The 114,002-nt window shown below is 70.7% G+C and carries 97 protein-coding genes and 3 pseudogenes (1 of these 100 running past the window's edge); 34 read left to right on the forward strand and 66 right to left on the reverse strand.

Translation table 11 applies throughout. The features are described 5' to 3' along the window. The first annotated feature begins 570 nt into the window (after positions 1-570). The 3 genes from BN3794_RS16490 to BN3794_RS14665 all read left to right on the forward strand — a co-directional run bounded on the left by BN3794_RS16490 (position 571) and on the right by BN3794_RS14665 (position 2,483). Positions 571-1,206, forward strand: a complete 636-nt coding sequence (locus BN3794_RS16490) for a DUF5343 domain-containing protein (protein ID WP_147675799.1) — start codon at positions 571-573, stop codon at positions 1,204-1,206. Next, complete coding sequence (locus BN3794_RS16075; RefSeq protein ID WP_078059785.1) at positions 1,203-1,718, forward strand: DUF4145 domain-containing protein; 516 nt, start codon at positions 1,203-1,205, stop codon at positions 1,716-1,718. Before BN3794_RS16490 ends, BN3794_RS16075 begins: the two co-directional genes overlap by 4 nt. A 432-nt stretch (positions 1,719-2,150) precedes the next feature. Next, complete coding sequence (locus BN3794_RS14665; RefSeq protein WP_066098465.1) at positions 2,151-2,483, forward strand: hypothetical protein; 333 nt, start codon at positions 2,151-2,153, stop codon at positions 2,481-2,483. Positions 2,484-2,534: 51 nt separating this feature from the next. On the opposite strand, the gene BN3794_RS14670 is transcribed toward BN3794_RS14665, so the two are convergent. From BN3794_RS14670 to recC, 6 genes are all read right to left on the reverse strand, one after another. Further along, positions 2,535-3,443, reverse strand: coding sequence for a pseudouridine synthase (locus tag BN3794_RS14670; RefSeq protein ID WP_066098469.1), 909 nt, complete (start codon positions 3,441-3,443; stop codon positions 2,535-2,537). Positions 3,444-3,603: 160 nt separating this feature from the next. Then, the gene (locus BN3794_RS14675; RefSeq protein WP_066098471.1) at positions 3,604-3,894 is read right to left on the reverse strand and encodes a HigA family addiction module antitoxin; all 291 of its coding nucleotides are present in this window, start codon (positions 3,892-3,894) and stop codon (positions 3,604-3,606) included. A gap of 16 nt (positions 3,895-3,910) precedes the next feature. Beyond that, positions 3,911-4,192: a type II toxin-antitoxin system RelE/ParE family toxin gene (locus BN3794_RS14680; protein WP_066098949.1), complete on the reverse strand. Its 282-nt coding sequence runs from the start codon at positions 4,190-4,192 to the stop codon at positions 3,911-3,913. A gap of 64 nt (positions 4,193-4,256) precedes the next feature. Further along, positions 4,257-6,557 (reverse strand): exodeoxyribonuclease V subunit alpha, encoded by a 2,301-nt coding sequence (gene recD / locus BN3794_RS14685; protein WP_066098473.1) that lies wholly within the window; start codon positions 6,555-6,557, stop codon positions 4,257-4,259. A gap of 388 nt (positions 6,558-6,945) precedes the next feature. Then, entirely contained in the window at positions 6,946-10,806 is a 3,861-nt protein-coding gene (gene recB, locus BN3794_RS14690) for an exodeoxyribonuclease V subunit beta (protein WP_066098954.1), read from the reverse strand. A gap of 106 nt (positions 10,807-10,912) precedes the next feature. After that, entirely contained in the window at positions 10,913-14,341 is a 3,429-nt protein-coding gene (gene recC, locus BN3794_RS14695) for an exodeoxyribonuclease V subunit gamma (RefSeq protein ID WP_187128070.1), read from the reverse strand. A gap of 186 nt (positions 14,342-14,527) precedes the next feature. On the opposite strand from recC, the gene BN3794_RS14700 reads away from it, so the two are divergent. The 6 genes from BN3794_RS14700 to BN3794_RS14725 all read left to right on the forward strand — a co-directional run bounded on the left by BN3794_RS14700 (position 14,528) and on the right by BN3794_RS14725 (position 18,733). Continuing rightward, entirely contained in the window at positions 14,528-15,325 is a 798-nt protein-coding gene (locus BN3794_RS14700) for an ABC transporter ATP-binding protein (protein WP_066098477.1), read from the forward strand. After that, entirely contained in the window at positions 15,325-16,074 is a 750-nt protein-coding gene (locus BN3794_RS14705) for an MlaE family lipid ABC transporter permease subunit (protein ID WP_066098956.1), read from the forward strand. The genes BN3794_RS14700 and BN3794_RS14705 overlap by 1 nt, the downstream gene beginning before the upstream one ends. Positions 16,075-16,178: 104 nt before the next feature. After that, positions 16,179-16,700: an outer membrane lipid asymmetry maintenance protein MlaD gene (mlaD, locus tag BN3794_RS14710; RefSeq protein WP_066098479.1), complete on the forward strand. Its 522-nt coding sequence runs from the start codon at positions 16,179-16,181 to the stop codon at positions 16,698-16,700. Beyond that, a complete protein-coding gene (locus BN3794_RS14715; protein ID WP_066098481.1) occupies positions 16,697-17,383 on the forward strand; it encodes an MlaC/ttg2D family ABC transporter substrate-binding protein in 687 nt (228 codons plus the stop codon). Before mlaD ends, BN3794_RS14715 begins: the two co-directional genes overlap by 4 nt. Beyond that, complete coding sequence (locus BN3794_RS14720) at positions 17,373-17,687, forward strand: STAS domain-containing protein (protein ID WP_066098483.1); 315 nt, start codon at positions 17,373-17,375, stop codon at positions 17,685-17,687. Before BN3794_RS14715 ends, BN3794_RS14720 begins: the two co-directional genes overlap by 11 nt. Next, positions 17,684-18,733: an MlaA family lipoprotein gene (locus BN3794_RS14725; RefSeq protein ID WP_066098486.1), complete on the forward strand. Its 1,050-nt coding sequence runs from the start codon at positions 17,684-17,686 to the stop codon at positions 18,731-18,733. Before BN3794_RS14720 ends, BN3794_RS14725 begins: the two co-directional genes overlap by 4 nt. Positions 18,734-18,853: 120 nt before the next feature. Here the strand turns inward: BN3794_RS14725 and BN3794_RS14730 are convergent, their stop codons facing one another. From BN3794_RS14730 to nfsB, 4 genes are all read right to left on the reverse strand, one after another. Then, positions 18,854-19,405, reverse strand: a complete 552-nt coding sequence (locus BN3794_RS14730; protein WP_066098488.1) for a glutathione peroxidase — start codon at positions 19,403-19,405, stop codon at positions 18,854-18,856. 110 nt (positions 19,406-19,515) lie between these two features. Further along, positions 19,516-21,114, reverse strand: coding sequence for a DNA recombination protein RmuC (locus tag BN3794_RS14735; protein ID WP_066098959.1), 1,599 nt, complete (start codon positions 21,112-21,114; stop codon positions 19,516-19,518). A 716-nt stretch (positions 21,115-21,830) separates the two neighbouring features. Further along, entirely contained in the window at positions 21,831-22,835 is a 1,005-nt protein-coding gene (locus BN3794_RS14740) for a zinc-binding alcohol dehydrogenase family protein (RefSeq protein WP_066098490.1), read from the reverse strand. Positions 22,836-23,102: 267 nt separating this feature from the next. After that, on the reverse strand, positions 23,103-23,753 hold the full coding sequence (gene nfsB / locus BN3794_RS14745) for an oxygen-insensitive NAD(P)H nitroreductase (RefSeq protein ID WP_066098492.1): 651 nt from the start codon (positions 23,751-23,753) through the stop codon (positions 23,103-23,105). Positions 23,754-23,924: 171 nt separating this feature from the next. Here nfsB and BN3794_RS14750 point away from each other — a divergent pair, with 171 nt between their 5' ends. Together BN3794_RS14750 and mutM are read left to right on the forward strand one after the other, a co-directional pair. After that, on the forward strand, positions 23,925-24,548 hold the full coding sequence (locus BN3794_RS14750; RefSeq protein WP_066098495.1) for a LysE family transporter: 624 nt from the start codon (positions 23,925-23,927) through the stop codon (positions 24,546-24,548). Positions 24,549-24,652: 104 nt separating this feature from the next. Further along, positions 24,653-25,468 carry a bifunctional DNA-formamidopyrimidine glycosylase/DNA-(apurinic or apyrimidinic site) lyase gene (gene mutM / locus BN3794_RS14755; RefSeq protein WP_066098497.1) on the forward strand — a complete coding sequence of 272 codons (816 nt, stop codon included), beginning with the start codon at positions 24,653-24,655 and terminating at the stop codon, positions 25,466-25,468. A gap of 4 nt (positions 25,469-25,472) precedes the next feature. On the opposite strand, the gene BN3794_RS14760 is transcribed toward mutM, so the two are convergent. Further along, entirely contained in the window at positions 25,473-25,841 is a 369-nt protein-coding gene (locus BN3794_RS14760) for a DUF488 domain-containing protein (RefSeq protein ID WP_066098499.1), read from the reverse strand. Positions 25,842-25,960: 119 nt separating this feature from the next. On the opposite strand from BN3794_RS14760, the gene BN3794_RS14765 reads away from it, so the two are divergent. The 3 genes from BN3794_RS14765 to BN3794_RS14775 all read left to right on the forward strand — a co-directional run bounded on the left by BN3794_RS14765 (position 25,961) and on the right by BN3794_RS14775 (position 29,394). After that, a complete protein-coding gene (locus tag BN3794_RS14765) occupies positions 25,961-26,527 on the forward strand; it encodes an ECF-type sigma factor (protein ID WP_066098501.1) in 567 nt (188 codons plus the stop codon). Positions 26,528-26,530: 3 nt separating this feature from the next. After that, the gene (locus BN3794_RS14770) at positions 26,531-27,721 is read left to right on the forward strand and encodes a serine/threonine-protein kinase (protein ID WP_066098503.1); all 1,191 of its coding nucleotides are present in this window, start codon (positions 26,531-26,533) and stop codon (positions 27,719-27,721) included. A gap of 65 nt (positions 27,722-27,786) precedes the next feature. Continuing rightward, positions 27,787-29,394: an OpgD/OpgG family glucan biosynthesis protein gene (locus BN3794_RS14775; RefSeq protein WP_066098504.1), complete on the forward strand. Its 1,608-nt coding sequence runs from the start codon at positions 27,787-27,789 to the stop codon at positions 29,392-29,394. A 321-nt stretch (positions 29,395-29,715) separates the two neighbouring features. On the opposite strand, the gene BN3794_RS14780 is transcribed toward BN3794_RS14775, so the two are convergent. Then, positions 29,716-30,336 (reverse strand): thymidine kinase, encoded by a 621-nt coding sequence (locus BN3794_RS14780; protein WP_066098506.1) that lies wholly within the window; start codon positions 30,334-30,336, stop codon positions 29,716-29,718. Between the two features lie 102 nt (positions 30,337-30,438). Between BN3794_RS14780 and BN3794_RS14785 the strand changes: the two genes are divergently transcribed. Both BN3794_RS14785 and BN3794_RS14790 read left to right on the forward strand, forming a co-directional pair. Then, positions 30,439-32,418, forward strand: a complete 1,980-nt coding sequence (locus BN3794_RS14785; protein WP_066098507.1) for a UvrD-helicase domain-containing protein — start codon at positions 30,439-30,441, stop codon at positions 32,416-32,418. Between the two features lie 353 nt (positions 32,419-32,771). Next, positions 32,772-33,365, forward strand: a complete 594-nt coding sequence (locus BN3794_RS14790) for a GNAT family N-acetyltransferase (protein WP_236493270.1) — start codon at positions 32,772-32,774, stop codon at positions 33,363-33,365. A gap of 305 nt (positions 33,366-33,670) precedes the next feature. Here BN3794_RS14790 and aroD read toward each other — a convergent pair whose 3' ends face one another. The 9 genes from aroD to BN3794_RS14835 all read right to left on the reverse strand — a co-directional run bounded on the left by aroD (position 33,671) and on the right by BN3794_RS14835 (position 43,395). After that, complete coding sequence (gene aroD / locus BN3794_RS14795; protein ID WP_066098509.1) at positions 33,671-34,576, reverse strand: type I 3-dehydroquinate dehydratase; 906 nt, start codon at positions 34,574-34,576, stop codon at positions 33,671-33,673. A 69-nt stretch (positions 34,577-34,645) separates the two neighbouring features. Further along, complete coding sequence (locus BN3794_RS14800) at positions 34,646-35,959, reverse strand: carbohydrate porin (protein ID WP_147675800.1); 1,314 nt, start codon at positions 35,957-35,959, stop codon at positions 34,646-34,648. A 146-nt stretch (positions 35,960-36,105) separates the two neighbouring features. After that, complete coding sequence (locus BN3794_RS14805) at positions 36,106-37,686, reverse strand: NosD domain-containing protein (protein WP_147675801.1); 1,581 nt, start codon at positions 37,684-37,686, stop codon at positions 36,106-36,108. A gap of 58 nt (positions 37,687-37,744) precedes the next feature. Beyond that, a complete protein-coding gene (locus tag BN3794_RS14810; RefSeq protein WP_066098512.1) occupies positions 37,745-38,182 on the reverse strand; it encodes a pyridoxamine 5'-phosphate oxidase family protein in 438 nt (145 codons plus the stop codon). 35 nt (positions 38,183-38,217) lie between these two features. Further along, positions 38,218-38,937, reverse strand: coding sequence for a DUF554 domain-containing protein (locus BN3794_RS14815; protein ID WP_066098513.1), 720 nt, complete (start codon positions 38,935-38,937; stop codon positions 38,218-38,220). Further along, positions 38,934-39,539 carry a UbiX family flavin prenyltransferase gene (locus BN3794_RS14820; protein ID WP_066098514.1) on the reverse strand — a complete coding sequence of 202 codons (606 nt, stop codon included), beginning with the start codon at positions 39,537-39,539 and terminating at the stop codon, positions 38,934-38,936. Before BN3794_RS14820 ends, BN3794_RS14815 begins: the two co-directional genes overlap by 4 nt. Before the next feature lie 16 nt (positions 39,540-39,555). After that, the gene (locus BN3794_RS14825) at positions 39,556-41,052 is read right to left on the reverse strand and encodes a UbiD family decarboxylase (RefSeq protein WP_066098516.1); all 1,497 of its coding nucleotides are present in this window, start codon (positions 41,050-41,052) and stop codon (positions 39,556-39,558) included. A 274-nt stretch (positions 41,053-41,326) separates the two neighbouring features. Further along, on the reverse strand, positions 41,327-42,688 hold the full coding sequence (locus tag BN3794_RS14830; RefSeq protein WP_066098517.1) for an ATP-binding protein: 1,362 nt from the start codon (positions 42,686-42,688) through the stop codon (positions 41,327-41,329). Next, complete coding sequence (locus BN3794_RS14835; protein ID WP_066098519.1) at positions 42,685-43,395, reverse strand: response regulator; 711 nt, start codon at positions 43,393-43,395, stop codon at positions 42,685-42,687. Before BN3794_RS14835 ends, BN3794_RS14830 begins: the two co-directional genes overlap by 4 nt. 99 nt (positions 43,396-43,494) lie before the next feature. Here BN3794_RS14835 and idi point away from each other — a divergent pair, with 99 nt between their 5' ends. Then, positions 43,495-44,061, forward strand: a complete 567-nt coding sequence (idi, locus tag BN3794_RS14840) for an isopentenyl-diphosphate Delta-isomerase (protein WP_066098522.1) — start codon at positions 43,495-43,497, stop codon at positions 44,059-44,061. A gap of 9 nt (positions 44,062-44,070) precedes the next feature. Here idi and BN3794_RS14845 read toward each other — a convergent pair whose 3' ends face one another. Beyond that, the gene (locus BN3794_RS14845; RefSeq protein WP_066098523.1) at positions 44,071-44,601 is read right to left on the reverse strand and encodes a disulfide bond formation protein B; all 531 of its coding nucleotides are present in this window, start codon (positions 44,599-44,601) and stop codon (positions 44,071-44,073) included. A 150-nt stretch (positions 44,602-44,751) separates the two neighbouring features. Here BN3794_RS14845 and BN3794_RS14850 point away from each other — a divergent pair, with 150 nt between their 5' ends. The 8 genes from BN3794_RS14850 to BN3794_RS14885 all read left to right on the forward strand — a co-directional run bounded on the left by BN3794_RS14850 (position 44,752) and on the right by BN3794_RS14885 (position 55,503). Continuing rightward, positions 44,752-45,663: a 5'-nucleotidase, lipoprotein e(P4) family gene (locus BN3794_RS14850; protein ID WP_066098525.1), complete on the forward strand. Its 912-nt coding sequence runs from the start codon at positions 44,752-44,754 to the stop codon at positions 45,661-45,663. Further along, positions 45,660-46,391: an orotidine-5'-phosphate decarboxylase gene (gene pyrF / locus BN3794_RS14855; protein WP_066098527.1), complete on the forward strand. Its 732-nt coding sequence runs from the start codon at positions 45,660-45,662 to the stop codon at positions 46,389-46,391. Before BN3794_RS14850 ends, pyrF begins: the two co-directional genes overlap by 4 nt. Positions 46,392-46,485: 94 nt before the next feature. After that, positions 46,486-47,391 carry a hypothetical protein gene (locus tag BN3794_RS14860; RefSeq protein WP_066098968.1) on the forward strand — a complete coding sequence of 302 codons (906 nt, stop codon included), beginning with the start codon at positions 46,486-46,488 and terminating at the stop codon, positions 47,389-47,391. After that, on the forward strand, positions 47,391-50,069 hold the full coding sequence (plsB, locus tag BN3794_RS14865) for a glycerol-3-phosphate 1-O-acyltransferase PlsB (RefSeq protein ID WP_066098529.1): 2,679 nt from the start codon (positions 47,391-47,393) through the stop codon (positions 50,067-50,069). Before BN3794_RS14860 ends, plsB begins: the two co-directional genes overlap by 1 nt. A gap of 953 nt (positions 50,070-51,022) precedes the next feature. After that, entirely contained in the window at positions 51,023-52,435 is a 1,413-nt protein-coding gene (locus BN3794_RS14870; protein WP_066098531.1) for an amino acid permease, read from the forward strand. Next, entirely contained in the window at positions 52,432-52,968 is a 537-nt protein-coding gene (locus BN3794_RS14875) for an FUSC family protein (protein ID WP_066098533.1), read from the forward strand. The genes BN3794_RS14870 and BN3794_RS14875 overlap by 4 nt, the downstream gene beginning before the upstream one ends. Before the next feature lie 484 nt (positions 52,969-53,452). Further along, positions 53,453-54,334, forward strand: a complete 882-nt coding sequence (locus BN3794_RS14880; RefSeq protein WP_201455286.1) for a DUF3500 domain-containing protein — start codon at positions 53,453-53,455, stop codon at positions 54,332-54,334. Further along, the gene (locus BN3794_RS14885; RefSeq protein WP_066098535.1) at positions 54,331-55,503 is read left to right on the forward strand and encodes a HupE/UreJ family protein; all 1,173 of its coding nucleotides are present in this window, start codon (positions 54,331-54,333) and stop codon (positions 55,501-55,503) included. The genes BN3794_RS14880 and BN3794_RS14885 overlap by 4 nt, the downstream gene beginning before the upstream one ends. A gap of 77 nt (positions 55,504-55,580) precedes the next feature. On the opposite strand, the gene BN3794_RS14890 is transcribed toward BN3794_RS14885, so the two are convergent. The 27 genes and pseudogenes from BN3794_RS14890 to BN3794_RS16100 form a co-directional block, all read right to left on the reverse strand. Next, a complete protein-coding gene (locus tag BN3794_RS14890; protein ID WP_236493273.1) occupies positions 55,581-57,347 on the reverse strand; it encodes a GMC family oxidoreductase in 1,767 nt (588 codons plus the stop codon). A gap of 16 nt (positions 57,348-57,363) precedes the next feature. Then, positions 57,364-58,095, reverse strand: coding sequence for a gluconate 2-dehydrogenase subunit 3 family protein (locus BN3794_RS14895; RefSeq protein WP_066098539.1), 732 nt, complete (start codon positions 58,093-58,095; stop codon positions 57,364-57,366). A 63-nt stretch (positions 58,096-58,158) separates the two neighbouring features. Continuing rightward, the gene (locus BN3794_RS14900) at positions 58,159-59,532 is read right to left on the reverse strand and encodes a cytochrome c (RefSeq protein WP_066098540.1); all 1,374 of its coding nucleotides are present in this window, start codon (positions 59,530-59,532) and stop codon (positions 58,159-58,161) included. 12 nt (positions 59,533-59,544) lie between these two features. Then, on the reverse strand, positions 59,545-61,320 hold the full coding sequence (locus tag BN3794_RS14905) for a GMC family oxidoreductase (RefSeq protein WP_066098541.1): 1,776 nt from the start codon (positions 61,318-61,320) through the stop codon (positions 59,545-59,547). Between the two features lie 2 nt (positions 61,321-61,322). Continuing rightward, positions 61,323-62,051: a gluconate 2-dehydrogenase subunit 3 family protein gene (locus tag BN3794_RS14910; RefSeq protein WP_066098543.1), complete on the reverse strand. Its 729-nt coding sequence runs from the start codon at positions 62,049-62,051 to the stop codon at positions 61,323-61,325. Between the two features lie 81 nt (positions 62,052-62,132). Then, on the reverse strand, positions 62,133-63,506 hold the full coding sequence (locus BN3794_RS14915) for an amidohydrolase family protein (RefSeq protein ID WP_066098545.1): 1,374 nt from the start codon (positions 63,504-63,506) through the stop codon (positions 62,133-62,135). A 21-nt stretch (positions 63,507-63,527) separates the two neighbouring features. Further along, positions 63,528-64,676: an MFS transporter gene (locus BN3794_RS14920; RefSeq protein ID WP_066098971.1), complete on the reverse strand. Its 1,149-nt coding sequence runs from the start codon at positions 64,674-64,676 to the stop codon at positions 63,528-63,530. Positions 64,677-64,731: 55 nt separating this feature from the next. Further along, a complete protein-coding gene (locus BN3794_RS14925; RefSeq protein ID WP_066098974.1) occupies positions 64,732-65,556 on the reverse strand; it encodes an aldo/keto reductase in 825 nt (274 codons plus the stop codon). Between the two features lie 52 nt (positions 65,557-65,608). Continuing rightward, positions 65,609-65,905 (reverse strand): putative quinol monooxygenase, encoded by a 297-nt coding sequence (locus BN3794_RS14930; RefSeq protein ID WP_066098547.1) that lies wholly within the window; start codon positions 65,903-65,905, stop codon positions 65,609-65,611. Between the two features lie 37 nt (positions 65,906-65,942). Continuing rightward, complete coding sequence (locus tag BN3794_RS14935; protein WP_066098548.1) at positions 65,943-67,130, reverse strand: L-dopachrome tautomerase-related protein; 1,188 nt, start codon at positions 67,128-67,130, stop codon at positions 65,943-65,945. Then, positions 67,127-68,209, reverse strand: coding sequence for a LacI family DNA-binding transcriptional regulator (locus BN3794_RS14940; protein ID WP_078059789.1), 1,083 nt, complete (start codon positions 68,207-68,209; stop codon positions 67,127-67,129). The genes BN3794_RS14935 and BN3794_RS14940 overlap by 4 nt, the downstream gene beginning before the upstream one ends. Continuing rightward, complete coding sequence (locus tag BN3794_RS14945; RefSeq protein ID WP_201455287.1) at positions 68,206-69,366, reverse strand: MFS transporter; 1,161 nt, start codon at positions 69,364-69,366, stop codon at positions 68,206-68,208. The genes BN3794_RS14940 and BN3794_RS14945 overlap by 4 nt, the downstream gene beginning before the upstream one ends. Positions 69,367-69,524: 158 nt before the next feature. Beyond that, positions 69,525-69,886, reverse strand: a pseudogene (locus BN3794_RS14950) (DUF2345 domain-containing protein); the annotation flags it as partial. Between the two features lie 22 nt (positions 69,887-69,908). Beyond that, positions 69,909-71,387 carry a T6SS phospholipase effector Tle1-like catalytic domain-containing protein gene (locus BN3794_RS16085; RefSeq protein ID WP_160330936.1) on the reverse strand — a complete coding sequence of 493 codons (1,479 nt, stop codon included), beginning with the start codon at positions 71,385-71,387 and terminating at the stop codon, positions 69,909-69,911. Between the two features lie 163 nt (positions 71,388-71,550). Continuing rightward, positions 71,551-71,982: a DUF3304 domain-containing protein gene (locus BN3794_RS14960; protein ID WP_066098554.1), complete on the reverse strand. Its 432-nt coding sequence runs from the start codon at positions 71,980-71,982 to the stop codon at positions 71,551-71,553. Between the two features lie 89 nt (positions 71,983-72,071). Continuing rightward, positions 72,072-72,233 (reverse strand): hypothetical protein, encoded by a 162-nt coding sequence (locus BN3794_RS16640; RefSeq protein WP_160330937.1) that lies wholly within the window; start codon positions 72,231-72,233, stop codon positions 72,072-72,074. After that, positions 72,217-72,372 (reverse strand): annotated as a pseudogene (locus BN3794_RS16645) (IS30 family transposase); the annotation flags it as partial. The gene BN3794_RS16640 and the pseudogene BN3794_RS16645, both read right to left, overlap by 17 nt. Positions 72,373-72,443: 71 nt before the next feature. Beyond that, complete coding sequence (locus BN3794_RS16090) at positions 72,444-72,875, reverse strand: DUF3304 domain-containing protein (RefSeq protein WP_160330939.1); 432 nt, start codon at positions 72,873-72,875, stop codon at positions 72,444-72,446. An 89-nt stretch (positions 72,876-72,964) separates the two neighbouring features. Then, positions 72,965-73,756, reverse strand: coding sequence for a DUF4123 domain-containing protein (locus BN3794_RS14970; protein ID WP_160330940.1), 792 nt, complete (start codon positions 73,754-73,756; stop codon positions 72,965-72,967). A 59-nt stretch (positions 73,757-73,815) separates the two neighbouring features. Next, positions 73,816-74,452, reverse strand: a pseudogene (locus BN3794_RS14975) (DUF2345 domain-containing protein); the annotation flags it as partial. 187 nt (positions 74,453-74,639) lie between these two features. Continuing rightward, positions 74,640-75,113 (reverse strand): T6SS immunity protein Tli4 family protein, encoded by a 474-nt coding sequence (locus tag BN3794_RS14980; protein ID WP_201455288.1) that lies wholly within the window; start codon positions 75,111-75,113, stop codon positions 74,640-74,642. After that, a complete protein-coding gene (locus BN3794_RS16500; protein ID WP_147675802.1) occupies positions 75,110-75,664 on the reverse strand; it encodes a hypothetical protein in 555 nt (184 codons plus the stop codon). The genes BN3794_RS14980 and BN3794_RS16500 overlap by 4 nt, the downstream gene beginning before the upstream one ends. After that, on the reverse strand, positions 75,657-77,321 hold the full coding sequence (locus BN3794_RS14985) for an esterase/lipase family protein (RefSeq protein ID WP_066098562.1): 1,665 nt from the start codon (positions 77,319-77,321) through the stop codon (positions 75,657-75,659). Before BN3794_RS14985 ends, BN3794_RS16500 begins: the two co-directional genes overlap by 8 nt. Then, complete coding sequence (locus BN3794_RS14990; RefSeq protein WP_425476730.1) at positions 77,318-79,045, reverse strand: DUF2345 domain-containing protein; 1,728 nt, start codon at positions 79,043-79,045, stop codon at positions 77,318-77,320. The genes BN3794_RS14985 and BN3794_RS14990 overlap by 4 nt, the downstream gene beginning before the upstream one ends. 52 nt (positions 79,046-79,097) lie before the next feature. Further along, entirely contained in the window at positions 79,098-80,807 is a 1,710-nt protein-coding gene (locus BN3794_RS14995; RefSeq protein ID WP_078059797.1) for a phospholipase effector Tle1 domain-containing protein, read from the reverse strand. Then, the gene (locus BN3794_RS16095) at positions 80,794-81,294 is read right to left on the reverse strand and encodes a DUF3304 domain-containing protein (protein ID WP_160330941.1); all 501 of its coding nucleotides are present in this window, start codon (positions 81,292-81,294) and stop codon (positions 80,794-80,796) included. The genes BN3794_RS14995 and BN3794_RS16095 overlap by 14 nt, the downstream gene beginning before the upstream one ends. A 240-nt stretch (positions 81,295-81,534) precedes the next feature. Continuing rightward, complete coding sequence (locus BN3794_RS16100) at positions 81,535-82,032, reverse strand: DUF3304 domain-containing protein (RefSeq protein ID WP_160330942.1); 498 nt, start codon at positions 82,030-82,032, stop codon at positions 81,535-81,537. Positions 82,033-82,323: 291 nt separating this feature from the next. Between BN3794_RS16100 and BN3794_RS16650 the strand changes: the two genes are divergently transcribed. Then, complete coding sequence (locus BN3794_RS16650; protein WP_160330943.1) at positions 82,324-82,500, forward strand: hypothetical protein; 177 nt, start codon at positions 82,324-82,326, stop codon at positions 82,498-82,500. A 295-nt stretch (positions 82,501-82,795) separates the two neighbouring features. Here BN3794_RS16650 and BN3794_RS15005 read toward each other — a convergent pair whose 3' ends face one another. After that, positions 82,796-83,647: a DUF4123 domain-containing protein gene (locus BN3794_RS15005; RefSeq protein ID WP_222705352.1), complete on the reverse strand. Its 852-nt coding sequence runs from the start codon at positions 83,645-83,647 to the stop codon at positions 82,796-82,798. 13 nt (positions 83,648-83,660) lie between these two features. Beyond that, positions 83,661-86,459, reverse strand: coding sequence for a type VI secretion system Vgr family protein (locus BN3794_RS15010; RefSeq protein WP_066098571.1), 2,799 nt, complete (start codon positions 86,457-86,459; stop codon positions 83,661-83,663). Positions 86,460-86,629: 170 nt separating this feature from the next. Between BN3794_RS15010 and tssA the strand changes: the two genes are divergently transcribed. Next, positions 86,630-87,676 (forward strand): type VI secretion system protein TssA, encoded by a 1,047-nt coding sequence (gene tssA / locus BN3794_RS15015; RefSeq protein ID WP_066098573.1) that lies wholly within the window; start codon positions 86,630-86,632, stop codon positions 87,674-87,676. 45 nt (positions 87,677-87,721) lie between these two features. On the opposite strand, the gene BN3794_RS15020 is transcribed toward tssA, so the two are convergent. The 6 genes from BN3794_RS15020 to BN3794_RS15045 form a co-directional block, all read right to left on the reverse strand. Beyond that, entirely contained in the window at positions 87,722-88,495 is a 774-nt protein-coding gene (locus tag BN3794_RS15020) for an OmpA family protein (RefSeq protein WP_484606924.1), read from the reverse strand. A gap of 9 nt (positions 88,496-88,504) precedes the next feature. After that, a complete protein-coding gene (gene tagF / locus BN3794_RS16955; protein WP_066098577.1) occupies positions 88,505-89,479 on the reverse strand; it encodes a type VI secretion system-associated protein TagF in 975 nt (324 codons plus the stop codon). Next, a complete protein-coding gene (tssM, locus tag BN3794_RS15030; protein WP_066098579.1) occupies positions 89,476-93,147 on the reverse strand; it encodes a type VI secretion system membrane subunit TssM in 3,672 nt (1,223 codons plus the stop codon). The genes tagF and tssM overlap by 4 nt, the downstream gene beginning before the upstream one ends. Further along, complete coding sequence (locus BN3794_RS15035) at positions 93,147-94,637, reverse strand: hypothetical protein (protein ID WP_147675805.1); 1,491 nt, start codon at positions 94,635-94,637, stop codon at positions 93,147-93,149. The genes tssM and BN3794_RS15035 overlap by 1 nt, the downstream gene beginning before the upstream one ends. A 57-nt stretch (positions 94,638-94,694) precedes the next feature. Continuing rightward, complete coding sequence (locus tag BN3794_RS15040; protein WP_066098583.1) at positions 94,695-94,955, reverse strand: PAAR domain-containing protein; 261 nt, start codon at positions 94,953-94,955, stop codon at positions 94,695-94,697. 92 nt (positions 94,956-95,047) lie between these two features. Further along, entirely contained in the window at positions 95,048-95,917 is an 870-nt protein-coding gene (locus BN3794_RS15045) for a M15 family metallopeptidase (protein WP_236493275.1), read from the reverse strand. A gap of 109 nt (positions 95,918-96,026) precedes the next feature. On the opposite strand from BN3794_RS15045, the gene BN3794_RS15050 reads away from it, so the two are divergent. Further along, positions 96,027-96,812: a hypothetical protein gene (locus tag BN3794_RS15050; protein WP_066098587.1), complete on the forward strand. Its 786-nt coding sequence runs from the start codon at positions 96,027-96,029 to the stop codon at positions 96,810-96,812. 6 nt (positions 96,813-96,818) lie between these two features. Here BN3794_RS15050 and BN3794_RS15055 read toward each other — a convergent pair whose 3' ends face one another. Together BN3794_RS15055 and BN3794_RS15060 are read right to left on the reverse strand one after the other, a co-directional pair. Then, the gene (locus BN3794_RS15055; protein WP_066098589.1) at positions 96,819-97,184 is read right to left on the reverse strand and encodes an EF-hand domain-containing protein; all 366 of its coding nucleotides are present in this window, start codon (positions 97,182-97,184) and stop codon (positions 96,819-96,821) included. Continuing rightward, positions 97,184-98,383, reverse strand: a complete 1,200-nt coding sequence (locus BN3794_RS15060) for a DesA family fatty acid desaturase (protein WP_425476731.1) — start codon at positions 98,381-98,383, stop codon at positions 97,184-97,186. Before BN3794_RS15060 ends, BN3794_RS15055 begins: the two co-directional genes overlap by 1 nt. A gap of 114 nt (positions 98,384-98,497) precedes the next feature. On the opposite strand from BN3794_RS15060, the gene BN3794_RS15065 reads away from it, so the two are divergent. Both BN3794_RS15065 and BN3794_RS15070 read left to right on the forward strand, forming a co-directional pair. Continuing rightward, a complete protein-coding gene (locus tag BN3794_RS15065; protein ID WP_066098591.1) occupies positions 98,498-99,340 on the forward strand; it encodes an ABC transporter ATP-binding protein in 843 nt (280 codons plus the stop codon). Between the two features lie 59 nt (positions 99,341-99,399). Next, complete coding sequence (locus BN3794_RS15070; protein ID WP_066098592.1) at positions 99,400-100,224, forward strand: acid phosphatase; 825 nt, start codon at positions 99,400-99,402, stop codon at positions 100,222-100,224. 13 nt (positions 100,225-100,237) lie between these two features. On the opposite strand, the gene pdxT is transcribed toward BN3794_RS15070, so the two are convergent. Then, the gene (gene pdxT, locus BN3794_RS15075; protein WP_066098593.1) at positions 100,238-100,837 is read right to left on the reverse strand and encodes a pyridoxal 5'-phosphate synthase glutaminase subunit PdxT; all 600 of its coding nucleotides are present in this window, start codon (positions 100,835-100,837) and stop codon (positions 100,238-100,240) included. Between the two features lies 1 nt (position 100,838). Next, complete coding sequence (pdxS, locus tag BN3794_RS15080) at positions 100,839-101,789, reverse strand: pyridoxal 5'-phosphate synthase lyase subunit PdxS (protein WP_066098595.1); 951 nt, start codon at positions 101,787-101,789, stop codon at positions 100,839-100,841. 134 nt (positions 101,790-101,923) lie between these two features. On the opposite strand from pdxS, the gene BN3794_RS15085 reads away from it, so the two are divergent. The 3 genes from BN3794_RS15085 (at position 101,924) to BN3794_RS15095 (ending at position 105,496) form a co-directional block, all read left to right on the forward strand. Continuing rightward, positions 101,924-103,339: an aminotransferase-like domain-containing protein gene (locus BN3794_RS15085; RefSeq protein WP_066098597.1), complete on the forward strand. Its 1,416-nt coding sequence runs from the start codon at positions 101,924-101,926 to the stop codon at positions 103,337-103,339. 174 nt (positions 103,340-103,513) lie between these two features. Then, positions 103,514-104,518 carry a TIGR00266 family protein gene (locus tag BN3794_RS15090; RefSeq protein ID WP_066098599.1) on the forward strand — a complete coding sequence of 335 codons (1,005 nt, stop codon included), beginning with the start codon at positions 103,514-103,516 and terminating at the stop codon, positions 104,516-104,518. Between the two features lie 60 nt (positions 104,519-104,578). Next, complete coding sequence (locus BN3794_RS15095; RefSeq protein WP_066098601.1) at positions 104,579-105,496, forward strand: LysR family transcriptional regulator; 918 nt, start codon at positions 104,579-104,581, stop codon at positions 105,494-105,496. 9 nt (positions 105,497-105,505) lie between these two features. Here the strand turns inward: BN3794_RS15095 and BN3794_RS15100 are convergent, their stop codons facing one another. Genes BN3794_RS15100 through BN3794_RS15115 form a run of 4 tightly spaced genes read right to left on the reverse strand, consistent with a single transcriptional unit; the run spans position 105,506 to position 111,930 of the window. Beyond that, a complete protein-coding gene (locus BN3794_RS15100; RefSeq protein WP_078059802.1) occupies positions 105,506-106,771 on the reverse strand; it encodes a lipase family protein in 1,266 nt (421 codons plus the stop codon). A gap of 26 nt (positions 106,772-106,797) precedes the next feature. After that, a complete protein-coding gene (locus BN3794_RS15105) occupies positions 106,798-108,267 on the reverse strand; it encodes a M20 family peptidase (RefSeq protein ID WP_066098603.1) in 1,470 nt (489 codons plus the stop codon). Then, positions 108,264-109,598: an amidohydrolase gene (locus tag BN3794_RS15110; RefSeq protein ID WP_066098605.1), complete on the reverse strand. Its 1,335-nt coding sequence runs from the start codon at positions 109,596-109,598 to the stop codon at positions 108,264-108,266. Before BN3794_RS15110 ends, BN3794_RS15105 begins: the two co-directional genes overlap by 4 nt. Before the next feature lie 22 nt (positions 109,599-109,620). Further along, the gene (locus tag BN3794_RS15115) at positions 109,621-111,930 is read right to left on the reverse strand and encodes a TonB-dependent receptor (RefSeq protein WP_160330944.1); all 2,310 of its coding nucleotides are present in this window, start codon (positions 111,928-111,930) and stop codon (positions 109,621-109,623) included. Positions 111,931-112,286: 356 nt separating this feature from the next. Between BN3794_RS15115 and BN3794_RS15120 the strand changes: the two genes are divergently transcribed. After that, a complete protein-coding gene (locus BN3794_RS15120) occupies positions 112,287-113,273 on the forward strand; it encodes a patatin-like phospholipase family protein (protein WP_066098609.1) in 987 nt (328 codons plus the stop codon). Between the two features lie 273 nt (positions 113,274-113,546). Here BN3794_RS15120 and BN3794_RS16905 read toward each other — a convergent pair whose 3' ends face one another. Next, positions 113,547-114,002, reverse strand: partial view of an efflux transporter outer membrane subunit gene (locus BN3794_RS16905; RefSeq protein WP_425476732.1) — the end only. Its footprint extends 1,119 nt past the window's final position; only the last 456 of its 1,575 coding nucleotides appear in the window; its start codon lies off the right edge, out of view; its stop codon occupies positions 113,547-113,549.

Below are 114,002 nucleotides of genomic sequence, written 5' to 3' on the forward strand. Positions count from 1 at the left end.
CACCGCCCGCCATAGAACTGGCAGGTACACGCCGCACCGATACTGGGCATGAAAAAAGCGCCGAGCTTCGGTGAGGGCGCTGATGCGCCTATTGGTCGGGACGCCAATCCCGGTCGCCGGATTGACGGCGACGAGCTAGAGATACTGCGCGAGAAAAGCGGAGTCAAGGGCAGAGTTTCCACCCGGATGACAAATCCTCGTCCCGGGACTATGGTTGCCCAAGGAACGGGGGTTCTGGCATGAGACGCAGCACGGAAAGTAAAGAACTCGGCGCACTGACAATCCTTCTGAGATCGGTTGTGCTCGCTGTCGGTACAGCCAACCTCACAGCAAGAATTTACGACCTCATTGTGGCGGCTTTCCCACCATGGCGGAATGCTGGCGCAAGACTTCACCCAATAATCGGGCGCCACGCTCCCCCTTGGCGTGGATGACGTTGGCCATCTGCTCCATGCCAGAGTTATTTATATTTGCGCAAGAGATGCCGCAGGCTAGAACTACTGATCGACGAAGTTTTCCGCCATAGCAAAAATTAATTAATTCTCAATAATCCAAAAAGGCAGCTAAATAATGTCTGAATTCTCTTACACAACTGTTCCAGGAAAGATTAAGCCGCTTCTCGAAAAGATTCGTAGCGTCGGAATTCCCAAAAAAGCAACGGTTCAATGGCTAAAAACAATCGGATTTACTTCAAGTAATGATAAAACTTTGCTTGGAATTCTAAAAACAGTGTCCCTAATAGATGCAAGTGGAATACCGACCTCAACTTGGTCAGCTTATCGGGGGGCGAGCCATCGTGCAGTCCTTGGACAAACAATTCAAACCGGATATGCAGAACTCTTTGCAGTTTACGCAGATGCGTGGGATCGTCCAAACAGCGAACTTGAGCATGTCTTCGCAACCAGCACCAGTGCCGGGAAACAGGTGGTTTCGAAGACTGTAGCCTCTTTTAAAGCACTTTGCGAATGCGCAGATTTCAAATCTGCTCCTGGCCACGATTCACAATCAGTGCAAACTACAACACCGCTGCATGCTCCTGTTTCTGAGATAGCGGAAACTCCCCAGGGAGACACAAGCAAGAGAACAAGTCCTTCCATCCATATCGACCTACAAATCCATGTATCTCCTGAAGCATCGTCAGATCAAATAGATCAAATTTTTAGAAGTATGGCCAAGCATCTCTATGGCGCCAAGGATACGCCATGACATCCACGCTCATTAATTTTCTCAATGCAGCAAAAGCTATAGATCAAGATATTAGAGTTCAACTTGGCCCTCCAGAGGAAGGCCTCATATCGGACACTCACAGAGTTATTCCTCGACCCCTTATTCGAGGAACTCGGGGGTACATAGAGAAGGTTGCTAATCAAGCTAATGGCTGTTACGAAAACGGGTGGTATGACGCTTGTGCGGTAATGCTTCGAAGACTAATTGAAACCCTCATAATTGAGTCATTCGAAAAGCACGCCATATCCAGCAAAATAAAAAACTCTTCGGGGGATTTTTTTTATCTCAGGGATTTAATCACAAAAACCATCTCCGAACAGTCTTGGAACCTAAGTCGAAACTGTAAGCAGGCACTCCCAAAACTAAAAGACATCGGAGATAAATCCGCACATAGCCGCCGATATGTTGCGCAACGAGGCGACATCGACCCACTTTTGGGCGAAATCCGCCTCGTAGTTCAAGAACTACTGTTCCTCAGCGGGTTAAAGTGAACAAAGCGAGGCAGTTAAGATAACGGAGTCAGGTTCGCTTTTTTGCGATCCGACCAACTTCATCGGTCGATCAGTCCAACGGCCACTTGCGCACCGGCAGCGACGAGCATCAGCACGTACCGATCAAGGAAAGACATTACGGAGGGCCTGCGCTGCAAACCATTTCATGCAGAAGACGAATCTCCCATCGCAACCTGCCGGCGATGCTTGATCGAAGCATTCGATCAACAACTCAGTCAGCACGCGCACCTTGCGGCTGGGGTGCGGGCCGGGTGGACGGATGACATAGATGCCGGCCGGCAGCGGGAAAACAGGGATCAGAGTGCACTTCCAACGCGATAGGCATCTGACACCCTGCGCCCCCAGCGCGTTGACTTCCCGTACATCCGAGATTCTTCATCCTCGCCCTGGCTTCAATATCTGGAGAGCGGGATGACAAAGTGGATGGGTGCCGTGCTGGCCGTGGCAATGCTGGTGGCCGGGTGCGCCAAGGTGGAGGGCGAGAAGTTCGTCGGCCACTGGGTCAATGTGCAGTCGCAGGACGATGTGATGGATATCGAGCGCAACGGGGAGTCCTTCATGGTGCGCAACACCACGCCGAGGTTCTTCAGCCGCAAGCCCAAGACCGAGAATTACCCGGCCATCTACAAGGATGGCGTGCTGCAGGTCTCCAACGACGGCGAGACGGTGAACTTCGCCATCGACCAGGCCACTGGCCACCTCAACACTGGCAGCGACGAGTACCAGCGCGTTCCGGCGAAGTAAGCGCGCAGCCTGCGCATGAGGTCTCCGACGGAGGCTCGCCCCGGGGCCGTCTCAGGCCGGCGCAAGCGGTCCACGCGTCGCGGTGAAGCAACGATTTTCGCCGGTGATCGGGTCCTCGAACGCCAGCGCGTGCGCGAACAGCTGCAGCGGCCTCTCCGGATCGTCCGGCCGCTGTTCCTGCAGCTGCGGGTAGAAGCGGTCGTGCAGGATCGGTGCGCCCAGCGCCGCCATGTGCACCCGCAGCTGGTGCTTGTGCCCGGTGATCGGCTGCAGCCGGTAGGTCCAGGTGTCCTCGCCGCGGGCGACCACGTCGATCACGGTTTCGCTGTTCGGCTCGCCCGCAGCCTCGCGCATGCGGAAGAACGGTTCGCCCGGCTCCAGGCGGCTGCGGCGCACATGCGGGAACGCCAGTCCCGGCAATGGCGGCGCAAGCGCCAGGTAGTGCTTGCGGATGCGCCGCTCGCGGAACAGCGCCTGGTAGCGGCCGCGGCTGGTCGGGTCGGCGGAGAACAGCACCAACCCGGCGGTCTCCCGGTCGATGCGGTGCAGCGGCACGAGCGACGGGTTGTCCAGTCGCCGCACCAGCCGCGTCAGCAGCGTCTCGCGCACGTAGGCGCCGGTGGGCGCCACCGGCAGGAAGTGCGGCTTACACGCCACGACCAGGTGCGCGTCGGCATGCACCACGATTTCGGCGAAGGGGATGGCCAGCTCGTCCGCCACCTCGCGGAAGTAGTGGATCTCGGCGCCGCGCCGGTAGGGAGCCGCGGCGTCGAGCGGGCGCCCGTCCGCGTCCAGCACGCGCCCCCGCTCGAAGCGTTCGCGCCACGTACCCGCGTCCACGCCCGGGAAGCGTGCACACAGCGCTTCCAGCACCGTTGCCCAGGGCCCTGGGGGCAGTTGGAGGCGACTGGCGGGGATGCCGTCGCGTGTGGGGCGTACGTAACCGCGGTCAGTGTGCATTCGTCGGGCGGACGCGCAGGCGATTGGCGAGCATTGTCCGAGTATGGGTGCCCGAAAGAAGGCAAGGCCAGTCGCATGCGTCGATCTGCAAGCGAACCACCGTGCCATGCCTCGCGACTCAGGGTGGCTTGCGAACTGCACCAGGGAGGATCGTTCGCGGTCAGGCGGCCAATCGCTTGATGCGCGCAGGCAGATCGCCGAGCGCACGGTGGGCTTCTTCCAGCTCGTAGTCGGCCTGCAGGCCCAGCCAGAAGCGCTCGGTCGTGCCCAGTGCCGCGGCCAGGCGGACGGCGGTGTCGGCGGTGACGCCACGTTTGCCCAGCACGATCTCGTTGATGCGGCGCGGCGGCACGCCGGTGGCGCGGGCAAGCGCGTTCTGGCTGATGCCCAGCGGTTCGAGGAACTCCTCGAGCAGCACTTCGCCGGGATGGATGTTGGGCAGGGGGGCCATGGGGGATGCCTCGGGTTCAGTGGTAATCGACGATTTCGACCTCGGAGACATCGCCTTCCCTCCATCGGAAGCAGATGCGCCATTGGTCGTTGATCCGGATGCTGTACTGGCCACGCCGGTCGCCCTTGAGCGCTTCCAGCCAATTGGCTGGCGGGACGCGCAGATCATCAAGGTTGGCGGCGGCGTTGAGCATGCGCAGCTTGCGCCGGGCAACCGGCTGGATGTCAGCCGGCAACCTGCGCGAACGTTCGCCCAGCCAGATCTTCTCGGCTTCCTTGTCGACAAAGCTCCTGATCACCAACAAACCATAACGACAGTCGTCATATAACGCAATCCGTTATGACGCACTGTTCGGGCATCGGTCAGAACAGCGAGCCCTGCATGGGCACGGCAACTTCGGCCGGCGCATCGTCGATGGGCTGCGCCGTCTCCGCGCCCAACCGCCATGCCAAGCCCGAGATCCGCGCCGCATGCCGCGCCAGCGCGGCACGCAGCACCGGCTCGCTGGCGGCCAGGTGCAACGCGCGGCGGGCGCGGGTGAGGCCGGTGTAGACCAGTTCGCGGCTGAGGACGCGGGCGTCGCGGGTGGGCAGTTGCAGCCAGACTTCGTCGAATTCGCTGCCCTGGGCCTTGTGCACGGTCATGGCGAAGGCGCTCTCGTGCGCGGGTAGCGCGGCGGGGTGGAAGCCGCGGACCTGGCCGTCGCCCTCGCCTTCGAACCAGGCGACCAGGGCGCCGCTTTCGTCCCTTAGACAAATGCCGACGTCGCCGTTGAACAGGCCGTGGCGGTAGCTGTTCTCGGTGATCAGCAGCAGGCGGCCGTGGAACCAGGGCGAAGCGGCGCCGAGGCGGCGGGCGCCGCTGCCGCTCTCGGCCAGCAGTTGCTCGATGCGGGCGTTGAGGCCACGCGCGCCCTGCGGGCCGTTGCGCACGGCGGTGAGCAGGCGCACGCGGCCGGCGTCGCGCAGGGCGGCGGCCGGGTCTTCGGCGGCGGCCAGCGCACGCCAGTGTGCGAGCAAGGGTTCGCGGCGGGCCTGCAGGGGATCGTCGATGTCCTGGTGGAAGTGCACGCCGGCCAGTTCGCCGCTGCGCAGCAGGGCGAGGCTGCGTTCGGCGTCGCCGGCGCGCACGGCGTCGGCCAGCGGGGCGAGTTCGAAGCCCTGGGCCTGGCGGTAGCCGCGCAGCAGGTGCACGCGGTGGCCGGCCAGGCCGCCGCCGCGGGTGTCGGTGGGCCGGCTGCCGCCGGGCACGCCGCCGAGCAGCGGCTGCAGGGCCTGCGCGTCGTCGGGCTGCAGGGCATCGCCGGGGCCGGCGGCCTGCAGGATGGCGGCGAGCACGTCGCCGGCCTCGACCGAGGGCAGCTGGTCGGCGTCGCCGAGCAGGATCAGCTGGGTACCGTCGGCCACGGCTTCCACCAGCTTGCACATCAGCGGCAGGTCCACCATCGAGGCTTCGTCGACGACGATCAGGTCGAACGGCAGCGGGTTGTCGGCGTTGTGGCGGAAGTTGGGCGCGTCGGGGATCACGCCGAGCAGGCGGTGCAGGGTGCTGGCGCCGGTGGGGAGCGGGAGGGGCCAGGTGTCCTCTTCCGCGCGTTGGGCGCCCTCACCCGCCTTTGCGTGCCGCTCCTGCGGCACGCCCTTCGGGCCGGCTTCGCCGTTCGCTTCGGCATCCTGCCTTTGCAGCCGGGCACCCTCTTCCGCAAGCGGGGGAGGGGCGGCTTGCGCGATGGGCATCGACAGGCCGTCGGCCAGGGCGCGGGCCACGGCGATGCGCAGGCTCTCGGCCATGCGCTCGGCGGCGCGGCCGGTGGGCGCGGCCAGGGCGATGCGCGGCGCCGGATTGCCGGCCAGCTGCGCCTGGGCGATGCGCAGCAGCAGCAGGCGGGCGATGGTGGTGGTCTTGCCGGTGCCGGGGCCGCCGGTGACCAGCAGCAGGGCGCGGCGCAGGGCGAGTGCGGCGGCCCGGGCCTGGCGGTCGGGGGTTTGCTGGTCGGCGGGTTGGTCGGGAAGGCCTCGGCCCTCACCCGCCCTTATGTGCCGCTCCTGCGGTTCGCCCTTCGGGCCGGCTGCGCCGTTCGCTTCGACATCGGACTTTTGCGGCGAGGCGCCCTCGCCCTCACCCTCCCCCGGATCAAGTCCAGGGCGGGTTCTTCGGGCACCCTCTCCTGCGAGCGGGAGAGGGGAAGCAGGGACTGCCGCTGCGTCATTGGGAAACAGCTGCGCGAACAGCGGGGCCAGCGGGGCGACGTCGAAGGCCGGCAGGGGTTGCGCGGCAAGGCGGCGCAGGCCCTGCGCCAGGCGACGCTCGTATTCGCGGTAGCGGCGCAGGTAGAGCAGGCCGTGTTCGAGCACCAGCGGGCGGTCAGGGGCGGCGGGATCTTCCGGCTCGGGCTGGGCGACCCAGCGTGAAGCGGCCAGGGCGCGCTGCCAGTCGGTCGGGTCGGGCAAGGCCGGGGCCGGGTCGTCGCGGGTGTCCAGCAGCACGCCGGCGCGCGCCGGGTCGAGGCCGGCGTGGCCGCTGGCCACGGCGAGCGAGGCCAGGGCGGCGCCGGCCAGTACCTCGGCGCCGGTGTCCGGGGCCAGGCGCTGCAGGGTCTGGGCGAAGGCGAGGTCGAGCGTGCGCAGGGCGCCGCTGCGCTGGAGGGCGTCGAACGGGTTCATGGGCGAGGCTCCCGACACGCACTTGGTGCCGCGGTCCTGGGTTGCCGGCGAAGGCAGGTGGCGGCGGCATCGAGGCTGCGGACGACGATGACGTGTCCTGCCCCCAGGGAGAACCGAGCCTGCCCGGCTGCGACTTGCCCGGGAACGGTCCAGCCGAGCGGACCGGACGCGGAAGCCGCCCTGGCGACGACGAGGCATTGGCGGGAAGGCCCGTTGCCGCCCTGGCGGCTCCGGTCAGGACCCGGCTGCGGCCGAGTGGCGTCATCGCGTGCCGGTGGCGTGTGCCGGGCTTTTGGGGAGATCCAGCCGCGGTCGCCAAGGACATCTCCGGCAATGCCGTAGCCGGACAGGCCCGGTGCCAGCAAAGGGTTGGGTGACATGGAGGTCCTCATGCCACCACCTCCGGCAGCGCGCGGCCTGCGAACAGGGCATCCACGCTTTCCACCAGCGCCGAGTCGAAGCGCCAGGCGTGCACGCCTGGCGAGGGCGCGAGGGTGGCGTCCACGCCGCGGCAGAACAGGTAACGCACGCCGCCGAAGTCGCGCGCGTAGTCGTACTCATCGCCCAGGCGGAAGCGCAGCCAGCGGTGCAGCGCCACGGTGTAGATCAGCGCCTGCAGCTCGTACTCGCTGTGCGTCATCGCGCGCGCCAGCGCGTCGGCGTCGTAGGCCGGCAGGCGGTTGGACTTGTAGTCGAGCACGTACCAGCGTCCATCAAAGTGGTAGATCAGGTCGATCAGGCCGGTCATCAGGCCCTCCAGCCGCTGGCGCGCGCCGAAGGCCTGGCGCTCGCCGACCACGCCGAAGCGGTGCAGCAGCGCCAGCAATGCATCCACGCGGGTGGGCTGCATGGCGAAGTGGAATTCCATCTCGTTGCGGCGCTCTTGGTCGGGCAGCGCGGCCAGGCGGCCGCCCTCGGGCAGGGCCACGGTGAGGGTGTTGCCGACCAGCGCGGTGAGCATGGCCACGCCGTCGTCCAGTTCGTCCTGGGCGTAGCCGCCGCGCTGCAGGGCCTCGACGATGGCCTCGCCCTGCCCGGCCGGGGCCGGCTGGCCGGGATGCCAGTCGTGCCAGGCGGCGAAGTCGGCGCGCTCGAACACGTCGTGCATGACCACGCCGAAGCGGTTGCCGGCAAAGCGCGGGTCGAACGCCTCGGCCTCCGCCGATGCTGCCAGCGGCTCGGCGGCGGCCGGCTCGTCGCTGCCGCCGCCGCCCTCCACGGTGGCGCTGGCCATCGGGTCGGCGGCGACGCCGGCATCGGCCGAGGTGCCGCTTGCGGCACCGCTGTCAGCGTTCGCCAGCTGGGTGAAGCTGTAGACCCACCAGTCCGGGACGACCTGGCGCTGCGCCACCCGTGCCGGCGGCACCTGGACCTCGGCGGCAGGCGGCAGGCGCGGCAGCTCGGCCGGCGGCGGCGTGGCATCGATGGCGACCGCGTTGCCGCCGACCGCGGCCTGCAGGGCCTCGACGTCGGCGACCATGGCCGCCAGCGCGGTGCGATCGTGCTGGGGGAACGGGCCGGTGGCGATCCACAGCGCGTGCTCGGCGCGGGTGAGGCCGACGTAGAGCAGGCGCGCGTCCTCGGCGCGCTGTTCCTGCCTCCATGCCTGCTCCGCCTCGCCCCAGGCCGGGTCGTCCTTGCCTGTGTTCCAGCGCAGCTGGCGGCTGCCATCGGCGTGCACCACGCAGTGGCGGCCGGCGCCGCGCTCGCGGCGGCCGATGCCGACGTAGGGCAGGAACACCAGCGGGTACTCCAGGCCCTTGGACTTGTGCAGGGTGACGATCTGCACCCGGCGCGCGTCCGACTCCAGCCGCAGCTGCTGGGCCTCGTCGCCGTCGTCGGCGTTGGCGATGCGCCGGGCCAGCCAGTCCACCAGGCCGTGCGGGCCGAGCGCGCGGGCGTCGGCCTCCTGCAGCAGTTCGGCCAGCTGCAGGTAGTTGGTGAGGCGGCGCTCGCCGTCCACCAGCGCCAGCAGGCGCTGGCCGTGGCTGGCGCCGAGGTCGCCGACCAGCGCCAGCGGGCCGCCGCGCTGCCAGCGCTCGCGCCAGTCCAGCGCCTGCTGCTGCCAGCGGCGGTGGCGCTCGCCGTCGTGTTCGAGCGCGGCGATGGCGGCGGCGTCCTCGCCCACCAGCACGGTGGCCAGCGCGGCGCGCAGGCGGCGGTCGTCGCCCGGGTCGAGCAGCGCCTGCAGCAGGGTCAGCAGTTCCAGCGCCTCGTCGGTGGCGAACAGGCTGCGGCGGCCGGCGGCGACCGCCGGGATGCCGGCCGCGCCCAGGGCCTGCTGGATGCGGGTGGCCTCGCCGTGGCTGCGCACCAGCACGGCGATGTCGCCGGCCTGCAGCGGGCGCCCGGCGATGCTGGCGCGACCCTCGTTGCCGGCGGCCAGCCAGCCGCGAATGGCAGCCACGCAGGCGGCCGTGCACAGCTCGCGGGCGCGGTGGGCGCTCCACGGCCTGGGTTTGCCGGCGGGCTTGTTCTTGGCCGCCGTCGCGGCCGGGGCGGGCGGCGGCGGCTCGGGCGCGCGCCACAGGGTCAGCGCCGGGGCGGTGGCGCCGTCGCGCTGCAGGTCGGCATCGGTGCGTTTCGTGCCCGGCTGCACCGGGTGGAAAGCGATGCCGTCGGTGAGGAAGGCGTCGGCATAGCCGGCCTGGGCGTACAGCGCGTCGATCGCGGCGAGCACGCCGGGCCGCGAGCGGAAGTTGTGGCCCAGCGGCGGCGCCTTCTCGGCGGTGGCCGCGGCGGCCAGGTAGGTGCGCACGTCGCCGCCGCGGAAGCCGTAGATGGCCTGCTTGGGGTCGCCGATGACGAACAGCGCCGGCTCCAGCCCGGCCTCATGCGCAAGCTCGCCTTCGCCGAACACGCGCGAGAAGATCGACCACTGGCGCTCGTCGGTGTCCTGGAACTCGTCCACCAGGGCGATGGCGTACTGCTCGCGCAGCCGCCGGGCCAGGGTTTCGGCCTGCGGGCTGTCCGGCGCCAGCGCGTGGGCCACGCCGTCGACCAGGTCGTCGTAGGTCTGCACGCGGCGCTGGCGCTTGAGCAGCGCCAGCCGCGCCGCGGCGTCGTCGCGCAGGACGTGCAGCAGGCGGATGCGGCGCTGCAGCTGCCACTGCCGCAGCTGCGCGTCGGCCTGCGCCCAGGCCTCCAGCGCGTCGAACAGCGGCGAGCACGGCACCCGGTCGTGGGCGCCGTCCTTGCAGAACCCGCGCAGGCGCGAGGGCAGCAGCTTGTCGAGGTGGCCGCCGTCGTCCAGCGACCAGTGCGCCTCGGCGCTGCCCTGCCAGAGCTGCTCGAAGGCCTTGTCGAAGCTGGGCCGGCGTGCGCGGCGGCCGTCGAACACCTTGGCGTCGAAGGCGGCGGCGATGGCGTCGTAGGCCTGGTCGGCGTGCTCGCGCAGCGCCGCGACCAGCGCCTGCGCGGCGGCCTGGCGCGCCGGGGTGGGATCGTCGGGCGAGGCTTCGGTGGCGGCGGGCAGCAAGGTGGGATGGCGCACCAGTTCGCGCAGGTCGGCGGCCAGGTCCTTGGGCCCGGCGGGCCACAGCGCGACCAGGTCCTCGGCCATCGCGGCGTCGGCCGCGCGCGCGCGCCACAGGTCGGCGGCGACCTCGGCCAGCAGTTCGCGGTCGTTGGCCAGCAGCTCGGGCGCGGCAAAGGTCTGGCCGCTCTCCAGCGCGTGCTCGCGCAGGACGCGGGCGCAGAAGCCGTGGATGGTGAAGATGGCGGCGAGGTCGATTTCCTCCACTGCCTGCTGCAGGCGGCGGCGCAGGGCCTCGGGGGATTCCTGCGAAGTGGCCAGATGGGCTTCGAGGATCGCGCGGGTGAGGACGATGTCGGGGGCTTCGCCGGATTGCGGCGACGCGGCGGCATCCCCGGCAGCGCCGATGGCGGCGACCCCGTCGCCATCCGCGGCCACGCCTGCGACAGGCTCGCCAGCCAGGGCCGCATCCGCGCTGTCCGGCATCGCGCCCGTACCGTCGCCCTTCACGGCCACCGCGGCGTTGGCCCCGGTTCCCGGCACCAGGGTGGCGGCCAGGGCCAGGCGCTCGCGGATGCGGCGGCGCAGTTCCTGGGTGGCGGCCTCGGTGAAGGTGACGGCCAGGATCTGGCCGGTGCGCAGGCCGCGCTCGACCACCAGCCGGGTGAACAGCGTGGCCAGGGTGAAGGTCTTGCCGGTACCGGCGCTGGCCTCGATCAGGCGCACGCCGTGCAGCGGCAGGCTCAGGTACGGGTCGCGGGTGGGCGCCGGCATGGATGCATCCGATGCGGTCATCGCGCACGCTCCCGCAGGCAATGCGAAGGGCACCGATCAGAAAGGATCGCCGCGCCGGCAGCGACGGCCCCGCGTGTCGCGATCGTCATTCCGCGTCCTCCTGCGCGCCGTGCCAGTGGCGCCAGCTCTCGGCCAGCCGCGCCGGGTCGGGCGTGTCGCCGGGCTCGCCGCGTTCGAGCAGCGAATACAGCCGGTGGCTGGTGGTGGCGAAGGCGGCGAAGCGCTGCGCATCGGCGAACGGGTCGGCGCCGCGGTGGACCAGGTGCAGCTCCGGTTCCGCCGATTCGCTCCAGCCGAAGCCGGCCTGCCATTGCGCGGCGGCGTCCTTGACCGCCTTGTCGAGGTCGTCGGCGAGCGCGGCCTGGTGGTACTTCCAGCTGCTGTAGAGGGCGAACGCCAGCGGCGTCTGCAGGCCGTGGCGGTACAGCCGCAGCAGTTCGGCCAGCGCGGCCTGCGCCTGCGCCTGCGACAGTGGCTCGGGGTCCATCGGATGCGGGCCGATGCCGTCCTCGTGCTCGAAGAAGCGCACGTACGGCGCGCGCTCGCCGGCGGCGCGCAGCAGCAGCCATTCCAGGCCGTGGCGGATCGCCGCGCGCCCGCCCAGGGCACCGACCTGCACCCGTCCCAGCCCGGGCGCGTACCAGCCGGGCAGCCGGCCGTGCAGGTCGATGCCGTCGATCCGCACCTGCAGCCGCTGCGACCGCGCCGGCGCCTCGCCGCGCCATTGCGCGAAGGCCGCGGCGTAGGGCGCGATCTTGCGCAGGCCCTCGTCGAGCTGGCGCCGGCCCAGCGGCCCGGACGGCAGCAGCGCGCGCGCGCGCAGACGCTCGTACAGGCCGTCGGCCTGGCCGGCCAGCGCGGCCTCGAACACCTGCTGCTGCAGTTCGTAGCCTTCCAGGCCGCGGCCCGGTGCCAGCAGCGGCTCCAGGTCGCTGTCCTCGCCGGCCGGGGCGGGCAGGCGCATGCCCAGGCGGTGGCGCAGGAACTCCCCGGCCGGGTCGGCGAACAGCCGGCGCAGGTCATCGATCGACACGCTCGCCGGCGGCGCCGCCGCGTCGGCGGGCAGCTCGCCGGCCACCCACGGCGCCAGCGGCTGGCGCTGCCCGGCGAGGCTGTCCACCGCCGGCCGCCACTGCCGGCGGTAGCTGAAGCGGCGCGGGTCGGGCCCGCCCTCGCCGTTGTCCTCGCCCGCCCCGCCGAACGCGGCCGCGGCGAACGGCTGCAGCGGATGGCGCACCACGAGCTTGCCCGCCGCCTCGGGATCGGCGTGGTACCGCGCGGCGCTGGCCAGCAGCTCGCTGACCAGCAGCGACGGCTCGCGCGCGCTGCCGTCGCGGGCGTCGGCGCCGAGGTAGCTGAGGTAGAACACCTCCTGCGCCGAGGCGAACAGCTGCAGGAACAGGAAGCGGTCGTCGTCGCGGGTGGAACGGTCGCCGTGGCGGCGGCGCGCGCTGCCGAGTTCGGCGGTGAGGCGGTTGAGCCCGGCGGCCGGGTCGCGGCGCGGGAAGTCGCCGTCGTTCATGCCGAGCAGGCAGATCGCGCGGAACGGCAGCAGTCGCATCGGCACCATGCGGCCGAAGCTGATGCCGCCGGTGAGCAGCGGCGCGCGGGTGTCGGCCTCGCCCAGCACCGCGGCGAAGTGCGCGCGCACTACCTCGGCCGGCACCGCGCCGGCGAACCCGGCACGCTCGGCGTCGCGGGCGTACTGGTCGATCAGGCTGCGCAGGCGCTCCAGCGCGCGCTGCGCGCGCGGAGACGACGGGGTGGCCGGGACCAGCGCGTCGAGCAGGCCGAGCAGGCGCTCGCGCCAGGCCGCCGGCGGTGCCGCCTCGGCCAACAGCTGCTGCTGGCGTTCGAGCACGCGCAGCAGCCGGACCAGGGTGTCCAGCGCCGCCAGCGCGCTGCCTTCCAGCAGCGGCCACGGCGCGACGCCGGCGATGTCGTCCTCGGCGCCGCTGGCGTGGCCGAGCAGCAGCCGGTCCAGCGCGAAGCGCCAGGTGTAGGCGTCGTCGGCCGGCGCCTGGTGGCGTTGCCGGTGCGCCGCGTCCAGGCCCCAGCGCGCGCCGGCGGCGTGCAGCCAGCCGCGCAGGCGCTCCAGCCCGTCCTCGTCCAGGCCGGCGGCCTCGGCGACCGGGGCGCTGGCCAGCAGGTCGAGGATCTCGTGCAGGCCGAAGCGCGAGACCGGCAGCCCGAGCAGGGTCAGGAACACCTCGGCCAGCGGCTCGCTGGCCAGCGGGCTGGCGTCGGCCAGCGCGTAGGGCAGGCGATCGTCGTCGCCGTGGCCGCCGAACACTGCGTCCAGGTACGGCACGTAGGGGTCGATGTCCGGCGCCAGCACGGCGATCTCGCGCGGCTGCAGCGGCGGGTCGAAGCGCTCGTCCTCCAGCAGCGCGCGCAGCTGGTCGTGCAGCACCTGCAGCTCGCGCAGGCGGGTGTGGCAGGCGTGCACCTGCAGGCTGGGATCGTGCAGCCGCAGCGCCGGCAGGCGCTGGCGCGGATCGGCCGCGGTCGGTGCGGGCGGCGGCGCGTCGCGGCGATGCAGCAGGTCGGATTGCATGCGCCGCAGCAGGCTGTCGCCCAGGCCGCCCTCGGCCAGCGGGCGACGGCCGGACTGCAGCGGGTCGGCGTAGGCCTCGATCTCGGCACGCGGCGGCGCCACCTCCTCGCTGCCGAGCAGGGCCATGAAATCGCGCCCGGCCGCACCCCAGGCCTGCAGCAGCGGGTTTTCCTGCACGCTGTCGGCGAACAGCTCGGTGCCGGGGCCCTCGCGGCGGCGCTGCCACAGGCTCTGCAGGTCGCCCCAGTAGCCCTGGGTCGGCGTGGGCAGGTAAAAGTGCAGCGTGCCCACCCGCGCCTGGGTGGCCAGCACGCGCAGCACGTCGGGGGAAATGTTGAGCGTGGCGAAGGCGAACAGCCGCGTCGGCAGCCCCTGCGGCAGCGCCGCGTCGGCGCGGCCGAAACGGCCCAGGTACTCGTCGATGCGGCGCGCGCGGTAGCGGCGGCCGGTGGCGATCGCGCGCCACAGCTGCGCCTGCGGGTCGGCCGGGTCGGCGCCAGCCTCCCAGCGCAGCAGCCAGTCGCGGCGCCAGGCCTGGTACTTCTCGAACACGGCGGACAGCTCGCCGGCCAGCGCCCACGGCTTGAGCGCGTCGCCATCGCCCAGGTAGGCGTCGATCGCCGCCAGCGCCGGCGCGGCGCGCACGTTCGGGTCGGCCAGCGCGCCATACAGGCGCCACTGCATCGCCGCCATGTCCAGGTCGTCCGCCGCCGGGCCGAGGTTGGCCTCCAGCGCGCGCGCGACGAACTCGCCGGGGGTGAGGAATTCCAGGTTGGCGGCGACGCCGTACTCGGCCGCCAGCGTGGCCTGCAGCCAGCGCCGCATCGCCACCTGCGGGATCAGCACCACGTCCGGCGCCAGCAGCGGCTGGCCGGGCGCCGGCCGCCGCAGTTCCTCGGCCAGCAGCGCGGCCAGCATGTCCAGGGCGTTGGAGGGATAGAGGCGGAAATCGACCATGCGAGCGCCCATCTTGCCGCAGCGGCGTCGCAGCCGGCGAGACCGCCGGAACGGTCCGTCGCAGCGATGGGCCCGGCCCGCGGTGACGGCGGCGGCCCGGCGGTGCAAAATACTGCACGCGGCAGTTCATCTTTATTCAGTGGCCGCCACCGATCCTACCCCGTTGATTTTCCGTTAAAGGCCGCGATGTCCGCATCCGAGACCCCGCTGGTGGAGTTGTCCGGCGCCCGCATCGACCGCGGGGGCCGCACGATCCTGGGCGGCCTCAACCTGACCGTGCCGCGCGGCAGCATCACCACGGTGCTGGGGCCGTCGGGCAGCGGCAAGTCCACCCTGCTGGCCGCGCTGACCGGCGAGCTGGAGGCGGCCGCCGGGCAGATCCGCGTCTTCGGCGCGCCGGTGCCGACCGGTTCGCGCGCGCTGCTGGAGATGCGCAAGAGCCTGGGCGTGCTGCTGCAGGGCAACGGCCTGCTGACCGACCTGAGCGCGGCCGAGAACGTGGCCCTGCCGCTGCGCGCCCATACCCGCCTGCCCGAGCCGGTGCTGCAGCGGCTGGTGCGCATGAAGCTGCACGCGGTGGGCCTGCTGGCCGCCGCCGACGCCTGGCCGCGCGAGCTGTCCGGCGGCATGGCGCGGCGCGTCGCCCTTGCCCGCGCCCTGGCGCTGGATCCGCCGCTGATGCTCTACGACGAACCGCTGACCGGCCTGGACCCGATCGCCTCGGGCGTGATCATGAGCCTGATCAAGCGCCTCAACGACACCCTCGGCCTGACCAGCATCATCGTCAGCCACCACGTCCGCGAGACCCTGCCGATCTGCGACCAGGCGGTGGTGATCGCCAACGGCGGCATCGTCTTCGCCGGGACGCCGGCCGCGCTGGAGAGCAGCACCGACCCGCTGGTGCGCCAGTTCCTGCGCGGCGACCCGGAAGGGCCGATCCCGTTCGACGCGCCGGTGCGCAACTACGGCCAGGAGGAGGCGTGATGGCCTTTGCCGATTCCATCCGTTCGCTGGGCCGGGCCGGGCTGTTCTTCCTGACCGTGCTGCGCGGCTCCGCCCCCAACGCCACCCTGCTGGGCGAGCTGCTGCGCGAGATCTACAAGATCGGCGCGCGCTCGCTGCCGATCATCGTGGTCGGCGGCGCCTTCGTCGGCCTGGTGCTGACCCTGCAGGGCTACCGCACCCTGACCACCTACGGCGCGGTGGACGCGCTGCCCACGCTGCTGGGCCTGTCGCTGTACCGCGAGCTGGCGCCGGTGCTGACCGCGCTGCTGTTCATCGGCCGCGCCGGCAGCTCGATCGCCGCCGAGCTGGGGCTGATGCGCGCCACCGACCAGATCAAGGCGCTGGAACTGATGGCCATCGACCCGGTGGCGCGCGCGGTGGCGCCGCGCTTCTGGGCCGCGGTGCTGACCGTGCCGCTGCTGACCGGCATCTTCTGCGCCCTGGCGATCTGCGCCGGCTGGTTCGAGGCGGTGCAGGTGCTGGGCATCGACAACGGCGCGTTCTGGTCGCACCTGTCGGCGAACGTGGACCTGTGGGACGACTTCGGCGTGTCCCTGCTCAAGGCGGTGGTGTTCGGCGGTACCGCCGCGCTGGTCGCCGCCTACGTGGGCTTCAACGCCGAGCCCACCATCGAGGGCACCTCGGTGGCGACCACCCGCGCGGTGGTCAACGCCTCGTTGCTGGTGCTGATGTTCAACTTCGTGATTTCCGCCCTGCTGTTCCAATGATGCGCGTGCCTCGCAAGAGCCCGCCCATCCGGGGGCGGGATGCCAACGAAAAGCCCGCTCCGATCGGCATTGGGGCAACCGCTATACCAGGAGTGAAATAACCCATGGCCATCCGTGGACCGCGACTCGAGTTCTCCGTCGGTGCCTTCCTGCTGCTGGGCCTGGCCTCGCTGCTGGTGCTGGCACTGGCCTCCACCAACCGCAAGCTCGGCAATTCCGGCAGCCACTACCAGCTGACCGCGCGCTTCACCCAGATCGGCCAGCTGCGCGAGCGCGCCCCGGTGCGCATCGGCGGCGTGTCGGTGGGCCAGGTCGAGAAGATCGACCTGGACCCGGTCAAGTTCGACTCGGTGGTGACCCTGTCCATCAGCGAGCGCTACAACGACCTGCCCACCGACACCTCCGCCGGCATCTACACCTCCGGCCTGCTCGGCGACAGCTACATCGGCCTGCAGCCCGGCGGTGCGCCGGACAACCTCAAGCCCGGCGGCGAGATCGCCTTCACCCAGCCGGCCGTGGACCTGATCCAGCTGGTCGGCAAGTACATGTTCAGCGGCGGCGGCGACAAATCCCCCGGCAACGATCCTTCCGGCGCCCCCGCGCCGAACACGGAACCCCAGCAATGAACAAGAACAGCTTCCTGCTTTCCTCCGCCCTGGCACTCGCGCTGGGCGCGGCCGTGCCCGCCACCTCGCTGGCCCAGCCGGCCACCGCCGGCGCGCAGAGCCCGGCGGCGCAGATGGTGATGGACAACAGCACGCGCATCCTGAGCACGCTCGAGCAGCGCCGTGCCGAGTTCAAGGCCAACCCGGCGGCCCTGCGCCAGTACATCAACGCGCAGATGGCCAACTTCTTCGACCGCGACTACGCCGCGCGCCTGGTGCTGGGCATCCACGCCCGCGGCGCCTCCGAGGCCGACATCCAGAACTTCGCCGACGCGCTGGTGGGCAACCTGACCCAGCGCTACGGCTCGGCGCTGCTGGGCTTCGAGGGCAAGCCCACGTTCCGCTTCAAGTCGCAGGCCACCCTGCCCAACAACCTCGGCGTGAAGGTCTCCACCGACCTGATCCGCCCGGGCAACGACCCCACGCCGGTGGACTACCTGCTGCGCAACAACGGCGGGCAGTGGAAGGTGTTCGACGTGATGATCGAGGGCGTGTCCTACGTGCAGACCTTCCGCAACCAGTTCGATACCCCGCTGCGGCAGAAGTCCATCGCCCAGGTCGCCAACGACCTGCGCAACGGCAACCTGCAGGTCGCCGACGGCCCGGGCACCGGCAACAAGGGCAAGGCCGGCAATGGCAAGTGAGCCGGCTGCCGGCGTACGCCGCGACGGCGACACGCTGGTGCTGAACGGCGTGCTCGACCGCGCCGCGGCCACCGCGCTGTGGCCGCAGGCGCAGGCCCAGGCGGCGGGCATCGCCCGCATCGACCTGGCCGCCGTGCCGCGCGTGGACAGCGCCGGCCTGGCGCTGCTGGCCGAGCTGTGCGCACGCGCCGGGCACGCGGTCGCCGTCGAGCACGCGCCGGCGGAACTGGCCGAGCTGCGCGCCGCCTACCGCATGGGACCGGGCCTGGATTTCCAGGCCGCGTCGGTAAAGGAATCGCCATGACCGCATTCGCCCGCCATGCCACGCCGGTGCTGCTGGCCGCGCTGCTGGGCGCGTGTGCCGCGCAGCCGGCACGCACGCCGCCGCCGGCCGATGCCGCTCCCGCGTCCGCCACGGTGTCGCCCGCCCCGGCGGCGGAGCCCGCCGCCGCCACGGCCACCGATGCCGCAGCGGCCGGCACGCCCGACGCCACCGACACGGCCACCGCCGCCGTGCCCGCGCGCGGGGACGGCGGCGATGCAACCGCCGGCGAGGCGGCCCAGGCCGACCAGGCCGTGGACGACTACTCGGCGCTGTACGGCGCGCCCGCCGCCGCCGGCGGCAACGGCAACGGCGTGGCCTACGACCCGTGGGAGAAGTACAACCGCGGCATGCACCGCTTCAACCTGGGCGTGGACCGCTACGTCGCCCATCCGCTGGCCACCGCCTACACCAAGGTCGTGCCCGGCCCGGTGCGGCGGCGCGTGACCAACTTCTTCGACAACATCGGTTCGCCGGTGACCCTGGTCAACCAGCTGCTGCAGGGGCGCCCGGGCGATGCCTGGGTGACCCTGGGCCGGTTCCTGATGAACTCCACCATCGGCATCGGCGGCCTGTACGACCCGGCCACCCACGAGGGCCTGGCCCGCTCCGACGAGGACTTCGGCCAGACCCTGGGCGTGTGGGGCTGGCGCAACTCGCGCTACTTCGAGCTGCCGTTCTTCGGCCCGCGCACCCTGCGCGACACCTTCGGCATGGCCGGCGACTACCCGCTCTCGCCGATGCGCCAGATCGACGAAGACAACGTGCGCTACGGCCTGCAGGGCCTGCAGCTGGTGGACACGCGGGTCAAGCTGATGCCGCTGGACGACCTGCGCGCCAACGCGCCGGACGAGTACGCGCTGGTGCGCGACGGCTGGATGCAGCGGCGCAACTACCAGATCCAGCACGACCTGCAGCGCACCCGCGAGGGCCGCGACGACCAGAACGACGCCCTGCCCGACTACCTCAAGCAGGACGGCACGGTGCCGACCAACGCGATCCCGGTGCCGGCCACCTGGGGCCGCTGAGCCCACGTGCCGCACCACGAAGAAGGCCCGGGAGCGATCCCGGGCCTTCTTCGTTGCGACCGCCGCGCGGGCGGCGGCCGGTCAGGCGGGCGCGCGATGCGCCCGCGGCCGGCCGTGCCGTCACGCCGCCTGGGCCAGCGCCGCGTCGATCGCCGCCAGCAGCGCCGGATCGTCGGCCGGAGTGTCCGGCGAGAAGCGCGCGACCACGCTGCCATCGCGGCCGACCAGGAACTTCTCGAAGTTCCACAGGATGCCCGGCACCGGGTTGGGGGCGATGCCGAAGCCTTCCAGCCGCGCGCGCCACGGGCCCTCGCCGCTGGCCTGCGGTTGCGCGGCGATCAGCGCCGCGTACAGCGGGTGGATGTCCGGCCCGACCACGGTGATCTTGGAGAACAGCGGGAAGGTGACGTCGTAGTTCAGGCTGCAGAACTGCTTGATCTCCGTGTCGCTGCCCGGCTCCTGCTGCTTGAAATCGTTGGCGGGAAAGCCGAGCACTTCCAGGCCGGCGGCATGCTTTGCCTTGTACAGCTTCTCGAGGCCCTCGTACTGCGGGGTCAGGCCGCACTTGGAGGCGACGTTGACGACCAGCAGCACCTTGCCGGCGTAGTCGCCGAGGGTGGCGGGCGCGCCATCGATGGTTTTCAGCGCGATGGCCTGGATCGGGGTGCTCACGGGGGATTTCTCCTGGGACGGGACATGACGGGCCGCCAGCATAGAGGCCAGCCGCGACAAACGGGATCACCGCGGGCACCGGCGTTCACGGGCGCGAAGGACGCCGGACCTCAGCCGTCCCCGTGCGCCGGGTCCCGGGCCTCGTCGTCCGCGTCGGCCTCCGGCTCGGCGTCGTCCCCGCCCATGCCCAGCAGCGCGCGCGAGGCGTCGGTGGACAGCGACTCCACCCCGCGCAGCTTGCGCTCGATGGTGCGGGTCTTGCGGCTGGCATCGCCCAGGCTCTTGCCGACCGTGTTGATCTGCTTCTCGGCCTTCTCGAGGATGCCGGCGAACTTGCCGAACTCGCTCTTCACCGCGCCCAGCAGGCCCCACACCTCGCTGGAACGCTGCTCGATGGCCAGCGTGCGGAAGCCCATCTGCAGGCTGTTGAGCAGCGCGGTGACGGTGGTCGGCCCGGCGATCACCACGCGGTGCTCGCGCTGCAGCGCGTCGGTCAGCCCGGCGCGGCGCACGGCCTCGGCGTACAGGCCCTCGGTGGGCAGGAACATCACCGCGAAGTCGGTGGTGTGCGGCGGCACGATGTACTTCTCGCCGATCGAGCGGGCCTGGATACGCAGCGCCTTCTCCAGCTGGTTGCCGGCGGTGCGCACGGCGTCGGCATCGCCGGCCTCCTGCGCGTCGAGCAGGCGCTCGTAGTCCTCGCGCGGGAACTTGGAATCGATCGGCAGCCATACCGGCGCGTCGTGCGCCTGGCGCCCGGGCAGGCGCACGGCGAAGTCCACCATCTCGCCGCCGTCCGGATGCAGCTTCACCCCGCGCGCGTACTGCTCGGCGGTGAGGGTCTGCTCGAGGATGTTCTCCAGCTGCACCTCGCCCCAGCTGCCGCGGTTCTTGACGTTGGTCAGCACGCGCTTGAGGTCGCCCACGCCGGTGGCCAGCTGCTGCATCTCGCCGAGCCCGCGCTGCACCTGCTCCAGCCGCTCGGACACCAGCTTGAAGGACGAATCCAGGCGCGTGGCGAGCGTGCTCTGCAGCTTCTCGTCCACGGTGGCGCGCATCTGCTCGAGCTTGTGCTCGTTGCCGGCCTGCAGGGCCTTGAGCTGCTCTTCCAGGGTGGCGCGCATCTCGCCGATGCGCTGCTCGTTGCGGCCGGTCAGCTCGTTCAGGCGCAGGCCCAGCGCGTCGGCGAAACGCTGCTGGGATTCCACGGATTCCTGGCGCGCCTTGCGCGCGTCCTCGGCCAGGCCCTCGCGCAGCGCCGCCATGTGTGTGTCGCTGCGCGCGACCAGCTCGGCCAGCTGCTGGCCGAAGGCGCCGATGCGCGCGTCCTGCTGGCGGCCGAAAGCTTCCAGCTGGGCGCGCACCTCGGCCAGGCGCGCGGCCAGCAGCTCGCCGTTGCGCTGTTGCGCGGCCGCGCTTTCCTCGCGCGCCTTGCGCGCATCCTCGCCGAGCGCGTCGCGCAGCTGGTCCAGGCGCGCGTCGGTGCGGGTGGACAGGTCGATCAGGTTGCGGGCGAAGCTGTCCAGGCGCTCGCCCTGCTGGCGCGCCTGCGCCTCGACCAGCTCGCGCAGTTCCGCCCGGCCCTGGCGCGCTTCCTCGCGCAGGGCCTGCTCCAGCCTGCCGCTGTCCTGGCGGCGCAGCAGGGCCAGTACCTGCAGGACGAGAACGGCGACCAGCAGGCCGCCGACGATGACGAATTCGGTTTGCATGCGGCCAGTGTAATCGCGGCGGTCGCGCCGGCTGCGACCGCCCTGCACTGGCCACCCGCCTTCGCGAGCACCGCCATGCTGGAACTGTCCGGCCGCGCCGGTTCGATCAACGTGCGCAAGGTGCTCCGGCTCGGCGACGAGCCGGGCCTGGCGTTCGTCCATCACGGCGGCGGCGGCGCGCCGCTGGACCGCGCCGGGCTGCTGGCGCTGGACCCGGACGGGCAGGTGACGGTGATCCGCGACGACGGGTGCCGGGGGAGTCCAACACGATCCGCCGCTATCTCGCCGCGCGCGCGGGCCGCGCCGACCTGCTCCTGGCCGGACCGGCGGACCGGGCCCGCATCGAGCCGTGGATGGACTGGCAGGCCACCGAGCTCAACGCCTGGCGCTACGCCTTCATGGCCACGGTGCGGCTCGTCCCCACCCATGCCGATGCGGCCGCGCCGCCAGCGTGCAGGCGTGGAACCGCGCCATGGGGATCCTCGACCGCAGATCCGCATCGCCGGCGGGCCGCATGCGCTCGGCCGGGCCTTCACCTTGGCCGACATCGTGCTCGGCCTGCCGGTGCACCGCCGGTTTTCCACGCCGATCGAACGGGCGGTGTTGCCCGCCGTATCCGACCGACTACTACGCGCCCCTGGGCGGGCGCCCGGCCTTCCTGCGATACGTGCGCAACGGCCTGCACCGAGACGCGGCCGGCGGGCGATGCGCGTGCGTCAGAGTCCTTCCAGCACGATCTTGCCGCGCGTATGGCCAGCCTCCAGCTGGGCGTAGGCGCGGCGCAGGCTGTCCACGCCCAGGCGGCCGCCGTGCTCGCCCTGCGTGGTACGCAGCACGCCGGCATCGACCAGCGCCGCCACGCGCTCGAGCAACGCATGCTGGGCGGCCATGTCCGGGGTGTGGAACAGCGACCGGGCGAACATGAATTCCCAGTGCAGCGACAGGCACTTGCGCTTGAGCGGCATCGCGTCGAGCTGCGCCGGGTCGTCGATCAGCGCCAGCTGCCCCTGGGGTGCCAGCGCCTGGATCAGGTCGGCGTAGTGGGCATCGGTGTGGGTCAGGCTGGCGACGTGCTCGACCTGGGCGATGCCCAGCGCGCGCAGGCCCTCGGCCAGCGGCCGGGCATGGTCGATCACGTGGTGGGCACCGATTTCGCGCACCCACTGCGCGGTCTCCGGCCGCGAAGCGGTGCCGATGACGACCAGCCCGGTCAGCCGGCGCGCCAGCTGCACCAGGATCGACCCGACGCCGCCGCCGGCGCCGACCACCAGCAGGTGCTGGCCCTCGCCGCCGCCTTCCGGGATGCGCAGGCGGTCGAACAGCAGTTCCCAGGCGGTGATCGCGGTCAGCGGCATGGCTGCCGCCTGGGTCGCGTCCAGCGACGTCGGGCGCCGGCCGGCGATGCGCTCGTCCACCAGCTGGTACTCGGCATTGCTGCCCGGGCGATCGATGGCGCCGGCGTACCAGACCGCGTCGCCGGGCTTGAACAGGCTTACCTCGCGGCCGACCGCATCGACGATGCCGGCCGCGTCGAACCCCAGGACGCGCGTGCCCTCGGTCAGCGAGGCACGCAGCTTGGTGTCCACCGGGTTCACCGATACCGCCTGCACGCGCACGCGCAGGTCGCGGGGGCCGGGCTCGGGAAGGGGAAGATCGATCTCGACCAGCGCGGCCGGGGCGCCGTGCAGCAATCCGGCCCGGGTGCAGGCGATGGCTTTCATGGGGCCTCCTGGCCAACGGGGTTGCCGCCATCCTCGCCCCGGGCGCCGCGGCGTGCAAAGCGGCGCAGACATGCGCCCGTTGCGCGGCGGGCAATCCGGGCCGGCGCGGCGGCGCGGCCGCGGCGTCGGGCCCAGGGCGCCGCACCCATTCCTGCACGGGCGTGGCACCGGGATGCGCACTCGTCCGCGCGGTCGCCTGCCGCGGACGGGCGCATCGCATCCCCGCGGTCCGTCGGGGCGCCGAGGCACGGCGCCCGTCCGGCGCGCTCAGGCCCGGGAGAACACCGCTTCGGCCGGCAGCCGCGACTTGGGCAGTTTCGCGTTGAAGTCGTTATCGGCGTGGTAGCCGAGGGCGACGATCGCCTGCGAGGAGAGGCCCTTGGCCTCCAGGCCGAACTCGGCATCCAGCGTTGCCGCGTCGAAGCCTTCCATCGGCGTGGCATCCACGCCCAGCACGCCGGCCGCCAGCAGCAGGAAGCCCTGCGCGAGGTAGACCTGCTTCTGCGCCCAGTGGGCGATGTCGCCGGCGGCGTGGTGCGCATCGACGTAACCGGCGCGGCTCTTGCGCTGGCCCTCACGGGCCTCGTCGCTGGCGAAGCGGCCTGCGGCCTGGTCGTTGTCGAGCAGGGCCTGCAGGTAGTCGGGCGTGAGGTCGTTGCGCGCGCACAGCACCACCACGTGCGAGGCGTCGAGCACCTTCGGCGCGTTGTAGGCATAGTGGCCGGTAGTGGCCTTGGCCACGCGCGCCTTGCCGGCGGTATCGTCGGCGACGATGAAGTGCCAGGGCTGCGAGTCCACCGAGGAAGGGCTGTAGCGCAGCGCGGCCAGCAACGACTCGACGATGGCGGGCGGCAGGGTGCGGCCGGCGTCGTAGGCCTTGGCGGCGTAACGGTGCTTGAGGACTTCGATCAGATCCATGGGGCATCCAGTCAGGAGGGAAGGCGGCCGCCATGATCGCATCGCCCCGGCCGCCGGCTGCACCCGCCACCGGAATGCTGCCTTTCCATTCGCGCAACCCCGGTCGGCGCGGGCCGCCGGGCCGGCGCCGCGCTGCTAGGCTGTGCCCCCCGCCGCCGGAACCGTACCGCGATGAACTGGATGGGCATCCACGAACCCTGGGCCTTCGTGGCCGCCGTGCTGGTGTTCCTGGCCTTGCCCGGGCCGGGCACCTTCGCCTTGCTCAGCGCCACCGGGATGGCCGGCCCGCGCGGCGGCTTCCGCTGCCTCGGCGGCCTGCTGCTGGGCGACCAGGCCCTGATCTGGCTGGCGGTGGCCGGCGTGGCCGCGCTGCTGCGGGCACACCCAGTGCTGTTCCATGCCGTGCAGTATCTCGGCGCGGCCTACCTGGTCTGGATCGGCGCGAACCTGCTGCGCACGCGGCGCGGCGGCGGCCCGGGCACGGTGCCGATGCAGGCCGGGCACCTGTTCCGGCAGGGCTTGCTGGTCAGCCTGCTGAACCCCAAGGGCATCGTGTTCTACATGGCCTTCTTCCCCTTGTTCATCGACCCGGCGCATGCGCGCGGCGCGGTCACGTTCGCGACGATGGCGCTGCTGATCGCGCTGCTCAGCCTGGCGTGGTGCTCGCTGCTGATCGGCCTCGGCCACGCGTTGGCGCGGCGGCTGGCGCAGCACCCGCGCGCCGGCCTGTGGCTGCGCCGCGCCGCCGGCACCGGCCTGGTGGGCTTCGGGGTCAGGCTGGGCCTGCCGAACTGAGGCCGTGCGCGGCCGGCGGGTGCCCTGCCGGCCGAGGATGCCGCCGACGATCGCGGCCGCGGTGTTCCGCGCCAGGCGGGCGCTGGACGGCCTAGACTGGCGCGATGCCCGAACTGCCCGAAGTCGAAACCACCCGCCGCGGCCTGGAGCCGCACCTGCTCGGCCGCACGGTGCACGGGGTGATCCTGCGCCGGCCCGACCTGCGCTGGCCGATCCCGGCGGAGATCGAGCGCGAGCTGCCCGGCCGCCGCATCGCCGGCGTGCGCCGCCGCGCCAAGTACCTGCTGCTGGACACCGAGGAAGGCGACAGCGCGCTGCTGCACCTGGGCATGTCCGGCAGCCTGCGGGTGCTGCCCGGCGACACGCCGGTGCGCGCCCACGACCACGTGGACATCAGCCTGGACAACACCCGGGTGCTGCGCTTCAACGACCCGCGCCGCTTCGGCTGCCTGCTGTGGCAACCGGCCGGCACCGTGCACGCGCTGCTGCGCGGGCTCGGCCCGGAGCCGCTGTCCGACGATTTCGACGGCGACTACCTGTTCGCCCGCAGCCGCGGCCGCAGCGCGCCGGTGAAGGCGTTCCTGATGGACCAGCGCACCGTCGTCGGCGTGGGCAACATCTACGCCGCCGAAAGCCTGTTCCGCGCCGGCATCAGCCCGCTGCGCGCGGCCGGCAAGGTCTCGCGCGAGCGCTACGCGGCGCTGGCCGCGGCGGTCAGGGACATCCTCGCCTACGCCATCACCCGCGGCGGCACCACGCTGCGCGACTTCATCAGCCCGGACGGCGCGCCCGGCTACTTCGAACAGGAACTGGCGGCCTACGGCCGCGGCGGCGAACCGTGCCCGCGCTGCGGCCGCCCGCTCAAGCAGGCCAGCCTCGGCCAGCGCACCACGGTGTGGTGCGGCCACTGCCAGCGCTGAGCGCTCAGGCCGGGGCCGGGCGGCCGAGCAGCCAGTCGCGCAGCACCACCGCCTCGTTGTGGCGCTCGTCGCGGGCACCGTAGACCAGGGTCAGCGGCCCGTCGGCGGCCAGGCCGCGCAGGCGTTCGAGCGGTGCCGGATTGGCCTCCAGCTCGGCGCGGTAGCGGGCGACGAAGCCGGCCCAGCGCTCCGGGCGGTGGCCGAACCACTCGCGCAGGGCGGTGCTCGGCGCCACGTCCTTGAGCCATTCCCCGGCCAGGCGTTCGTGCGAGATGCCGCGCGGCCACAGCCGGTCCACCAGCACGCGGTGGCCGTCGTCGGCGGCAGCCGGTTCGTAGGCGCGCTTGATGCGGATGTCCGGGCGCTTGTTCATGGCCAGCTCCTGGTACGGGATGAATGGGGACCAGCCTGCAATCGGTGCCGTGACGGCCGTGTTCCGGCCGGGATTGGCGCTATAGTCGGGCTCCCGACCGATGGCACAAGGAAACCGCCATGGCCGATGTACCCGATATCACGGTGTGGCTCGATTCGGCCCGCGGTGGCGACAGGGCCGCGCTGGATCGCGTGTTGTCCGCGCTTTACCGGGAACTGCACACCATGGCCAGGCGCCAGCTCGCCGGCCGCCAGGGCCAGACCCTGGACGCCACCTCGCTGGTGCACGAGTCCTACCTGAAGCTGCTCGGCGGCGGCAACGCCGCGCGCTTCGAGGACCGCGCCCACTTCTTCGCCTATGCCGCCTCGGCCATGCGCAGCGTGGTGGTGGACTACGCGCGCACCCGCCTGGCGCGCAAGCGCGGCGGCGACCTCAAGCGCGTGGACCTGCCCGAGGACAGCCACGGCACGGTCACCATGGACGAGAACGTGCTGGCCCTGGACGTGGCCCTGGACCGCCTCCACGCGGTGGACGCGCGGCTGTCGCAACTGGTGGAGATGCGCTACTTCGCCGGCCTGTCGGAGACCGAGATCGCCGAGCTGATGCAGCGCTCCGAGCGCAGCATCCGCCGCGACTGGCAGAAGGCGCGCATGTTCCTGCTCGCATCGCTGGACGGGGGCGACTGAGCCATGGACAGCGCCCGCTGGCACCGCCTGTCCACGCTGCTGGACACCCTGCTCGACCTGGACGCGCCGGCACGCCGCAGCCGCCTGGCGCAGATCGGCGCCGGCGACGCCGCGCTGGCCGCCGACCTGGAGCGCATGCTCCGGCGCGAGGAGGCCGAGGCCGGCTTTCTCGCCGCGCCGCTGGTGTCCACCGCGGTCACCGTGCCCGACACGCTGGGCCCGTACCGCCTGCTGCGCCCGCTCGGCGAGGGCGGCATGGGCGAGGTCTGGCTGGCCGAACGCGAGGCCGAGGGCGCCGGGGCGACCGCACATGTCGCGCTCAAGTTGTTCCATCCCGGCTGCGGCATGGGCGATCCGCACGAGCGCGAGATCCTGGCGCAGCTGCAGCACCCGTGCATCGCACGCCTGCTCGACGACGGCCGCGCCCCGGACGGGCGGCCCTACCTGGTGCTGGAATACATCGCCGGCGAACCGCTGACCGCCTACTGCCGGCGCCTGGACCTGCCGGTGGTCGCGCGCCTGCGCCTGTTCCTGCAGGTCTGCGACGCGGTGGCGCATGCCCATGCCTGCAACATCGTCCACCGCGACCTCAAGCCGGGCAACGTGCTGGTGGACGGGGACGGCACACCGCACCTGCTCGACTTCGGCATCGCCCACCGCCTGGACGTGCCGGCGTCCGCGCCGGTGGCGAAGGGCGACCGCACCTTCACCCTGCACTACGCCGCGCCCGAGCAGGTGCGCGGCGAGGCGGCCACCGCGCGCAGCGACGTCTATTCGCTGGGCGTGGTGCTCTACGAACTGCTGGCCGGGCGCAAGCCCTACTACCTGCGCCGCCGCGGCGATGCGGACTGGGAGCACGCCATCTTGCGCGTGGTGCCGCCGCGCGTGTCCCAGGCCGTGCTCGATGCCGCCCGCCAGGGCCTGCTCGATGCGGCCACGGCGCAGCGGCGCGCGCGGGAGCTGCGCGTCCTGGACCGCCTGCTGTTCACCGCGCTGCACAAGGAGCCGGCGCAGCGCCATGTCTCGGTGCAGGCCTTCGCCGCGGACCTGGCGCTGCAGCTGCGCCGCCTGCAGCTGCGCATGCCGCCGCCGGCCGGGGCCGCGCGCTGGCACGGGCTGGAACGGCGGTACCGGGCCGTCGCGGGCGGCGCGGCGGCCGGCGCCGCGGCCCTGGCCAGCGCCACGCTGCTGTAGCCCGGGCCGCGGACACGCCGCGGGCACCTGTCTATGATGCGCGCTGGCCAGCACGCACCCCGTCCATGCACCGACGCCATTTCCTGCAGCACGCCGCCGCCGCCCTCGCCAGCCTGGGATTGCCCGCCCTGCCCCTGCACGCGCTCGCCGCCGCGCGCGCGGTCGGCCTGCGCCGCCTCGGCCAGCCGCACCCGTTCGACTATGCCTGGCTGAAGGGCCAGGCCCGCGAACTGGCCGGGCGGCCCTACCGGCCGCACCGGCGCACGCTGCCCGCGCCGGTGGAGGCGCTGGACTGGGACCAGTACCAGTCGATCCGCTACCGCCAGGACCACGCGCTGTGGGCCGACGTGCCCGGCCGGTTCCAGGCCAAGTTCTTCCACCTGGGCCTGTACTTCCATACCCCGGTGCAGATGTACGACGTGGTCGACGGCCAGGCCCAGGAACTGGCCTACGACCCGGCCGCGTTCGACTACGGCAGCAGCGGGCTGGACCATGTCCACCTGCCCCGGGACCTGGGCTTCGCCGGCTTCCGCCTGAACACGCGCGCCAACACCGACCGCGATTTCGCCGCCTTCCTCGGCGCCAGCTATTTCCGCGCGGTCGGCAAGGAGGGCCAGTACGGCCTGTCGGCACGCGGGCTGGCCATCGACACCGGCAGCGGCGGGCCGGAGGAATTCCCGGACTTCATCGCCTACTACCTGGAGCAGCCGGCGCCGGACTCGGACACGGTGGTGGTGTACGGCCTGCTCGACTCGCCCAGCGTCGCCGGCGCCTACCGCTTCGCCATCACCAACGGCGAGGTGCTGGCGATGGACGTGGACGCGGCGCTGTACCCGCGCACCACCATCGAGCGCCTCGGCATCGCCCCGTGCACCAGCATGTACCAGGCCGGCGAGAACGACCGCCGCATGGGCTGGGACTGGCGCCCGGAGATCCACGACAGCGACGGCCTGTCGCTGTGGACCGGCGCCGGCGAATGGATCTGGCGCCCGCTCAACAACCCGCCGCAGCTGCGCTTCAACATGTTCGTGGACGACAACCCGCGCGGCTTCGGCCTGCTGCAGCGCGACCGCGACTTCGACCACTACCAGGACGACGGCGTGTTCTACGACAGGCGCCCGTGCCTGTGGGTGGAGCCCAAGGCCGGCTGGGGCGCCGGCTCGGTGCAGCTGGTCGAGATCCCGACCGTGGACGAGACCTTCGACAACATCGTCGCGTTCTGGAACCCGGCGGCCAAGCCGCAGGCCGGCGAGGAACTGCTGTACGGCTATCGCCTGTACTGGGGCGCGCGGCCGCCGGCGTCCTCGCCGCTGGCGCACTGCGTGGCCACCCGCACCGGCCTGGGCGGGGTGGCGGGCCAGCACCGCAAGTACTTCTCGTGGCGCTTCGCGGTCGATTTCGCCGGCGCCGGGCTGGCGCGCCGCGCCGATGCCAACGACCTGACGGTGGAGGCGGCACTGTCGGTCTCGCGCGGCCGCACCGAGATCGTCTCCGCCCGGCCGCTGCACGCGATCGGCGGCTACCGCGCCATGTTCGACGTGGTGCCGCCGGACGCCTCCATGCAGCAGATCGACATCCGCCTGTACCTGCGCGACGCCGACGGCACGCCGCTGACCGAGACCTGGCTGTACCAGTGGACCCCGCCGCCGGGGGACCAGCGCCCGCTGTACTGACCGCTGCGGCGGCACGGCGTTCGCGGCCGCGGGCGACCGCAGCGGCAGGCCGGCGGGAACGCCGACCGCGAAGGCGTCCGGCGGGCACGGAGCCGCCCGGGACGCCCGGGCGGCCCGGAGGCCACCGGGCGGACCGCACACCGCGCCGGGCGCGCGCCCGCCGGTGCGGCGAGGGTCCGTCGTCTCCCTTCCGGAGTGCATGACCGGCCGCCGTGATGCACGAGCGCCCGGACGGCACGTCCCGCAGGTCGCCACGAGCCGGCAGGCCACGGCCAGCGGCAAACGCAGGCGCCGCGGGCGATCGCGCCCCGGCCCCGCGGATCAGAGCGGCAGCTCTTCCTGCAGCGGCTCGACCCGGCCCTCGCCGCGCGTGATCTTCTTGAACTCGGCACGGCTGACCGAGACATAGCGCTCGTTGCCGCCGATCTCCACCTGCGGACCGTCCTGCACCGCGCGGCCGTGCCCGTCCACGCGCACGGTCATCGTCGCCTTGGCGCCGCTGTGGCAGATGGTCTTGATCTCGGCGATGTCGTCGGCCCAGGCCAGCAGGTACTGGCTGCCCTCGAACAGCTCGCCGCGGAAGTCGGTGCGCAGGCCGTAGCACAGCACCGGCACGCGCAGCTGGTCCACCACCTCGCTCAACTGCCACACCTGAGCGCGGGTGAGGAACTGCGCCTCGTCCACCAGCACGCAGTGGAGCCGGCCGTGGTCGCGGATGTCGTCCTGCACCAGCCGCTCCAGGTCGGTGTCGCGGTCGAAGGCGGTGCCTTCCGCGCGCAGGCCGATGCGCGAGGCGACCACGCCCGAGCCTGCGCGGTGGTCCAGGCGCGGGGTCAGGATCAGGGTGCGCATGCCGCGCTCGCGGTAGTTGTGCGCCGACTGCAGCAGGGTGGTGGTCTTCCCGGCGTTCATCGCCGAGTAGTAGAAGTAGAGCTTGGCCATGCGCCGATTCTAAGGGCGGCCGGCGCCGGCGCGTCGCTGCGGGGCAAGGCCGCGTTTGTCAATCTCCGGCCGGCCGCGCCGGCTCGCTACAATGCCCCGTCCATGCACGGTCTCAATCCCCCCCAGCGCGCCGCGGTCCTGCACTGCGAAGGTCCCCTGTTGGTGCTCGCCGGCGCCGGCAGCGGCAAGACCCGCGTCATCGTCGAGAAGATCGCCCACCTGATCGCCTCCGGCCGCTACCCGGCCAGGCGCATCGCCGCGATCACCTTCACCAACAAGTCGGCCAAGGAGATGCGCGAGCGCGTGGCCAAGCGCATCAAGGGCGATGCCGCCGACGGGCTGACCATCTGCACCTTCCATGCGCTGGGGCTGAAGTTCCTGCAGGTCGAGCACGCCGCGGCCGGGCTGAAGCGCAATTTCTCCATTTTCGATGCCGACGACGCGGCCGCGCAGATCAAGGACCTGATGCACGGCGCCAAGCCCGACGTGGTCGAGGACATGAAGCAGCTGGTCTCGCGCGCCAAGAACGCCGGCCTGTCGCCGGAGCAGGCGATGGCGGCCGCGCGCAGCAACCGCGAGAAGGAAGCCGCAGGCGTCTACGAGCGCTACCAGCTGCGCCTGGCCACGTTCAACGCGGTGGACTTCGACGACCTGATCCGGCTGCCGGTGCAGATCCTCGAGAACAACGAGGAGATCGTGAAGGCCTGGCGCGAGCGCATCGGCTACCTGCTGGTGGACGAGTGCCAGGACACCAACGACGCCCAGTACCGGCTGCTGAAGATGCTGGCCGGCCCGCGCGGCAACTTCACCTGCGTGGGCGACGACGACCAGAGCATCTACGCCTGGCGCGGCGCCAACCCGGAGAACCTGCTGCAGATGGGCAGGGACTACCCGAAGCTGGAAGTGATCAAGCTGGAGCAGAACTACCGTTGCTCCAACCGCGTTCTGCGCGCGGCCAACGCGCTGATCGCGCACAACCCGCACGAGCACCTGAAGACGCTGTGGAGCGATGCCGCCGACGGCGAGCGCATCCGCGTGTGGGAGTGCCGCGACAGCGACCACGAGGCCGAGAAGGTCGCCGCCGAGATCTCCTACATCGCCACCGCCCGGCAGGCGCCGTGGAGCGATTTCTGCATCCTGTTCCGCGGCAACTTCCAGTCGCGGCCGCTGGAGAAGGCGCTGCAGCTGCTGCGCGTCCCCTACCACCTCACCGGCGGCACCGCGTTCCTGGAGCGGCAGGAAGTCAAGGACACGCTGTCCTGGCTGCGCCTGGTGGCCAATCCCGACGACGACGCGGCGTTCCTGCGCGCGGTGCAGTCGCCCAAGCGCGAGGTCGGCGCCACCTCGCTGGCCAGGCTGGCCGAGCTGGCCGCGGCCAGGCACGTGCCGATGGCGCGCATGGCCGAGTCGATGGGCGCGCTCAAGCAGTTGCCGCCGCGCGCGGCCAACGGCCTGAGCGCCTTCGCCGACGTCCTGGCCGACCTGCGCCACCATGCCGCGCTGCTGCCGGCGGCCGAACTGGTGCGGCGCCTGGCCGAGAAATCCGGCCTGCTCGCCGACCTGCGCGCGCAATGCAAGGACGAGGCCAGCTTCCAGCGCCGCAAGGCCAACGTGGAAGAGCTGGCCGAATGGTTCGAGGGCGGCCCGCGCGGCGCCAGCGCCGGCGACCTGGCCGCGCAGCTGGCGCTGCTCTCGCGCAACGACAAGGACGACGGCGGCAACCAGGTGCGGATGATGACCCTGCACGCCTCCAAGGGCCTGGAGTTCCGCTACGTGTTCATCGTCGGCTGCGAGGACGGCGTGCTGCCGCACGAGGTCAGCCTGGACGAGGGCAACCTGGCCGAGGAGCGGCGCCTGCTGTACGTGGGCATCACCCGCGCCAAGGAACAGCTGTGGATGAGCCACAGCAAGCTCACCCGCAAGTTCGGCGAGCAGATCCGGCTCAAGCCCAGCCGCTTCTTCGACGAACTGCCGGCCGGCGAGCTGCAGCGCGACGGCGCCGACCCGGTGGCCGACGCCCAGCGCAAGCAGGAGCGCGCCAAGGCCGGGCTGGCGGCGATCCAGGCCTTGTTCGACCCGTAGGCCAGCGGTTCGCTCCTTCCCGCCCGTCCGGCTCTCGCCGGCGGCCGGTACCGGTTCTGCACCGGGCCAGGCGCCATGCGACGACGGATGGGTGCCGGCCGCGCCGGCCGGTGCGCCGTACAGGCACCTCGGAATCCGGCACGCCGGCCGCTGCTGCCGCCTGCTTGCGGCAGGCCTCTTCGCTGCCTCCCCCCCCCACCGGACGGCAGAGGCAGTGCAGAGGCAGTAAGCCTCGCGCAGCCGCGGGGAAGGAAGCCGGTACCGGCGCATGCGGCGCATGAAGGCGCGCGCGCCCGATGCGGCCCGCAGCACGGCCCCAGCCACCGGGACGATCCCGCGCTGGATTGCCGGAGATGCCCGATCGCACCATGCTGCAGCCGGTCCCACTGCCCTTGCCCGCCATGACGGTCGTCATCGAAACCGCGCGCCTGCGCCTGCGCCACCTGCATGCCGGGCGCGACGCCGCCGCGATGCTGGCCTTGCTCAACGACCCGGGCTTCCTGCGCGGCATCGGCGACCGCGGCGTGCGCACGCGGGCCCAGGCCACGGCCTTCATGCGCCACTGGCGCGGCATGCGCTACGCGCTGTGCGGCTTCGGCCACTACGCGATCGAGGAGCGGCAGGGCACATTCCTCGGCACCGCCGGGCTGATCCGGCGCGAGGACCTGCCGGCCCCGGACATCGGCTACGCCCTGCTGTCGGCCCATCACGGCCATGGCTATGCCGAGGAAGCGGCGCGCGGCGTCATGGCATACGCGCGCGAGGTGCTGGAGCTGCCGCGCCTGCTCGGCATCGCCTCGCCGGACAACGCGCGTTCGATCCGGCTGCTGGAGAAGCTGGGCCTGCGCTACAGCGGTGAGTACGTCATGCCCGACGGCAAGCCGGATGCGCTGTACGCGATCGAGTTCGGCTGGGCGCGGGCCGACGCGGCGCGCCGGGGCGGTTGAGGGTCGAGCCTCGGCACCCGCTTCGCGGGTGCGATCCCGGACACGCCGGCGCGTGCACGGACCGGGGCCGGTGCCCCGGAGGCCGGGCGGCCGCGATGGCGATTGCGCTGCGGCGGGCGCCGGGTCCCCGCCTGCGCGGGGACGAGGGATCACCGGGCGCCGCGCCACCTCGACGGACAGACGATCGGCCGCGCCTCTTCCCGGACGGTCGCGACGATGGGGCGTTCCCCGACAACGGTGGCGCATCCACAAAAAGGGACGGCGCCCGCAGGCGCCGTCCTTCGCGAACGATCAGCGCGCGAGGGTCACTTGCCGCCGCCCACCGAGGCGTGGATCACCTCCAGCACCTGGCGCAGCTGCTTGACGTCGACCTGGCCGGGCGCGGACGGCACGCCGATCATGCCGAAGGTCATGTCGCTGCCGAACACCTCGCCGGACAGGCGCGAGATCGCCCCCAGCCCGCCCATCGACATGGTCAGCTGCGGCTTGAGCGAGTACCTGGCGCGCACCTGCTCGGTGGCATCGAGCAGCTTGAGCACATCGGCCGGATCGTGCGGCATCACCGCGATCTTGAGCACGTCCGCGCCGAGGGCGTCCTGCCTGCGCAGGCGCGCGACGATCTCCTCGGTCGGCGGGGTCTTCTGGAAATCGTGGCTGGACATGACGATGCGGGTGCCGGCCTTGTGCGCGGCGGCCACCACCTGCCCGACCACCTTCTGGTCGCGGAACATCTCCACGTCCAGCAGGTCGGTGAAGCCGGCCTTGATCAGCGCCAGGTACAGCGTGCCGTAGTCGGCGTCGCTGATGGCCTTGGCACCGCCCTCGGCCTTGGTGCGGAAGGTGAGGATCATCGGCTTGCCCCGGGCGGCCTGGGCGACCTGCTTGCCGAGCGCGGCGACCTGGGCCGGGTCGGTGGCGAAGTCCAGGTAGTCGATGCGGAACTCGATCAGGTCGGCGTCGGGGTTGGCGCCGATCACGCGCGCCTGCTCCAGCACCTGCTGCGGGTTGGCGCCGGTGGTCGGGACGATGGTCTTGGGCGCGCCCTGGCCGATCACGGTGCTGCGGATGGTGAACGGCTGGGCGTGGCGCACGTTCACCGCGGCGGCGCCGGCGCTGGTGGGCGTCGCGGCCAGGGCATCGGTGGTGCCGGCGGCGAACAGCGGGCCGGCGAGGAAGGCGGAGATGGCGAGCATCAGGATGCGATTGTTCATGGGATCGGTCTCGAGTCTAGGCAAAAGGCGACGGCGGCAGGTCCGCCGTCGCCGGGATCCGGCGTACGGTCAGAACGTGACCTTGGCCTGCAGGCCGAGCGCCAGCACGTTGTCGGTGTTCTTGTAGCGGAAGGTGCCGGGGTTGGTGATGTACTGCACGTCCGGGCGCAGCGACAGCCACGGCTTGACCTGGAAGGTGTAGGCCACCTCCCACAGTGCCTCGGCCTGGTTGAGCTCCCAGTCCGGGTCGCTGATCAGCCCCATCGCCTGCAGCTGCAGTTGCTGCTGCAGCAGGTGGCGGTTGATCGAGGCGCGCACGTAGCCCACCGCCACGCGGTCCTGCGGACGGCTGTGGAACATCCCCTGGTAGACGAAGCCGGTGGAGAACCAGCGGTGCATCACCGCGGTCTGCTGCGATTGCGCGGTGTACTGGGCGAACACGCTCAGGCCGCCGTTGACCGCGTTGTTGGTCAGCTTCTGGTCGGTCATGACGTAGCCGCCCTCGCGGTGGTCGGCGACCAGCGTGTTGCGGTTGCCGACCATCTTCGCGTCGGAGGTGTCGTAGTAGTAGCCGATCTTGTAGTGGCCGGGGAAGTTGCCCTTGCTGGCGGTGCCCGGCGCCCACTCGAACTCGACCGGGTACAGGTGGCCGGTGGTGCCGTGCTCGTGCAGGCTCCAGCGGTTGGCCTCCAGGTTGTAGTTGGTGTTGACCAGCACCATGCCGGCACGCACGGTGGTCTCGGGCGTGGGATGCACGGTGACGTGAGTGGCCCAGCGCGGCCGCGGCCAGTTGGTCCAGCCCGCGCTGGTGGACAGCGAGATCGGGTGCGCGCACAGCGCCGCGTTGACGAAATTGGTCATGATCTGGTTGATGCCGAAATCATTGCCCATCACGTAGAAGCCGGCCTTCCAGTTCACCTTCCTGTCGAGGAAGTTCTGGTCGTAGCTCAGTTCGGAGATGCGGGTGAACTGGTCGCTGTAGATCTCCTGGATCGGCATGTAGTCGTTGCCGGCCAGGTCCTGCGAGGTGCCGCGGCCGCGGCGGTCGTTGATGGTCAGGTGGAAGCGGCCATCGCCCCAGAAGGAGGTCAGCTTGCCCATGTCCAGGTCGACGCCGACCTGGGTCTGGAAGGCGTTGCGCGCGCTGTGGTCGACACCGCCGTCCACCACGCCCATCGCCTCGGTGATGAAGCCGCCGCGCAGGTTGACGCCCTCGGCGAACAGCGCGCTGCGCTTGCCGCCCCAGTCGCCGGTCATGGTCTTGCCGGTGAACAGGTCGGAGGAAGCCTCCTGGCCGATCGCCACGCCCGGCAGCGCCAGGGCGGCGGCGATCACCAGCGGCAGCACGGCCCGGTGGGAGGAAGCCTTGGAATTCGTGTTCATAACCTATCCCTCGATATGTATCGGTCGGCCGGCCGGGGGCGGGCGCGTGCGCGCCCGGATCGCCGCGCATGCGGCAACCTGGATCCCGCGTTCCAGCCCGGGTGGCACCCCGCGGGACGGGCGTCCTCGCCCGCCCCGCCGAGTGCCTACTTCAGCGCAACCGGCTTGCTGAGCACGGAGGTCGCGCCGTCGACGGTGGTGAGCGTCGCCGTCAGGTTGGCGATGCCGCCCGCCTCCCCGGCGGGCACCTCGTAGACGAACCGGGCCTGGCCCTGGGCATCCACCGGCACGTTCACGTAGCCCAGGTAGCGCTCGGCCTCGTCCTCGCCGGGCCGGCTGTTGGCGAACACCTCCACCCGGTACAGGGTGGACGGCTGGCCGCTGAAGGTGCCCTCGAGCCGGGCGCCCTTGCCGACGCGGCGGGCGGAGGTCAGCACCGGTGCGGCCTGGCCGTAGTTCGGGGTCGGCTCGCAGTCGGCCACGTTGCCGTCCAGCGCGCAGATCTTCTCCAGCTTGGCCGGGTCGCTCTCGATGCCGCCGCCGCGGTCGCCCACGTACTGGCCGTGCTCCAGCCCCGGCACGTTGAACACGATCGCGCCGTGCTGGTCCGGCAGGCACGCGCCGCCGGCGAAGCAGCGCTTGACGTCCTTGCCGTTGTCGTACATCGCGTTGGCGGTGATCGTGTTGACCGCCGGGCCGAGCACGCGGTTCTTGCCGTAGGTGCCGTTCGGGCCGGGCGCGGCCTGCGGGCGCACCGACACCGCCACCCGGTTGTCGTGCATGACGTTGCCCGAGACGATGTTGCCGGTGCCGCTGAGGGTCACCGCGGAGGACAGGCCGTTGAAGGTGTTGCCGGAGATGAAGTTGCGGTTGCCCCAGTTCAGCTGCACGCCGTCGGACATGTTCTCGAAGTGGTTGTGCACGATGGCGTTGTCGTTGCCCCACAGGATCTCCAGGCCCTGCGACGGCTCCTTGTTGTTCTTGTCCGAGCTGGTGATGAAGTTGTCGGCGATCAGGTTGAACGCCGAGCCGCGGGTCGCCTCCATCGCATCGCCATTGTCGACGAACACGTTGCGCAGGATCTTGTTGTGCACCGTGGTGGCGGCGGTGGAATTGCCCTTGCCGTCGTCGCCGGTGAGCATGATGCCGGCACCGCCGATGTTGTGGACGATGCGGTTGTCGTGGATCAGGCTGCCGCGCGCCCGGTTGATCAGGATGCCGATGCAGAAGTTGCGCACCTCCAGGCCGTGCAGTTCCACGCCGTCGGTGTCGCGCAGGATCAGGCCCGGCTTGGTCGTGGTGCGCACGTTGGTGCCGTAGGTGCCGGGCACGGCACCGGGGCACGATTGCGGGTCGGTGCCGCCGATGTAGCGGGCGCCGTCGATCACCACGTAGGTGCCGGTCTGGCCGTAGCTGACGTTGTCGATGACCACCGGCCCCTTGATCGGCGGCAGCTCGCTCTCGATGTGGATGACGTTCTCGCCCGGCTGCAGGGCCGACAGCTCGATGCGGTAGTCGCCGGGATTGCGGTTGTTCTGCTCCAGGGCCCAGCGGAAGGTGCCCGCGCTGCCGTCGTCGGCATAGCTGGTGACCTTGAGCACCTGGCCCGGTGCGGGACGCGGCGGCGCCATGCCGGCGATCGCCGGATCGCCACCGGCGTCCTGGGCGAAGGCCGGGGCCGCCAGGATGGCGGCGGCCAGTAGTGAAAGACGGATCTTGCTGCTCATCTGCTTGCTTCCTCTCTAGGACGTGGTCTCGTCGTATTCGTATGGGGAGGCGATGCACCTATCCGGCATCGCGGGTCCACAGGATCTTGGTGCCGAAGCCGAGCCGGTTGTCGGTCAGCTTCATCCGCAGCGGGCGCAGCTCCCAGGCCGGGGCGGACAGGGCCGCGGCCTGGGGGAACCGCGCCCGGTAGAGGCCCAGGGCGGCATCGCGCTGCACCGGCGTTTCCAGCAGGCGGGCATCGCCCTCGAACTGCAGGCCGCGGATCTCGGAGATCTCCAGCGGCTGGCCGGCGATGGTGCCCGCCGCGTGCGGGTTGGCCTGGAGCATGGCGGCATGGCGCGTGTCCTGGCTGCCCAGGAACACGAAGCGCACGCCGGCCGGGTCGAAGGCGAAGAAGGCGTTGGCAGCCCACACCTCGCCGTCGCGGCACACGGCCAGCGACAGCACGTGGTGGTCCTGCAGGAAGGCTTCGATCCGTGCGGGCAGCGGGTTCATGTCCAGGGTCCCTGTTGGGGCGGTCGTCGTGCGTATCAGCCGAATATCCGGACCCACAGGGCCGACACCGGCATGGCGAACAGCAGGGCGGGCAGCATGTTGGCCACCGGGAACACCTTGATGCCGCAGATGCGCAGGCCGGTGGCCAGCATCAGCAGGCCGCCCACCGCCGAGAAGTCGGCCTGCATGGCCGGGGTGGTCAGCGGCAGGATCAGCACCGCGCCGAAGGCCAGGGCGAGCTGGATGGCCAGCTGCGGCACGGCGATGGTGGCCACCGCGTAGCCCAGCGAGGTGGCGAAGATGGCGGCGGTGAAGAAGTCCAGGAACGACTTGGCGATCAGCACCGAGGCATCGCCGGTCATGCCCTCGTGCATCGAGCCGAAGATGCCGGTGCCGCTGGCGCAGAACAGCACGATGATGGCGACGAACTTCTCCAGGAACGCTTCCTCGGACAGCCCGTTCTTCGGCGCCGGCAGCAGCGATTCCACGGCCCCCTTGGCCATGTTGCCCAGCTTGCCGATGCCGCGCTCCAGGTAGAGCAGCTCGCCGACCAGCGCGCCGAGGATGCCCGAGAGCACCATCACCGGCATGTGCGTGGCCTTGTTGATGAGGATCACCGCCATCGCCATCGAGGCGACGCCGAAGGTGAGCGGCATGGCGCTGCGCAGCCGCTCGGGCATGCGGTTGGCCAGCATGGCGCCGCCGATGGCGCCGAACAGCACGGCCGCGCCGTTGATGTAGGGTCCGATGATCATGGGCTTTCCCCTTCTGCTTCCGCGGTGGTGGCAGGCAGGCTTTCGCCCCACCGCGGCAATTGCGTGTAGTCGAAGCCGAGCAGGCCGATGGCCCGGGCGGCGCTGTGGGTGACGATCTGCTCGATCGACTGCGGGCCGGCATACAGCGCCGGCACCGGCGGGAACACGATGGCGCCGTACTCGGTGACCGCCGCCATGTTGCGGATGTGGCCCAGGTGCAGCGGCGTCTCGCGCACCATCAGCACCAGCTTGCGGCGCTCCTTGAGCACCACGTCGGCGGCGCGGGTGAGCAGGTTGTCGGTGACGCCGTTGGCGATGGCCGCCAGCGAGTGCATCGAGCACGGCGCCACGATCATGCCGACGGTGCGGAACGAACCGCTGGAGATCGCCGCGCCGACCGCGCCGGTGGGATAGAACACGTCGGCCAGCGCGATCACCTCCTCGCGCGACATCGCGGTCTCGTGCTCGCGGGTCAGGCCGGCGGCCTTGGACATCACCAGGTGGGTCTCGGCCCCCAGCTCGCGCAGGAGCTGGAGGGCCTTGACGCCATACTGGAAGCCGGTGGCGCCGCTGATGCCGACGATCACTCTTGGCTTTTGCATGGCACGGACTCCGTGGTTACTTCTTGTAGCCGGGGACGAAGCGCTCGGCGTCCACTTCCAGGAACTGCGAGCGCTGGAAGTGGTCCTTCAGGTCGAACGGCACGGTGCAGTCGTAGATCGTCTTGCAGGTGATGCCGTGGCCGCGGATCGAGGGGCTGAAGGCCGGGTCCTGCGAGGGATCGAGCGGATGGCAGCGCACGCCGGGGATGGTGATGGTGTCCACGTCGCCCTGGTAGCGGGTGGTCATCGCCCAGATCACGTCGTTGGTGTCGAAGATGTCCACGTCCTCGTCCACCAGGAACACGTGCTTGAGCTCGGAGAACGCGGTGAAGGCGATCAGCGCGGCCTGGCGCTGGCGGCCCTCGTCCTGGGCGGTGCGCTTCTTGATCTGGATGAAGGCCACGTACTTGCCGGTGCCCGGCGACGGGCAGTGCACGTTCTGCACCAGGCCCGGCAGCGCCTGCTCGGCCAGCGCCAGGATCGAGGCCTCGGTCGGGATGCCGGCCATGTTGGTGTGTTCGTCGGACGGGCCGATGCAGGTCTGCAGGATCGGGTCCTTGCGCGTGGTCACCGCCTTGACCTTGATCACCGGCACCGCGGCCTTGGCCTCGCCGGTGTAGCCGGGGAACTCGGGCATGGCCTTGCCGGTGTGGGTGTTCTGGTCCTCCTGCACGCGCACGTTCGGCAGCAGCTCGCCCTCGATCACGATCTCGGCGTTGGCGATGCCGCGCGCGCCCTTGACCGCCACGCCGTCCACCAGCTCGACCGGGCGCCCGCGCAGGCCGCCGGCGATGGACAGCTCGTCGTAGCCCAGCGGGGTGGTCGGGGCCTCGAAGCAGGCGCCGATCTCGATCGCCGGGTCCACGCCGATGGAGATGGTGATCGGCATCGGCTTGCCGGCCTTCTCGTACTTCTGCCGGAACTGGTCCAGGTGGCGGCCGGGGACGAAGTACATCGAGATCTCGTCCTTGCTCTGCACGCACAGGCGATGGATGGTCACGTCGTGCGCGCCGGTGTCCGGGTCGGCGCCGTAGCACATGCCCAGGGTGAAGTACGGGCCGGCGTCCTCGGGGGTGTTCTTCGGCGCCGGCAGCAGCGTGCGCAGGTCGAAGCCCGGCTCGCTGGCCAGGTGCACCACTTCCTGGCACGCCGCCTTCTCGTGCGGCACCACCACCGGGGCGATCGCGTTCTTGACCGCCTCGCGCATCTGGAAGCCGAGCTTCTCCTTGTCCATGCCGAACATGCGCGCCACGCGCTCGCGCGAGGCCAGCAGGCCGATCAGCACGCGCACGCCCGGGTAGCCCTTGACGTTGTTGAACATCAGCGCCGGGCCGGTCTGGGTCGGGCGCATCACCGTGCCACCGGCGCCGACGTAGCGATAGACGCCGGACAGCTCGGCCTCCGGATCGACGGCCACGTCGGTCTCGACGTATTCGCCCGGGTACTGCTTGAGCAGCGCGATGGCCGAACGCAGGTCGGTGATGTCGGCTGCCTTGAGGGTGTTGTTGCTCATGTTTCGTCTCCGCGATGGGGAAGTCGCCAGGCTCGTTGCCTGGAACAGATGATCCCCGCGAAGACGTGCCGCCTCATTGATTCAGATCAATTCAAGTAATTGATTTTAAAGGACTTTTTAGGCGAAAAAAATGCCCGCCCCGAATTCTCCGGGCAGGCATGCGATGGTCTGCGGCAGTGCCCGGGCAAACGCGGCACTGCGCATGGAGGCAAGCCTAGCGGCCGGCCTGCGCGAAACTTTGGAAAAGTGTGGCGGCCGCCGCCGCCGGTGCCGGTCAGCTGCGCTCGGCGGGCAGCACGACCTCGGCGTCGAGCCCGCCGCCGGGCGGGTTGGAGAGCTGGATGCTGCCGCCGTGGGCGCGGATGCAGTCGCGGGCGATGGCCAGGCCGAGCCCCACGCCCGCGCCGGTGCGGTCCTCGTGGTTGCGCGAGGAATCGAGCTGGAAGAACGGCTCGAACACCCGCTCCAGCATCTGCTCGGGAATGCCCGGGCCGTCGTCGCGCACGCCGATGACCGCGTTGCCGCGGGCATCGCGTTGCACGCGCACGTCGGCATGGGTGCCATGGGCGAGCGCGTTCTCCACCAGGTTGCCGATGGCGCGCTTGAGCGCCAGCGGGCGGCAGCGGTACGGCACGGGGGCCGGGGCCTGCAGGGTCACGTCCCGGCCCAGCTCCTTCTGGCGCTCCACGACCTCGGCGATCAGCGCGCACAGGTCCACGTCCGCGCTCTGCTCGGAGGCCGCGTTCTGGTGGGCGAAGCTGAGGGTCTCGTTGACCATCTGCCTCACCTCCTCCAGCGTGCGCAGCATCTCGGTGCGCTCCTCGCTGTCGGGCAGCATGGCCGCCTGCAGTTCCAGCGAGGTCAGCGGCGTGCGCAGGTCGTGGCTGATGGCGGCCAGCATGCGCGTGCGCTCGTCGACGAAGCGGGTGATGCGCTCGTGCATGTCGTTGAAGGCCAGCGCGATCTCGCGGATCTCCTCCGGGCCGTGCACGCGCAGCTTCTGGATCCGTTCGCCCCGGCTCATGCGCTCGGCCGCATCGGTCAGCTGCGAGGTCGGCTGCATGATGCGCCGCGCGAAAACGTACATGACGATCAGCAGCGGCAGGATGCCCGCGAGCATGGACAGCCGCATCAGCTGCCAGCCCTCCTGCCACGAGGACTGCACCGGCAGGGCCTGGCGGGTGTGCAGCCAGCGGCCGGCCCCCAGCGCCAGGTCGATCTCCACGCAGCGGATCCCGCCCTCGCGCGTGTCCACCCCCGCCATCAGCGCGCGACTTTCCGCATCGGCCCGGCACGGCATGCGCACGGTCACGCTGCTCGCGCCGAGGCGCTGCTCGAGATCGCCGGCCAGGCCGGCCTCGCGCTCGTCCATCGCGTGCACGCTGGCGGTGCGGTCTATCCACAGCTTGGCCACGCGGCTGTCGAAGGAGGTCAGCCAGCCGGTGTCCTCGACCGGCATCCGGTGGGCGAGCCGGTAGGCGGTGATCGTGCGCGACAGCGCGTGCTCGCGCGCGATCGGGTGCAGCGCGCCGGACTGCGGCCACAGCAGCAGCAGGCCGAAGAGGTTGCCAACGACGAAGCCGCCCAGCATCAGCAGGACCAACTGGCCCGCCAGGTGCCGGGGCACCAGCTTCATGGCGCGTCCTGGGTCACGTCCGCCGCGAACAGGTAGCCGTCGCCCCAGATGGTCTTGAGCATCGTCGGGTGCCGCGGGTCCTTCTCCAGCTTCTTGCGCAGGCGGCTCACCTGGCTGTCCACGCTGCGGTCGAAGGGGTTGCCGTCGCGGCTGGTCAGGTCCAGCAGGTCGTCGCGCCCGAGCACCTGGTTGGGGCGCTCGAGGAACACCCGCAGCAGCCGGTACTCCATGGTGCTCAGCGCGACCTCGTTGCCTTCCGGATCCGACAGCCGGCGATGGCCCAGGTCCAGGCACCATCCCTCGAAGTGCAGCAGGCCCTTCTCGTCCACCAGGCCCGGCGGCATCATCCGCGCGCGGCGCAGCACGCTGCGCACGCGCGCCACCAGCTCGTCGACGCTGAACGGCTTGACCACGTAGTCGTCCGCGCCCAGGTCCAGCCCGACGATGCGATCGGAATACTCGGCCTTGGCGGTGAGCATGATCACCGGCACGTGCTGCTCGGCGACGATGTAGCGGCACAGCGACCAGCCGTCCTCGCCCGGCAGCATCAGGTCGAGGATGATCAGGTCGAAGCGGGTGGCGGCCATGCAGGTCCGGGCGCCGGCCGCGTCGGCCGCGGCGGTCACCTCGAAGCCCTGCCTGCGCAGGTAGGCGGCCAGCGGCTCGCGGATCGAGCGATGGTCATCGACGACGAGCAGGTGGGACACGGGGACACCGGTGGGCTGCGGACCCCGGCAAAAATACCAGACCCCCGCCGCCACATCTGGCCACACCTGTGCGCGCCGCCGGGTGCTAGCGTCGCGCGCATGTCCGATCCCGACCGTGCCGCCACCGACGCCCTGATCGCCGTGGACGCGCAGGATCGTGCCCTGCGCCCGGTGGCCAAGTCCGCCTGCCACGCCGGCGAGGGCATCCTCCACCGCGCCTTCTCGGTGTTCCTCTTCGACCCTCAGGGCCGGGTGCTGCTGCAGCAGCGCAGCGCCGCCAAGCCGCTGTGGCCGGGCTACTGGGCCAACAGCTGCTGCTCCCACCCGCGCTGGGGCGAACGCCTGCACGATGCCGCCGCGCGCCGCGTGCGCGAGGAACTGGGCGCGTCGCCGGGCGGCGAGCTGGCGTGGCGGTTCTCCTTCGTCTACCACGCCCGGTACGGCGAGGCCGGCAGCGAGTCCGAGCTGTGCCACGTGTTCACCGGCGAGGTGGATCCGCGCCGGCTGCGGCCGGACCCGGACGAGGTGGCCGCGCTGCGCTGGCTGTGGCCGCAGGAACTGGGCGCCGCGCTGCGCGACCGCCAGGCCCCCTTCACCCCGTGGCTGCGCCTGGAATGGCCGCGCCTGGCGGCGATGCAGGCCGCCGCGTTCCCGGCACGCGCGTGAGCGCGCGGCTCACCCGGCGCGCCGGGCGGACACGGCGATCGCCGCCCACGCGCCCAGCACGAGGAAGGTGACCAGGCTCCACGCCGGCATCGACAGGCCCAGGAAGGTCCAGTCGATCACCGCGCATTCCCCGGAGCCGGTGAAGACCTGGCGCATCATGTCCGCCATCGGCATCTCGCGCAGCATGTAGGCCAGGTCCGGGCCGCAGGCGGGCACCTCGGCCGCCGGCAGCAGCTGCAGCCAGACGTGGCGGATGGCGAGCGCGGCCCCCGCCGCCGCGGCCAGCACCGCCAGCACCGCCCAGGCGGCGCGGCCGCCGCGCCCGCGCGGGCCCCAGGCCGCGCCCAGCAGGAACACCACGCCCAGCACCACGAAGGCGCCGCGCTGGAACGTGCACAACGGGCAGGGCTGCAGGTGGTCGAAGAACTGCACGTACAGCGCGTACAGCAGCACGCCCAGGCAGGCGGCGAACCCGGCCAGGCAGCGCTGGCGGAAGGTCCAGCCGAAGGGATTCCACTTCCGGGGATTGTCGTCGCGCATGGCCTGGCTCCTCTGTCGCTGGCGGCCCGACGGGGCCATGGCGCGATCATGCGCCGCCCGCCCCGGCCCCCTCTTGATCGACATCAAGAAACAGGGGCGTCAAACGGGTCGGATAGAATCGCCCCATCCCGACGCCACCTCCGGTCCCCGATGCGCGCTCCTGCCGTCTTCCTGCTTCCCCTCGCCCTGTCGCTGGCCCTGGGCGCCTGCGCCCCGTCCAATACCCGCCCGGTACCCCCGGCCGCCGCAGGCGCGGGCGCCACCGCGGCGGCGCCTGCCGCGGCGGTGCCCGCCGACGACAATCTCAACGCGGTGCTGTGGATGCAGCGCGCCGAGGAATACCGCGCCCTCGCCGAGCAGACCTGGCGCGCGGCGGGCGACCGCCTGGACGCCGCGCTCGCCGATCCGTCGTGGAACGCGCTGGTGCCCGACGAACGCGAAGCCGGCGCCGCCCCGCGCAAGCCCGCCGTGGTGGTGGACGTGGACGAGACCGTGCTGGACAACTCGCCCTACCAGGCCCGGCTGATCGTCGACGGCAACGAATACTCCGACCCCACCTGGGACGCCTGGGTGCAGGAGCGCAAGGCCCGGGCCGTCCCCGGTGCGGTCGAGTTCGCCCGGCGCGCGGCGGCCAAGGGCGTGACCATGATCTACCTGACCAACCGCGCCACCCACCTGCAGCAGGCCACCCTGGACAACCTGCGCGCGGTCGGGCTGCCGGTCGGCGATGCGAGCACGTTCCTCGGGCTGGGCACGGTGGTGCCGGGCTGCGAGCAGGACGGCACCGAGAAGGATTGCCGGCGCCGCCTGGTCGGCCGCCAGTACCGCGTGCTGATGCAGTTCGGCGACCAGCTCGGCGACTTCGTCAAGGTCGAGGCCAACGTGCCGGAAGGCCGCCGCGCCCTGTACGACCAGTACCAGGCCTGGTTCGGCGAGCGCTGGTGGATGCTGCCCAACCCGAGCTACGGCGCCTGGGAACCGGCCCAGTTCAACAACGACTGGACCCAGCCGCGCGAGCAGCGCCGCGACGCCAAGCGCCGCGCGCTGGAGCTGGACCGGTGAGCCGAGCGCCGCTGGCGCTGGCCGCGCACGAGCGGCTGATCTTCGCGCTGGACGTGCCGGACCTGGAGCAGGCCACGGCCTGGATCGACCGCCTCGGCGATGCGGTGTCGTTCTACAAGATCGGCATGGAGCTGCTCGCCTCCGGCGACTACTTCCGCGTGCTCGACGCGCTCGCCCACCGCGGCAAGCGCGTGTTCGTGGACCTGAAGTTCTTCGACATTCCGGCCACGGTCGCCGCCGCGGTCCGCGGCCTGTCGGACTGGCCGGTGAGCTACTGCACCATCCACGGCTGGCATGCGGCGATGATGGCCGCCGCCGCCGACGCCAACCGCAACCCGGACATGCGCCTGCTGGCGGTCACCGTGCTCACCTCGATGGGCCGCGAGGACCTGGCCGCGCTGGGCATGGACCGCGAACCGGTGGAGATCGTGCTCGAGCGCGCCCGCGCCGCCCAGGCCTGCGGCGTGGACGGGGTCATCGCCTCCGGCCAGGAGGCCGGCCCGCTGCGTGCCGCGCTCGGCGAGGGCTTCTCCATCGTCTGCCCGGGCATCCGCCCGGACGGGCCCGGCGGCGACGACCAGCGCCGCACCGTCGGCGTCGCCCGCGCCTTCGCCGACGGCGCCGATGCGATCGTGGTCGGCCGGCCGATCCGCCTGGCCGGGGACCCGCGCGCGGCGGCGCTGGCCCTCCAGGACGAGGTCGCCCGCGCCGTGGCCGGGCGCGGCTGAGCCGGCCGCACCCGGCGAAACGCGAACGGCGCCCTTGCCCGCGCCGGCCCGCGCCGCCAAGATGCCTGTCCGACAGGGGACTCGCCACATGCCGATGCTTTCCAGTCCAAGGCGCCCGACGCGCTGGGTCGCCGCCGGCCTGATCCTGGCCGCGCTGGCCGCCGCCAGCTGCCAGCGCAACCGCGAACTGGCCGGGCAGGCCGCCGAGCCGGCGCAGGCGATACGCCAGCTGGCCCGCCACCTGCACGACAACGACCTGGTCGGCTACGCCCGCGCGGCGGTGCCGCCGGACCAGTACGCGCAGCTGGAATCGGCCTGGCGCGACGGCCGCAGCCGCTGGCCGCTGACCGAATTCCCGCTGGCCGAGCGCGTGCCCGGCCTGCTGGCCGGGCTGGCCGCGCCCGGCGCGGAGACGCGGCTGATGCGCGCCTACGATGCCCAGTTCGCGGGCCAGAACGCCGCCCTGCGCCAGGCCGCGCACTCGCTGACCCAGTTCGGCGTGCAGTACCTGCGCAACCAGGGCGACTACGACCCCGGCCAGCGCGACTACTACGTGCAGCTGGTCACCGCGCTGGGCCACTGGGCCGAGCGCGCGCCGCTGGGCGACCGCGCCCGTGCCCAGGCCGCGATCGCGCGCCTGGCCGCAGCCGCGCGCCGCACCGGCCTGGACACTCCCGAACGCCTGCAGGCCGCGGGCATGGAGGAGAGCCTGCGCCGGCTGGGCCCGTTCCTGGCCGAGTTCAAGCAGGTGCTGGCCAGCTACGACCTGGACCTGGACCAGACCCTGCAGGCGCTGGACGCCGGCCAGGCGCGGCGCGACGGCGATACCGCCCAGGTGCGCGTGCGCTATCCGCTGGCCGGCAGCGAGATCGAATTCGACCAGGCCATGGTCCAGCGCGGCCACGGCTGGTACCGGGCCAGCACGCTGCAGGCGGTGGCCGCGCTGTTGCGCCAGGCACGCCCGGCCACGGCCGGACCGCCCGCGCCCGCTGGGTCATAATGGCGCCGATGCCAGAACAGAATCCGCTTCCCTTTCCCGACGAGCAGCCCCGGGACGCGCGCCCTGCGCAGGATCCCGTCGCCGCCGGCGACGCGGTCCCGGCGGTCGCCGGAAGCGGTGCGCGCGCGGTCGTGCGCGGGCGCCGGCCGCTGTGGGCACGCCTGCTCGGGCGCATCGCCGACCCGTGGCTGGGGCTGAAGATCGAGCCGGAGGATCCGCGCCAGTACGACACCCCGCCGGTGGTGTACGTGCTGGAGGACTACGGCCTGTCCAATGCCCTGATCCTGGACAAGGCCTGCCGCGAGGCCGGCCTGCCCTCGCCGCTGGTGCCGCTGCCGGGCGATCCGCTCGGCCGCAAGCGCGCCTACCTGGCGCTGTCGCGGCGCAGCTCCACCAACGCGCTGATCCCCGAGCAGCGCGGCGCACGCACCCACTCCGACTCGCTGGCGCGGCTGCTGGCCGCCCATCGCCTGCACCCGGAGCTGGACGTCAAGCTGGTGCCGGTGTCGATCTTCGTCGGCCGCGCGCCGGACAAGCAGAGCGGCTGGTTCGCGGTGCTGTTCTCGGAGAACTGGGCGCTGGTGGGCGGCTTCCGCCGCCTGCTCGGCGTGCTGCTCAACGGCCGCGACACCATCGTGCGCTTCTCCGCGCCGATCCGCGTGCGCGAGATCGTCGCCGAGGGCGAGGCCGAGGGGCTGGACCCGGAACGCACCCTGCGCAAGCTGCAGCGCGTGCTGCGCACCCATTTCCGCCGCATCCGCGAATCGGTGATCGGCCCGGACCTGTCCACCCGCCGCCTGCTGGTGGACAAGGTGCTGGAGTCCGAGCCGGTGCGCGAGGCCATCGCCGCCCAGGCCAAGCGCGACAACACGCCCATGGCCGAGGCGTGGAAGAAGGCCCATGCCTACGCCTGGGAGATCGCCGCGGACTACTCCGCGCCGGTGGTGCGCTCGGCCAGCTTCCTGCTCAGCCACGTGTGGAACCGGATCTACGCCGGCGTGCTGGTGCACCACCTGGAGAAGTTCAAGGACGCCGCGCCCGGGCACGAGATCGTCTACGTGCCCAGCCACCGCAGCCACATGGACTATCTGCTGCTGAGCTACCTGCTGTACGAGCGCGGCATCGTGCCGCCGCACATCGTGGCCGGCATCAACCTCAACCTGCCGGTGGTGGGCACCCTGCTGCGCAAGGGCGGGGCGTTCTTCATCCGCCGCTCGATCCGCGGCAACGTGCTGTATTCGGCGGTGCTCAGCGAGTACGTGGCGCAGCTGGTGGCTGGCGGCTACTCCATCGAGTACTTCGTCGAGGGCGGGCGCTCGCGCACCGGCCGGCTGCTGCGGCCCAAGGGCGGCATGATCGCCATGACCCTGCGCGCCTACCTGCGCGCGCCCAAGCGCCCGGTGCTGTTCCAGCCGGTGTACATCGGCTACGAGAAGCTGATGGAGGGCGCCAGCTACCTGGACGAGCTGTCCGGCCGGCCCAAGCAGAAGGAATCGATCTGGGCGCTGCTGTGGGGCATCCCCAAGGTGCTCAAGCAGAACTACGGCCAGGTGGTGGTCAACTTCGGCGAGCCGATCGCGCTGACCGACGTGCTGTCGCAGCAGGCGCCGGAATGGCACGGCGAGGCCGTGGCCGAGGACGAGAAGCCGGCCTGGCTCTCGCACACCGTGGACACCCTGGCCGAACAGATCCAGGTGCACATCAACGGCGCCGCCGACGTCAACCCGATCAACCTGCTGGCGCTGGCGCTGCTGTCCACCCCCAAGCACGCCATGGGCGAGGCCGACCTGATCGCGCAGATCGCCCTGTGCAAGACCCTGCTGGTGGACATGCCCTACTCGGACCGGGTCACGGTCACCCCGCACTCGCCCGAGCGCATCATCGCCCACGCCGAGCACATCGGCGTGCTCACCCGCATCCAGCACCCGCTCGGCGACGTGCTCGCCGTCAGCGGCGACACCGCGGTGCTGATGAGCTACTTCCGCAACAACGTGCTGCACCTGTTCACCGCGTCCTCGTGGGTGGCGTGCTGCTTCCAGAACAACCGCCGCATGAGCCGGGCCACGCTGGTGCGGCTGGGCCGCAGCGTGTACCCGTTCCTGCAGGCCGAGCTGTTCCTGCCGTGGAGCGAGGACGAGTTCGCCGCGCGCATCGAGCACACCATCGAGGTGTTCGTGCGCGAGGGCCTGCTGCAGCACGTGGGCGAGGACGACGGCGGCATGCTGGCGCGCAACACCGGCCAGACCGACGAGGTGTTCCGCCTGCGCGCGATCGGCCACTCGCTGCAGCAGGCGTTCGAGCGCTACTACATCACCATCTCGGTGCTGGTGAAGAACGGCCCGGGCACGCTCGGTGCCGCCGAGCTGGAAGGCCTGTGCCAGCAGGCCGCGCAGCGGCTGAGCCTGCTGTACGCGCCGGCCGCGCCTGAGTTCTTCGACCGCAGCCTGTTCCGCGGCTTCATCCAGAAGCTGCGCCAGCTCAAGCTGGTGTGGCCGGACGAGAACAGCAAGCTGGTGTTCGACAAGCGCCTGGACGCCTGGGCCAAGGACGCCAAGTTCATCCTCGGCCGCGAGCTGCGCCACACCATCGAGCGGGTCAGCCCGGAGGCCAAGGCCGAGCCGCCGCCGGCGGCGGACGAACCGCCGGCACTGCCGCCGCCGGCCGCGCCGGAAGCCTGACCCGCCACCGCGCCACGCGCGGTGCGTCGCGGCGGCGTGGCTGGAGGCACCGTTCCTCCGCCGCTGTCCAAGGCAGCGGGCAGGGATGGCGATGAAGCACCGGCGACGGCGGGGCGTCGCAGGCCGTCGCCGGCGCGGTCGCTGGCGGCACCGGGGACCTTCGGCAATCGCCGCGGCGGGATCGACGACGGTGACTGCCGCGTCGGCCAGGCGGCGCCACCGAGGTGTCGCCTTCCCGGCAGCGCGGCAGGTCGAGGAACAGCACCTCGCCGACCGTGCGCACCCGGCCAGGCCGACCAGGCCGGGCCCGCTGGATGCACCCGCAGCGTGGCACCGGCATCGCGACGGACGGGGTCGCACCGCCGGGCCACGCCCGCATGCCACGCCGGCGCCGACGCCCGCGGGGGGGGGAGTGCCACCCAGCGATCGCGCGGCCGTCCGGCGGCCGTTGACCCGATGGTCCCGCCCCCCGGCCGGCAGGGGAGCAGCCGCACGCTTCCGGCCTGCCTCATGATCGGACCAGCCCGGCGACGGCATCGTGCCGATGGGGCAACAAGCACCGCGGTGGCCTCGATGGCCGCCGGCGGCACGGCCGGCATCGCCGCGTTCGTCCTTCGGCCATCGCCATCGCGCACCGGCGAAGATGGCCACGCGTCAGCCGAGGCGGGTGGCAACGCCGGTCCGCGGCCATGGCTTCGGAACCATTGCGGCGCGCGACGCTTCCCGTTCCTCCGGCACATCCCCGTCCGCCGCCCCGGGGCGGGCCCATCGGCCGCCGTGCCGGGAGACGGCGCGAAGCCGGGAACCGCGGTCCCGGCATCTTCCCGCCGCCCCAGCCACGCCACTGCGCCGGCATCGGTCCGTGGGCAGCCGCTCCGGGACCATCGGCATTGGCATGTGCCGCGCCGGATCGGCGACACTTCCGGCATTCCGTTCCGAACCACGAGGTCCGCATGCATCCCTGGTTGCGCCGCAAGTCCATCGACGGCATCGCCGAACACGAGCCGGACCGGCAGCTGCGGCGCACGCTGGGCTGGCCGCACCTGGTCGCACTGGGCATCGGCGCGATCGTCGGTACCGGCATCTACACCCTGATCGGCGTGGGCGCGGACAAGGCCGGGCCGGCGGTGCTGCTGTCCTTCGCCGCCGCCGGCCTGGTATGCGCCTGCGCGGCGCTGGCCTATGCGGAGATGGCCACCATGATGCCGGCCGCCGGCAGCGCCTACACCTACAGCTATGCCGCGCTCGGCGAGATCGTCGCCTGGGTGGTGGGCTGGAGCCTGATCCTGGAGTACTCGCTGGTGGTCAGCACGGTGGCGGTGGGCTGGTCGGGCTATGCGGTGGGCTTCCTCAGGGGGCTGGGCGTGGACCTGCCGCTGGCCCTTACCGCCGGGCCGCATGCCGGCGGCGTGCTCAACCTGCCGGCGGTGGCCATCACCTTCCTCGTCGCCGCGCTGCTGATGCTGGGCACGCGCGAGAGCGCCACGCTCAACGCGATCCTGGTGGCGGTCAAGCTGGTGGCGCTGGCGGTGTTCGTGGCCATCGCCCTGCCCCACTTCGACGCGGCCAACCTGCACCCGTTCATGCCCTACGGCTTCGCCAAGTCGGTCGATGCCGGCGGCGTGGAGCACGGGGTGATGGCCGCGGCGGCGATCATCTTCTTCGCCTTCTACGGGTTCGACGCGATCTCCACCGCGGCCGAGGAGACCCGCAACCCCGGCCGCGACCTGTCCATCGGCATCGTCGGCTCGATGGTCGGCTGCACCCTGATCTACGTGCTGGTCGCCGCCGCCGCGGTCGGCGCGCTGAGCTACACCGTGTTCGGCAAGAGCGCCGAGCCGCTGGCGCTGATCCTGCGCGAGCTCGGCCAGGGCGGCGCGGCCAAGGTGATCGGCGCGGCGGCGGTGATCGCCCTGCCCACGGTACTGCTGGCGTTCCTGTACGGGCAGAGCCGGATCTTCTTCGTGATGGCCCGCGACGGGCTGCTGCCGCGCGGGCTGTCCAAGGTCAGCGCGCGCACCGGCACGCCGGTGGCGATGACCGCGGTCACCGCGGTGCTGGTGGCGGCGCTGGCCGGCGTGGCGCGGCTGGACGAGATCGCCGCGCTGGCCAACGCCGGCACCCTGGCCGCGTTCACCGCGGTGGCGCTGTGCATGCTGGTGCTGCGCGTGCGCGAGCCGGGGCGCACACGGCTGTTCCGCACCCCGCTGGCCTGGGTGGTCGGCCCGGTCGCCATCGCCGGTTGCGCGTACCTGTTCTGCAGCCTGCCGGCCACCACCCAGCGCTGGTTCGCGCTGTGGAACGGGCTGGGCATCGTGGTCTACCTGCTCTACGGACGCCGCCACAGCCGGGTGCAACCGGCGTGACCCGGCAGGAGTTGCGCCAGGCGCTGGTATGGACCGTCCGCTACGGGCTGACCGCGCTGCTCGGTTTCTACTTCGGCATCGCCATGGGGCACGGGCTGCACAGCCCGTCCGCGTCCATCGGCGCGCTGTGGTGCGCGATCGCCGGCATGACCACGCTGCAGACCACCGCCGAGGAGACCTGGTCGGCCACTCGCGCCCAGCTGCTGGGCACCTTCACCGGTGCAGTGATCGCCGCGGTGTACCTGTCGCTGCTGCCGTTCAGCGCGGGCGGACTGGCGCTGTGCGTGGCCGCCACGGTGCTGGTGTGCCGGCTGTCGCGCTACGCAGACAACGGGCGCCAGGCCGCGGTCAACGTGGCGGTGATCATGGTGATCTCCAGCCTGCACCCGGACCTCAACGCTTTCGCCAACTCGGCGCTGCGCTTCGCCGAGGCCTGCGTAGGCACCGCCATCGCGCTGCTGATGACGCACCTGTCCAACAGCCGCCAATACCTGCACCTCTGGCGCGCGCGGCGCCGCGGGCGCCGCGAATGAGTGCCGGCCGGCGGGCGCGGCACACGGTCCCGTGCGGGCCGCGATGATCCCGGCACGCTTGCCGCAACGCAACGCGAGGAACCGCCCGATGACGAGCACGGCCCTGCTGGCCTCGGCGCTGGCGTTGGCCGTGCCGGGGACCGGCCTGTCCGCCTGCAGCGGCCCCGCCGCCGCGCCGGCGGCGGATGCCGACACGGCGTAGGCACGCACCGCGGCGGTCGTCGCCGCGGCCGATGCCTTCCCGGCCTCGCTCGATGCCGGCCAGCGCGCCAAGGTGCAGTTCGACTTCGATCTGCACCAGGCCCCGGCAGCGGCCCGGTTCGCGCGCAGCCCGCTGCCGGCGGGCCGACCGCCCGGTGGCCCGGATGCACCGCCCGCCTGGCCGGGACCGGGACCGGGACCTGGCGCGAAGGATGGCGGCGATGCGCACGCGGCAGACGGAAACGGTCACCCGCCAGGCGGACCGGCGGGCGGCGGCCCCGGCATGGGGCCGGGCGACGATTTCGTCGGCGAGCGCTACGGCCAGGCGGTGTGGTCCAACTATCCGCTCAGCGATGTGCCGCGCCCGGGCCTGGCACTGGGCAGCCTGGACGCGACCCAGCGCGCGGCGGCCATGCACCTGTTGCAGATGCTGCTGAGCCCGCAGAGCTACCGCAAGGTGCTCGACATCATGGGCTCGGACCAGGCCCTGTCGGAGACCGGCACCCACTTCGCCTCCGGAACCGACCAGTACACCCTGGGCCTCTTCGGCCAGCCGGGCAGCGACGTGCCGTGGATGGTCCAGTTCGGCGGCCACCACCTCGGCCTGAACGTAGTGATCGCCGGCGAGCACGGCGTGCTCACCCCGACCCTGACCGGCGCCCAGCCCTCGGTCTACAAGGCCGAGGGCCGCACCGTGCGCGTGCTCGCCGGCGAGAACGACAAGGCCTTCGCCCTGCTCGACGCGCTGGACGAGGACCAGCGCAAGCAGGCGATCCTGGACTACCGGGTGGACGACCTGGTGCTCGGCCCCGGCCATTCGGGCGAGACCATCGTGCCCGAGGGGCTGCAGGCCTCGCGCATGAATGCCGACCAGCGCAAGCGGCTGCTGGCGGTGGTCGCCGAATGGGCCGGAATCGTGGACGCGGCCTACGCGCAGCCGCGGATGGCGCAGATCGAGGCGGACCTGGACCAGACCTGGTTCGCCTGGAGCGGGCCGACCACCCACGCGCCGGACCGCAACGGCAGCGCCTACTACCGCATCCAGGGCCCGCACCTGCTGATCGAGTTCTCGCCGCAGGGCGTGGGCGGGGATCCGACGATGCACGTGCATACCGTGTACCGCGACCCCAGCAACGACTACGGGCGCGCGTTCACCGCGCAATGAGGCCGGCGCGCGCCGGCGCCGCGCTTGTCGCGCTGCTGCTCGGCCTGATCGCGGCGGCGCCGGCGCCGGCGCACCGGCTGGACGAGTACCTGCAGGCGGCGACGCTGGACCTGGGCAGCCGGCACATCGACCTGCAGCTGCGCCTGGTCCCGGGCGTGGATGTCGCCGCGCAGGTGCTGGCCACGCTCGACGCGGATGGCGACGGCCGGCTCTCCGACGCGGAGCGGCACGCCTGCGTGGAGCGAGTGCGGCGCGACCTGGTGCTGGCGGTGGACGGCACGCCGCTGCCATTGCGCCTCGTCACCGCCACCTTCCCCGAGCCGGCGGCGATCACCCAAGGCACCGGCGAGATCGTGCTCGGCTTCGAGGCCGGCCTGCCGCCGGGCCCGGGCGAGCGCGCGCTGACCCTCACGCACGCGCATCCCGATCCGGATGCGGTCTACCTGGTCAATACGCTGGTCCCGCGCGAACCGGGCATCGCGGTGCTGGCGCAGCGGCGCAGCGCCGACCAGGCGTCCTACCGGCTGGCATTCCGCACCGATGCGCCGCCCGCCGCGGTGGCCCCTGCACCGGGCGACAGCGGTCCGCCGGTACTGCTGACCTACTTCGTGCAGGGCGTGCGCCACATCCTCGGCGGCTACGACCACCTGCTGTTCGCCTGTGCGCTGGTGCTGGGCGCGGCCACGCTGCGCGAGCTGCTGAAGGTGGTCACCGCGTTCGTGCTGGCGCATTCGCTCACCCTGGTGCTGGCGACGCTGGGACTGGTGCACCTGTCCGCGCGCGTGGTCGAGCCGCTGATCGCGGCCAGCATCGTGTTCGTGGCGCTGCAGAACCTGCTGTGGCCACGGGCCACGCACGGCCGCGGCCGGCTGGCGGTGGCGTTCGGCTTCGGCCTGTTCCACGGGCTGGGGTTCGCCGGCGGCCTGACGGCGCTGATGCAGCACCTGCCGCATGCGACACTGGTACGCGCCATCCTCGGCTTCAGCCTGGGCGTGGAGGGTGGCCACCTGCTGGTGCTGCTGCCGCTGTTCGCGCTGCTGCAGGCCCTGCAGCGGCATGGCGGCGCGCAGGCGCCCACGCGGCTGCGGACGATCAGGCGCCTGGGCTCGGCCGCGATCGCCGTCGCCGGCACCGGGTACCTCGGCCTGGCGCTCACCGCGGCGACCTGAGCCGCCGCCGGCCGCACGCGCTTGCGCCGATCACGGCCGGGCCACACCCTGCGGCAAGGCGCAGGCCGGGCGCGGCCTCAGGCCAGCGCGCCGGGCGATTTCAGGTAGCGCTCGCGGATCGCCTTGGCCGACCAGTAGGTCAGCGCGGCCACCAGCCCGGTGGGGTTGTAGCCCAGGCCCTGCGGGAATGCCGAGGCACCGGGCACGAACACGTTGTGCACGTCCCAGCTCTGCAGGTAGCGGTTGAGCACGCTGGTGGCCGGGTCGGTGCCCATGATCGCGCCGCCGTTGAGGTGGGTGGTCTGGTAGCTGGTGGTGTCGAAGTGCTCGCCGTAGTCGCGCACCAGCACGCGCGTGGCCTTGGGGCCCATCGCCCGGGCGATGCCGTGCAGCTTGTCGGCCATGAACCGCGCCATGCGCGTGTCGTTGTCCTTCCAGTCGAAGGTCATGCGCAGCAGCGGCTGGCCGTAGGCATCGGTGTAGGTCGGGTCCAGGCTGAGGTAGTTGTCGCGCCAGCTCATGTGCGCGCCGTGCGCGTCCATCGACACCGTATGGGTGTAGTGCTCGGCCACCGCGTCCTTCCACGCGCTGCCCCAGCCGGGCACGCCCTCGGGCAGGGCGATGCCGCCGATCGGCTTGACCCCGGCCTGGTTGACCCACATCGGCGAGCCGCCGACGAACCCGTGCGGGCCGTGGTCGAAGTGGTCGGCGTTGAAGTCGTCGATCGCCACCCCGTTGCCGCCGGCGCCGATGAACTCGTTGCTGTGCACGTCGCCGGCGAAGAACGCCTTCACCGTGGCCATGTTCTGGTAGGCGAAGTTGCGCCCCACGGTGCCGGTGCCGCTGGCCGGGTCGTACGGGGTGCCGATGCCCGAGAGCAGCAGCAGGCGCACGTTGTGGAACTGGAACGCCGAGACGATGACGATATCGGCCGGTTGCACCGTCTCGCGTCCCTGCGCGTCCACGTAGGTCACGCCGGTGGCGCTGCGGCGGTCGGCCGCCAGGTTCACCCGCAGCACCTCGCTGTGGGTGCGCAGCTCGAACAGCGGCGACTGGCGCAGCGCCGGCAGCACGTTGACGTTGGGCGAGGCCTTGGAATAGTTGTAGCAGGCGTAGCCGCTGCAGTAGCCGCAGAAGTTGCACACGCCCATCTGGCAGCCGTACGGGTTGGTGTACGGGCCGGAGGCGTTGGCCGAGGGCATGTCGTAGGGGTGGTAGCCCAGGCCCGCGGCGGCCTCGAAGTAGCGCTGTGCCGAGACGGTGCGCTTCTGCGCCGGCAACGGGAAATCGTCGGAGCGCCCGGGCGCGAACGGGTTGCCGCCCCTGCCCTGCCCCACCACCTGGCCATTGACCGACCACGCCGTGCCGGAGGTGCCGAACACCTTCTCGGCGAAGGCGAAGTGCGGCTCCAGTTCCTCGTAGCTGACGCCGAAGTCCTGGATGGCGATGCCCTCGGGCAGGAACGCCTTGCCGTAGCGCTCGAGGTAGTGGCTGCGCAGGCGCAGCTCGACCGGATCGACGCGGAAGTGCACGCCCGACCAGTGCAGGCCGGCGCCGCCGACGCCGTCGCCGGGCAGGAACGCGCCGAGCTGGCGGTACGGCAGCGCGGTGTCGCCGGGAGCGTGGCGGATGGTCACGGTGCCGCGCGAGAGGTCCTGGAACAGCTTCTTGCGGATGCTGTAGGTCAGCTCGTCGAGCGTGCCCGGATAGGCGCCGTCGGGCTGGGTGTCGCGCATCGCGCCGCGCTCCAGCGCCACCACCGACAGCCCGGCCTCGGTCAGCTCCTTGGCCATGATCGCCCCGGCCCAGCCGAAGCCGACCACCGCCACGTCCCGCTTCGGCATCACCCGCGCCATCGCCTCAGCCCCGTTGTCCGTCGATGGAGACCGGCGGCAGCGGATAGGCCGCGTCGCGTTCCACCCAGTCCATGAAGTCCGCGCGTGCGCCGGGGAAGCCGATCAGCTTCCAGCCGGCCAGGCCGTGGTTGCCGCCATGGCGCGGATCGCAGAAGAAGCCCTCCCGGGTATTGGCCAGCAGCAGGGCGAAGAACGCCTTGGCCGGTACCTGCGCGAACCCGGCCGTGCCCGCCTCGAACGCGCGCAGGGCCTGGTCCTGCAGGTCCGCGGACAGCGCGGCGAAGGCCTGGCCGTGGCGGGCCCGGGTCCAGTGCTCGGCATCGGCGATGCCGAGCCGGTAGACCTCGCGCGGCACCAGCCGCGACTGCCAGCCCAGGGTGGCCGGGGCATCGGGCTGGAACGGACCCTGCATGTACCAGCGCCGGCCCGCGGCCCACGGCGTGGCCATCTGCCGGTCGATGTACTCGGGCACGCCCGCTTCCAGCGCGCCCGGCCCGCGCGCGTCGGCCGGGATCAGCCGCGCCACCGCGGCCTGCAGGAATGCCCATTCGGTGGCGGAGAAGAACGTGGGCCGGTAGCTACCGCCGGCGGACGCGGAAGATGCCGACCCGCCGCCGCCGCAACCGGACAGGGCGAGGGCCGGCGCCGCCGCCAGCGACAGGCCCAGGAACTGCCGGCGATCGACCGTGGGGCCGGTGCGTCCCGGCGACGCCTCGTCCCGCTCGACCTTGTCCATATGCACGTGCTCCCGATGTGCGGCGGGCGGTGCGCCGGGACAGCGCACCGCCCTGCCTGTGCCCTACTTCTTCGGTGCCACCGCCAGCGCATCGTCCTCGGCGACGTGGTTGCTCGCCGGGTCCAGCGTGGCACGCACCTTGGCCACCTGCGAGGCGGTCACCGCCGGCGCCTTGTTGCCCCAGCTGTTGCGCAGGTAGGTGGCCAGGGTCGCCACTTCGGCATCGTCCAGGCGCCAGGCGAAGCCGGGCATGCCCAGGTTGGACGGACGCGTCTGCGTCGGCGGCATGCTGCTGCCGGCCAGGATCAGGCGGATCACCGAGGTCGGGTCCTGGGCCAGCACCGTGGCGTTGCCCTCGATCGAGGGGAACACGGTGGCGTAGCCCTTGGCGTCGGTACGGTGGCAGGCCGCGCAGTTGTCCACGTACAGCTCGGCGCCGCGGCTGTCGTTGATGCCGGCCTGCAGGGCCTTGGCGGTGGCGTCGCTGGCCGTGTAGGACGCCGTCTCCGGCGTGCTCGCCGGCAGCGTCTTCAGGTACGCGGCGATCGCGTGCAGGTCGTCCTCGCTCAGGTGCTGGGTGCTGTGCTCGATCACGTCGCCCATCGGCTGGCCGATCACCGCGGCATGCGGATTGCGGCCGGTCTTGAGCAGGTCGACGATGTCCTGCTCGCTCCAGCGGCCCAGGCCGGCGCCGCTGTTGCCGCGCAGGGACACCGCGCCCCAGCCGTCGATCACCTGGCCGCCAGCCAGGTAGTCGGCGCCGGACTCGTCGAGCGCCTTCTCCTGCAGGGTCGGCGCACGCGGGGTGTGGCAGCTGCCGCAGTGGCCGGGGCCCTGCACCAGGTAGGCGCCGCGGGCGATCTTCGGATCGGCATAGCGCGCCGGGTCGAAGGCGACCTTTTCCGGGTCGGGGGCGAAGGTCTTGCGCCAGATCGCCAGCGGCCAGCGCATCGACAGCGGCCAGACGATGTCGGGCTTGCGGTTCTCCGCCTTGACCGGCTCCACGCCGTGCATGAAGTAGGCGTACAGCGCCTTGACGTCGTCGTCGTTCATGCGCGCGTAGGACGGGTACGGCATCGCCGGGTACAGGGTGCTGCCGTCGGCGGCGATGCCGTGGCGCAGCGCGCGGTCGAACTGGTCCAGCGTGTAGCCGCCGATGCCGGTGTCCGCATCCGGGGTGATGTTGGTGCTGTAGATCTCGCCGATCGGCGAGGCGATGCCCAGGCCGCCGGCGAAGGGCTTGCCGCCGGCCGCGGTGTGGCAGGCGGTGCAGTCGCCGGCGGCGGCCAGGTAGCGGCCCTTCTCGATCAGCGCCGGATCGGCGGTGCCGGCCGCGGCCGGGATGGCCCGGGTGTGGGTGGGCACGAAGGCGTAGACCAGCGCGGCCACGAACACGACCACGGCGACCAGCACGAGGGTGAGGAGGATCTTCTTCATGACAGGGTCTCCTTACGCCTGCACCAGCGGGCCGGGGTTCTTCAGGTACAGCTCGCGGATCGCCGCGGCCGCCCAGTAGGCCAGGCCGCCGACCAGGCCGGTCGGGTTGTAGCCGTTGTTCTGCGGGAAGGCGTTGGCGCCGATCACGAACACGTTGGGCACGTCCCAGCTCTGCAGGTAGCGGTTGAGCGCCGAGGTCTTGGGGTTGTCGCCCATGATCGCGCCGCCGCAGGTGTGGGTGCTCTGGTAGTTGGTGATGTTGTAGTGCGTGCCCGGCTTCTTGGCATCGCCCGACAGCGCGATCGGATCGAGCACCTTGCTCATCTGCATGGCCTTGTCGACCAGGAACTGCGAGGCCTTGATCTCGTTGTCGTGCCAGTCGAAGGTCATGCGCAGCAGCGGCCGGCCGAAGGCGTCCTTGTAGGTCGGGTCCAGGCTCAGGTAGTGCTGGCGGTAGGACATGCACGCGCCCTGCACCTCGTAGTAGAACGAGTGCCGGAACGAATCGGTGATGGCCTGCTTCCACGGGCTGCCCCAGCCGGGCGTGCCGGGCGGGACGTTGATGCCGCGCACCGGGCCGGACCCGGGCTGGCGCGCCCAGATGATGCCGCCGCCGACGAAGCCGGCCGCGGCATTGTCCAGCTGCTTGCCGTTGAGGTCGTCCATGGTGGTGCCGGCGCCGCCGTTTCCAATGAAGCCATTCGCCTGCACGTCCTTGCCGAAGAACAGCACCACGCGGTTGAGGTTCTGGTAGGAGTAGTTGCGGCCGATGGTGCCGGTGTTGGTCTCCGGGTCGTACGGCGTGCCGATGCCGGAGACCAGCATCAGGTGCACGTTGTACAGCGAGAACGCGCACAGCAGCACCAGGTCGGCCTCCTGCACGGTCTCGCGGCCCTGGGCGTCCAGGTAGGTCACGCCGGTGGCCTTCTTGCCGGTGCCGTCGAGGTTGACCTTGAGCACCTGCGAGTGGGCGCGCAGCTCGAAGCGGCCGCTGCGGCGCACCGCCGGCAGCACGCACACGTTGGGCGTGCCCTTGGAGTAGTTCAGGCAGCCGTAGTCGCTGCAGAAGCCGCAGAAGTTGCACGGCCCCATCTGGCAGCCGTACGGGTTGGTGTACGGGCGCGAGGCATTGGAGGCCGGGATCGGGTACGGGTGCCAGCCCATCTCGCTGGCGGCCTTGTAGAACCATTCCGCGCCCAGGTAGTTCGGGTTCGGCGGCAGCGGGTACTCGCCGGAGCGGGCGCCCTCGAACGGGTTGCCGCCCTGCTGGATCTGGCCGCCGAGGTTGCCGGCCTTGCCCGAGGTGCCGCAGATCTTCTCGAACATGTACAGGTGCGGTTCCAGCTCCTCGTAGCTGAGCGGGAAGTCCTGGATGGTCATGTCCTCGGGGATGAACTTCTTGCCGTAGCGCTGCTCGACGTTGCTGCGCAGCTTCAGGTCCTCCGGCAACGGCCGGAAGTGGCAGCCGGACCAGTGGCTGCCGGCGCCGCCCACGCCGGTACCCGGCTTGAACGAGCCCATCTGCCGGTACGGCACGGCGATGTCGGACGGGCTGTGGCGCACCGTCACCGTCTCCTGCTGCAGGCTCTGCAGGTAGCGCCGGTGCACCGAGCCTTCCAGTTCGTCGACCACGCGCGGATAGGAGAAGTCCGGCTGCGTGTCGCGGTCCGGGCCGCGCTCCAGGGCGACCACGTTGAGGCCTGCGTCGGTCAGTTCCTTGGCCAGGATCGAGCCGGTCCAGCCCAGGCCGACGATCACCACGTCGGTCTTCGGTTTCACGTTGGCCATGCTCACGCCCTCCTGCCGGCCAGATCGACCGGGCCGAGCGGATAGGGCCGGTCGCGCACCTCGACCCAGTCGAGGTAGTCCGCGCGCATGCCGGGATAGCCGATCATCTTCCAGGAGCCCATGCCCTTGTTGCCGCCGTGCACGGGATCGGCGAAGTAGCCGTTGCGCACCTCGCCGAGCAGGTAGGAGAAGAAGGTCTTGGCATCGATGGCGTCTAACTCGACCTCACCCTTCTCCACGCCCTTGAGCAGGGTTTCCTGCTGGGCCGGCTCGAGCGCGGCGAAGGACTTGCCGGCGAACACGGACGCGCAGTGCTTGTCCAGCGCATCCAGACCCACGCGCAGGATGTCGCGCAGCGCCAGCTTGCCCTGGTAGCCGAATTCCTTGGACGCTTCCAGGAACGGCCCCTGCATGTACCAGATCGCGCCGCTGGCATACGGCGTGGCCATGTGCTTGTCGATGAACTGAGGCACGTCCAGCTCGACCGCACCGGGGCCGATCGCGTCGTGCGGGATCAGGCGATCGGCCGCCGCCACGAGGCAGGCGTACTGGGCGGCAGTGAAGAAGGTGGGCGCGTACGGCTTGCCGCTGTCCGCTTCCGCCTTGGTAGCGCTACCAGACGGGGCGGGCGAACACGCCGGCAAGGCGGCGGCGAGCGGGATCAGGCCCAGGCTCTTGAACAGGCGACGACGCGACGGCGACATCGCCTCCGGCGAAGTGGGATCGGACATGCGGGCTCTCCACGTGGGGAATGGCTGGCTTGAAAGGTGCCGCGGCGATCCGTCGCATGAGGCGGATCGCCGCGGACCCGACTAGGGTACAACGGGACCGGCGACCTGCCTTCCGTTTTGCCACACGGCTTCGACCTTTTCGCTATCGGCGATGTCATGCGAGGGATCGCCGGCGAGCACCACCAGGTCGGCACGTTTGCCCGGCGCGATCACGCCGCGATCGTCCAGCCCCAGCAGGGCGGCGGCGTCGCGCGTGGCCATGGTGATCGCACGCAGCGGGCTCAGCCCGGCCTGCACCGCCAGCTGCAGTTCGCGGTGCTCGGCGAAACCGGGGATGCGCAGCGGCATGGCCCCCGAATCGGTGCCGAAGCCGACCTTGACGCCGGCATCGACCAGCCGCTTGAGGTTGGCCTGGTTGGTCTTCAGGCCGTCCTCCCAGACCTTCAGCTTGGCCGGGTCGGCCAGGATCTTGTCGCGCCAGGCGGCATCGTCGAACTGCGCGGCCAGCGCCGGCTGCAGCGCCCCGCGGAAGAACGGCGCCTTCATCCAGTCCGGCTGCTCGGCATAGATGTAGAACGCCTCGTCCAGGTCCAGCGTGGCCACGTACCAGGTGCCCTGGCGCTTCATCGCCGCGACCAGCGCATCGTCGATCGGCAGGTCGCGCACGCCGTGGGCGAGGATGTCCGCGCCGTCGGCGACCAGCCGCTTGGCATCTTCCAGGTAGTAGACGTGGGCGGCCACGCGCAGGCCGTGCCGGTGCGCCTCGTCGATGACCGCGCGGTAGATCTCCGGCTTCATCTTGTGCGCCAGGGTGTGGTTGAAGTCGTCCACCCAGACCTTGACCAGGTCGGGCTTGCGCGTGGCCATGTCGCGCACTGCCGCGCGCGCCTGCTCCGGCGTGGCCGGGCGGTACAGCTGGTCCGGGCCCACGCCGACCGGCGGCGCGCCCTCGGGCACGCCGATGCCGCGGTCGGCGCCGAACACGTCCGCGCCCACGCCGATGCCGGCATGGGCCTGCTCGCGCAGGGTCTGGAACAGCGGGCCGTTCAGGCCGAGCGAGGTCACCGTGGTCACGCCGTAGCGCTGGAACTGGCGCAACTGGCGCTCGATGTTGCCGCGGTTGTAGTTCTGCGGGCCGGCGCTGGTGCCGTCGGTCATGCCCAGGTGCGAATGGTCGGAGACCATGCCCGGCATCAGCGTGCGGCCGGCCAGGTCGATGCGCCGGGTGCCGGCCGGCAGCGTCACCTGTCCTGCCGGCCCGACCGCGGCGATGCGGCCGCCATCGATCAGCACGGTGACGTCGGCGGCGGGCGCGCCGCCGTTGCCGTCGATCAGGCGCACGTGTTCCAGCGCGGTGGTGTCGGCCCAGGCCGTGGCACTGGCGGCCAGGCCCAGCACGCAGGCCAGGCCGGTTCCCAGGCGACGTGCGCTTCGGTTGCGGGATATCGCGGTCATGGTGTGTTCCTCCTGGGTGGATCAGGGCGCCGTGGCGCCGGCGGACGCGGGACGGCGGCATTGCAGCCCCAGCGAGACGAGATAGACGAGCAGGCCGGCCAGGCCCAGGCCGACGCCGACCCAGGCGGTCGCCCGCCAGCCGGCCCCGGCGTCGATGGCCACGCCGCCCAGCCACGCGCCGAGCGCGTTGGCGATGTTCAGCGCGGAATGATTGAGCGCGGCAGCCAGGGTCTGGGCCTGCCCGGCCACGTCCATCAGGCGGATCTGCAGCACCGCGATCAGCGCCGAGGACGTGCCCACCAGCACGGTGCCGGCCAGCGCCCCGGCCAGGTGCGGGGCCAGCAGGTGGAACAGCGCCAGCACCGCGATGTTCCAGCCCAGCACCAGTGCCAGCGCGCGCATCACCCCGCGGTCGGCCAGGCGCGCGCCGGCCAGGTTGCCCAGGATCATGCCGGCGCCGAAGGCCGCCATCGCCCACGGCACCTGGCTGTCGCGCAGGCCGGAGACGTGGGTGAGCGTGGGCGCGATGTAGCTGAACACGGCGAACATGCCGCCGAAGCCGGTGGCACCGATCAGCAGGGTGAGCAGCACCTGCGGCGTGCGCAGCGCGGCCAGCTCGCGCAGCGGCCGCGCCTGCGGATCGCCGCCCCGGTACGGCACCCAGGCCGGGATCAGCAGGCAGGCCAGGGTGCCCACCAGCGCCACGAACACGAACGCCCAGCGCCAGCCCAGCGCCTGGCCCAGCCACGACGCCAGCGGCACGCCCAGCAGCGTGGCCACGGTCAGCCCGAGCATCATCCGCCCGACCGCGCGCCCGCGTTCGCCGGGGCCGGCCAGCGAGGCCGCCACCAGCGAGGCGATGCCGAAGTAGGCGCCGTGCGGCAACCCCGCCAGGAACCGGAACAGCACCAGGCTGGCATAGCCGCCGGCCGCGGCGCTGGCGAAGTTGCCCAGCGCGAACAGCGCCATCATCCCGACCAGCACGCGCTGGCGCGACCAGCGCGCGGCCAGCACCGCGATCGCCGGCGCGCCGACCACCACTCCCAGCGCATAGCTGGCGATGGCATGGCCGGCCTGGGTCTCGCCCACGCCGACGCCTTCGGCGACCTGCGGCAGCAGGCCCATGATGACGAACTCGCCGGTGCCGATGCCGAAGCCGCCCACGGCCATGGCCAGCTCGGCCAGGCCGGGATGGCGCACCGCGGGCGCGGGCACGGTCACCGGCTCAGAACTCCTCGTAGGTGGCCGGGTCGCCGCCCAGGCGCCGCCCGGCATCCAGCGCGGCGATGGCGGCCATGTCGCCGTCGTCGAGGGCGAAATCCCCCAGCGCCAGGTTCTGGCGGATGCGCTCGGGGTTCTGCGACTTGGGAATGGCCACCAGCCCCAGCTGCAGGTGCCAGCGCAGGATCACCTGCGCCACCGAGCGCCCGTGCTTGCGCGCGATCGTCTCCAGCACCGGGTTCTCCAGCACCTCGCCGCGTCCCAGCGGGCTCCAGCACTCGACCACGATGCCGAGCGCCGCCATCGCCTGGCGCAACGCGCCCTGCTGGAAGTCCGGATGCAGCTCGACCTGGTTGACCGCCGGCAGCACGCCGGTCTCCCGGCGCAGGCGCTCGACATGCTCGGGCAGGAAGTTGGACACGCCGACCGAACGGATGCGGCCTTCCTCCTTCAGCCGCAGCATCGCCTTCCAGCTGTCCACGTACTTGTCCACGCGCGGCAGCGGCCAGTGGATCAGGTACAGGTCCACGTAGTCGGTGCCGAGCTTGCCCAGGCTTTCGTCGAAGGCGCGCAGCGTGGCGTCGAAGCCCTGGTCCTGGCCGCGCAGCTTGGTGGTCAGCACCACGTCCTCGCGGGCCACGCCCGCGTCGGCGATGCCGAGGCCGACGCCACGCTCGTTGCCGTAGCGCGCGGCGGTGTCGATCAGGCGGTAGCCGGCGCGCAGCGCCAGGCGCACGGCCTCGTGCGCCTCGTCATCGTCCATCGGCCAGGTACCGAAGCCGATGGCAGGGATGCGGTTGCCGTCGTTGAGTTCGAAATACGGGTTCATCGTGTACTCCTTGGTCGGGAGGGTGCCGGCGCGCGGGGCGGCCGGCACGGCATCAATCCAGCCCCTGCAGCCGCAGGACCTGGAGTTCGCCGCGGATGCGCGGCGCGAGCGCCTGGGCCATGGCCCGGAAATGCGCGGTGGCTTCGTGTTCGGCCAGCGCCTGCGGCCCGTCCCAGCGCTCGACGAACACGAAGCGGCCGGGCACCTGCGTATCGCGGTGGGCGGTATATTCGCGGCAGCCGGGCTCGGCCCGGCTCGGCGCGAGGCAGGCACGGATCGCGGCTTCCACCGCGGCTTCCTCGCCCGGCGCGGCCTGGACGATGGCGACCACCCGGATGGGATCGGACATGGGGCGTGCTCCTGTAGTGACGTGATGGGCGGCGGGATCAGGGCTTGGCCGCCGCCTCGCCGGCGCTGCTCAGCCGCGGTGCCGGCTCGATCGGCGCGCGCACCAGCAGGTACGGCGGCTGGCGCAGGTCCTTGCCGCCATTGAAGCCCGGCAGGCGGTCCCATTGGCCGAGGGTGACGTACACGTAATGTTCGTCGGCGTAGATGCCGTCGGGCCAGACGATGCGCGGGTCGCGCACGACCACGTCGAAGCGGCCGTCGGGCCAGCGCCGCAGGATCGCATCGTGCTCGCCGTCGGTGATGTACAACCGGCCCTGCGGGTCGGTGGCCATGCCGTCGGCGAAGCCCTTCTCGCCCAGGTCGGTGACCGCCGCGGCCAGCGCGGCCTCGTCGTTGCCGAAGTCGGCCAGTACCGCGGTCGGGATCGCGTACAGGCGGCGGCTGGTCAGCGGCGCGTAGTACAGCGTGGCCGAATCGGGGCTCAGGGTGATCGCGTCGGCGCCGCCGACCGGGAAGGTCGGGTGCCTGGCGTCGTAGCGCATCGGCTTGCCGTCCAGGATCGCCAGGAAGCCCTTTTCAGGCTGGGTGGAGACATGGTCGGCCAGCACCCGGCGCTGGCGCCCGCTGGCCAGGTCCACCACCACCAGTGCCGGCGAGGTGCCGAAGGACGAATCGGTGATGTAGGCCGTGCCCTTGGCGCCATGGGTGAGGTCCACGCGCAGGTCGTTCATGTGGCTGTCCTGCAGCAGCGCCGGCGCCTTCAGCACGACCTTGCCGATCACCTTGCCGCTGGCCGGGTCGAAGCCGACCACCTTGGCCGCGCCGTCGGGGATGCCGTCGATGCCGGCGCGCTTGCCGTCGTCGATCACCCACACGTTGCCGCGGCTGTCGGTGGTCATGCCGTGCACGGACACCAGCCAGTCGGCATACGGCGCGGTGGACGGATAGTTCATCGCCCGGTCCGGGAACGGCACCAGGCGCCCGTCCACCAGCTCGCCCAGGCTCATGCCGGCGTGGTTGTCGGCATGCCGCGGGAAGCCGACGAACACGCGGCCGTGGCTGACCGCGATACCCGACGGCCCGGGCCCGTCGAACCGAGCGACCACCTCGAAGGAACCGGCCGGCAACGCCGCCGGATCGGTGGCGTCGGCGGCGTGCGCCAGCAACGGCGCCGCGGCCAGCGCCAACAGCGCGCGCCAGCCGGTGAACACACGCAGGGTCTTCATTCTTTGCCTCCTGGGCAGAAACCAGGCACGGGCCTGGTGCTTTCGCGCTCCACGATGCGGAATCCGGTGTCGACCCGGAGTGGATGGACATGGCGGCCGGCGCGGCGCTCCAGCAGCAGCTGCGCCGCGCGCCGGCCCATGCCGGCCTGGTCCACCGCCACCGAGGAAATGGCCGGGCGCATGGCCGCGGCGATCTCCAGGTCGTTGAATCCCATCACCGCCAGCTGGGCGCCCACCTGCACGCCGCGGCGCTGCGCCTCCAGCACCGCGCCCATGGCCAGGTCGTCGTTGGCCATGAACACCGCGTCCAGTGCCGGCTCGCGCTCCAGCAGCTGCGCCAGCAGCTGGCTGCCCAGGCCGATCGAGAACGGCGCCTCGCTGCGCAGGTCCAGCGGCGCCAGCCCGCGCGCGCGCGCCACGGCCAGGAAGCCCTCGGCGCGGCGCGCGCTGCGCAGGTCGGTGGCTGCCAGCGTGCCGGCATAGGCGACGCGGCGGTGGCCGCGGTCGGCGAACCAGTGCGCCACCGCCTCGCCGACCGCGCGATGGGAGAACCCCACGTTGATGTCGATCGGAGTCTCGACCAGGTCCATGAATTCGACCACCGGCAGGCCCTCGGCCGCCGCCCGGCGCAGGCGTTCGGCGGTATGCGGCAGGTGGTCCACGCCGGCGACCATCAGCCCGGCCGGGTACCAGCCCAATAGGGTGTCCACCAGGCTGGCCTCGGCGCCCTCCTCGTATTCGGTGGTCGCCAGCAGCACCTGGTAGCCGTGGCGGCCGAGCACCTCGTTGGCGCCATGCAGGAACGGCACGTACACCGCATGGGTGAGCGTGGGCACGATCACCGGCACCACCTTGCTGGTGCCGGAGGCCAGGCCGCTGGCCACGCGGTTGGCGACGTAACCCAGCGCCTGCACCGCCTCCAGCACCCGCGCACGCAACTCGGGCGAGACCTTCTCCGGCTCGCGCAACGCGCGCGAGGCGGTCATCTGGCCGACCCCGGCGCGCTCGGCCACCTCGCGCAACGTCACGCGCGAATGGCCGGCCCCGCGCGGGCGGCGCACGCCGCTCATTCCGCTCATGCCGACACCCCGACCCGCGCCCCCCGGCGGAACTCGGTGGCATAGAAGGCCAACCCCACGGCGGCGCAGCCGGCGCCGGCGACCGCGACCCACCCCCAGCCGCCATGCACGTAGATCGCCGCGGCAAGCGCCGAACCGAACGCGCCGCACACGAACACCGCGGTCATGAACAAGCCGTTGAGGCGGCCGCGCTGGTCCGGGGCCAGCATGTAGATGCTGCGCAGGCTCAGCACCTGGCAGACCTGCACCGCCGCATCCAGCAACAGCGCCGCGACCACCAGCCATGCCAGGCGATGCTGCAGCCCGGCCCAGCCGGCGAGCGCGAAGGCCGCCACCGCCACCGCCAGGGCCACGCCGGTAGCCACGCGGGTCCAGCCGTGGTCGGCCAGGCGACCGGCCAGCGGCGCGGCCAGCGCACCGGCCGCCCCCGCCAACGCGAACACCGCGATGTGGCGCTGGTCGAAGTGGAAGGCATGGGCCAGCAGCAGCGGCACCGCGGTCCAGAAGAAATTGAACGCGGCGAACATCATCCCCTGGTACAGCGCGCGGCGACGCAGCAGCGGCGTGCGCGCGAACAAGCCCGGCAGCGAGGCCAGGGTCTGCCCGTAGTGCCCGTGCCCGGGATCGCGCCGCGGCAGGCGCCAGCGCAGTACCAGCAGCAGCCCCGCCATCAGCGCCGCGGTGATCCAGAACACCGCCCGCCAGCCCAGGGCATCGGCCACGAAACTGGCGAACGGACGCGCCAGCATGATCCCGGCCAACAGCCCGCCCATGACATTGCCGACCACCCGCCCGCGTTTGGCCTCGGGCGTGAGCTGCGACGCCAGCGGCACCAGCACCTGGGTGGCCACCGCGCAGATGCCCACCACCGCCGAGGCCAGCAGGAACACCGTCGCCGAACGTGCCAGGGCGATGCCCAGCAGCCCCAGCACCACCCCGGCCAGCAACCGCAGCACCAGCCGGCGGTTCTCGGTCACGTCCGCCAAGGGCACCAGCAACAGCAGGCCGGCCCCGTAGCCCAGCTGCGTCAGCGCCACGATCAGCCCGGCCAGTGCCGCCGGCAGCCCCAGATCCGGCGCGATCAGGTCGATCAGCGGCTGGGTGTAGTAGATGTTGGCCACCGACAACCCGCAGGCCGCCGCGAACAAGGCAACCATCGCACCGGACAGCGGCGCGGCGTGTCGAGAGGCTGGTGGGCTAGGCATCGCAGTCACCGGGAAGGACCAACGGCGGCATCGCCGCCAACAGGAATGGTAGCGCTACCATACGCCTGGCCTCACTCCCTCATCAAGGAGCCACGAAGCTGCCATAGCAGTTATCCCACCCATTGGATCGGGCGGCCCAGGTTCAACTGCGTATAGCCAAGGCTGGCCGGCCGGGCGAAGGACTTGGGGCCGCATGCACGCGCAGGTTGCCCGGGCAGGCGAAGGTGATGTTGCCGCCCTCGATCGTCACGCTGGCGCCGCCGGCCACGGCCAGGTGGACTGTCTTGCCTGCTGCCAGTTCCACCGCCGCGTTGGTGCTGACCACCTTCAGGCCCTGCCGCGAGCGCAGGCGTACTTCGTTCTGCGCCTGCACGTCCAGCTCGCCCTCGCCGCTGACCACGCTCAGCGTGGTCGTCTTCTGCGTGCCCTCCAGCAACCCGATCGCCTGCCCGCTGTGCAGCCGCGCGTCGCCGATGTCGGTCCGAGGCATGCTCTCACGTCGGAGAATACTTGCTGCTTCCAAAGAACATCGTGCGCCACGAGGTCAACCGACTGGAGTCATAGTCGAAATGCGCCACCGAGTCGTGCGTGAACAGATCGAAGAACCGCTTGACCTCTTCCGGCAGCGGCGCGGGGTTGTCCCACGCTTTCAACATGATCGACTCGGCATGACTCAGCTTGCCTCCACGTGCGCGACGACGCCGGAGAATCGCAATATCGCTGACAACCTTGCCGTCTTCCTGTTCTAGGTCCGAGCGTTGGTCCGAGATATCACGCAAGCGCTCATGTCCATCGCGAAGCGTCTGCTGGTCGCGTTCGCGCCGGGCCTTTTCCTCCACACTCGCCCCCAGTCCGGCAGGCCCATGCCGGCGCACGAATGCCTCCAGCCGCGTCCGCGCCTGGTCCATGCTTCGCTGCACCTGATCCCTCTGCGCATCCAGGTTGCGCATCGCCTCGGTCGCTGAAGCACCCGGAGCACGGATCTTCAGCCAGCGGTGCAGCAGTTCCATGTGGGCATCCTGAAACTGCTCCAGCGTCCCCGAACTGCGGCCCAGTGCCTGGACATAGGCGTTGAATGCCGCCCGCAACGCCGGATCCTTGTCGTCGAATTCGTCGCGGATTTCATCAAGAAGAGTCTTCACATCAAGTAACCGGACTCCGCCAGCCCTTGCCACCTGATACATCTCGTTCAGGGCGAACCGCGAGAGCGTGTTGTAGCGTCCCTGCTCTCCCGGCGCATAGCCGCCCCCGACATCGGCATGCATGCCTGGATAGCTGACCTCGCGTACGTTGCCCGGGTAGGCGGCGCCGTTGCGGACGGAATCCAGCGGGAAACGGATGCGTGCCTCGTGCCCCGCGGTGAGGTGCAAACTCTGCTCTACCATATCGGGTAGCCGCATGTCGTGGGCCCAGCCATTGTGCCCGCCGTTGCTGGAAACCGCAGCCTGCGCCACCGAATCGTAGGCCGAACAGACCGTATCGAAAATCCCAAGGAAGCCAATGCGGAGTGGGATGCCTCGATAGAGATAGCGCCCGCCTTCCTGCTTGCACCTGGAGGCCAGGTCGCGGACGAAAGCGCGTGCCGAGGCGGCCCCTCGCGAGAAACCGAATGCGGAGACCGTGATCAGGGATATCTTGACGCCAGCGGGAAAACGTTGGATTCCACGATCCAATTCATCTAGGGCCCAGCGAATGCGAGGCTCAGCCCCCTTGCCAATCATAGAACCAAGTATTCCACCCGAGTCGCCGACTTCCGCGAAGGAAGTACCGACTCCAGCGATGTAACGAACCAACCGCCGATACCTATCACCAGACTGATGCGCATCAAAGAGCTTGGATATATTGGACAGGGCACGCCTTTCCACTGGCTTGCGCATCTCCATATCCCGGTTGTTGTTCGTGCCGTCAAAGAACACGGCATAGTCCAGCGTATCGCTGCACCCGGCAGTGGCCGTTTCCTTGTCCGCAGCCAAGCATGCCAATGCACGCTGCCTCTGTACCTGTTCGGCCGCCGTCAATGAGCGCAGTCCTCGCGCAGGACGCGGACGCGCGGTCGCCGGCTGCGCGTCAATGCACGGAGCGCGATCGCCCGGTGCTGGATCATGCTGGCTAGGGACACGGGTGGGATCGCGAACTTCACTCACGGCTGCCGGCTCCCAGGTCGAAACCGGAGGGGGGCGCAACACGTGGCTCGGGGAACATGCCAGTGAAATCCGCCTCGACATGCCCATCGGGATAGAAATGCAGGGCCAATACCTCGAACTCGTCAGGATAAGGGAACTTGATGGGAACCATGGCTCGGTGATGCACCTGCAAGGGTTTCTCGGACTGGTAGCGATTGCTTGCCAGGTCGTAGTGGCTGCCCACATCCCATTCGACCTTGACCGAATGCTGCCTGCTGCGATCACGTGGTTTCAGCAGCCCGGCCGCCCCTCCTCCCCCACTGAAAACATCGACTCCCCCCGCCCACACCCCATCGACCGTGATGTCGTTGATCGCGTACTCGGTGTAGTTGAAGGGGATGATGATGACGCCATTGTTGACCAGCAAATCAGGATCGTCGGCCATGGTTTCGTATCCTTTCTCGCGGCTGCAAGCAGGCAGCCATGACAGTGCCAGCACCATGCAAATAAACAATCTGCTCGTTGCGTGAACCATCAGACCTCCTCGCTTGTTCCCAGGTAGTGCTCGTCCAGCACCTCGGACAGCGTGCGGTGACCCTGAGCCACCTCCGCCAGCCATTGCCGCCAGTCGGGCCGCTGATGGAATTCCCTGCCTTCCACGAGGGCGAGGGTGGCGAATTCAACTTTGATTCGCAACACAATTGCTGAATTCCTTGACGAAGACGTCGAGGGGCGTCTTGAATCCTAGTGTCTTGCGTGGTCGCGTGTTGAGCCGTTGCTCGACCCAGCGCAATTGTTCATCGGTGATGGCCGCGAAGTCCATGCCTCGTGGAAGGTTCAGTGCGCGGAGCGCGATCGCCCGGCGCCGGGTCATGCTGGCCGGGGACACGGGTGGGATCGTGGGTTTCACTCACGGCTGCCGGCTCCCAGGTCGAAATCCTCCGGCGCTGGAACACGCCGCTCTGCAAAATCGTCCGTGAACTCCGCCTCCACATGTCCATCCGGATAGAAGTGCACGGCAAGGAAGTGGATACTCTTGGGATAGGGGAATTTAATTGGGATTATTGCCTCATGGTGCACGAGCTGAGGTTTGTCTCGCTGGTAGCGATTCGTCTTCAAGTCGTAGTGGCTTCCAACCTCCCATTCCACCTTGACCCGATACTGCTTGTTGCGGTCGCGTGGCACCAGCAATCCACCTGCACCTCCTCCTTCACTGTATACATGAACTCTCCCGGTCCAAACGCCATTTACCACTACGTCATTGATCGCATGATCGGTGTAATTGAAGGTAGTAATGGTGACACCGTGTTTGACCAGCAGATCAGGATCGTCGACCATGGTTTCGTATCCTTTCTCGCGGCTGCAAGCAGGCAGCCATGACAGTGCCAGGACCATGCAAATAAACAATCTGCTCGTTACGTGAACCATCAGACCTCCTCGCTTGTTCCCAAGTAGTGCTCGTCCAGCACCTCGGACAGCGTGCGGTGACCCTGAGCCACCTCCGCCAGCCATTGCCGCCAGTCGGGCCGCTGATGGAATTCCCTGCCTTCCACGAGGGCGAGGGTACAGAAGACGATCGCATCGGCGCTTTGCTCGATCCCGAACTGCCGGGCCGCCCGTAGCGCATCGCGGATGCAGGCATAACGCTCACCGGAGGAAACCGGATCGAGCAGGGCCGGCTCGGTATCGAGGAAATGAGCAATCACCGCATGGGGGTAGCAGGCATCCTGCAGCGCTTTGCGCTGTGCGCCATCCAGTTGCAGGCAATAGTTCTCCGGGTCGTGGGCTGACACCTTCGCGTCGACACGCGACCAGTTCAGCGACGTATCCACATACCAGCAGCGTTCGCAGAAATTGAAGAAGTCATCGAATTGCGCGCCAGCCAGTACCTGAACCAGGGGTTCCAGCACCCGCGCATCCTGTAGCCGGAGCAGCATTTTCCTGCCATTGGGAAGTTGGATCAGCAGCCTTCGCCTCAGCCTGGCCGCAAGCTGTGCAAATTCCAGCGGACTGTCCAAGTACAACAGCGCATGGGGTGAGATGCTGTTCCGCAAGATGCCTGGCTGCATTCGGATAAGAAGGTCCTCGCTGGCACATGCGAGCAGGTGAGGCGCGACATTGCGTCCGATCCCCTCCATCTCGCCGTCCAGCAACGCCTCCACCCGCATCCCACGCCGGCAAAGGTCGGCTGGATCGGCTTGGTACTGGGCACCATCCAATAGCAAGTATCGTCGCCCGGAAATCGCCGACGCGATGAACTCAGGAGGAAGTGGCGGAGTCAAGCGCCACCCCCCAAGGGCGAAAACGGCGCAGCGTTACGGGCAGCGATGAGCAGACATTCCTTGCATATCGATTGCGGGAATACCGGTAACCGATAGTTCTGCTGCACCGGCCCGACGAATGTCTTCTTGCTTGCATGCACACGGATGTTGCCCGGGCAGGCGAAAGTGATGTTGCCGTCTTCGATCGTCACGCTGGCGCCGCCGACGGTGGCCAAGTGCACCGTCTTGCCCGCCGCCAGTTCCACCGCCGCGTTGGCGCTGACCACCTTCAATCCCCGCCGCGAGCGCAGGCGCACTTCGTCGCTCTGTGCCTGGATGTCCAGCTCGCCCTCGCCGCTGACGATGCTCAGGCTGGTGGCCTCGCTTTGCGTGCCTTCCACCGCCGCCGCCAGCAGGCCGATCGCCTGCCCACTATGCAGGCGCGCATCGCCGGCGATCGCCGCTTCGCTGCCCTGGCCGCTGGCCAGCGTCAGGGTCTCGCCCATGCTCCAGTGCAGGCTCTGCCCGGCGATCAGGCCGATGCCCGCCGGCGCCGCCAGACCCAGCAGCGGATCGCCCAGCTGCGGCACCTTGCCTTCGCCCGGCCCCGCTCCTCGCCGCCGCCGCCGCCGCCGCCGCCGCCGCCGTGCCAGGCTGGGGCATGGCCGCCGGCCAGGTTGGCCTGCGCGCTGGGGCGATGATCGCCGGCCTGGCCATAGGCCGCGGTGTCCGATTCGGCGGCCTGCCCCCCGGGCGCTGCCCAGCCAGTGCGTCTCGTGCAACATCCCGCTGCGGGTCGCCCTGGCTGCCCTTTAGACTCACCCTGCTGATGCCGCCTTGCTCAGCGTCCCGGAGACGCCGCTCCCGGACGCGGCCGCAGCGATTCGAGAATCGCGTCCCATAGCTGCAAGGCTTCTTCGTCGGAAGCAAAGGCGGGCTTGTAAGGGTGATCCTCGTCCACCACCGACTGCCCCAGTACTTGCAGTTCGACCGTCATGTACGGCTCGGCAACCGAGTCTGCCTTGCCCGGCGATTCCCAGGTAAAACCGTACTGGCGCTGTCCATCCTCATCGCCGACGACCAGGTATTCCTCACCGGGGATGACCCCACCTCCGGCCGCACGCTTGCCCTTGCGCAGGCGCTTGGCTCCCTTCGCCAGCAAGAACGCCTCCGTCCCGGCCGTGCGGTCCAGCAGCGTTTCCTTGTCCACCTCGCCCTGCGTGGTCGCGAACAGGGTGATGTTCATTCCGGGATGATTGGGAAGAGTCACGCCGATGTTGAAGGATTCCGAGCGAAATTCATCGCCAATAATCACACCCTTATCGACGCAGTAACCGGGAGCCGTAACCGCTTCACCGTCCTTCGTGGCAACAATGCTCCTTGATAAATTACTTGCAAAATCCAGAGCAGAAGCCCTTTTTTTGCTGAAAACCCGCCACTATAATTGAAAACCCTACCCGCAGGATGACCAACGAAATATGAATCCATCCACATAAAATCATCGCTATCAGGCAGTTCAACATCCCAAGAAAGCAATGTTACTCCCCCACCCTCATGATTAACCATTTCAACAAAAGAGCTGCCTTCACCGCGCCTTATTCTTTCGAGCTCAGCTCTTCTTTCAATTACCATTTTCTGCAAATGCACAGGATCATCACTCATCCACCTAAATTCGTCACCCCATATCTTATATATAGAACTCACTTCGGCATTTGTAGGCAACTCCACTAGAAATCGCCCAATGCAATGTGTTTTCCACCCCGTCCTGTCCATCGGCATCACCTTTCTACTCCCACATCCAAAGGCAAGGCTGCACAAAGCAACCACCACTATCATTCGGGCAATGGCTAGACGCTTCTTATTCATGCCAATCCGCCAACTGCGCAATCTTGATGATGCTGTACAACGTCGCCCACTGCGCGCGGGAATCCTGATAACTGCTTTGGTGATCGTAGCCCTTGGCCGCATTCAACTCGCCGTTCCCGTTGCTTCCGTGGCAGAAGCTCGCTGCAACCTTGGCATGTGCGGGCGCAGCCCCCGATGGGGCCGGTACGGTACCGTCTCCTCCCCGCGACGATAGTCCCGGTTTTAACTCCACCCCCTTCTTGACGTATGAAACAGAATTTCTCAGCTCGACAGGTACTACTTCACGGCGGGAATAGACGCCGTTCCCATCGTCAATATAACTGCCTAACCCTAGGCCTACCAAGTCACCTCGCCACGTAATGGAGTGCCAGCTATGAAATGCGACCTCTGCGCCGTAATGAATGAATGTGCTGGAAAAGTACTTTTTCTCTACATTTCGATGGAATACCTCAACCTTTTTTATCGATTTTATAAATTTATCTCTTGGCGCATATTTTGGATCTTTATCTACCCCACCCTGCATATTCAAGTACTTCGAGTTCTCTTCTGGCACCAACCCATACCACGCTGGATTGGCATAGATCTCCTCGTAGGGATTCTTCTTCGCCGGCAGGGCCGTCACTTGGTTGGTCTTGGTATCGTGCAGGAACAACCATGGCATGCCGTTGTCGTAATCCAAGCTCGGTGCCAGTTCCAGGGCGCCCGGCGCGTTGGCGATGACCGCCGTCACCTCCCCGGCATTGCGCCCCAGCACCACCTGTTCCGCCCCTTCGTAGCCGCAGCGCGCATGGTGGTAGAACGCCGGCGCTCCAGTCGCCGGCTGGACGCCGTTCACCACGCCCAGCACCTTGTCGTACTTGTGCAGCTCGGTCAGCGACCGGCCCACCAGGCCTCCCATCGAGTGCGTCACCAGGATCACCTTGTTCGCCGGGATTCCTTTTCCCCGGTAGTGCGCCAGCACCGTGTGCTCGATGTAGTCCCTCACGTCCTCGCCGGAGGCCCGGTTCGATTGCAGCCAGTTGTAGCCCGCGCACCAGACGTCGAACTGGTAATGGGCAGCCTTGACCAGCTCCGCCTCGCTCAGTGCCGGTGCACCAAGCTGCTCTCCGAATTCGGCAGGATCGAGCGTCCCCGACATTTTCCATCCACCCCGTAATGCCGGGCCGGAACGGGGCGACGCAAGGGGCGTACCCGCCTCGTACTGGGCAATCGCGTTCAATGTCTTCTGCATCACCGCCAGCACGGGGTGGTACGAACTCTTCATCACCGTACCCCACCCGCGCTCGCGTGCCAAAGCTTCCGACACGCCGCAATCGCCCACGTCGATCGGGCCATCCGGATCGACCTCCACTGTCCTCAGGTCCAGCATGCTCTGCCGGGTCTTGGGCCCGCGCCACATCCAGGTGAACACCGCCGACAGCTTCTCCACGATACCGTTCGGCGGGCGCCAAACTGCATCGCGCTTGCCGCGTGTCCTCAGGTTCGTACCCATGATTCCCGGCAGGAACACGATCGGAATCACTGCCGGCGGCTTGGCGTAGATCGTCTTGAGCGTCAGGTCCGACTGCGGCGTCAGATGCGTCTGCCAGATGCGTTCGCCGGACTTGCGATCCACCGAGGACCAGATGGCCTTTTCTTCCTTGTCCGCATCACTCATCCCTGTCCTCCATCGCTCGCTCGGCCCAACACCCGCATCGCCACCTGTTCGAGCCATTCGCTGCGTTGCGTGGGCAAACGCCCCTGCTCATCCGTGGTCAGCCTGAGGATTGCTCCATCGTTACGACGCAATTCGACTTCTACGTGCTTGAGCGGCTCCCCGGTCAGTTCATGGCGCACCACATAGGCGTCGTCAAACTTCGTTCGTGGCCACATGTTCATTTCCCGACTCAACTGAGTCGGTCCGACGAAGGACTTCCTGGCCGCATGCACGCGGATGTTTCCCGGGCAGGCGAAGGTGATGTTGCCGCCTTCGATCGTCACGCTGGCGCCGCCGGCGGTGGCCAGGTGCACCGTCTTGCCCGTCGCCAGTTCCACCGCCGCGTTGGCGCTGACCACCTTCAGGCCCTGCCGCGAGCGCAGGCGTATTTCGTCGCCCTGCGCCTGCACGTCCAGCTCGCCCTCGCCGCTCACCACGCTCAGCGTGGTCGCCTCCTGCGTGCCTTCCACCGCCGCCGCCAGCAGGCCGATCGCCTGCCCACTATGCAGGCGCGCATCGCCGGCGATCGCCGCTTCGCTGCCCTGGCCGCTGGCCAGCGTCAGCGTCTCGCCCACGCTCCAGTGCAGGCTCTGGCCGGCAATAAGCCCGATGCCCGCCGGCGCCGCCAGGCCCAGCAGCGGATCGCCCAGTTGCGGGACCTTGCCTGCGCCCGGCGTGGCGTCGCGGTCGGCGGCGGCGCCTTGTGCCGGGTCGAAGGCCCCACCCGGCACGGTGGTCCTGACGCTGGTCAGCAGTGCCTGCAACGGCGCTTGCCCGTCGATCAGCCGGCTGTGCCCGGCCTGGCCGGCACCTTCGTGCGCGGCCAGTTTCACCGTCTGGTGGGTGGCCGCCGCCTGCGAGAATGTCTGCCCCAGCTGCTGCAGTTGGGTGAGCAGGGCCACCTGCTGCACCGCCTCGCCGGCCGGGGCCGTGTCGGCGTGGCCGTAGGCCGTCAGCCACAGCCCCGACTCGCCGCGTACCGCGCCCCAGGCGTCGGTGCGCAGTTCGAAGCCCTCGCCGCGGAAACTGCCGCGGTAGTTGTCGGCCTGGTGGACCAGATGGCCCAGGTTCAACTGCGTGGCCGCCTGGGTGGTAGCCAGCTGCAGCCGCAGTTGTTCGTCGCTGTCGTCGAACACCAGCTGGCTGTAGCCGCTGCCGTGCCACTCCTTGGACTTGATGCCCCACAGCGCGGCGGCGTTGCGGTGCTGCTCCTCGCCGCCGCCGGCACCGTGCCAGGCCGGGGCGTGGCCGCCGGCCAGGTTGGCCTGCGCGCTGGGGCGATGATCGCCTGCCTGGGCATAGGCCGCGGTGTCCGATGCGGTTGCCTTGCCGCCGGGCGTGGGCGCGACGCCCGCTTCGCCGCGACCGTTGTACAGCGCCCCCATCACCACCGGGCGATCGATATCGCCTTCCAGGAACCCCACCAGCACCTCCTGCCCCACCCGCGGCAGGAACTGGCTGCCCACGCCGGGGCCGGCGTAGCGCTGGGCCACGCGCAGCCAGCAGCTGAGCCGGTCGTCCGCTTCGCGGCCCTGCTGGAAGTGGAACTTCACCCGGATCCGCCCCAGCGCGTCGGCATGCACCTCGCCCTGCTGCCCACCCTCTGCCCCGACCACCACGGCGCTCTGGTAGCCCGGTGCGGTCGGCCGCGGATTCAACCGTGCTCCGGTCTCGTCGGCCAGCACCGGACGCCACGGCCGGGGGTACTCCACCGCTCGCAGTCCTGGCCGGATGAGCCTATCGCCCGACCTCGGCCAGGTGTGAACCTTCCTGACTGACAGCATCGGCAGCGTCGACCCGCTCGGGCTTGTACTTGGCGGCGCCGAAGTACAGGGTCCGCCACGCGGTCAGGTCGCCGATGAACCAGTGCGAGACCGAGTCGTGGCCATAGTCGTCGAAGAAGGCCGCCACCTGCTCGGGCAACGGCCGCGCATCGTCCCAGGCATCGAGCATGGTGCGCTCGCTCAGGGTCAGCCGCCGGCCGGCCGCACGCTTGCGCCGGAGCCGGGTCATGCCGCGCTCCAGCGCACCGGTTTCGCGGCCCAGGCCCTTGCGCTGCTTCTTCACTTCCGACAGTTCCTCGTCCTTCGCCTCGATCTGCGCCCAGACCTCGTTCCACTCGGCCCTGTCCGCCTCCCCGACAGGCGCGGGGAAGGCATCGCCGGTGCGAGGCCCTTCCAGTTGCCGACGCCGGCGATGCAGGGTCTTGAGTTCCGCCTCCAGCGCCTGCTGGCGTGCGGCCAGGCGCTGTATCGAGTCCAGATCGTCGCCGCGCTCCACCCGCAGCCTGAGCCAGCGGTGCAGCAGTTCCATGTGCGCCGCCTGCACGTCCTCCATGCGCCCGCGCTTGAGCCGCACCGCCTGCAGGTAGCCGTTGTAGGCGGCACGGAGTTCGGGGTCGTCCTTGTCGAATTCCGCTCTTATTTCTGGAACCAGATCATCGACAGACTGCAACAGTACGCCTCCGGCCCGGGCCATGTCGTACATCTCGTTCAGGGCGAAGCGGGCGATGCTGTTCTTGCGGCCCTGGTGCTTCGGGTCGTAGCCGCCGCCCACGTCCGAGTGGACGCCGGGGTACCACACCTCCAGCGTATTGGGCGGATAACTGGCGTCGTCGCGGGTGGAATCGAGCGGAAACTGCCCCCGCAGCTCGTGCGCGGCGGTCATGTGCACGCACTGCTCCACCATCGCCGGCAGCTTGACGTCATTCGCCCACTCGCCGTGCCCGTCGTTGCGATTGACCAGCGCCCCGGCCATGCTCGACCACACCGAACACACGGTATCGAACACCCCCATGAAGCCGATCCGCACCGGGATGTCGCGGTAATGCCAAGTCCCGTCGGACTGGCGCTCGCAGCGCGCCGCGAGGTCGCGCGCAAAGGCACGCGCCTGCGCTGCCCCGCGCGAGAAGCCGAACACCGATACGTTGACGACGAGGATCTTCATGCTCGGCGGCTGCCTGTCGATCAGCGCGTCCAGTTGCTCCAGCGCGTAGGCCACGCGCTCGCCACCGCCCTTGCCGATCGCCAGGCCCAGGGTGCCGCCCTTGTCGCCCACTTCCGGGCAGGGTGTGCCGACTCCGGCCAGATAAGGAGCCGAGATATTGTCGGTTTCATCGACATGTGTGTAGTGAAGACGCGCGACATTCGATAATGCACGCCTTTCTTCAGGCTTGGCCATTTCCTCGTCGCGATTGTTACCCGTCCCATCGAAAAACACCGACAGATGCAGAACCTGGGTACATCCGCTGGTGGCCTCTTCCGGAGCAGGAATCGTACACATCAACGCCGTCTGCCGCCGGTCACGTTCCGCAGTACTCAACGGTCGCGTCCCGCGCGCCATTCGCGCGATGCGCGCAGAAGGGTCGGCATCAGCGACCGGATCGGGCGAGCCCGGCTCCAGATCGACCTGACCGGGAATTTCGGTGGGGTCCTTAGTTTCGTCCATGGGCCTTGTGTCCTTCCGGGATAGGGAACCTGCGCATCTTCCAATGGTTCTGCTGCTTTCCTACCAGTTCCGCCTCGACATGGCCGTCAGGATAGAAATGCAGCAAGAGCATATTTGGATCGGACGGATAGGGGAATTTCAGTGGGACAACAGCTTGCTTGCGAACAAGCTGGCCATCATCGACATACTTATTCGTCTTCAAATCGTAATAACTGGCTGAGATTTCCCAGTCGACCTTGATCGTGTGTTGCCTCTTCCGATTACTTGGCGGCCGCGGGCCCATCGCAGATTTTCCATTGGTGTATGCAGACACCCCCCCCATCCAAATGCCGTCAACCCGAACATTCAGAATCCCTCGATCCGTGTAGTTATATGCAAATAATGTCAGGTACTTGGGCTTGTCCCGGCCCTTGGCCACCGCGCAACCAGCCCCCCCCATCATGGCCAACAATACGACCACGCCTATTGCAACGAGTACAGACTTCATTCCATCCATTTTTTTCCTCGCAGATCGTGTCTCTTGCAAAATGACGCCGACCGCATCAGTTCGATAAACCCCATCTGCATCGTGCGCATCAACGCCACTTGGTACCTGCCACGCTCCGAGACACCCAACAGCCGAGTCCCACACGCCAATACTGACATGCGTGTAGAAAAGTCGGCATCGACGACCGGATCGGGCGAGCCCGGCTCCAGATCGACTTGCCCGGGAATTTCGGTGGGGTCCCTAGTTTCGTCCATGGGCCTTGTGTCCTTCCGGGATGGGGAGCCTGCGCATTTCCCAATGATTCTGCTGCTTTCCTACCAGTTCCGCCTCGACATGGCCGTCAGGATAGAAATGCAGCAAGAGCATATTTGGATCGGACGGATAGGGGAATTTCAGCGGAACAATCGCTTCCATTTTTTCAAGAGGACCGACTTTGACATATTTATTTGTCGTCAAATCGTAACGATCCGAAAGTTCCCACACCACCCTGACAGTGTGTTGTTCCTTCCGATTACTTGGCGAACGCGGTCCCATTGCGCTACCACCATTGGTATAAGCATCCGCCCCCCCCATCCACATTCCATCAACCCAAATATTCAGAATCCCCCGATCTGTATAGTTATATGCAAACAACGTCAGATACGTCGACTTATCCTTACCCTTGGCCACGGCGCAGCCGGCCAATGTCATCGTGGCAAGCAATACAACCACGCCTATTGCAACGACTACGGACTTCATTCCATCCATTCTTTCCCTCCCAAACTGTTTCTCTTGACAAAACAACGCCGACCGCATCAGTTCGAGAGACCCCATCTGCGCATCAACGCCACTTGGTACCTGCCACGCTTTGAGACACCCAGCAGCCGAGTCCCACACGCCAATACTGACATGCGTGCAGAAAAGTCGGCATCGACGACCGGATCGGGCGAGCCCGGCTCCAGATCGACTTGCCCGGGAATTTCGGTGGGGTCCCTAGTTTCGTCCATGATCCTTGTGTCCTTCCGGGATGGGGAGCCTGCGCATTTCCCAATGATTCTGCTGCTTTCCTACCAGTTCCGCCTCGACATGGCCGTCAGGATAGAAATGCAGCAAGAGCATATTTGGATCGGACGGATAGGGAAACTTCAGCGGGACAACAGCTTGCTTGCGAACAAGCTGCCCATCATCGACGTACTTATTCGTCTTCAAATCGTAATAACTGGCTGAGATTTCCCAGTCGACCTTGATCGTGTGTTGCTTCTTCCGATTACTTGGCGACCGTGGCCCCATTGCCCCCCTCCCTGGGTATATGCATCCACTTTTCCCATCCACATTCCATCAACCCATACATTGAAAAATCCCCGATCCGTATAGTTATATGCAAACAACGTCAAATATGTCGGCTCATCCTTACCCTTGGCCACGACACCGGCACAGCCAACCAACACGAGACTCAAGGCCGGCAGGACGATCCCGCGGGTCATCACCACCATCCATCTGCGCGCGTATTTCTGTCCGGCGTTCATTCTTCCCAGTCCTCGACCATCGGATAGGCCTCGTCGCCGATCTGCCGCGCGCTACGCCGGCCGGCCGCGAAATCCTCCAGCCGCTTGCGCCACTCCGGCTGCTCATGGAAATCCTCGCCACTCAGCAGTGCCCAGGTGCAGACCATCAGGATCCGGCCGCCATCGCGCATGCCGTATCGATCCGCCAGGGCGACGCAGGCACGGAAGAACCTGTACTGGTCCGGCCCGGGCAGGCGATCGAGCAATTCCCGGTCCGTCAGCCGGAAGTGGTCGATCAGCGTGTAGGGGTAACTGTCGTCGATGAGGCGGCGGCGCTGCTCCGAATCCAGTTCCAGCGGCGGCACGAAGGGATCGTGCGCCAGAGCGGTCAACGGCAGCGTCTGCCAGGTGTGATCGGCAGCCACGTAGTGCCACGCCAGCCCCAGCGACAGGAACGGCTGCCGCTGCGGGTCGCGCAACACCGCCGCCAGCAGCGGCAGCACGCGCCCGTCGTAGAAGCGCGCCAGGAACTGCTTGCCGTTCGGGAAGCGTGCATCCAGCCTGCGCATCAACCGCTGCGCCAGTTCCGACGACGGCAGCGGCGAATCCAGGAAGGTGGCCGCCCCCAGCGAATCGGCCTCGGCTGCGATCCGCGCCAGTACCCTGCGCATCCCGAGTTCGGCCGGCAATACCGCCAGATAGACCGATGCATCGGCCGATCCGTCGGCCAGCACGCCATCGAACAAGCGGATGGCGCTTGCGGGAAGACGGTCGAGCACCTGCGCCGGAGCGTGGCATTGCGCCCCGTCCAGCAGCAGGTAGCGGCTTGCCCCCTCGGCTGGCGCATCCCACGTCCTGTCCGGAAACACAATCGCCATTGCGCTAACCCTTGGGCGTGAAAGGAGCGGCGCGCTTGGCCGCGAGCAGCAGGCATTCCTTGCAGACAGCTTGCGGGAACACTGGCAGGTTGTAGCCCTGCTGCACCGGCCCGACGAAGGACTTCTTGGCCGCATGCACGCGGATGTTGCCCGGGCAGGCGAAGGTGATGTTGCCGCCTTCGATCGTCACGCTGGCGCCGCCGGCGGTGGCCAGGTGCACCGTCTTGCCCGCCGCCAGTTCTACCGCCGCGTTGGCGCTGACCACCTTCAGGCCCTGCCGCGAGCGCAGCCGCACTTCGTCGCCCTGCGCCTGCACGTCCAACTCGCCCTCGCCGCTCACCACGCTCAGTGTGGTCGCCTCCTGCGTGCCTTCCACCGCTGCCGCCAGCAGGCCGACCGCCTGGCCGCTATGCAGCCGCGCGTCGCCGGCGATCGCCGCCTCGCTGCCCTGGCCGCTGGCCAGCGTCAGGGTCTCGCCCATGCTCCAGTGCAGGCTCTGGCCCGCGACCAAGCCGATGCCCGCCGGGGCCGCCAGGCCCAGCAACGGGTCGCCCAGCTGCGGCACCTTGCCTTCGCCCGGTCCGGCATCGTGTCCGCCAGCCGCGCCCTGCGCGTGGTCATAGGCTTCGCCCGGCACCGTCGTCTTCACGCTGGTCAGCAGCGCCTGCAACGGCGCCTGGCCGTCGATCAGCCGACTGTGCTCCGCTTGGCCGTCGCCTTCGTGCGCGGCTAACTTCACTGTCAGATGCGTGGTCGCCGCCTGCGAGAACGTCTGGCCGAGTTTCTGCAGTTGGGTGAGCAGGGCCACCTGCTGCACGGCCTCGCCGGCCGCGGTCGCGCCGTCGCGGCCGTAGGCCGTCAGCCACAGTCCCGACTCGCCGCGCACCGCGCCCCAGGCGTCGGTGCGCAATTCGAAGCCCTCGCCACGGAAGCTGCCGCGGTAGTTGTCGGCCTGGTGGATCAGGTGGCCCAGGTTCAATTGCGTGGCCGCCTGGGTGGTGGCCAGCTGCAGCCGCAGTTGTTCGTTGCTGTCGTCGAACACCAGCTGGCTGTAGCCGCTGCCGTTCCATTCCTTGGACTTGATGCCCCACAGCGCGGTGGCGTTGCGGTGCCGCTCCTCGCCGCCGCCGGCGCCGTGCCAGGCCGGGGCATGGCCGCCGGCCAGGTTGGCCTGCGCGCTGGGGCGATGATCGCCTGCCTGGACATAGGCCGCCGTGTCCGATTCGGCGGCCTGGCCCCCAGGCGTGGGCGCGATGCCCGCTTCGCCGCGACCGTTGTACAGCGCCCCCATCACCACCGGGCGATCGATATCGCCTTCCAGGAACCCGACCAGCACCTCCTGCCCCACCCGCGGCAGGAACTGGCTGCCCACGCCGGGGCCGGCGTAGCGCTGGGCCACGCGCAGCCAGCAGCTGAGCCGGTCGTCCGCTTCGCGGCCCTGCTGGAAGTGGAACTTCACCCGGATCCGCCCCAGCGCGTCGGCATGCACCTCGCCCTGCTGCGCACCCTCTGCCCCGACCACCACGGCGCTCTGGTAGCCCGGTGCGGTCGGCCGCGGGTTCAGCCGTGCGCCGGTCTCGTCGGCCAGCACCGGGCGCCAGGCCCGGTCGCGATCCACCGCCTCGAACGCATTGGCATAGCCCACCGCGTCGGCCTGTTTCCAGATTTCGCGGGCCGCCAGATCGTCGGGATCTTCCGGACAGGCCGGCGCCGGACCCAGCACCGCGTCCAGGCCGCGACGCAGGTCCACCGGCAGGTTGTTCACGCCGGCATGGCGGATGTCGGTGAACAGCCATTGGCGCGACTCGGCGCCGCCGGGCAGCTGCTGCACCTCCAGCCAGGTGCCGGCGCGCAGGCTGCGCACCGTCGAACGGCCCTGCCAGCCGCGCCAGTGCGCCTCGGCCGCCTCCGCCATCAACCGTGCATGGCGCTCGGCCTCGGCGCTGTCGGCGAAGGCATGGGCACCTACCGGCTCGTACACCTCGCGCAACGACGCGCCGCCCCCTCCCTTGAGCGCGAGCTGCACGGTGGTGGCGCGACGGCTCTTGTAGTCCGAGGACAGCAACGCCAGCCTTCCCGACCCCAGGCGCATGCGCGCCCCGAAGGCCTGCACCGTATCGGCGGCCTCGGTGGCGTCGCTGCGGTGGTAGCGCACCGATCCGGTCGCATCGCGCGGCTGCCGGCTACTGTCGGCGAAGATCACCAGGCGATGCCCGGACGGCGACGGCCCATGCTCCTCGATGCGCCAGCCCAGGCCCTCCTCGGCCAGCAGGCGCGCGAGGAACGCCGCATCGCTCTCGCGGTACTGCACGCAGTAGCTGCGTGCGCGCGTGCCGGCCAGGAACGCGGCCACTTCCTCGCTGCACTGCCAGGCGGCCTGCTCGCCGTAGGCGTCCAGCACGGATGCGACGATCTCGATCACCGTGCGATCCTGGAACACGCGGCTGTGGCGCCCCTGGGCCAGCCACCAGGTCCACGGCACGATGCCGATGCGGAAGCGCGCCAGGCCGCCATCGCTGCCCAGGCACTGTGCCTCGTGCACCAGGCCGCTGCGATGCACCTGCCCGCCGTCGGCCAGGCGCGTGTCGAGCCTTGCGGGCCGGCCCAGCCAGGCCGAAGGATCCAGGCCGGCATCCAGCGCCAGCACGTCCACCCACCAGCGATGCTCGCCGGACAACCGTTCCCGGCCGCCCCAGCGTTCCACCAGCATGTCCGGCGCGTTGTCGGCCAGCGCCAGGCGATGCAGGCGCGTGCGCTGGTCCATGCCGATCACCGCGGCCAACGCCGCCCGTATCTGTTCCATGTCCTGAAGCTCCCTGCCGGCGACGGCCCTCCCCCGGGACCCACCGCCGATCCTCGATACACGGAGCAGAAGGTACCAAAGCCGGCACCCGCGATGTTGTAGGGGAAGTCCCATCCCGGGAACGCGGCGAGCCCGGCTAGAATGCGGGCACAACCCATGCGAGATCCGCCATGCTGGAATTGGATGACCTGCTGGCCCCGGTGTCGGACGACAGCCCGACCGGAGAGGACCTTTCGTTTTCCGCCGATTTCGACCGGATCCAGGAGTTCCGGCGTTTCGACGACCCGACCCTGGAACAGGGCGAGTGGCAGACCGACATCAAGAGCGCGGACTGGCCCGCCGCGCTGAAGGCCAGCGCCGAATTGCTGCGCGGTCGCACCAAGGACCTGCGCCTGGCCGGCTGGTATGCCGAGGCGAGCACGCAGGTCGACGGATTTGCCGGCCTGGCGCGGGGCTACCGGCTGGTGGCCGGCCTGTGCGAGCGCTACTGGGACCGGCTGCATCCCCTGGCCATCGAGGGCGACCAGGAGGAACGCATCGGCAACCTGGGCTGGCTGCTCGGCAACTCCCTGCAGTGGCTGCGCACGATTCCGATCGTGTCCGCGCCGCAGGGCCGCCATGGCCTGGAAGCCTTCGAGGTCGCGCGCGCGCGCCAGGCCAGTGCCGAGGAAGGCCCGGACCAGCCGACGCTCGCCCAGCTGGAGGCCATGCGCGCGGACACGCCGCACGACTTCTACCGTGGCCTGCTCGAGACGATCCCCGACTGCCTGCAGGCGCTGGAGACCTTGCGCGAGGCGGTGGACGCGCGGCTGGGCATGGATGGACCGAGCTTCAGCGCGGTGCGCGAACGGCTGGAACTGCTGCAGTCCACGGCATCGCGCTTCGCCGGCGACTCGGGCCTGCTGGTCGAGGCGCTGGCACCGGCCCCGGCCGTTGCCGGCACGACCGCCGAGGCAACGGCCGCGCCGGCTGCCGCGCGCGCGCCTGACGGAGCGCCGAGCACGCGCCGGGACGCGCTGGTGCAGCTGCGCCAGGTGGCCGAGTTCTTCCGCCGTACCGAGCCGCACAGCCCGGTGGCCTACCTCGCCGAGAAGGCCGCGCGCTGGGGGGAGATGCCGCTGCACGTCTGGCTGCGGCGGGTGATCAAGGACGACAGCGTGCTGCACCAGATGGAAGAAATGCTCGACGTGGAGCAGGACCAGAACGGCGGCTACTGAGCCCGTACCTGCACCGCGCATCCGGCCGGGCACGCCGCCGCCGCGTCACTGCGGCGGCAGCACCTTGAACTCGATGCGCCGGTTGCGCGCACGTCCCTCGGCGCTGGCGTTGTCGGCCACCGGATCGTCGGCGCCCTTGCCCAGCGCGCTCAGCGAGGTCGATGCGATGCCGTGCTCGACCAGGTAGATCCGCACCGCCTGCGCACGCGCCAGGCTCAACGCCTGGTTGGCCTGGGCCTGGCCGACGTTGTCGGTGTGGCCGATGATCTGCACGCGGATGTCCTTCATGTCGCGCATCTTGGCCAGCATCTCGTCCAGGATCGCCATGCCCTTGGGGGTGAGCCGGGCGCTGCCGCTCTCGAATTCGATGATGCGGTTGGCCAGGGTCTGGTCGAGCACGGCCTGTTCCGAGCCGCCGGTGCGCAGGCCGTTGGTGACGGTGTAGGAAGCGTTGCTGGCCAGGCTCAGGTCGCTGGCCACCTGCTGGCGCTGGGCCTCGTTGGGCACCTGGCCGGTGATGCGCACCGATTGCCCGTTCACCTCGAGCTTGCCGTCGTGCACGCGGCCGATGCCGGGGCCGATCATGTTGGCCACGTAGTCGCCCCAGTTGGGCGGGGCCGGCACGGACTGCACCTGCACGCGATCGACCACGCGTGCCTGGCCGTAGACCGCGTGCAGGCGGGCAAGGATGCGCTGCTTGGTGGCCTCGTCGGGCACCACGCCCTCGGCCACCACCGGCTGCTCCGCGGCGGAGGCCTGGGCGAAGGCGGGCATCGGCGCGGACGCGGCCAGGCACAGCAACGGCAGGAGAGATCGCATTCGCATGGTTCAGGTCCCCAGGAAGGTTTCGCCCAGCAGGCGGCGCGCGGTCTTCAGGCTCGTGTCGTCGCGCTCTAGCAGGCCGGAGAGGCGGTTGAGCGCGTAGTCGCCGGCCACGTAGTCGTCCACCCACTCGGCCTGCCCGGCCTGGATCAGGAATTCGCCGGCCTGCTGCGGGTCCAGCGCGGCATGCAGGATCGCCGGATCGGCGCCGCCGAACCCCACCAGCAGTTCCGGCGTGCGTGCATCGCGCAGCAGCACCGCCATCTCGAAGTCGCCGCGCACCAGGAACGCGGCCACCAGCTCCAGCCAGAACGCGGCCACCAGCGGGCGGTACAGCGGGTCGCGCGGCAGCGGGAACGCCAGCGCGCGATCGATGGCCAGCGCGCCGCCGGTGAGCAGCGGCTGCAGCAGCAGGCCCAGCGCCGGCAGCACCTGGCGCAGGCTCGCCTGGGCATGGCCGGCATCGGCCAGCAGGCCCTGCAGCGAGGCCAGCGTCTGGATCTCCAGGAAATCGTTGAAGGTGGCCTGGTAGGCGGCCACGTCCGGGCTGAGCGAATAGCGGGTCTCGGCCAGCGCCGCCAGCGCCGCCTCCTCGGCCACTGCCTGGCGCGACTGCCGCGCCAGGCCGGACCAGGCCTTGGCCATGGCCAGCGGCCCCAGGCCGATGAAGCGCAGCGGCTCGGCGACCTCGAAACGCACCGCCGACAGGAACGGGAACCGGCGCTGGGAGGCGTCGCGGCTGGGCACCAGGTGGCCGCACAGCACGGTGCGGCTGCGCGAGCCGAGGAAGGCGTAATGCACTTCCGGCGCCTCGTCGTAGACCCGCTTCCAGTCCGGGTTGCGGCTGAGCGATTCCACGCCCGCGCCGGCCCAGCGATCCAGCCAGGCCAGCAGCTGGTGGTTGTCGGTGGCGCGCACGAAGTCCCCGCGCGAGGGCACCTTGCCGAAGTAGCACACCGACGCGTCGATTTCCCGGCTCATGGGCTGGCCTCCGCACCCGCCGCGTCCGCGGCCCCGGCCGTGTTGGCGCCACCGGCCACCGTCGCCGGCAACTGCAGCCCCTTCTGCCAGTCGTTGCCGCGGGTGGCGGTTCCGGCGCGACGCACGATGCGCATCTGCACCGGCACGGTGATGCCGTCGCGCGTCCAGGTGATCTGGTCGCCTTCGTACCGGCCTTCGTCCATCATCCGCGAGAAGCCGCCGGAGCCCGGTGCCGAGTACACCTCCACGGTGCGCCCGTCGCCGGTGACGGCGGTGATCCGCGCGCCCGGCACCGCCCCGGGATTGGGGTACTGCATGGTGGTCCACTGCGGCGGCGTGTTGCGGTAGCGCAGGGCCTGCCCGTCGATCTCCAGGGTGTATTCCACTGCCCCGGTGGCGGGAGCGGGCAGGACCTCGAAGATGGTCGAATCCTGGGCCTGCCCGGCCTGGCCGCCGACCCAGTTGCCGTAGTTGGACAGCAGCTGGCCGGACAGGGTGATACCGAGCCCCGCCCAGCGCCGGGGCTCCAGCAGCGGCCCGCGCTGCACCACCAGGGTGCCCAGCGCATCCTTGTTGAACGCGGCGATCGCACCGGTGGGCCCGAAGATCGCGGCGACGTCGCTGGGCGCGGCATCCACGTCCGAGCCCAGGTTGAACGGGTACTGGCGACCGATGCCGGTGCTGAAGGGCTCGTACACCTGCGCCTTCCAGGTGCGGTTGATCTCCGCCTCGGTGGGCGCCACCAGCGCGGCGAAGGTCTGGGTGAGCGGGCGCAGCAGCAGCGGCCGCAGCGCCTCGCGCTGGTCGCCCTCGATGCCGGACATCACCTGCTCGTCCACCATCGCCAGGGCCGCGCTCAGCTCCGACCCCTCGTTGCTGAAGGTGTCCTGCATCAGCTTGCGCGTGCCGATGCCGGCCTCGCCCTGGTTCTTGATCGCGTTCAGGCGCGTGCGCAGCTTGGCCAGCTGGGCGAAGTAGGCGTCCTCCAGCGAGGGCTGGCCGTCACGCTTCGCGGTCAGGCGCACGAGTCCGTCGAAGGCCTTGCCGACCGGACCCACCGGCTGGCGCGCGTCGGCCTGTGGCGCGGCTCCCTGGCGCAGCACCACGCGCCGGAACCAGGCCACGAACCCCTTGGCCCGGGCCTGCACCTGGGCCTCGGCCGCGGGGTTGTCCCACACCGTCTGCTCGGTCAGCGCATCGAGCAGCTTGCGCAGCGGCGACTGCGCCGGATCGCCCAGGCGGTTCATGGTCGCCACCGCCGGGTCGAAGCCCTCGAAGGTCCCCACGCTCAGGCCCTTGACGAACTTCATCCATTCCTGGGCGTACTCCTGCTTGTACAGGCCGGTCAGTTCGCGGGCGACATGCTCGGGGCTGCCGGCCAGCGACAGGTCGGTCTGGTCGGTGGCGTCGAGTACCCAGTCGGTGGTGCTCAGCTGGGTGTTGGCCGCCTCCTTGATCGCGTCGTGCACGTAGTCCTGCCAGGCCTGGCGCGAGAACGCGCCGGCGATGGCGTAGCTGCCGGTGATGGCGCCGCGGTTGGATTCCTCGCCCAGCAGCGTGTTCACCGTGATCGTGGGGAAGCGCGCCGAGGCCCGCGCCTTGATCTGGGCGAACACGCGCTGCAGCGCGGGCTGGCCCTTCATCACCCCGGTCAGGACCTGGCGGCTGTCGTCGACCAGGGCGATCCGGGTCTGGACCTGCGGCCAGTCGGCATCGCCGGACTGGGCGACGTAGAAGCTCATCAGCTTCTCGGCGGAGCGGATCATGTCCTCGCGGCTCATCTGGCCGCGGTTGGCATCCAGCCAGCCGCGCCAGAACAGGGTCAGCTGCTGGCCCAGCTGCGCCTGCTCGACGTGGCTGCGATCGCCCAGCATCAGGTAGGTCTTGAGTGCGTTGTAGACGTCGTTGACGTTGTCCGGCGAGGCTTCCTGGTAGAGCACGTCGCTGTCCACCGGGGCCCCGGCCGCGGCCTTGCCGAGCCGGTCGCGCTCGCCGACGGCACGGCTCAGGAACGACTCCAGCCGCGCGGTGACCGGCTCGACCATGATCTGGCGCATGCCGTTGAAGTACTCGTCCAGCAGCTTGCGGCGGATCGCGTTGCCCTGGTACAGGCCCAGGCGCGTGGTGATGCCGCCGGCGCGGCCGTACTGGTCGATCTGCTGCAGGCGGTCCTGCAGCAGCAGCAGCGCGTCGATGCGCGACTTCAGGTCGACGCGTCCCTGTTGCAGCTGCACGGCCTGGTGCAGGTCGCGGGTGGCGTTCTCCACCAGCCGCGTGTTGGTGGTGTAGGACCAGGTCCACAGGCCCAGCGCCACGGCCAGCACCGCCACCGCGCCGAGGAACACGGCGTAGCGCAGGCGCGTCTGGTGCGGGCTGGAGTACTGCCGCACCAGTTGCTTGTCGGCGAAGACGACCTTGCGGAACAGGTTCTTGAGGAAATAGGCGTCGTGGCCCTCCGGCGAACGGTCGGCGCCGGACGGGGCGGCCTGCAGGGCGAACTGGCGGCCGACGCGCTCGGAGGCGTAGTGCACCGACTGGCCTTCCTGCAACGCGCTGGAGAAGTAGAAGCCGCGGAACACCGGCTTGAACTGGTAGGGGTTTTCCTCGAACAGGGTGGCGATGAAGGTGCGCAGCGCCGGCTTGATCGCGGCGAACTCCAGCGGCAGGGTGAGCAGGCCCGGCGGCACCTCGCGCCCGCGCAGCATGGCCATGTGCGCCAGGCCCATTTCCTTCAGGCCCTCGGACAGCTCGTCGAAGTGGCGGTCGAACGCCGCCACCGCGTCGGTCCTGGCCTCGGGGTCGAAGGGCAGGGTGGCGCCCCACACGCCTTCGCGCTCGCCCGGGTCCAGGTGCTGGAAGAACTCGGTGAAGCCGGCGATCAGGTCGGCCTTGGTGAACACCACGTAGATCGGGGCGAACACCTCCAGGCGTTCGGTGATCTCCTGCACGCGCTGGCGCAGGTTCTTGGCCAGCTCCATCGCGAACTCGGGCTTGCTGCCGGACAGCTCGGCGATGCTCGCGGCGATGACGATGCCGTTGATCGGCGCGCGCGGCCGGTGCTTCTTGAGCAGGCCGAGGAAGGTCAGCCACTCCAGCCGGTCCTCGACGTTGACCGAATAGCGGCCGGCGGTATCGAGCACGATGCCGGTGGTGGTGAAGTACCAGTCGCAGTTGCGCGTGCCGCCGATGCCCTGCACCACGCTGCCGCCGGCGTCCTCGAACGGGAACTGCAGGCCCGAGTGCAGGATCGCGCTGCTCTTGCCGGCCGCGGGGTTGCCGATGATCACGTACCACGGCAGTTCGTAGAGCGCATCGTTGCCCTTGAGCACGCCGATGCGCGAGGACTTGATCGACTTGACCGCCTCGAGCATGCGCGTGCGCAGCGCCTCGGTGTCGCCGCGCGTGGCCGGAGTGGCCGCAGCCACCGCGCGATCGGCCTGTTCCTGCACCATCGCATCCAGCCCGCGCGAGGCGCGGCGGACACGCCAGCGCCGCACCGCCCAGGCCGCCAGCGCCACCAGCAGCACCAGCGCCAGCGCCGCCGCGATCCAGAACGCCAGTTGGCGCAGGTCGCCCTGGCCGAGGTAGCCCAGTGCGAGCGATGCCACCAGCCCGACCGCCATCCACAGGCGGTAATCGCCGAGGTAGTACCTGAGATTGCTCAACATCAGTCCGGATTCCGTTTGAACGGGGCCTGTTCGGCGGAGGCCGCCGCGGGGTCGGCCGGGGGAAGGGATGCAGGCGCCACCACGGCGGCGATGCGGCGGCGGGGGGCGTCCACCGACAGCACCAGCGCCGGCGTCCCGTGCGCGGCGACGCGGGCCTGCGCCGCGGCCAGCTGCGCCAGCGGCAGCACGGCGCCGAGGTCGGCGGCCAGGGCGGCCAGCGCGCAGCCGTCGCGATAGGTATCCAGGTCCGGGCAGGCGGCCAGCAGCGCCGAGGCCGCCTCGACCGCCGGCTCCGGGGCCTGGCCGGCATCGCTGACCGCCCACGACACCGTGGAGGCCTCCACCCCGGCGCGGGCCAGGGCCTGCCGCAGGAGCTCGCCGGTGGCGGCGGCGCGCAGGCGCGCGGACCCGGCATCGGGCAATTCCTGGCTTGCCGGGCGATGCAGGTACACCACCGCGCCGTCGCCCGCGGTATCGGTGCCGGCATCGACCAGCAGCAGGCCTGCCGCGCCTTCGCCGGGAAGCACGCCCGCACCGGTGGCGGCCTGGAACAGGCGCCCGCGCGCCTGCAGGTGCGCCACCGCCATCTCGCCGACCTGCGAGGCGGCGGCCAGCACCAGCGCGCCCGCCGGGGCGGCGTCGGGCCGGTCGAGCACGCGTGCGAGCGCCTGCCAGCCGGCGGCCGCGTCGGCCACCGGTACCGTCCGGACGTCGGCCCCGGCAGGCAGGCCGCATTCCTGCGCCCAGGCCTGCAGCAGGCATTCGCCGGCACGCCTTTCCAGCTCGTCCCAGTCGGCCGGCACCAGCCACCACACCGGCAACGGCGGACAGGCCCGGGTCGCGGCCGGGCGGCGCAATCCGGCCACGACCGCGGCCTCGGGCTCTTCCCGGACGGGGGCATCGCAGGAGGTGGCGGCCTGGCAGAGCAGGGCCTCGGCCACGGGCTGGAGCAGGACCAGGGCGCGGAGCGGCTCCGCGCGCAACCCGCCCGCGCCATGGGCCTGGAGCACGGCTTCCACTTCGCCGGTGTCGAGGCCCGGCACGTGGGCCGCGAACACCGGCAAGCCGTCGCGATCGCGCAAGCGCGGATGCAGGCCCGGGCGCGGCAGGTCGGCATGGTGCAGGGCGATCTGCGCCGGATCGTCGGCACAGGCCAGCCAGAGCGCGCCGCCGGCGAGCACGGCGTGGCCGCCGGGCACGGCATCCGCCGGGACCGATTCGGCGGCCGGTGCCCCTGTCGCGGGAGCCGGCGAAGCGGCGGCCGGTGCCCGCGACAGGCGCGTGCGGCTCGCATCGGCCAGGCGCCAGCCCAGCGCGCGCAGCCCCCAGCCGCCGGCGAGCAGGCCGGCCGGGACCACGCCCAGCCACACCAGCAGGTCCATCCCGGTCGGCGCGGCACCGCTGCCGCGCCAGTAGTGGATGGCACTGCCCCACGACAGCGCCAGCACGCCCGCCGTCACCAGCCCCGTTTTCAGCCACGACCCTGCCACGCCTGCTCCTTAGCGTTGCCGGTACGCCCCCTGCGTTCCGGACCCTTCCCTGTGTGCCTATCCGATCCCGGTGCTGGACTGCCCGGCGACCAACGTCGCGCCGCACGCGGTCTTGTCGCCGTGGCGCGCCACCGGCTTGCCGTCGATCACCACGCTGGCGTCGCCGGAGACGATCTCGGTGCTGCCGTGCCGGCTGCAGCTGACCTTGTCGCCGATGCGGGCGACGGGCTTGCCGGCGATATCGGTCTGGGGCGAGCCGCTGACCACGCTGCCGCCGTGGTCGATGCGATCGCCGACGACGATGAAAGGTCGCGACATCGTTGCTCCTTGTCGGTGATGGAGGCGGCGCTGCCGCCTCCACGGGTTCCCTGTTCCTTTCACGATAGCAGGACTTGGCCCGGCGATGGCAGTCAGCCCGAGGCGCCTGCCCGGCGGGCGGCGCGGGCGCTGCGGCAGCGCCCGGCGTGCTCGACGTGCACGTAATCCTTCAGGCTGCGCCAGCTGCCGCCCCAGTCCAGGCCCGCCTGCTGCGCCAGTTCGCCGTAGAGGAAATAGGCCCGCCGCGTCCACGGATCGGCCATGTCCCATTGCAGCTTGCCATCGCGCAGCGGCGCGCTGTCCACCGCCAGCCCGTACTGGTGGCAGCTCTGCCAGGCGCCGGCGCGGGTGGCCTGGCCGCCGCCCATCAGCTCGGCCTGCCGCTCCGGGCTGCGATAGCCTTCCACCAGCACCATCTCGTAGCCGTACTGGCGCCGCATGACCTCGTAGATGGCCAGCACGCGCTGGCGGACTTCGTCGTCGATGCTGTCCCAGCGCCGGTCGGCATCGACCACTTCCGGATGCAGGCGGCGCACGTCCTCGCCGGTGAACACCGCCGGCGGAGGCGGTGCCGGCGGCACCAGCCGTTCCCCGCGCAGGAGCTGGGCGATCATGGACGTGGATTCGGCCATGTCCTCGTCGCGGAAATCCGCCAGGGCGACATGGCGGCGCGCGAGCAGGATCGCCAGCGGCGGCAGCACGAGCAGGACCAGCGCGACCGCCAGCACCCCGCGGTGGCGGCGCAGGAAACCGCCGGTGTCCGACACCGCGGCGCGGGCATGGCGGTCCAGGTGCCCGCCGCGGCGCGCCACGCCGCGCCCGGTCCCGGCCACGGCCCCGGCCAGCGCGCGCCAGCGCCGCCCCAGCCATGCGGCCCCGGCCGAGGCGAGCCCGGGGAACAGCAGCAGGGCACAGCTCAGCGCGAACACCGACAGGAACAGCAGCACAGCCAGGATCAGCACGGCACCCCTCCGCAGCCGGCGCGGGTTGACGCGGCGGACCGGGGGTCCACTAGAATCGGGCGGGGATCAGCAGTTCCGGCAACGGCCGGACCATGGCAGGAGGCCACGCATGAACACTCCGGGCAAGACCCGTCCCAGCCTGCTGTCGGGCCAGGGCGCCGCGGCCGGCAACGGCCGCATCCTGGCCGACATCGACGGGCGCGCCGTACGCCTGCCGCCGCCCGCGGGGCGGAAGGGCGCACGCAAATGGCTGGTCCCTGCGGTGCTGCTCGCTTCATTGCTGTTGGTCGTGCTGGCCATCATGGCCACGATGTCCCGGGACGACGGCACCGCCGCCATCGCCGATGGCTTCAAGCCGCTGCCGGCCGAGTCGGACAAGGTCGCCGACCGCGGCGCGGCCATGATAGTGGATGAGCCGCAGGCGCGGACCGCCGCCGCCCTGCCCGATACCGCCATGCCACGTCCCGTGGCCGGCGCCGCCGGCGTGGCCGCGACGGTGGAACCGGTACGCCCGGCAACCGCCACGCCCCGCCAGGTACCGCCCGGGCGTGCCGCGGCGCCGCGCCCGGCCGGCACGCCGGACCGCGCCAGGCCGGCGGAACAGGGGGCACTGCTGAGCAGCCTGCTGGGCATCATCAAGCAGGACGAGCAGGCCCGGCAGAAGCGCCCCGAATCGATGGACGCGCTGGTGGCCGACATCCAGGCGCGCGAATCGCGCGAACGCGCCGAGCGCGACGCCATGTTCGATGCGATGGACAAGCGTTCCAGCGGCGATTCCGCGGTGCAGGCCAAGCTGGCCCGGTGCCCGGCGGCCAACACGCTCAAGGGCGTGGACTGCCGGCGCAGGATCTGCACGGCGGTGGCCGGGCGCGATCCGGCCTGTCCCAAGTCCTGAGGCGCCTCAGCGCGGCGGCGCGAGCAGCTCGCGCGCGGACAGGTAGCCGTCGCCGTTGGCGTCCTGGCGGTGGAAGCGTTCGATCAGGCGCGCGCGGTATTGCTCGCGGGTGACCGCCGGGCCGGCACCGCCGGGCAGCTCCGCGCCGGTGAGCATGCCGTCGCCGTCGCGGTCGCGCGCATCGAAGCCGTAGCTCATCCAGGCGAGGTACTCGTCCAGGTCGATGCGGCCGTCGCCGTTGCGGTCCATGCGCCGCAGGTAGTCGCCGGTGTCCTGCACCGCCTGCGCGCAGGTGGCGCAGGACGCCCCCCACAGGACGAGCGCGGCCAGCCACGGTGCCGCCGTGCGCGGCCTTGCCTGGCGGCGCTGCATCAGTGGCTCAGGGCGTAGCCCTTCAGGCGCGTCGCATAGGCCTGCAGCGCGGCGATGCCGCTGGCCTCGGCCTCCTGGCACCACTGCTGCAGCTGGCGCAGGCGCTCGGCGGCGTCGTGGCTGCGGGCCTCCAGCAGCGCGGCCAGGCGACGGCGGTACTCGACCAGCGCGGCCATGCGCGGACGCTGCTCGACCCAGGCCTGCAGCTGCGCGCGCGCATCCGGCTTGAGCCAGCGGCCGTCGTCCACCAGGCCCTTGCGCAGGCGCCGCGGCAGCAGCTTGCGCATGCGCGCGCCGGCGGCGGCGGCCTCCTCGCGCAGCGCCGGCACGAACACGTTGCGCTGGTAGTCGGTCATCGCCTGGAAACGGTGCGAGAGCAGGGCCTTGACGGTGTCGGTGTCGGGCACGGCGATGTTGGGGCGGATGTCGAGCTTGGGCGCCACGCGCAGCACCTTGGCCAGGCGCAGCTTCTCCAGGACGCGGATCGCGCTCCAGCCGATGTCGAACTCCCAGCGCCGCATCGAGAAGCGCGCCGAGCTGGGGAAGGCATGGTGGTTGTTGTGCAGCTCCTCGCCGCCGATCCAGAACGCCCACGGCGTCAGGTTGGTGGAAGTGTCGGCGGACTCGAAGTTGCGGTAGCCCCACCAGTGGCCCAGGCCGTTGACCACGCCGGCGGCCCAGAACGGGATCCATGCCATCTGGATGGCCCACAGCGCCACGCCGGGCAGGCCGAACAGGAGCAGGTTGACGAAGAACAGGGCGACCGGGCCGAGGTTGGCGTGCGGGGTGTACAGGTGCCGCTCGATCCAGTCCTCGGGCGTGCCGCGGCCGTAGTAGGCCATGTCCTCGCGCTGCGCGCGCGCCTGCCGGTACAGCTCCACGCCGCGCCAGAACACGGTCTTGATGCCCTTGACCTGCGGGCTGTGCGGGTCTTCGGCGGTCTCGACCTTGGCGTGGTGCTTGCGGTGGATGGCCACCCACTCGCGGGTGATCATCGAGGTGGTCAGCCACACCCAGAAGCGGAAGAAGTGCGCCAGCACCGGGTGGAAATCCACGCCGCGGTGGGTCTGGCTGCGGTGCAGGTACAGCGTCACCGCGAAGATGGTGATCTGGGTGAACACCAGCAGCACCGCGGCCCACTCCCACCAGCCGATGCCGGTCAGGCCATGGGCGAGGAAGTCGGTGAAGGCATCGGGCAGGGACACGGCGGGATTCTCGCGAGGCGGAGCAGACATCATGCAGGCCCCCGGTGCAAACTTCACCCGCCGCCGGCGTATGGTGGCCGGCGCCATTCATGTCCCCACCCGGTTCCCATGTCCCAGCCCGCCCCGATTCCCGCCGCCGCAGCCGACGCCGCCCCGCTGATCGAGCTCGACCAGGCCACCGTGGTGCGCGGCCAGACGCGCGTGCTGCACGGCCTGGACCTGCGCATCCCGCTCGGCCAGCACACCGCCATCCTCGGCCCGAACGGCTGCGGCAAGTCCAGCTTCATCAAGCTGATCACCCGCGAGCTCTACCCGCTGGCGCGCGAGGGCGCCACCCCGGTGCGGGTGATGGGGCAGAGCCGCTGGCAGGTGGACCGGCTGCGCTCGCAGCTGGGCATCGTCACCGGCGACCTGAGCGCCAACCTCGCCGGCATGGAGAGGCTGGACGTGGAAAGCGCGGTGATCTCCGGCTTTTTCGCCAGCTACGTGATCCCGCCGCACCGCGAGGTCACCGCCGCCATGCGCGAGCGCGCCGCCCAGGCCCTGGCGCTGGCCGGCGCCGGCCACCTGGCCGGGCGCGACTACGCCGCGCTGTCGGCCGGCGAGACCCGCCGGGTGCTGATCGCCCGCGCCCTGGTCAACCGGCCGCAGGCGCTGCTGCTGGACGAGCCGTCCACCGGCCTGGACATCGTCTCGCGCCAGCGCCTGCTGGAGACCATGCGCCGGCTCGCCGCCGAGGGCATCACCCTGGTGCTGGTGACCCACCACATCGAGGAGATCGTGCCGGAGATCGGCCGGGTGATCCTGATGCGCGAGGGCCGCATCTTCGCCGACGGCGCGCGCGAGGCCATGCTCACCGACGCCGCGCTGTCGGAGGTGTTCGGCGGTCCGGTGCACGTGCGCCGCAACGGCGCCGGCTACGAATGGAGCATGGGCGACGGGGCAGCGTGAACCCGGGCAAGCTTCTACACTTGCCCTCCATCGCCACGCCCTCCCGCAGATCCGTTTCCATGCCCTTGCCGTTTTTCCCGCGCCCGGCGGCGCTGCTGGCCATCGTGCTGGCGTCGTGCTCCTGTTCGTCCCTGCCGCGGCCGCCGGTGCCGGAACCGCCGGGCTATCGCGTGGCCGGCTACCTGGCCCCGGCGCAGGCCCCGGACAGCCTGGCCCTGGTGCCGCCGCCGCCCGCTCCGGGCTCGGCCGGGCTGGCGCTGGACGAGGCCGTGTCCCGGCAGGCGCAGGCGCTGCACGGCACGCCGCGCTGGCAACAGGCCGGGCGCGATGCCGACCTGGCCTTCCCCGCCGGCGCGCAGCAGTTCGCCTGCCCGCTGGGCATCGCCGTCGACCCGGACCGCACCCCGCACCTGTACCGGCTGCTGTCGCAGCTGCGCGCCGACGGCAGCGCCGCGGTGCGTGCGGCCAAGAAGCACTACGACCGCCCGCGCCCGTTCGCGGTCAACCACCTGGGTACCTGCACCCCCGGCGAGGAAACCGATGCCGGCGGCTCCTATCCCTCCGGGCACACCGCCGTGGGCTGGAGCTGGGCGCTGGTGCTGGCCGAGCTGGACCCGGCGCACGCCACCGCCATCCTGCAGCGCGGGCGCAGCATCGGCGACGGCCGCCTGGTGTGCAACGTGCACTGGAACAGCGACGTGGTCGCCGGCCGCACGCTGGCCGCGGCGCTGGTCGCGCGCCTGCACGACGATCCCGGATTCCGCCGCGACATGGCCGCCGCACGGCGCGAGATCGCGCGCGCGCGCCGCACCGGCCCGGCACCGCAACAGGACTGCGCGGCCGAGGCGGCCGCGCTGGACGCGCGCCCGGACGAGGCCCAGTAGGCCGGCGAACGGCTCAGCGCGCGTGGCGGCAGGCGTCCACCAGCAGCTGGTGGACGCGGGTGTCGCGGCCCAGTTCGGGATGGAAGGCACAGCCGAGCAGGTGGCCCTGGCGCACCAGCACCGGGTCGCCGTCGCGCGTGGCCAGCACCTCCACCGCCGGGCCGCAGCGCACGATCCGCGGCGCGCGGATGAACACCATCTCCAGCGGCGGACCCGGCAGCCGCGACGGCGCCTGGCAGATCGTGGACTCGCGCTGGCGGCCGTAGGCATTGCGCTGCACGGTCACGTCCAGCACGCCCAGGCTCGGCTGCGGCGGCAGCACCTGGCGCGCCAGCAGGATCAGGCCGGCGCAGGTGCCCAGGCACGGCCGCGTGCGGGCGAAGCCGGCCAGCGCCGGCAGGAAGCCGTCGCGGTCCAGGAAGTGCAGCAGCGTGGTCGATTCGCCGCCCGGCAGCACCAGCGCGTCGATGCCTTCCAGTTCGTGCGCCAGGCGCACCGGGCAGGTCGCCACGCCCATGCCCTCGAGCATGCGCCGGTGCGCGTCGTAGGCGCCCTGGATGGCCAGCACGCCGATGCGCGGCGTGCCCGCGCCGGGGGTGCCGGAGGCCGCCATCTCAGTCGCCCCGCGCCTGCAGCAGGGACTGCGCATCCAGCGCGGCCACCGCCAGCCCGCGCATCGCGCCGGTGCAGTCGGCGCTGCACTCGGCCACGATCGCCGGGTCGTCGTAGTGGGTGCAGGCGCGCACGATCGCGCGGGCGCGGCGCTCGGCCTCCTCCGGCGCGGCCAGCTGGCGGCCGCTGTCCATGAAGATGCCCGAGCCGACGAACACCGCCTGCGCGCCGAGCTGGCGCAGCAGGGCGGCGTCGGCCGGGGTGGCGATGCCGCCGGCGGAGAAGTTGGGCACCGGCAGCGCGCCGCTGCGCGCCACCTCGCGCACCAGCGCCAGCGGCACGCGGTGGTCGCGCGCGGCCACGTACAGCTCGTCCTCGCGCATGGCGGCCAGGGCGCGGATGTCGGCCATGATCTGGCGCATGTGCTTGACCGCGTGGACCACGTCGCCGGTGCCGGCCTCGCCCTTGGTGCGGATCATCGCCGCGCCTTCGGCGATGCGGCGCAGGGCCTCGCCCAGGTTGCGCGCCCCGCACACGAACGGCACGGCGAAGGCGTGCTTGTCGATGTGGTTGACCTCGTCGGCCGGGGTCAGCACCTCGCTCTCGTCGACGAAGTCCACGCCCAGGTGCTGCAGCACCTGGGCCTCGACGAAGTGGCCGATGCGCGCCTTGGCCATCACCGGGATGGACACGGTGTCCATGATCGAGGCGATCAGCTTCGGGTTGGCCATGCGCGCGACCCCGCCCTCGGCACGGATCTGCGCCGGTACGCGCTCCAGCGCCATCACCGCGCAGGCGCCGGCGGTCTCGGCGATGCGCGCCTGCTCGACCGTGCACACGTCCATGATCACCCCGCCCTTGAGCATCTCGGCCAGGCCGACCTTCAGGCGCATGGCATCGGACAGGACGGGGCGCTCAGGGGCGGCATCGGCGGCAAAGGCGGCAGGGGACATGGGACGGCTCCGGGTTCGGCGATGGCCGCGACGATAGGCGCCGGGCCGGGCCGCGGACAGGTACACTTCCAGTACGGTTCGACCAAACCGTACTGGTCGCTTTCCAGTACGGATCCCGCCCGGAACTTCGCCGCATGTCCCTTCCGCCCCGCACCGGCACCGCCCCCACCCGCGTCGAGCAGGTGATGGACGCGCTGCGCCGGCGCATCGAGCAGCGCAGCCTGGGCACCGGCGCGCGGCTGCCGTCGATCCGCGGCCAGGCCGAGGCGCTGGGCGTGTCGCGCTCGACCGTGGTGGAGGCCTATGCCCGCCTGGTGGCCGAGGGCGTGATCGAATCGCGCCCCGGCTCGGGCTTCTACGTCGGCGCGGCGCGGCCGCCGCTGGCGCTGGGCGAGACCGCGCCCGGCCTGCCGCCGGACAGCGACCCGGTCTGGGTCACCCGGCAGTCGCTGCTGGCCGATGCGGCCAGCCTCAAGCCCGGCGCCGGCTGGCTGCCCGAGACCTGGATGCCCGAGGCCGACATCCGCCGCGCCCTGCGCACGCTCTCGCGGCGGCCGCTGGCACCGCTGACCGGCTACGGCACCCCGCAGGGCTCGCCGCCGCTGCGCCGGCTGCTGTCCAACCGGCTCGACGCGCGCGGCGTGCATGCCCCGCCGCAGCAGCTGATGCTCACCGAATCGAGCACCCAGGCGGTGGACCTGCTGTGCCGCTTCCTGCTGCAGCCCGGCGACACCGTGCTGGTGGACGACCCGTGCTACTTCAGCTTCCAGGCCATGCTGCGCGCCCACCGCGCCGGCGTGGTCGGGGTGCCGTGGACGCCGCACGGGCCGGACCTGGCCGCGCTCGAGGCGCGCCTGGCCGAGCACCGCCCGCGCCTGTACGTGACCAACAGCGCCCTGCACAACCCGACCGGCGCCAGCCTCGGCCTGGAGGTGGCGCACAAGGTGCTGGTGCTGGCCGAGCGCTACGGGCTGACCATCGTCGAGGACGACGTCTTCGCCGATTTCGAGCACCACCCCGCGCCGCGCCTGGCCGCGCTGGACGGCCTGCAGCGGGTGGTCTACGTCGGCAGCTTCTCCAAGACCCTGTCGGCCTCGGTGCGGGTGGGCCACATCGCCGCGCGCGCCGACTGGATCGCCCCGCTGGTGGACCTGAAGCTGGCCACCGCCTTCGAGCCCGGCCACTTCTCGGCCGAACTGCTGCACGTGCTGCTCGCCGGCGGCACCTACCAGCGCCACATGGCGGCGCTGCGCGCGCGGCTGGCCGAGGCCATGGGCGCCACGCTGGAACGGCTGCAGCGGCTGGGCTTGCAGCCCTGGCTGCGGCCGCAGGCCGGCATGTTCGTGTGGTGCGCGCTGCCCGGCGGGCTGGACGCGGCGGCCCTGGCCCAGCACGCATTGCAGGCCCACCGCATGGTGCTGGCCCCGGGCAACGCGTTCTCGCCCTCGCAGGGCGCCGCCGGCTACATGCGCTTCAACGTCGCCCAGTGCCTGGACCCGGCGATCTGGCCGGCGCTGCAGGACAGCCTGGCGGCGCTGGCACGGCGCTGATCGCCGCTCCGCGTGGCGACGGACCCGTCGCGCCACGGCCACCCGGGCCGGAGTACCTGGACGGGCAGGGCGACCTGGCCGGCGCGTCCGGCCACCGTGCCCATGACCTTGCACACGGGCGCCGGCGGCGGCGGATCGTAGACTGCGCCCATCCCCGACACAGGAGCGCTTCCCATGGCCCAGTGGTATTTCCACATCCCCGGCCTGCCCGACCGCACCGGCCCGCTCGACGACGCCGAGGCGCGCGAGTACGCGCGGCTCAATCCCGGCGCGCTGGGCTGGCGCGAGGGCCTGGACGGCTGGCAGGCGGTGGCCGCGCTGCCCGAGCTGGGCGGCGGCGGTGCGGCACCGCCGCCGCTGCCGGCCGCCGCGGGCGGCCGCGCCGACGAGATCGACTACCGCATCGTCGGCCACGACATGCAGTTCGTCGAAGTGGAACTGGACCCCGGCGAGAGCGCGGTCGCCGAGGCCGGCGCGCTGATGTACAAGGACGCCAGCGTGCAGATGGAGACGATCTTCGGCGACGGTTCGCGCAGCGGCGGCAGCGGCCTGGTGGACAAGCTGCTCGGCGCCGGCAAGCGCCTGGTCACCGGCGAAAGCCTGTTCACCACGGTCTACACCCACGCTGGCAGCGGCAAGGCCAAGGTGGCGTTCGCCGCGCCGTACCCGGGCACGGTGCTGGCGCTGAAGCTGTCCGAATACGGCGGCCGGCTGATCTGCCAGAAGGACAGCTTCCTGGCCGGCGCGCGCGGCGTGGCGCTGGGCATCGCGTTCCAGCGCAAGATCCTCACCGGCCTGTTCGGCGGCGAGGGCTTCATCATGCAGAAGCTCGAGGGCGACGGCTGGGTGTTCGTCCACGCCGGCGGCACGCTGGTGCAGCGCGAACTGGCGCCCGGCGAACGCCTGGACGTGGATACCGGCTGCGTGGTGGCCTACACCGCGACGGTGGACTTCGACGTGCGCCGCGTGGCCGGGCTGAAGAGCATGCTCTTCGGCGGCGAGGGCGTGTTCCTGGCGACCCTGACCGGGCCGGGCCACGTGTGGCTGCAGTCGCTGCCGTTCTCGCGCCTGGCCGGGCGCATGTTCGCCGCCGCGCCGCAGGGCGGCGGCCAGAGCCGCGGCGAAGGCTCGGTGCTGGGCGGGCTGGGGCGCATCCTGGACGGCGACAACAACTTCTGAGCGCGGCGTGGCCGCGGCGGCATCGGGTACAGTCGAAGGACCGCCGCCTTCGCCCACGCCATGAAGCTCACCCAATTGCGCACCCTGCTGGCCGTGCAGGAGACCGGCAGCCTGCAGGAAGCCTCGCGCGTGCTGCACACCAGCCAGTCGGCGCTGAGCCGCGCCATCAAGGAGCTGGAACTGGAGCTGGGCGTGCCGCTGCTGGAGCGCAGCAACCGCGGCGCCACGGCCACCGCCTACGGCGAGCGGCTGCTGCAGTACGCCCGCCACGCGCTCGGCGACCTGGAGCGCGGGCGCCAGGAGATCGAGGCGATGAAGGGCCGCGCCGGCCAGCAGGTGACCATCGGTGTCACCAGCGCGGTGACCTTCATGACCCCGGTGCAGGAAGCGCTGGCCGAGTTCGTCGCCGAGATGCCGCGCATCCGCCTGCACGTGCTGGAGATGCGGCCGCGGCAGATGCTGCCGATGCTGCGCGGCGGCGGCATGGATTTCGCCCTGATCTCGCAGATCCCGCAGCACGCCCAGACCCTGGAATGGCTGCCGATCTGCCGCATCCCGATGCGGGTGGTCACCCGCAACGACAATCCGGCGCGCCATGCGCGCTCGCTGCGCGAGCTGATGGACGAGGCCTGGCTGACCCAGGACCAGGCCGACAACGAGCAGTCCACCTTCCACCAGCTGTTCCGCCAGAACGGCCTGGACATCCCGCAGCAGGTGATCGAGTGCCCGGCGGTGGGGCTGATGGGCTACCTGCTCTACCAGACCCGGGTGCTGTCGCTGGTGAGCCGCTGGTCGCTGGACAACCCGGTGGATCCGGATTTCCCGCGCCTGGTGTCCGGGGTGGACGTGATCGAGCCCACCCCGGACAGCTTCATCTCGCTGGTGTGCGTGGACCACGACCTGATGCCGCGGCCGGCCGTGGCCCTGTTCGCGCGCATGCGCGAGAAGCTCAGGGCCCGGTTCCCGGACTTCGGCTGAGCCGGCGCGCTACTGCGCCAGCGGCCGGCACACCGGCGCGATCTTCTCGCCGGCCAGCAGCTTGCGCACGAACGGCAGCGAATCCTGCAGCGAGCCGTTGACGGTGCCGTTGTGGTCGTGGTCCCTGTACAGGTGCGCCTGCACCACGCTGCCGGCGGCGCAGGCGTCCTCGGCGAGCATCAGCTGGCTGGCGGTGGACACGTCCACGTCCTTGGCGCCGATGCCCATGAACAGCGGCTGCTCCAGCTTCAGGGTGGGGTACATCAGCGCCTGCACGTGCGGCATCACCAGCTTCATCAGGTCGGACTTGTAGGCGTTGGCGTCGCTGATCCCGGCGTAGCTCACGTCCGCCTCCAGCTGGAAGATGCAGCTGCTGCGCGCCTCCTCCACCAGCGGCAGCGCGCGCTCGCTGAAGACCTGCGCCAGGTCCGGGTGCGGCACGGTCTGCTGCTGCATGTTCAGGGCCAGCAGCGCCAGGTAGGCGAACTGCGGGCGCACCTCCCGGGGATCGTGCTTCTCGGCCGCGGCCATCGCCTTGGGCGCCAGGTACGGGGTGCCGGTGGCGACCGTGCCCAGGATCTGCAGGTCCGGTGCGTACTGCGGCGCGAACGCGGCGGTGGCGAACGCCGCGCCGCCGCCCTGCGACTGGCCGATGATGATCGTCTTCTTCGACAGCTCCGGGTGCGCGGCCTGCACCGCGCGCACGCTGTCGAGCACGCTGTAAGCCTCCGGGCGGGTGTACAGGTACGGGTGCGGCCCCGGCGTGCCCAGGCCCTGGTAGTCGGTGGCGACGATGGCGAAGCCTTCCTTCAGCCACGTCTCCAGGTAGCGCGCGTCGCGGTAGTAGCGCGCGTTCCACGACGGCGCGCAGATGTCGGCCATGCCGATCGTGCCGTGCGCCCAGGCCAGCACCGGCCAGCCGCCCGGCGGCGGGGTGCCGGCCGGCACGAACAGGGCGCCGGACACCGCCACCGCGCCCTGGCCGCTGATGCCGTCGGTGGAGCTGTAGAGGATGCGGTACTGGGCCGCGGTGCCGGCCAGGCCCAGCGTCGGCGGCAGCGGTTCCTGGCGCAGCATCCGGCCCGGCGCCGGCAATGCGCCCTGCCAGCGGTAGAACGGCGAGACCCGGCCGTCGCTGCCGTCCACGCCGGTACCGTCGCCGGGGGCGGGCTGGGCGAAGGCCACCGAGAGCAGCGCCGGCAGCAGGCACAGGCCCGCCAGCGCGGCCCAGCGGCGCAGCCGCGACGGGGATGGGAAGAAGCTGTGCGGTTGCATCGATAACCTCCTGGGCAGGGACGGGCTCAGCCGGCCACGTCGCGGATGAGCTGGTGGGCGAAGCGCACGCACGTCAGGTAGTCCTCGACGGGGATGCCCTCGTTGAGGCCGTGGAAACGCGCGGCCGCTTCCGGCGTGAAGCGGTACGGGATGAAGCGGTACTGGGCGTCGGAGACCGGCGCGTAGTGCGACGAGTCGGTGGTGGCCACGACCTGGAACGGCACCACCCGGACCTCGGCGCCGAGGACCTTGCGGATGCTGGCGGACAGGGTGCGGAAGCCGGCGCCGTCCACCGGCGAGACCGGGCTGGCCTCGCGGCGCTGGTCGCCGAAGGCGATCTCCACCCGCGGGTCGTCCACCGCGCGCCGCACGTGGCGCTCCAGGTCGGCCAGGCTGTCGCCCGGCAGCAGGCGGAAGTTGACCGTGGCGGCGGCCCGGGTCGGCAGCACGTTGTCCTTGACCCCGGCGTTGAACATGGTCTCGGCGGTGGTGGTGCGCACCAGCGCGTTGCCGGCCGGCGTGCGCGCCAGCGTGCGCAGCAGCAGCGGGCCGAACAGCCAGCGGTTGCGCACCACCAGGCGCTGGCCGAACGCCATCTGCGGCGCCACCGCGTCGAGCATCGCCGCCACCGCCGGGGTCAGGCGCGGCGGCATCTGCCGCTCGGCCAGGCGCACCATGGCTCGACTCAGCACGGTGATCGACGATTCCGGCGCCGGCTGCGAGGAATGCCCGCCCGGCAGGGCCACCGCCAGGTGCGCGCTGGCGTAGCCCTTCTCCGAGATGCCGACCAGCGCCAGCGTGCCCGGCACCCCGGGCAGGGCGTCGCGGGCCACCGCCCCGCCCTCGTCGAGCACGAACTCGGCGTGCACGCCGCGCGCGTGCAGCAGCGCGACGATGGCGTCGGCACCCTCGCCGCCGCGCTCCTCGTCGTCGCCGTAGGCGAGCATGAGCGTGCGCCGCGGCACGAAGCCCTGCTCCAGCAGCAGCTCCACCGCCTGCATCTGCGATACCAGGCTGGCGCGGTCGTCCAGCGCCCCGCGTCCCCACACCATGCCGTCGGCGACCTCGCCGGAGAACGGATCGCGATGCCACTGGGCGCGGCTGTCGGCCTCCACCGGCACGGTGTCCTGGTGCGCCATCAGGATCACCGGCTTGAGCGTGGGGTCGCGCCCGGCCCAGGTGTACAGCAGGCTGCCGTGGCCGACGACCTCCTTCCTCAAGTGCTGGTGCAGCCGCGGGAACTGCTGCGCCAGGTAGGCCTGGAACGCGTCCAGCGCGGCCTTCGGCGGCGGCGCGGCGGCAGTGGACACCGCCGGCAGGCGCAGGGCGCCGGCGAAGCGCTGCACCGCCAGCGCGGTGTCGAACGCCGGCACGTCGGCGCGCCCGGCATCCGCGGCGGCCGCCACCGGCGTGGCCGGCCACAGCGTGCGCGCCACCAGTACCGCCACCAGCACCACCAGCGCCGTCGCCAGTCCGTACAGCGCGCGCCGGATCACGATCCCGCCTCCGGCTGCATCACGTCCATCACCGCCAGCGCCATCGCCTCCACGCCGGTGCGGATGCTCGGCTGCGGGTCCGGGGCGAAATCGGGCGAGTGGTTCACCGGGATGCGCTCGCCGGCGGCCTTCATCCGCGCCAGCCGGCCGGCCTCGAGGCCGCCGATGGCGAAGTACAGCGACGGCACCCCGGCGGCGATGAACTCCGAGTAGTCCTCGCTGGCCGATCCCGGCGCCGGGATCGGCACCGCGTTGGCGCCGAAGGCGGCGGCGAACACCTTGCCGGTGCGCTCGGCCAGGGCGGCGTCGTTGACCACCGCGCGGGCGCGCTCCACGTCCAGGTCGATGTCGGGGGCCGGCGCCCCGGCCATGGCCGCGCTCGCCTCGGCGGTGCGGCGGATGCCGGCGAGCAGGCGCTCGCGCACCTCGTCGTCGTAGCTGCGCACGGTGCCGCGCAGGTGGGCGCTGTCGGGGATGATGTTGCCGGCGTTGCCGGCGTTGAACGCGCCGACGGTGATGACCCCGAACCGGGCCGGGTCGATCTCGCGGCTGACCACGCTCTGCACGTCGACCACGAAGCGCGCGGCGATCAGCACCGGGTCGATCGTCGCCGCCGGCATCGAGCCGTGGCCACCCTTGCCGTGGAACACCAGGTCGATGGTGTCCGAGTTGGAGGTCAGCACCCCGGGCTTGTAGTAGACCTGCCCGGCCACGCCCGGGCCCACGTGCAGGGCGAAGCCGTAGTCGGGCTTGCCGAAGCGCTGGAAGAAGCCGTCCTCGAGCATCGCCCGCGCGCCGCTGATCTCCTCCTCGGCCGGCTGCGCGACGAACACCAGGGTGCCGTGCCAGCGGTCCTTGAGCCGCACCAGCGCGGTCGCGGTGCCGACCCAGGCGGCCATGTGGATGTCGTGGCCGCAGGCGTGGTCGACGTAGGTCTCCTTGCCCAGCCAGGTGGCCCGGGCCCGGCTGGCGTAGGGCAGGCCGGTCTTCTCCTCCATCGGCAGGGCGTCCAGCTCGGTGCGCACCAGCACGGTCGGCCCGGGCCCGTTGCGGTACACCGCCACCACGCCGGTGCGCCCCACCTTCTCGGTCACGGCGAAGCCCAGCGCGCGCATCCGCGCGGCCAGCAGCGCGGCGGTGCGGGTCTCCTGGAAGCCGAGCTCGGGATGCTGGTGGATGTCCCGGTAGAGCGCCTCCAGGCGCGGATAGTCCTGGTCCAGCACCTGGTCGATGCCGGCCTTGGCGGCCGGCACGTCCATGGCGCGGGCGCCGGCACTGGCCAGCGCGCAGGCCAGGGCGGTGCACAGCAGGGCGGTGTCGAGGCGGGTCATCAGGGTGCGCGCTCCGGGCCGGTCAGAAGTTGTAGTGCAGGTCCACGCCGACGGTACGCGGCGGGTTGGTGTAGGCCAGGCCCTGCGGGTAGTAGTAGGCGTTGTAGCCGGCGTTGGTGATGGCCAGCTTGTTGAACAGGTTGTTCGCGTAGAGGTAGGCGGACCACTTGCCCGACACGCTCTCCACGCCGATGCGGGCGTTGACCAGGGTGTAGTCGCCCATCGCGCGCCGGGTCGGGTCGGTGGGACGCATGGCCGAGTAGGACTTGCCCACGTAGTTGGTGTCCAGCCGCACCATGCCGTCGTAGTCGCCGCTGAGCGACCAGCGGTAGCTGCCCGACAGGTTGCCGGTGAAGTGCGGGATGCTGGTGATGCGGTCGCCCTTCAGGCCGGTGGTGGCGCTGGCCTCCTCGCCCACCGGCACCTGGTCCTCGGTCAGCACCGCGTCGATGTAGTTGAAGTTCAGGCCCAGGTCCAGGCCGGCGACCGGACGCCAGGTCAGTTCCCACTCGGTGCCGCGCAGGCGCGCCTTGCCGGCGTTGGTCAGGTACAGGCTGGCGCTGTCGTACAGGCCCTGCACCTGCATGTCCTTCCAGTCGATCTGGTAGACCGCGACGTTGGCCAGCAGGACGTTGTCGAACCACGACGTCTTGGCGCCGAGTTCGTAGTTCCACAGGCTGTCGCTGCGGTAGGTGTAGTACGCGGCGGGCAGGCCGACGGCCTGGTTGGCGCCGCCCGGACGGTTGCCGTCGGCGGCGGTGAAATAGACCATCGCGCTGGGCGAGAGGGTGTAGGCGATGTTGAGCTTCTTGAGGAAGCCGTTCTCGGAGGACTCGACCTTGCTGAGCGCGGACAGGCTGGTGCCGAACGCGTCCGAGGCGCGGTCCACGTAGCCGGTGATGGCGTGGGTGTAGTGGTAGTAGCGCAGGCCCAGGGTGACGTCCAGCGCATCGGTGGCATGCCAGGTGCCCTCGCCGTAGCCGGCCTGCTGCTTGTACCGGTCGTCGATGTGGCGGCGGTACAGCGGGTCGGCCTGCGGATGGATCACCTCGCCGCTGGCCGGATCGACCTGGTAGTACATGCTCAGCAGGCGGTTCTTGCGGTCCTCGGCGTAGACGCCGACGGTCCAGTCGATGATGCCGCCGGGGTTGGAGCTCAGCCGCCACTCGTTGGACCAGTTGGTGGTGGTGCCCGGGTAGTACAGCAGCGAGGGTTCGTAGCCGCTGACCACCGCGGCCAGCCCGGCGTAGTACTGCGACAGCGCGGCGTAGCCGTACTGGGCGTACTGTGCCGAGGCCTGGTTGTAGGCGCTCTCGCGCGCGGCCATCAGGTAGGTCGTGTCCTGGCCGTAGGTGTTGTCGCGGTCGAAGTAGGAACTGACCCCGGTGAGCGTGGCCCCGCCCAGGTCCCAGTTCAGGGTGGCGTTGGAAATGCGCGTGGTGTCCTTGTAGGGCACCAGCGTGCCCATGGTCGAGCCCCACTTGACCCCGGCATCGGGGGTGTAGGCCACGGCGGTGCCGTCGCTGTTCTGCGAGGAATAGCTCAGGTCCAGGGTCACGTCCTCGCCGGGCTGGTAGCGCAGCGCCAGGCGGCCGCCGGCGTTGCCCGAGTCGTTCACGTCCTTCCTGCCGTAGACCAGGCTGTCGATGTAGCCGCCGGTCTCGCGCTTGTACAGCACCGCGCGCGCGCCGAGCTCGTTGTCCACCAGCGGCGTGTTGACCATGACGTTGGTCAGCCACGACGAGCCGCCGCCCTGGGTCTGCGCGTAGCCGGCCTGGACCGCGCCCTCGGTGGTGTCGAGCTTGGGCTTCTGGAAGATCACGCGCAGCGCGCCGCCCATCGAGCTGGCGCCGTACAGGGTGCCCTGCGGGCCGCGCAGCGCCTCGATGCGCTCGACGTCGAACAGGTTCATTTCCGGATTGCGCCCGCCCGGATCGCTGCCGGTGCCGACCGAGCCGCTGACCGGGGTCTCGTCGTAGTAGACCGCGGTGGTGGCCTCGCCGACGGCGTTGATGCCGCGCATGGCCAGGCGCGCGGCGCCGGGACCGCCGTTGAGCACGGTCAGGCCGGGCACCAGCTTGGCGTAGTCGCGCACGTCCAGCGAGCCGGTCTCGGTGATCGCCTCGGCGGTCAGCGCGGTGATCGCCACCGGCGTCTCCTGGATGCTGGTGCTGCGCTTGGTCGCGGTCACCGTCAGCGAATCCAGGGTCTTGGGGCTGGCCTCGGCCTGCTGCGCCCATGCCGGCAGGGAGGTGGCCACGCCCAGGCCCATGGCGAGGGACAGGGCGATCGCGGTCGGCAGCGGCCGGGGACACGGATGGGACACGGGCATGGCGGGAACCTCGGTGTGGGGGGAGATGCATCCGCCGGCCGCCGCCGGCGCGTCACCGGCGCCAGGCGGCGGGTGTTTCCTGAACGGGTGCAAACCGAGAGTGCAACGCGCCGGCCCCCGGCCCGTAGTGCTTTTTTCGCAACGCCATGAGGCGCACGGCCGCCCCGGCACGGGCATTTCCCCGAAACGGGGAGCCGGTTGGCGGTGGATGCCCCAAAACGGTCCCGGCGTGCCCGGATCGGGCCGGCGTGCCCGGCATCGGCTTGCGAAAATCGAAACGCCGCTTCGCGCCGGCCGGACGCGGCCCGCGCCCGGCGCTATCCTCTCGCGCCTTCCGTACCGCGTCCCCCGCCGCCATGACCCTCCGCCTGCTCTTCCCCCTGCTGTGCCTGGTGCTGGCCGGCTGCGCCCACGAGACCGCGCGCCCGGCCGCCACCGCGCCGGTGCCGGCCCCGGTCGCGCCGGCGGTTCCCCAGGTCAAGGTCGGCCTGGCCCTGGGCGGCGGCGCGGCCAAGGGATTCGCCCACATCGGCGTGATCAAGATGCTGGAGGCCAACGGCATCCACGCCGACGTGGTCGCCGGCACCAGCGCCGGCAGCGTGGTCGGCGCGCTGTACGCCAGCGGCCTGGACGGCTTCCAGCTGCAGGAGAAGGCCGCGTCCCTGGACCAGGCCAGCCTGCGCGACGTGCGCCTGTTTTCCGGCGGGCTGGTGCAGGGCCAGGCGCTGCAGGACTGGGTCAACGGCCAGGTCGGCAACCGCCTGATTCAGCAGCTGCGGCGGCCGTTCGCGGCGGTGGCCACGCGCCTGGAGGACGGCGAGCGCACCGTGTTCGTGCGCGGCAACGTCGGCCAGGCGGTGCGCGCCTCCTCGGCGGTGCCCGGCGTGTTCGAGCCGGTGGCGATCGGCAAGTGGCACTACGTGGACGGCGGCGTGGTCAGCCCGGTGCCCGCCGACGCGGCGCGCCAGCTCGGCGCCGACTTCGTCATCGCCGTGGACATCTCCAGCAAGGCCAGCGGCCAGAACCCCGGCGGCCTGCTGGGCACGGTCAACCAGTCCATCACCATCATGGGCCAGCGCCTGGGCGCGGCCGAGCTCAAGCGCGCCGACGTGGTGATCCGGCCGAAGGTGCTGGACATCGGCGCGGCCGACTTCTCCCAGCGCAACGCGGCGATCCTGGAAGGCGAGAAGGCGGCCCTGGCGGCGATGCCGCAGATCAAGGCGGCGCTGGCCAAGCTGCGTGCGCAGCGCGCCGAGCAGGCCGGCACGGTGCGCCAGGTGGTGCCGCCGTGCAAGCCGTCGCGGCTGGGCCGCCTGGTCGGCCGCGGCGGCTGCCCGGACTGACGCGGCGGTCCGGCCACGCGCGGTCGGGCGCGCGACCGGCCGCCTGCGATGTCGTGACGACGGTGTCCCGGACGACGGGACAGGACCGGCCACGGCCTGCCGTACCGGCACGGCAGGGAGGGCCGCCCATCCCCGCTGCCACCGCCACGCGCGGGGCATCGCATACCCGCCGCGCGCGGCAACCCGGGATGCCGGCCGCGGATGCGAAACGGCCGTGGCCGGTCTCGCCTGACCTGACCTGACCTGACCTGGCCTGGCCGGGGCCGGGCCGGCTCAGCGCCGCGCCACTGCCGGCGCGGCCGCATCCTCCGCGCCCGGTGCTGGCTGGCGCCAGCCGCCCAGGGCCTTGTAGACCGCCACCATGCCGACGTTGACCGCGGCCTCGGCCTGCGCCAGCGCGTCGTCGGCGCCGAGCCGGGTGCGCTGGGCGTCGAGCAGGGTCAGGAAATCCTCCGCTCCCTCGCGGTAGCGGACCTGCGCCAGCGCCTCGGCGCGGCGCGCCGCCTCGGCCTGCTCGACCACCCGCGCGAGCCGCGCCTGCTGGCGCGCGTAGGCGGTCAGCGCATTGTCGGTGTCCTCCAGGGCCAGCAGCACGCTCTGCTCGTACTGCGCCAGGGCGGCGTCGGCCTGCGCCCGGCTGGCGCGCAGGCGCGCCCGTACCGTGCCGAGGTCGAACCCGGCCCAGCTGATCGACGGGGTCAGCGACCAGGCCTTGCTGCCGGCGGCGGT

The organism is Xanthomonas massiliensis (genome assembly GCF_900018785.1).
GTDB lineage: Bacteria > Pseudomonadota > Gammaproteobacteria > Xanthomonadales > Xanthomonadaceae > Xanthomonas_B > Xanthomonas_B massiliensis.

Coding starts and splice junctions, on each gene's coding strand:
- BN3794_RS16490 (WP_147675799.1), top strand. CDS start 571: ATGTCTGAATTCTCTTACACAACTGTTCCAGGAAAGATTAAGCCGCTT.
- BN3794_RS16075 (WP_078059785.1), top strand. CDS start 1,203: ATGACATCCACGCTCATTAATTTTCTCAATGCAGCAAAAGCTATAGAT.
- BN3794_RS14665 (WP_066098465.1), top strand. CDS start 2,151: ATGACAAAGTGGATGGGTGCCGTGCTGGCCGTGGCAATGCTGGTGGCC.
- BN3794_RS14670 (WP_066098469.1), bottom strand. CDS start 3,443: ATGCACACTGACCGCGGTTACGTACGCCCCACACGCGACGGCATCCCC.
- BN3794_RS14675 (WP_066098471.1), bottom strand. CDS start 3,894: ATGGCCCCCCTGCCCAACATCCATCCCGGCGAAGTGCTGCTCGAGGAG.
- recD (WP_066098473.1), bottom strand. CDS start 6,557: ATGAACCCGTTCGACGCCCTCCAGCGCAGCGGCGCCCTGCGCACGCTC.
- recB (WP_066098954.1), bottom strand. CDS start 10,806: ATGCCGGCGCCCACCCGCGACCCGTACCTGAGCCTGCCGCTGCACGGC.
- recC (WP_187128070.1), bottom strand. CDS start 14,341: ATGGTCGATTTCCGCCTCTATCCCTCCAACGCCCTGGACATGCTGGCC.
- BN3794_RS14700 (WP_066098477.1), top strand. CDS start 14,528: ATGTCCGCATCCGAGACCCCGCTGGTGGAGTTGTCCGGCGCCCGCATC.
- BN3794_RS14705 (WP_066098956.1), top strand. CDS start 15,325: ATGGCCTTTGCCGATTCCATCCGTTCGCTGGGCCGGGCCGGGCTGTTC.
- mlaD (WP_066098479.1), top strand. CDS start 16,179: ATGGCCATCCGTGGACCGCGACTCGAGTTCTCCGTCGGTGCCTTCCTG.
- BN3794_RS14715 (WP_066098481.1), top strand. CDS start 16,697: ATGAACAAGAACAGCTTCCTGCTTTCCTCCGCCCTGGCACTCGCGCTG.
- BN3794_RS14720 (WP_066098483.1), top strand. CDS start 17,373: ATGGCAAGTGAGCCGGCTGCCGGCGTACGCCGCGACGGCGACACGCTG.
- BN3794_RS14725 (WP_066098486.1), top strand. CDS start 17,684: ATGACCGCATTCGCCCGCCATGCCACGCCGGTGCTGCTGGCCGCGCTG.
- BN3794_RS14735 (WP_066098959.1), bottom strand. CDS start 21,114: ATGCAAACCGAATTCGTCATCGTCGGCGGCCTGCTGGTCGCCGTTCTC.
- BN3794_RS14740 (WP_066098490.1), bottom strand. CDS start 22,835: ATGAAAGCCATCGCCTGCACCCGGGCCGGATTGCTGCACGGCGCCCCG.
- nfsB (WP_066098492.1), bottom strand. CDS start 23,753: ATGGATCTGATCGAAGTCCTCAAGCACCGTTACGCCGCCAAGGCCTAC.
- BN3794_RS14750 (WP_066098495.1), top strand. CDS start 23,925: ATGAACTGGATGGGCATCCACGAACCCTGGGCCTTCGTGGCCGCCGTG.
- mutM (WP_066098497.1), top strand. CDS start 24,653: ATGCCCGAACTGCCCGAAGTCGAAACCACCCGCCGCGGCCTGGAGCCG.
- BN3794_RS14760 (WP_066098499.1), bottom strand. CDS start 25,841: ATGAACAAGCGCCCGGACATCCGCATCAAGCGCGCCTACGAACCGGCT.
- BN3794_RS14765 (WP_066098501.1), top strand. CDS start 25,961: ATGGCCGATGTACCCGATATCACGGTGTGGCTCGATTCGGCCCGCGGT.
- BN3794_RS14770 (WP_066098503.1), top strand. CDS start 26,531: ATGGACAGCGCCCGCTGGCACCGCCTGTCCACGCTGCTGGACACCCTG.
- BN3794_RS14775 (WP_066098504.1), top strand. CDS start 27,787: ATGCACCGACGCCATTTCCTGCAGCACGCCGCCGCCGCCCTCGCCAGC.
- BN3794_RS14780 (WP_066098506.1), bottom strand. CDS start 30,336: ATGGCCAAGCTCTACTTCTACTACTCGGCGATGAACGCCGGGAAGACC.
- BN3794_RS14785 (WP_066098507.1), top strand. CDS start 30,439: ATGCACGGTCTCAATCCCCCCCAGCGCGCCGCGGTCCTGCACTGCGAA.
- BN3794_RS14790 (WP_236493270.1), top strand. CDS start 32,772: ATGCCCGATCGCACCATGCTGCAGCCGGTCCCACTGCCCTTGCCCGCC.
- aroD (WP_066098509.1), bottom strand. CDS start 34,576: ATGAACAATCGCATCCTGATGCTCGCCATCTCCGCCTTCCTCGCCGGC.
- BN3794_RS14800 (WP_147675800.1), bottom strand. CDS start 35,959: ATGAACACGAATTCCAAGGCTTCCTCCCACCGGGCCGTGCTGCCGCTG.
- BN3794_RS14805 (WP_147675801.1), bottom strand. CDS start 37,686: ATGAGCAGCAAGATCCGTCTTTCACTACTGGCCGCCGCCATCCTGGCG.
- BN3794_RS14810 (WP_066098512.1), bottom strand. CDS start 38,182: ATGAACCCGCTGCCCGCACGGATCGAAGCCTTCCTGCAGGACCACCAC.
- BN3794_RS14815 (WP_066098513.1), bottom strand. CDS start 38,937: ATGATCATCGGACCCTACATCAACGGCGCGGCCGTGCTGTTCGGCGCC.
- BN3794_RS14820 (WP_066098514.1), bottom strand. CDS start 39,539: ATGCAAAAGCCAAGAGTGATCGTCGGCATCAGCGGCGCCACCGGCTTC.
- BN3794_RS14825 (WP_066098516.1), bottom strand. CDS start 41,052: ATGAGCAACAACACCCTCAAGGCAGCCGACATCACCGACCTGCGTTCG.
- BN3794_RS14830 (WP_066098517.1), bottom strand. CDS start 42,688: ATGAAGCTGGTGCCCCGGCACCTGGCGGGCCAGTTGGTCCTGCTGATG.
- idi (WP_066098522.1), top strand. CDS start 43,495: ATGTCCGATCCCGACCGTGCCGCCACCGACGCCCTGATCGCCGTGGAC.
- BN3794_RS14845 (WP_066098523.1), bottom strand. CDS start 44,601: ATGCGCGACGACAATCCCCGGAAGTGGAATCCCTTCGGCTGGACCTTC.
- BN3794_RS14850 (WP_066098525.1), top strand. CDS start 44,752: ATGCGCGCTCCTGCCGTCTTCCTGCTTCCCCTCGCCCTGTCGCTGGCC.
- BN3794_RS14860 (WP_066098968.1), top strand. CDS start 46,486: ATGCTTTCCAGTCCAAGGCGCCCGACGCGCTGGGTCGCCGCCGGCCTG.
- plsB (WP_066098529.1), top strand. CDS start 47,391: ATGGCGCCGATGCCAGAACAGAATCCGCTTCCCTTTCCCGACGAGCAG.
- BN3794_RS14870 (WP_066098531.1), top strand. CDS start 51,023: ATGCATCCCTGGTTGCGCCGCAAGTCCATCGACGGCATCGCCGAACAC.
- BN3794_RS14880 (WP_201455286.1), top strand. CDS start 53,453: ATGGGGCCGGGCGACGATTTCGTCGGCGAGCGCTACGGCCAGGCGGTG.
- BN3794_RS14885 (WP_066098535.1), top strand. CDS start 54,331: ATGAGGCCGGCGCGCGCCGGCGCCGCGCTTGTCGCGCTGCTGCTCGGC.
- BN3794_RS14890 (WP_236493273.1), bottom strand. CDS start 57,347: ATGCCGAAGCGGGACGTGGCGGTGGTCGGCTTCGGCTGGGCCGGGGCG.
- BN3794_RS14895 (WP_066098539.1), bottom strand. CDS start 58,095: ATGGACAAGGTCGAGCGGGACGAGGCGTCGCCGGGACGCACCGGCCCC.
- BN3794_RS14900 (WP_066098540.1), bottom strand. CDS start 59,532: ATGAAGAAGATCCTCCTCACCCTCGTGCTGGTCGCCGTGGTCGTGTTC.
- BN3794_RS14905 (WP_066098541.1), bottom strand. CDS start 61,320: ATGGCCAACGTGAAACCGAAGACCGACGTGGTGATCGTCGGCCTGGGC.
- BN3794_RS14910 (WP_066098543.1), bottom strand. CDS start 62,051: ATGTCCGATCCCACTTCGCCGGAGGCGATGTCGCCGTCGCGTCGTCGC.
- BN3794_RS14915 (WP_066098545.1), bottom strand. CDS start 63,506: ATGACCGCGATATCCCGCAACCGAAGCGCACGTCGCCTGGGAACCGGC.
- BN3794_RS14920 (WP_066098971.1), bottom strand. CDS start 64,676: ATGGCCGTGGGCGGCTTCGGCATCGGCACCGGCGAGTTCGTCATCATG.
- BN3794_RS14925 (WP_066098974.1), bottom strand. CDS start 65,556: ATGAACCCGTATTTCGAACTCAACGACGGCAACCGCATCCCTGCCATC.
- BN3794_RS14930 (WP_066098547.1), bottom strand. CDS start 65,905: ATGTCCGATCCCATCCGGGTGGTCGCCATCGTCCAGGCCGCGCCGGGC.
- BN3794_RS14935 (WP_066098548.1), bottom strand. CDS start 67,130: ATGAAGACCCTGCGTGTGTTCACCGGCTGGCGCGCGCTGTTGGCGCTG.
- BN3794_RS14940 (WP_078059789.1), bottom strand. CDS start 68,209: ATGAGCGGAATGAGCGGCGTGCGCCGCCCGCGCGGGGCCGGCCATTCG.
- BN3794_RS14945 (WP_201455287.1), bottom strand. CDS start 69,366: ATGGTTGCCTTGTTCGCGGCGGCCTGCGGGTTGTCGGTGGCCAACATC.
- BN3794_RS14960 (WP_066098554.1), bottom strand. CDS start 71,982: ATGGCCGACGATCCTGATTTGCTGGTCAACAATGGCGTCATCATCATC.
- BN3794_RS16090 (WP_160330939.1), bottom strand. CDS start 72,875: ATGGTCGACGATCCTGATCTGCTGGTCAAACACGGTGTCACCATTACT.
- BN3794_RS16500 (WP_147675802.1), bottom strand. CDS start 75,664: ATGAATAAGAAGCGTCTAGCCATTGCCCGAATGATAGTGGTGGTTGCT.
- BN3794_RS14985 (WP_066098562.1), bottom strand. CDS start 77,321: ATGAGTGATGCGGACAAGGAAGAAAAGGCCATCTGGTCCTCGGTGGAT.
- BN3794_RS14995 (WP_078059797.1), bottom strand. CDS start 80,807: ATGGACGAAACTAAGGACCCCACCGAAATTCCCGGTCAGGTCGATCTG.
- BN3794_RS16095 (WP_160330941.1), bottom strand. CDS start 81,294: ATGAAGTCTGTACTCGTTGCAATAGGCGTGGTCGTATTGTTGGCCATG.
- BN3794_RS16100 (WP_160330942.1), bottom strand. CDS start 82,032: ATGAAGTCCGTAGTCGTTGCAATAGGCGTGGTTGTATTGCTTGCCACG.
- BN3794_RS16650 (WP_160330943.1), top strand. CDS start 82,324: ATGATTCTGCTGCTTTCCTACCAGTTCCGCCTCGACATGGCCGTCAGG.
- BN3794_RS15010 (WP_066098571.1), bottom strand. CDS start 86,459: ATGGAACAGATACGGGCGGCGTTGGCCGCGGTGATCGGCATGGACCAG.
- tssA (WP_066098573.1), top strand. CDS start 86,630: ATGCTGGAATTGGATGACCTGCTGGCCCCGGTGTCGGACGACAGCCCG.
- BN3794_RS15020 (WP_484606924.1), bottom strand. CDS start 88,495: ATGCGATCTCTCCTGCCGTTGCTGTGCCTGGCCGCGTCCGCGCCGATG.
- tagF (WP_066098577.1), bottom strand. CDS start 89,479: ATGAGCCGGGAAATCGACGCGTCGGTGTGCTACTTCGGCAAGGTGCCC.
- tssM (WP_066098579.1), bottom strand. CDS start 93,147: ATGTTGAGCAATCTCAGGTACTACCTCGGCGATTACCGCCTGTGGATG.
- BN3794_RS15040 (WP_066098583.1), bottom strand. CDS start 94,955: ATGTCGCGACCTTTCATCGTCGTCGGCGATCGCATCGACCACGGCGGC.
- BN3794_RS15050 (WP_066098587.1), top strand. CDS start 96,027: ATGAACACTCCGGGCAAGACCCGTCCCAGCCTGCTGTCGGGCCAGGGC.
- BN3794_RS15055 (WP_066098589.1), bottom strand. CDS start 97,184: ATGCAGCGCCGCCAGGCAAGGCCGCGCACGGCGGCACCGTGGCTGGCC.
- BN3794_RS15065 (WP_066098591.1), top strand. CDS start 98,498: ATGTCCCAGCCCGCCCCGATTCCCGCCGCCGCAGCCGACGCCGCCCCG.
- BN3794_RS15070 (WP_066098592.1), top strand. CDS start 99,400: ATGCCCTTGCCGTTTTTCCCGCGCCCGGCGGCGCTGCTGGCCATCGTG.
- pdxT (WP_066098593.1), bottom strand. CDS start 100,837: ATGGCGGCCTCCGGCACCCCCGGCGCGGGCACGCCGCGCATCGGCGTG.
- pdxS (WP_066098595.1), bottom strand. CDS start 101,789: ATGTCCCCTGCCGCCTTTGCCGCCGATGCCGCCCCTGAGCGCCCCGTC.
- BN3794_RS15085 (WP_066098597.1), top strand. CDS start 101,924: ATGTCCCTTCCGCCCCGCACCGGCACCGCCCCCACCCGCGTCGAGCAG.
- BN3794_RS15090 (WP_066098599.1), top strand. CDS start 103,514: ATGGCCCAGTGGTATTTCCACATCCCCGGCCTGCCCGACCGCACCGGC.
- BN3794_RS15095 (WP_066098601.1), top strand. CDS start 104,579: ATGAAGCTCACCCAATTGCGCACCCTGCTGGCCGTGCAGGAGACCGGC.
- BN3794_RS15100 (WP_078059802.1), bottom strand. CDS start 106,771: ATGCAACCGCACAGCTTCTTCCCATCCCCGTCGCGGCTGCGCCGCTGG.
- BN3794_RS15110 (WP_066098605.1), bottom strand. CDS start 109,598: ATGACCCGCCTCGACACCGCCCTGCTGTGCACCGCCCTGGCCTGCGCG.
- BN3794_RS15115 (WP_160330944.1), bottom strand. CDS start 111,930: ATGCCCGTGTCCCATCCGTGTCCCCGGCCGCTGCCGACCGCGATCGCC.
- BN3794_RS15120 (WP_066098609.1), top strand. CDS start 112,287: ATGACCCTCCGCCTGCTCTTCCCCCTGCTGTGCCTGGTGCTGGCCGGC.